Below are 111177 nucleotides of genomic sequence, written 5' to 3' on the forward strand. Positions count from 1 at the left end.
CTTTGCTTACTCATGGCACCTCCTATTGGGCCTCAGGTTTGAGGCTCAGAGGTGTCTAGAAAACCCGGGGCGATTCAGCAGGCGATTCTGGAAGACCGGCAGGATGTCCCGGTAGATGATGTGCATGTGCATGTGCATCTGCGCGGCGCGGGTGCTGTCGGCCGACCTCGTATGGGCGAGGAACGTCTCCATCGCCGCGCCGAAGGTCTTGATGGCACGGACACGGCGCTTGTCGCGTTGCTTTTCCAGCACGGGCGAGATGCCCTGGAGAACGGCTTTGCGCGCCTCCAGGAGCAGTTCGCGCGCCATTGCCAGCGAAATACCACCTGGCCCGTAGCGGCCGATGGTCAAGGTCTCGCGGCGTCCGTTGAGACGGTAGTCGTAGCGGAAGGTGAAGGTATTTGCGGGCGATCCCGTCATTTCTGCTGGCAGGCGATAGCTACCGATAGATGCCGAGACGTATTTCCTTCTAAATCAACATGTTACGGCAGCTTTGTCGATAGCTGGCGATAGTCCTGGAACAACCTAAATTCACTCCCACTCGATCGTCGCCGGCGGCTTGCTCGACACGTCGTAGGTCACGCGGTTGATGCCGCGCACCTCGTTGATGATGCGCCCCGACACCTTCTTGAGCAGGGCGTACGGCAGTTCGGCCCAGTCGGCGGTCATGAAGTCGCTGGTCTGCACGGCGCGCAGGGCGACCACGTAGTCATAAGTGCGGCCATCGCCCATCACGCCCACGCTCTTCACTGGCAGGAAGACGGTGAAGGCCTGGCTGGTGAGGTCGTACCAGGTCTTGCCGGTGGCTTCGTCGGTGAAGTTGCGCAGCTCTTCTATGAAGATGGCGTCGGCGCGGCGCAACAGGTCGGCGTACTCTTTTTTCACCTCGCCCAAAATGCGCACGCCCAGGCCGGGGCCGGGGAAGGGGTGGCGGTAGACCATTTCGGGCGGCAGGCCCAGGGCCACGCCGAGTTCGCGCACTTCGTCCTTGAACAAATCGCGCAGGGGCTCCAGGAGCTTGAGGCCCAGCTGCTCGGGCAGGCCGCCCACGTTGTGGTGGCTCTTGATAGTGACGGCCTTCTTGCTCTTGGCGCCGCCGGATTCGATCACGTCGGGGTAGATGGTGCCCTGGGCCAGGAAGGTGGCGCCTTTGTGGCCTCCATCGCCAGCCTTCAGTTTCGCGGCTTCGGCCTTGAACACGTCGACGAACAGGCCGCCGATGATCTTGCGCTTGGCTTCGGGTTCGCTCACGCCTGCCAGCCTGCCGAGGAACAGGTCGCTCGCGTCCACGCGGATGACCTTGGCGTGCAGCTTGCCGACGAACATGTCCATGACCATGTCGCCTTCGTTCAGGCGCAGCAGGCCATGGTCGACGAACACGCAAGTGAGCTGGTCGCCGATGGCGCGGTGGATGAGAGCCGCGGCCACGGACGAATCCACACCGCCGGAGAGGCCCAGGATGACTTCTTCATCACCCACCTGCTGGCGGATCTGCTCCACGGCCTCGGCGATGTGGTCGCGCATGACCCAGTCGGGGTTGGTGCTGCAGATGCCGAGCACGAAGCGCTCCAGCAGCGCCCTGCCCTGCACGGTGTGCGTGACTTCGGGGTGGAACTGCACGGCGTAGTAGCGGCGCTCTTCGTCGGCCATGCCGGCGATGGGGCAGCTGTCGGTGCTGGCCATGAGCTTGAAGCCCGGGGGCAGCTCGGTGACCTTGTCGCCGTGGCTCATCCAGACGTTGAGCATGCCGTGGCCTTCGGGGGTGGTGAAGTCGGCGATGTCCTTGAGCAGCGCGGTGTGGCCGCGGGCGCGCACGGCGGCAAAGCCGAACTCGCGCTTGTGGCCGGTTTCGACCTTGCCACCGAGTTGCTGCGCCATCGTTTGCATGCCGTAGCAGATGCCCAGCACGGGCAGACCCAACTCGAACACGGCCTGGGGAGCGCGGTCGGTGGTGTCCTCGGTCACGCTGGCGTGGCTGCCGGAGAGGATGATGCCCTTGAGCGAGCCGTCCTTCGCGTAGTTACGCACCCACTCGTCCGTCACATCGCAGGGGTGCACTTCGCAGTACACGTTGGCTTCGCGCACGCGGCGCGCGATGAGCTGGGTGACTTGCGAGCCGAAATCGAGGATGAGGATTTTCTGGTGTTGCATGGCGGTGGGTGGTCGAGGGGATGACAAGAAACGGGGCGCCTGATCAAAGGCTGGAGAGGTCGAGAAGTGGTACGCCGCTGCGCTGGGCGGCGGCGGCCTGCGCGGCATCGAAGGTGGCCAGGGGCAGGCGCAGGGAGCGGGCCAGCCAGAGGTAGGCGGCGTCGAAGGTGGGCAGGCCGGTGTCGAGCGCCACGTCTAGCACGGCCTTGTGCTGGGCGGGGGCCAGTTCGTGCAGCTCCACACGGTGGCGAATGGCTTCGAGCACGCCCCACAGGCCTTCGACCGATGCGGGCGGGATGCGGCCGCTGTGAACGCCGCTGGAGATGAGGTTGCTGCACTCCCACTGCCAGAGGTTGGGGGCCTGGGGCTCGACTTCGTCGCGGCGGATCAGGGTGTAGAGGCGGCGCGTGTGCTCGCTGGCCGCATCGGGTAGCAGCCAGGCGGCGGTGACGGAGGCGTCGAGGACGAAGGCAGTCATGCTGCAGCCCTGCCCTTGCGGCGCAAGGTGTCGGGAGTGGCCACTTCGCCTGCGGGCCGGATGCTGGCGTGCAAAGCATCCATCTGGCCCAGCTCGCGAGCGATCTGCTCGTCGGTGATGACGGGGCGGCGGCGCACGGGCAGCAGGCGCACGACCTCTTTGCCGTGGCGGGTGATGCGCACTTCCTCGCCCTGCTCGACCAGCTCGATCAGGGCGGAGAACCTGCTTTTGGCTTCGTAGATGCCGACGGACTGCATGGATGCGCGGACCCCAAAAAGAAAAAGTCTGGCCTGAATGGTGAATTCAGACCAGACTATATCATTCTGACCAGATATTTTCAATCAGGCCAGATTGGATCGGCAGTGCTCAGTCAGCCCTGTAGTTAGGGGCCTCCTTCGTAATTTGAACGTCGTGCACGTGGCTTTCGCGGATACCGGCGGTGGTGATCTCGACGAACTCGGCCTTATTGTTCATGTCGTCGATGGTGGCGCAACCGCAGTAGCCCATGGCGGCGCGCACGCCACCGGCCATCTGGAACACGATGGAGACCATGGAGCCCTTGTAGGGCACGCGGCCTTCGATGCCCTCGGGCACGAGCTTGTCGGCGTTGGGATTGCCGGTGGTGGATTCCTGGAAGTAGCGGTCGGCGCTGCCCTGCTGCATGGCACCGATGCTGCCCATGCCGCGGTAGCTCTTGTAGCTGCGGCCCTGGAACAGGATGACTTCGCCGGGCGCTTCTTCGGTGCCCGCGAACATGCCGCCCATCATGATGGTGCTGGCGCCTGCAGCCAGCGCCTTGGCGATGTCACCGCTGTAGCGCACGCCGCCGTCCGCGATCAGCGGCACGCCCGTGCCCTTGAGGGCGGTGGCCACGCTGTCGATGGCCATGATCTGGGGCACGCCCACACCGGCCACGATGCGCGTGGTGCAGATGGAGCCCGGGCCGATACCGACCTTGACCGCGTCGGCGCCCGCCTCGACCAGCGCCAGCGCGGCCGCGCCGGTGGCGATGTTGCCGCCGATCACGTCGACCTGCGGGTAGTTCTGCTTGACCCAGCGCACGCGCTCGATCACGCCCTTGCTGTGGCCATGGGCGGTGTCGACCACGATGGCGTCCACACCGGCCTTGACCAGGGCTTCCACGCGCTCTTCGGTGCCTTCACCCACGCCGACAGCGGCGCCCACGCGCAGGCGGCCCGAGGGATCGCGGGCGGCGTTGGGGAAGCTGGTTTGCTTGGTGATGTCCTTGACGGTGATCAGGCCCTTGAGCTCGAACGCGTCGTTCACGACCAGGATGCGCTCGAGCTTGTGCTTGTTGAGCAGCGCCTTGGCTTCGGCAGGCGAGGTGCCTTCCTTTTCGTTGACGGTGATGAGCTTCTCGCGCGGGGTCATGATCTGGTGGACCTTGACGTCGTAGCGCGTTTCAAAGCGCAGGTCGCGGCCCGTGACGATGCCCACCACCTTGCCGCCGTCGCACACCGGAAAGCCCGAGATGCCGAGCTGTTCGGACAGCTGCAGCACCTGCAGCACGGTGTGCTCGGGGGTGATGACGACCGGGTCGCGCAGCACGCCGGATTCATAGCGCTTGACCTTGGCCACCTGGGCGGCCTGCTCCTGCGCCGTGAGGTTCTTGTGCACGATGCCGATGCCGCCCTCCTGGGCAATGGCAATGGCCAGGCGCGCCTCGGTCACGGTGTCCATGGCAGCGGACACGAGCGGCAAGTTCAGTTGGATATTGCGGGAGAGTTTCGTCGCGAGGGACGTGTCCTTGGGCAGGACCTGGGAGTACGCTGGCACCAGCAACACATCGTCGAAGGTGAGCGCTTTTCCAAGAAGGCGCATGAGAAAGCTCCAAAAAACGGATTGTACCCGCGTCCGCGGGGCGCCGCAGGGCTCGCGCTCCTTTGCGCACGCACTGGCGGCTGCGTTGCTGCACGGCTAAACTTGCCTGCATGAAATTGCACAAGCTTGTTTTGCTGGCCGTTGCCTGCACCTGGGCCCTGGGTGCCGCTGCCCAATGGCAGTGGATCGACAAGGACGGCCGCAAGGTCTTCAGCGACCGCCCGCCGCCACAGGACATCCCGGAAAAGAGCATCCTCAAGCAGCCAAGCTACGCGGCTGCACGCGTGCCCGCGGCTGCGGCAGCCGCCAGTGCGCCGGAAGCGGCCGATGCCCCCGCCTCGGCTGCTGCGCCTGCGGCCGCATCCCCCCGCGCTCCCGCCAGCGCCGCCGGCAAGGACAAGGAGCTGGAAAAGCGCAAGGCTGAGGCAGAGGCCGCCGAAGCCGCCAAGAAGAAAGCCGAAGACGACAGGATCGCCAAGGCCAAGGCTGAAAACTGCACCCGTGCGCGCGCGGCCAAGGCCACTTTCGAGACCGGCGCGCCGATCAGGCAGAGCAATGCACAGGGCGAGCGCGTCTTCCTGGACGAGGCCCAGCGCAATGCAGAGGTCAAGCGCATCGACACGATCATCGCCTCCGACTGCAAACGCTGAGCGGTCATCCGTGGCAAAAAAACGGCGCCTGGGGCGCCGTTTTTGTTTCAATTGGTATCCCGATCAGTAGCCTGACTTGCCGCCCGGCCGCTGCCGCGCGAAGAGGCCCGTGGAACGCGCGCCCTGCCGGGCAAACCGCTCGCGGCGTGCCACCTTGGGGTCCACCTTGAGCTCCCGGTACAACTCCACGCGGTCCCCGTCCTTGAGCAGCGTCGTCTCGGGCATGGCACGGCCCCAGATGCCGCACGCCATGCCCTCGCGCCGCGCAGCCATCTGCCCGGCGGCTTGCAGGGCGTCGGCGAGCGTGCTTCCAGGGTGCAATTGCACAGTGCATTCGCTGACCTGCCGGGGCGCCAGCGAGACCAGCACGGTGATCCGCATCAGAGCGGGTGCGCGCGGGGTTGCGATGTCCGCACCAGCCGGCTCCTCAGCCATACACCTGTTCCGCGCGCTTCACGAAGGCATCGACCATGCTGCCCGCGATGCGGTCGAACACAGGGCCTACCAGCGCCGCCAGGGCCGCGTTGTCAAAACCGTAATTCAGGCTCAACTCCACGCGGCAGGCCCGCTGGCTGCCATCGCCCACGGGGTGAAAAAGCCAGTCGCCGTCGAGCTGCGAGAAAGGCCCCTTGACCAGCCGCATCCGCACGCGCCGGCCTGCCTCATGGGTGTTGTGCGTCACGAAGGTCTGGCGGATGCCGCCAAATGAAATGCCTACCTCGGCGGTCATGCCCTCTGCGGTCTGCTCGAGCACGGCGGCATGGTCGCACCATGGCAGGAACTGGGGGTAGTGCTCCACCCCGGTGACCAGGGCAAACATTTCTTCGGGGCTATACCAGATGAGGACGGACTTGTGGACGGTTTTCATGCAGACGGCGCCTGCACCGGTGCGCGCAAGCCAGAGGAAATTAGAATCGCGGGTGCGAGACGACGACAATTGTAGGGAGGCCTTTTATCTCCCGGTTTGCGCCGCATCTTTTAAAGCGTGTTCTGCGCCTCAAGTACCGCGTGCGGGTCCAACCTTTCGGGAAAGCCGGGGAAAGGCCCGGCCACGTTGTCGCAGTCCGCTTGCAGTATCGATACTTCGGCGCGTCCTGCGCCCATCTGCCGGGCCTTTCTCCGGTTTTCGCGGGCACGTAAAAGTGCAAACACGCTCTCACCCCATGGCCAAAAAACCAGATCCTACGTCCCGCATTGCCGACAACAAAAAAGCGGCCTTCAACTATTTCTTCGAGGAGCGCCACGAGGCGGGCATGGTGTTGCACGGCTGGGAGGTCAAGGCGCTGCGCGAGGGCAAGGTGCAATTGACCGACGGCTATGTGCTGATACGTGATGGAGAGCTGTACCTGCTCGGTTGCCTGATCAACCCGCTCAAGACGGCCTCGACCCACGTCAACCCCGAATCCGCGCGCACCAAGAAACTGCTGCTCAAGAAGGACGACATCAAGCGCCTGATCGGCAAGGTCGAGCAAAAGGGCTACACGCTGGTGCCATTGAACCTGCACTGGAAGAACGGATTCGTGAAATGCGAGATCGCCCTGGCCAAGGGCAAGGCCGAGCACGACAAGCGCGACACCATCAAGGACCGCGAAGGCAAGCGCGAGGTCGAGCGCGCCATGAAGAGCAGAAACCGCTAGCCTGCGCGCCATCGGGCCGGGAAGCGCCACATTGATGCCAGCCCGGCGGGTTTTTTTGCGGCGGCGTGGAATAAACCACGGTGCCCATGTGTTTGTCCCGGTGCAAGGCCGCATTCGCGCCGCCTGCACCCACTCTGGAGAAACCCATGAAGAAATTTGTCTCGATGGCGGCAGCATTCATCGCCGTTGCCGGTATGGCGGGCTGCGCCTCCATGGCCGACTCGCCCGTGAAAACCGTGGACGGCGTGCTCGTCGGCGCGGGCGGCATGACGCTCTACACCTTTGACCGCGACGCGGCAGGCAGCGGCAAATCAGTCTGCAACGGGCCCTGCGCCACCAACTGGCCCCCGCTCATGGCCAGCACGGCGCCGGGCGGCGACTACAGCATCGTGACCCGTGATGACGGCAAGACCCAGCTGGCCTACAAGGGCAAGCCGCTGTACTACTGGGTCAAGGACACCAAACCCGGCGACAGGACCGGCGACGGCGTGAACCAGGTCTGGCGCACTGCCCGCCCCTGAGGGCGAGCGCGCCCATCCCACCGCGCCATGAACCGCACCCAGGTTGTCGAGCAGTTGCCAGGCCTGCGCCGCTATGCGCGGGTGCTGACAGGTGACGCCTGGGCGGCCGACGACCTCGTGCAGGACACGCTGGAGCGCGCCTGCAGCAAATGGCTGCTGTGGCGCACCGGCAGCGATCTGCGCGCATGGCTTTTCACGCTCATGCACAACCTCTATCTCAACCAGCGCCGCGCGATGCCCGCGCTGGCGCCGCTGGACATCGAGGATGTCCGCGACCAGTTGCCCGGCGCGCCGGTGCCCTCGGACGACGCGCTGGACCTGGAACGCTGCCTGCAGCGCCTGCCCGCGGACCAGCGGGCCGTGCTGCTGCTGGTGGCCATGGAGGACATGAGCTACGAGGACACGGCCCGCATCCTGGCCGTCCCCGTGGGCACGGTGATGTCACGGCTGTCGCGCGCCCGCGCCCGGCTGCGGGTACTGATGGAGCGCACATCGGTGCCTGCGCCATCCCCCTCACCAGCCACGGTGGCAGCCGCCCCACAGACCCAGTCCCAGCCCCCGGCGCTGCGCCGCCTGAAATGACGACGACCCGCGACACTGCCATGGAACCGCGCTCCCACGCCCCGCCCCTCCCCGAAGACGATCCCGCCTGGCACGCCCTGGCGGACGGCCGCCTCCCGGCCGCGCAGGCCGCAGCCTTGCGCCAGCAACTGGAAGGCAACGAGGCCGCGCGCGATGCCATCGCCCATTGGCAACAGGGGCGCGATCAGCTGCAGGCACTGCACCAGGATCTGCTCCATGCCGCCGTGCCCGATACGTTGCTGGCCGCTGCGTTGCGCGCCGCGGGACACCAGGAACGGCAGGCACAGTGGTGGCGCTGGGGCGGCCTGGCCGCGTCGGTGCTGCTGGCCTTCGCGCTGGGGTGGGCGGGGCGTGGCCAGTGGGCAGGCGGCCCGGCCCCGGGCCACCAGCCTCTGGCGGGCGATGCGGCAGCGCTGCTGGCCACGGCGCCGGTGCAGCGCTTTGCCCAGCAGGCCGCCGTGGCCCATGCGGTCTACCAGCCGGAGGTCCGCCATCCGGTGGAAGTCACCGCGTCGCAGCAGGAGCATCTGGTGCAGTGGCTCTCCAAGCGGCTGGGCAAGCCGCTGAAGGTGCCCGTGCTCGCCCCGCAAGGCTATGAGCTGGTGGGAGGCCGCCTGCTGCCGGGCGACACCGGGGCGCGTGCGCAGTTCATGTACCAGAATGCTGCGGGCCAGCGCATCACGCTGTACCTGGGCGCACTCGCCCCCACGGCCACCACGGCGCTTTCTCGCCACGGTGCGCCGCCGCCGTACGACAATCCGCCCGCCACCACGGCCACGGCGGCAGCGGCCTTCCAGTTCACGCAGGAAGGCCCCGTGCCCGGTTTCTACTGGACCGAGGGAAGCTTTGGCTACGCGCTCAGCGGACAGCTATCGCGCGCGGAATTGCTCGCGCTGGCCACGGCGGTATACCGGCAACTGCAGCTCTAGTGTCCCGAGTTAGAAATTCGTTTCACAAAGACGTCGAGAATCGCCGCCATGCTGCGTTGCAAATCCTCGCGATAGCTACGGCTATCGCTGTGGTTTGCGCCTTGCCTGACGACGATTTCGACATCTTTATTTCATCAACTCACTTCCAACTCGGGACACTAGCGTTCGCACCGGCCTGGGTTCAGGTCAGTTCAATCCAGGTCAGGCCAGGGCCGCCAGCGGGTGCGCGTGCGCGGGCCAGGGGCTGGCGAAGAACGGTGCCACCATCGCGGGCGCCACGTCCTCGATACGGCCAGGGTTCCACTTCGGCGCATGGTCCTTGTCCACGGCCAGGGCGCGGATGCCCTCCACCGTCTCGCTCTGGCCAGGGCGCAGGAAGAAGCAGTGGCGCACCATGTCGCGCTCCATGCGCAGGTCGTCGGCCAGGCCCATGCCTCGCGCACGCCGGATCTGCTCGAGCACCACGTGCAGCATCAGCGGCGAGCGCTTGCGCAGCGTGGCCGCCGTGGCACGCGCCCAGTCGGTATCGGCCGCCTCGAGCGCAGCGACGATCTCACCCACGCTGGGCAACGAGAAATATTGGTCAATCTGGGATCTAGCGCTTGACTGGTGTGCGCTGACAGCTATGAATTTGGAAGCAACGTAGTCACGGACCGCAGGGCCATCCGCAAAACCCCCGGCCCCCAGCGCCTCCCACACGGCGGATTGCTGGTCCGAGGGCAGGCAGCCATCCGCTAACTGGTTTTCGATGGCATCACCCGCGCCGATGGTGTCGCCCGTGAGGGCCAGCCACTCGCCCACGCGGCCGGGGCAGCGCGAGAGGAAGTAGCCGCCACCCACGTCAGGGAACAGGCCGATGGCCGTCTCGGGCATCGCCATCTTGGTGCGCTCGGTCACCACCCGCAGCGCTGCCCCCTGGCTGATGCCCATGCCGCCGCCCATCACGATGCCGTCCATGAACGCGATGTAGGGCTTGCCGTAGTTGTGGATCAGGTGGTTGAGCGCGTATTCCTCGGTGAAGAAGTCTTCCAGCAGGGGGTTACCCTGGCTGCCCGCCTGGTGCAGGAAGCGGATGTCGCCGCCCGCGCAGAAGGCACCGAACGGGCCCTCCTTGTTGCTGCCGCGAATCGCCACCGCCAGCACCCGCGCATCGTTCTGCCAGGCCAGCAGGATGCCCATCAGGTCACGCACCATGCCCAACGACAACGCGTTGAGCGCACGCGGGCGGTTCAGGGTAATGAAGCCAACCTGGCCACGCACTTCGCTCAACACTTCAGACACTACCGTCTCCGTCATTTTTGTTCCTTCCAACCCAACAGTTCATTGAAAACCAGCGCACCGATCACCAGTGCGCCCCCCGTCAGCACTGCCGTGCCGGGCTTTTCGCCCGCGCCCAGCCATGCCAGCAAGATGCCAAAGATCACTTCGAGCAAACCGAGCAGCGCCATCTCGGGCGCCTTGAGCACACGCCCACAGCGCACGGCCAGCACACAAGGAATGGCCAATTGCACCACGCCCAGCAGCGCCAGCAGGGCCAGGTCATGGGCCGACGCCTGAAAAGGCAGCGCCAGCGGCAGCGTGGCCACCACCGAGATCACCGCGCCGACCAGCACCGCGGGCACCAGGTCCACCGCGTGGCCGTGGCGCTGCGAGTGTTGCACCACCGTCCAGTTGATGGCTGCCGCCACGGGCACGCACAGCGCCACCAGCGTACCCGCCAAGGGCAGGCCCGCCATCTGCGAACCATACATCCACGCAATGCCCAGCCCCGCCACGGCAATCGCAGCCCATGTGCGCGGGGCGATATGGTGGCCGATGAACACCCGTGCGAACAGCGCGGTGAGCAGCGGCCCCACGGCCATCGTGACCAGCACGTTGGCCACCGGCATGAGCACCAGGGCCACCATGAACGCCGTGAACATCACGCTCCAGCACACGCCTGAGATCCACAGCGCATGGCCACCATGGCGCATGGAGGCAAACACCGCCCTGCCCTGCAGCGCCGGCAGGATGACCAGCAGGGACAGCAGCGTGAAAAAGCTGCGCCAGAAGGTCACCTCAAAGCTCGCCGCATGTTCCAGGTGGCGCGTGACCACGCCAGCGATGGACCACATCAGGGTCACCGCCACCATCAGCACCACCGCGCGGGAATGTGTGAGTTTCAACATGGGTTTCGGGTTGCAGACGGAAAAAAGGCCACTGCGCAGCAGTGGCCCTTCCGGGGAAGCTCAGCCTATCAGGACCGGGAAGCGCGCTTGCGCTCGTTCTCGGTCAGGTGGCGCTTGCGCAGGCGCACGGACTTGGGCGTGATCTCGACCAGTTCGTCGTCCTCGATGAATTCCACGCCGTATTCCAGCGTGAGGTCGATCGGGGGCGTGATCTTGATCGCGTCTTCCTTGCCGCTCACGCGGAAGTTGGTCAGCTGCTTGGTGCGCGTGGCGTTCACCACCAGGTCGTTGTCGCGGCTGTGGATGCCGACGATCATGCCTTCGTACACGGGGTCGTTCGCCTTCACGAACATGCGGCCACGGTCGTCCAGCTTGCCCAGGGCGTAGGTGAAGATCTCGCCGTCGTCCATCGAGATCAGCACGCCGTTCTTGCGGCCGCCGATGTCGCCCTTGTGCGGCTCATAGCTGTCGAAAATGTTGCTGATGAGGCCGGAGCCGCGCGTCAGGTTCAGGAATTCGTTCGTGAAGCCGATCAGGCCACGCGCCGGAATGCGGTACTCCAGGCGCACACGGCCACGGCCGTCCGGCTCCATGTTCACCAGCTCGCCCTTGCGCTCACCCAGGGCCTGCATCACACCGCCCTGGTGGCCTTCTTCGATGTCAGCCGTCACCAGCTCAATAGGCTCGCACTTCTCGCCGTTGATTTCCTTGAACACCACGCGCGGCTTGGACACGGCCAGCTCGTAGCCTTCACGGCGCATGTTTTCCAAGAGGATGGTCAGGTGCAGTTCGCCCCGGCCCATCACTTCGAAGATGCCTTCCTCGTCGGTCTCGCTCACGCGCAGGGCCACGTTGTGCTGCAGTTCCTTTTGCAGGCGGTCCCAGATCTGGCGGCTGGTCACGAACTTGCCTTCGCGGCCGGCCAGCGGGCTGGTGTTCACGCAGAAATTCATGGTCAGCGTGGGCTCGTCCACCTTGAGCATGGGCAGCGGTGCGGGATTGGCGGGGTCGGTCACGGTCACGCCGATGCCGATGTCTTCAATGCCGTTGATCAGCACGATGTCGCCGGGGCCGGCCATGGGCGTCTGCATGCGGTCCAGGCCCTGGAAGGTCAGCACCTGGTTCACACGGCCCTTGACGGCCTTGCCGTCGGGGCCTTCCATGACGACCACGTCCATCATGGGCTTCAAGGTGCCTTGGCTGATGCGGCCCACGCCGATGCGGCCCACGAAGCTGGAGAAGTCCAGCGCCGAGATCTGCAGTTGCAGCGGGGCAGCCGGGTCGCCCGTGTTCGGGGGCACGTGGCTGAGGATGGTGTCGAACAGGGCCGACATGTCGGGGCCCCACTGCTCACCGGGCGCGCCTTCTTCGAGCGACGACCAGCCGTTGATGCCCGAGGCGTACACCACGGGGAAGTCGAGCTGCTCGTCGGTGGCGCCAAGCTTGTCAAACAGGTCGAACGCTGCGTTCACGACCTTGTCGGGGTTGGCACCCGGCTTGTCCACCTTGTTCACGACCAGAATGGGGCGCAGGCCCAGGGCCAGGGCCTTCTTGGTCACGAAACGCGTCTGGGGCATGGGGCCCTCCTGCGCGTCGATCAGCAGCACCACGCTGTCCACCATGGACAGGGCGCGTTCCACTTCGCCGCCGAAGTCCGCGTGGCCGGGGGTGTCCACGATGTTGATGTGCGTGCCCTTCCAGCTCACGGCGCAGTTCTTGGCCAGGATGGTGATGCCGCGCTCTTTTTCGATGGCGTTGTTGTCCATCACGGTATCGACGACCTTTTCGTGGTCGGCGAAGGTGCCGGACTGGCGCAGCAGCTGGTCGACCATGGTGGTTTTGCCATGGTCAACGTGGGCAATGATGGCGATATTGCGGATTTGTTTAGTCATAGTTTTTCCAATATGCCGCTGTGCGCCATGGACGCGGAATGCGGCGTGCTTTCCAAAATTTGTTGAATTTCCAGCGGACTCAGGAGCCTGTCCGGCACCAGCTCCCCGCCCACGATGTGGCCCACCCCCAGCAGCGCCGGGGGATTCTCGCCAAACACCGCCACGGCACTGGCATCGGGCCAGTTGCCACGGCGACGCACGCCCGACAGGAATCGGGCTGCATTCTCACCGTCCAGCGTGACACGCACGTGTTGCGCCAGCAGCGACTCGGGAGCTTCCAGGCTGGCCAGCCGTTCGGCCTCGGGCATGGCTTCCAGCTGTGCCAGCGTGACGCAGCGCTCCACGCCGATCCCGCCGGTATCGATGCGGCGCAGAAAGGTCAGGTGCGCCCCGCAGCCCAGGGCGGCGCCAATGTCTTCCCCCAGGGTACGGATGTAGGTGCCTTTGCTGCAGGTCACTACTATTTTGATAGCGCTTTGCGCTTGATTTGTCTGGATCAGCGTCAATTTCAGTGCGTGAATGACCACGTCGCGCGCCTCGCGCTCCACGGTGATGCCCGCACGGGCGTATTCATACAGCGCCTTGCCATCCTTCTTGAGCGCGCTGTGCATGGGCGGCACCTGGCGGATGGGGCCGGTGAACTGCTGCTGCACCGCCGCCAGACGCTCAGGGGTGAGCTGGGCAGGGTCGACATCGCAGCGCTGCACCACATCGCCCTCGGCATCGCCGGTCGTCGTCGTCGCTCCCAGCAGCGCCAGGGCCTCATAGGTCTTGGGTGCGTCGAGCTGCAGCTGGCTGAACTTGGTGGCCGCGCCAAAACACAGGGGCAGCACGCCGGTGGCCAACGGGTCGAGCGTGCCGGTATGGCCCGCCTTTTCGGCGCGCAGGAGCCATTTCGCCTTTTGCAAGGCGTCGTTGCTCGAAAGGCCGAGCGGTTTGTCGAGCAGCAACACCCCATGCACAGGGCGCCGCTGCACCCTGGTGCGTGGCGCTGGCTGCATGGCTAATCCTCTTTTGCGCGGGAAGAGACAGCCTTGGCAATCAAGGCATTCATGTCGGCCGCCCGCTCGGAGGTGCGGTCGAACACGAAGTGCAGCGTGGGCACCGTGTGGATGTGCAGGCGCTTAAACAAGCCGTTGCGCAGGAAACCCGCAGCCTGGTTGAGCGCCGCCTGTGTCTCCACAGGGTCGCCCGTCAGCAGGCTGAAGAACACCTTGGCATGGGCGTAGTCCGGAGTCACCTCCACGCCCTGCAGCGTCACCATGCCCACGCGCGGGTCTTTCAACTCGCGCGCGATCAGCTCCGTCAGATCGCGCTGGATCTGGTCGGCGACCTTGAAGGCGCGGTTGGGGGTGGAAGATTTCTTCGCAGCCATGTCGTCGTCACCGATGCCTTACAGCGTCCGCGCGATTTCCTTGATGTCAAAGAATTCGAGTTGATCGCCTTCCTTGATGTCGTTGTAGTTCTTGAGCTTGATACCGCACTCGAAGCCTTCCTTGACATCCTTGACATCGTCCTTGAGGCGCTTGATCGAATCGACTTCGCCCGTGTAGACCACCACGTTGTCGCGCAGCAGGCGGAAGCGTGCGTTGCGATGGACCATGCCCGAGGTGATGTACGAACCGGCAATCGTGCCGATCTTGGTGGCCACGAACACCGTGCGGATCTCGGCCGTGCCGATGATCTCCTCGCGCTGCTCGGGGGCCAGCATGCCGGACATGGCCACGCGCAGCTCGTCCACAGCGTCGTAAATGATGCTGTAGTAGTGCAGATCGACGCCATTGCCCTCGGCCAGCTTGCGCGCACCGGCATCGGCCCGCACGTTGAAGCCGATCACGATGGCCTTGGAGGCGATCGCCAGGTTGATGTCCGACTCGCTGATGGCGCCCACTGCGGCGTACACCAGTTGCACCTTGACTTCGTCGGTCGACAGCTTGAGCAGCGACTGCGCCAGCGCTTCCTGCGAACCCTGCACATCGGCCTTGACGATGATGGGCAGCATCTTCACTTCGCCTGCCGTCATGTCGGCGAACATGTTCTCCAGCTTCGCAGCCTGCTGCTTGGCCAGCTTGGTGTTGCGGAACTTGCCGGCACGGTAGGTGGCGATTTCGCGGGCACGGCGTTCGTCCGTGAGCACCATGAATTCGTCGCCGGCCTGCGGCACTTCCGTCAGGCCCTGGATTTCCACCGGGATCGACGGACCCGCCGTCTTGGCCACCTTGCCGTTTTCGTCCAGCATGGCGCGCACGCGGCCATAGGTCTGGCCTGCCAGCACGATGTCGCCCACCTTGAGGGTACCAGACTGCACCAGCACGGTCGCCACGGGGCCGCGGCCCTTGTCGAGCTGCGCTTCGATCACAAGGCCCTTGGCCAGCGAGTCGACCGGTGCCTTGAGTTCCAGCACTTCGGCCTGCAGCAGCACCTGCTCGAGCAGCGTGTCGATGCCCATGCCGGTCTTGGAAGACACGGGCACGAACGGCGAATCGCCACCGTATTCTTCCGGCACCACCTCTTCGACCACCAGCTCCTGCTTGACGCGGTCTGGGTTGGCATCGGGCTTGTCGGCCTTGGTGATGGCCACCACGATAGGAACACCAGCCGCCTTGGCGTGCTTGATGGCTTCCTTGGTCTGGGGCATGACGCCGTCATCGGCCGCCACCACCAGGATCACGATGTCCGTGGCCTGGGCACCGCGGGCACGCATGGCCGTGAAGGCCTCGTGACCCGGGGTGTCGAGGAACGACACCATGCCGCGCGGTGTTTCCACGTGGTAGGCACCAATGTGCTGCGTGATGCCGCCGGCTTCGCCCGCAGCGACCTTGGCGCGGCGGATGTAGTCCAGCAGCGAGGTCTTGCCGTGGTCGACGTGGCCCATGACGGTCACGACCGGGGCGCGCGGCAACAACTCTGCGTTCTGCTGCGTCGAATCGTCGTCAGTGAAGGCTTCCGGATCGTCCAGCGCCGCCACCACCGCCTTGTGGCCCAGCTCTTCCACCACGATCATGGCGGTGTCCTGGTCCAGCGGCTGGTTGATGGTGACCATCTGGCCCATCTTCATCAGCGCCTTGATCACTTCGGACGCCTTGATCGACATCTTGTGGGCCAGTTCTGCCACCGTGATGGTCTCGGGCACATGCACTTCAATGATGCGCGCCTCGACCGGTGCGGACTGCTGGTGGTCGTCGCGATGGTCGCGGTTGTCACCACGGCGGCCACGCGGGCCACCACGCCAGTTGTTGCGGCCGACACCGCCGCTGCTGTCGCCGCGGGTCTTGATTTCCTTCTTCTTGGCGGTGTCATTGGCCCAGCTGGAGGACAGCTTGGCCGACTTCACTTCCTTGCCGGCGCCGGGCGCGCCTGCGCCGGCGGCGGCCGGAGCCCCCGCACGCGCCACACCCGTGCCCACGGCCGGCTTGTGCAGCGTGCCCTTCTTGGCATCGCCCACCGCGGCGGGCTTGGCCACGGGCTTGGGTTCCTCGGGCTTCTTGGCCACCATGACCGCCTTCTTGGGCGTGGCCATCATGGAGCGAATGGCCGCGGCCTCGGCTTCGGCCTTGCGGCGGCGGGCATCCAGATCGGCCGCACGCGCGGCTTCCTCGTCGGAGCGGGCCTTGGACTCGGCAGCAGCCTTTTCGCGCGCTTCGGCCTGGGCGGCGCTGCGCGCAGCGGTTTCAGCGGCCTGCTCGCGGGTCGCTTCCTGCTTGACGGCAGAGGCCTGGGCCTTCTTTTCGGCTTCCTGCGCAGCGTAGGCGGCAGCACGCTCCTCGGCTTCGCGTTCGCGCTTTTCACGGGCTTCGCGTTCAGCGCGCTTCTCGGCCAGCTCCGCCTCCTGGCGGCGGATCAGCTCGGCCTGACGGCGCGCTTCTTCCTCGCGGCGGGACAGCTCGAGATCCTCGCTGGAAACAGCGGCCTCCTGCGCCGCCACGGGCGCATGGGATTCGGCAGATGCCTCGGCACCTTCATCGCGCTGGATGAACGTGCGCTTCTTGCGCACTTCCACCTGGATCGTGCGGGCCTTGCCCGTGGCATCGGCCTGCTTGATCTCGCTGGTGGACTTCTTCACCAGCGTGATCTTCTTGCGGTCGGCCGAAGCCGTGCCATGGCTGGCCTGCAGATAGGCAAGCAGCTTTTGCTTGTCCGACTCGGTCAACGCGTCGGAGGGGGCAGCCTTGCCCACGCCGGCAGCCTTGAGCTGGTCGAGCAGGGTTTCAGGCGATTTTTTGAGTTCGGTTGCAAACTCGGCGACAGTATTACTGGACATATGTGGTTCGTGCCTCCCTGACCTTTACTCTTGCCCCGCGAACCAGTGTTCGCGCGCCTTCATGATCAAGGCTTTGGCTTCTTCTTCAGACTGTCCGGTCAGGTCGGTCAGTTCATCAATGGCCAGATCGGCCAGGTCGTCACGTGTATGCACACCGCCTTCAGCCAACTTGGCAATCAGCTCGGGGGTGAGGCCTTCGAGGTCGCGCAGGTCCTGGGAGACCTCTTCCACGCTTTCCTCGCGGGCGATTTCCATCGTGAGCAGCGCATCCTTGGCGCGGGCGCGCAGCTCGTTGACGGTGTCTTCGTCGAAGCTTTCGATCTCCAGCATTTCCTGCAGCGGCACATAGGCCACTTCTTCGAGGCTGTTGAAGCCTTCGGAGATCAGGATGTCGGCGATTTCCTCGTCCACATCCAGCTTTTCCATGAACAGCTTGCGGGCCGTGTCGGTCTCGTTGGCCTGCTTCTGCGCGCTTTCGGCGGCGTCCATGATGTTGATCTTCCAGCCGGTCAGATCGGACGCCAGGCGCACGTTCTGGCCGCCGCGGCCGATGGCGATGGCGAGGTTTTCCTCGTCCACCACGACGTCCATGGCGTGCTTTTCCTCATCGACGACGATGGAGGACACGTTGGCCGGTGCCAGCGCGCCGATCACGAACTGGGCGGGGTCTTCGGACCACAGCACGATGTCCACGCGCTCGCCGGCGAGTTCGTTGGTCACCGCGTTCACACGGGTGCCGCGCACGCCGACGCAGGTGCCGATGGGGTCCACGCGCTTGTCGTGCGACAGCACGGCGATCTTGGCACGCGAGCCGGGGTCGCGGGCGCAGGACTTGATCTCCAGCAGGCCCTGCTCGATCTCGGGCACTTCCTGGCGGAAGAGCTCGATCATGAACTCGGGGGCCGAGCGCGACAGGATGATGGGCGCGCCGCGCAGGGTCAGGTCCACTTCCATGATCATGGCCCGCACGCGGTCGCCGCTGCGCAGGTTTTCCTTGGGGATCATCTCGCTGCGGCGCAGGCGGCCTTCCACACGGCCGGACTCGACAATGATGTCGCCCTTGTCCATGCGCTTGACGGTGCCGGTGAAGATGCGCTCGCCGCGCGACATGAAGTCGTTGAGCAGCATTTCGCGCTCGGCGTCACGGATCTTCTGCAGGATGACCTGCTTGGCGGCCATGGCGCCGATGCGGCCGATCGGCACGGACTCGACACCCTCTTCGATGTACTCGCCGACTTCGATGTCGGGAATGCGGTCCTTCGCATCCATCAGCAGCTCTTCGGCTTCGGGATTCTGCAGGCCCGCGTCATCGGGCACGACCAGCCAGCGGCGGAAAGTCTCATAGTTGCCGCTGTCGCGATCGACGGACACGCGAATGTCCACCTCGCCCTGGTACAGCTTCTTGGTAGCCTGGGCCAAGGCCGACTCCACGGCGCCCAAGACCACATCACGCTCAACGTTCTTTTCGCGCGAAATGGCCTCAACCAACATCAACAATTCGCGATTCATGCGACGACTCTCCTGTTTCAATCACCCGAGGGCAGGGTCCGCGCGCTGCGGCCACCCACCCCAATTCATTCAGCCACTCAGGCGGACGCCGGCCCGGCCTTGCCTCCACGCCCCTTGAAATCCACGATGGGCGCCAGACGGACGTCCCGCACCTCATCCAGGGTAAAACCCAGCGCCTGCAGCGGCGCCGGAACGCGTTTCTTGCTCACCTTCTGGCCCGGCTTGACCGGCGGCTCGTCGCTCCAGACGATCTGCCAGCCTCCAGCTTCGGCCCGCTCCAGCGTGCCGCGAAATTTCTTGCGGGTGGCATTGACCTGCCCCGCCGCTGCGGCGCCGATGGGCGCCTTCAGGGTGATGTCGATGACCGAGCCCTCGAAGCGCACGAAGTCCTGCTCGTGGCGCAAGGGGCGGTCGATACCGGGGGAAGACACTTCCAGGCGCTTGTACTCGACGCCATCGACCTCCAGCGCAAATTGCAGCTGGCGCGTGACCTTTTCGCAGTCTTCGACGGTGACAAACTGATCCAGCGCCGGGACCGGCGCGTCGGCGGGCGGCTGCACCCAGGGCAAGTCAATGGTGATGCGCAGCAGACCACCGGCAGAGCGTTCGATCTCCACCAGGTCATATCCCAGGCCCGTCACAATTTGTTCAACGACTTGCTGTAATGCCACGTGTTCAGTTCAATCCCGGAAAACAACACGACTGACGCAAATCGGGATCCGGCGAGTCGCCGACCCCATGGTGGGAGCACTTCCTGTGCGCCCTTGTTTGCGTAAGTCCAAAACAAAAAACCCGATAACCCCCGGAGACCTTCCCCGACAGCTTCGAGCTCCAAAAGCATTCGACCAAAAAAAACGGGCGGTTGGTACCCGCCCGTTTGGTCGTGAGATTCATATTGTAGCGCGTAACGCCTTGATTTGCAAAGATGGACTGTGGTCAAACTGCCTTCTGAGCCCGCCGGCAGGGGCCCCGCCGGCACAAAAATCCGGCGCCTGCGCGGCCAGCGGCGTTTCCGGCAGAAAGGTGCGCTGCTGCGCCCCGCCTGCCCAGCCGATTTGTCCTCGTCGTCCTAGTCGTCCTAGTCGTCCTGGGCGCCGCGCGCCGCGCGCACGCGCTCGAACACGCCCTGCGCCTCGCCCCCGGCCGCCGAGGCATTGCGCGCGCCCGCCTGCAGGCTGCCCAGCAACCGGGCCAGCACTGGCGCCTGCGGCAGCAGCGGCCCCAGAAAAAGCGCGCTGGTGCCGCGGCCGATCAGCAGTGTGGGAAAAGTCTCCACATCCAGGTCCCCCGCGATCTCGGACTCGTCCTCGATGTCCACCCATTCGAACCGCACCCCGGGGTTCGCCCGGGCCAGTTCGTCGAACAGGGGGCGGTAGTCGCGGCAGGTGCCGCACCAGCCCGCGCACAGGCATACAGCCCACCAGCCGCCAGCGGCGGCCTGCGGGGGCGCCCCTGAGGCGGGATCGGGCAACACGGCCGGACTTTCCATCAGCGTAACTCCTGGGTCATTCCGGCCGGGGAACCCCTGCGGCCGTACGCAGAGGCCCTCCCGGAGCCGGGTCTGGGTCTACATGCCGCGCCGCTCGCGGGCGCGGTAGACCTCGATGGTACCCACACCGGGCGCCTGGTTGCCCCAGCTGTTGCGCACGAAGGTGGCGACCGCCGCCACTTCCTCGTCCGACAGGGTCTGCTGGAACGGGGGCATGCCGTGCGGACGCGGGTTGCCGGCGGTGGCGGGCAGGTAGCCGCCCTGCAGCACCACGCGCACCAGGTTGGTGGGATCGGCCAGCGTGACCGCGCGGTTGCCGGCCAGCGCGGGGAACGCCCCAGGCTCGCCCTGCCCCGCGTCGCCATGGCATTGAGCGCACTGCTGCTCATACACCTTCGCGCCCCGGGCCATGGCCGCGGAGGGCGGCGCGGGCGGCGTTGCGGGCGCGGGGCCGCCCTGCTGCGGCAAGGCCTGCAGGTACACCGCCATGGCGCGCGCGTCGGCATCGGTCAGGTACTGCGTGCTGCGGAACACCACCTCGGCCATGGGGCCCAGCACCGAGCCGTGCGGGGCCACCCCGGTTTGGAGCAAGGCCACCACGTCCTCGGCGGGCCATTCCTTGACGCCCGCCTCGGCCGCCGCGTTGAGCGCGGGGGCATACCAGTTCTGCACGGGAATCAGCCCGCCGGTGAAGGCCTTGGCATCCGTGGTGGCGCCCAGCGCGTTGCGTGGCGTGTGGCAGGCGGTGCAATGGCCTAGGCCGTTGACCAGGTAGGCGCCCCGGTTGTACTCGGCCGTCTGTGCGGGCTCGGGCCGGGGTGTGCCCGGGGTGAAAAACAGCGCGCGCCACACGCCCAGCGCCGCCTGCGTGTTGTACGGGAAACGCAGCGCATGCGCCCGGTTGGCTTCGGCGGCGGCGGGCACGCTTTGCAGATAGGCAAAGATGGCATCGGAATCCTCGCGCGTGACCTGGGTGTAGTTGGGGTACGGGAAGGCGGGGTACAGCAGGCGCCCGTCCTTGCTGCGGCCATGGTGCATGGCGCGCCAGAACTCGGCCGAGGTCCAGCTGCCGATGCCCTGCGCCTTGTCGGGCGTGAGGTTGGAGCTGTGCACCACGCCGAACGGCGTCTCGATGCCGCGCCCGCCCGCGAACGGCGCGCCGCCCTGGGTGGTGTGGCAGGCCATGCAGTTGCCGACACGGGCCAGGTACTCGCCGCGCGCCACCAGCGCGGGCGTGCCCTGCAGCGTCTCGGCGCCGGGCAGCGGCTCTTCGCCGCGCAGGTTCAGGGTGACCAGCGCGGCGGCCGTGATGCCCAGGGCGGCCAGCACGGAGGAAATCGTCCAGAGGATGCGTTTCATGGATGACATCCCTCTCAGCGCGCCGCGCCGGAAGCGGCCGCCACGGGCACCTCGGCCACGCCGCCGCAGCGGGCGGGCATGGCGGCCGGCAGGGTGCGCGCGGGCTTGCCACCCCCGGCCACAGGCTGGGCGGCCAGCCAGGCGGACACGGCGCTCACGTCGTCGGGCGTGAGCTGGCGGGCGATGTCGGCCATGCAGTCGGGCGTATGCGCGCGGCGCTGGCCGGTCTTCCAGGCGCCCAGCTGGCTGTTGAGGTAGTCGCGCGGCAGGCCCAGCAGGCCCGGGATGGACGGCGCCACGCCCGTCATGGCGCTGCCGTGGCACGACACGCAGGCCGGAATGCGGCGCGCGGTATCGCCCTGCTGCACCAGCTGGCGCCCCTGCTCCAGCGCGGCGGCCGGCGCCTGGGGTGCGGGCGGCGGCGGGTACGGCAGGTCCTGCGCGGCAAAGTGATCGGCCATTTCACGCAGGTAGTCGTCCGTCAGGTGCTCGATGAGGTAGGTCATCTGCGGATAGCTGCGCCGCCCGTCGCGGAAGTTGAGCAGCTGGTTGGCCAGGTAGCCGGCCGGCTTGCCGGCGATGCGCGGAAAGTAGCCGTCGGGCGTGGCGCGGCCTTCCTTGCCGTGGCAGGCCGTGCAGGCCAGCACGCGCGAGGACATCGACGAGGCGGACACCGTGGCGGACAGGGCCGCCGCAGCCGCCGCAGGGCGAGGCACGGGCTGGGCCCAGGCGCCAGCGCTCCACGCCAGCGCCATCGCGGCAGAAGCGCCGGCCAGGCGGAAAACAGGGCGCAGCAGGCTGCGCAGGCAATCGATCATGGGGTTTTATCAGTAGGGAAGTGGCAGGCCCGCACACATCGCGACGGACACCAGCACATGCCGCCACTCTACGCCCCGCCCCAAAAACAGTACAGATTCAGTTTCTAGTTAAAAATACAGATCAGTTTGCCCTGGATCAACCCCAGCCTCCATGAAACGCTACGAACGCCACGCCGACGCCATTGCCCAGCTCATCCACAGCGGCGCGCTGCGCCCGGGCGACCGCGTGCCCTCGGTGCGCGAGGCCAGCCGCACGCGCGGCATCAGCCCGTCCACCGTGTTCGAGGCGTACTACCTGCTGGAGGCCCAGGGCCTGATCCATGCGCGCCCGCGCTCGGGCTACTACGTGAGCGCCCGGCTGCCGGCCGCCGAGTCCCGGCCCGCCGAGCCCCTGCCCTCGCAGCCGGCGCACACCTCCACCGGCGTGGCCATCAGCGACCTGGTGTTCGAGGTGCTGGGCCTGGCGCGCGACCGCGACCTGGTGCCCCTGGGCTCAGCCTTCCCGGGGCTGGAGCTGTTTCCGCTGGAGCGCCTGGCGCGCTGCCTGGGCAGCGGCATGCGCAAGCTCGACCCCTGGAGCATCGTGCAAAGCCTGCCGCCCGGCGACGAGCGCCTGCGCCAGCAGATCGCGCTGCGCTACGGCCTGCACGGCATGGCCGTGGACGCGCAGGAGATCATCATCACCAACGGCGCGATGGAGGCGCTCAACCTCTGCCTGGAGGCCGTCACCCGCCCCGGCGACGTCGTGGTGGTCGAATCGCCCACCTTCTACGCCGCGCTGCAGGCGCTGGAGCGGCTGAACCTGCAGGCGCTGGAGGTGGCCACCCACCCGCGCGACGGCATCGACCTGACCGCGCTGGCCGAAGCCCTGGCGCGCCAGCCCCCGCACCAGCCCGTCAAGGCCTGCTGGCTGATGCCCAGCTTCCAGAACCCGCTGGGCAGCCTGATGCCCGAGGACAAGAAGCGCGAACTCGTGGCCCTGCTCGCGCGCCACCAGATCCCGCTGATCGAGGACGACGTGTATGGCGAACTGCACTTCGCCCCCCACCGCCCGCCCCCAGCCAAGGCCTTTGACGGCGAAGGCCTGGTGATGCACTGCAGCTCGTTCAGCAAAAGCCTGGCACCCGGCTACCGCGTGGGCTGGGTGGCGGCGGGCCGCTTTGCCACGGCAGTGCAGCGCCTCAAACTCATGACCACGCTCTCGGCCGCCACGCCGTCGCAGCAGGCGTTGTCCGAGTACCTGGCCCAGGGCGGCTACGACCGGCACCTGCGCCAGCTGCGCCGCAGCCTGGCGCAGCAGCAGGCGACGGCGCTGGCGGCGGTGGCCCGGCATTTCCCACCGGGTACGCGGGTCGCGCAGCCCGAGGGCGGGTACTTCCTGTGGGTGGAGCTGCCCCCGCAGATCGATGCCCTGCAACTGCACCGCCAGGCACTGCAGCAGGGCATCAGCCTGGCACCAGGACAGATCTTTTCGGCGGACCGGCGCTTTGCGAACTGTGTGCGCATCAACTACGGGCACCCCGCGCAAAGCCGCTTTGAAGCCGCCCTGGCCACCGTGGGCGCCCTGGCCTCGGTGATGGCACGAGAGGCGTCCGCTCCCAAGAAGCTATCAAAACAGTAGCTTCCAGCGCTTACACATCAAGCGCTTTCGGCCAGTTTTACCCAACCCCCCCTTCCCCGGGGTTCCCTGGCCTCCAGGGCACCCGCCTTGCGGCGCATGCCCTTGCTTGCAGCAAACTGACAGGCCGCCGCCCCGTTGGAAAGGCCCAACCTCGGGTTCTCCCGCCCTCGGCACAGCTCTTGCAACGGCATACTGGCGGCCGTCCGCAGCCGGGGCAGCGCTACCAGCCTGGCCCCGCGAGGCCTTTTCCACCCCACCCGACGCCCACCATGGCAGCACCCCAGCATGTCCCGTTCCTGACCGTGGAAGATGAAGACGACTGGGTCGTCTCGTTCGCGCTGGGCCCCGTGGGAGCCAGCCGCCTCACGCTCACGCGCACGCCCCACCTGGAATTCATGCTGCGGCCCGAACAGCGCGGCGTCTCCGTGGGCGGCGTGGAGGCGGGCCAGCGCGCCACCCTGCTGGTGGCCGTGCAATGGGGGCACAAGTGCGTGGACGTGGTGTCCACCGCCAGGCGCTACAGCCTGGACATCAGCAAGGTCGATGCCGCCACGCGCACCGCCGCGCTGCGCGTGCTGGGCAAGATGAACTTCGACCAGCGGTTCCAGCTGGCCAACGCCCAGTAAGTCGCCGTGCGGGCGACCGCACGGGTTCGCCGGGTCGCCTCAGGCCACCAGCGGGTCGAGCGGCCGCACTACCCGGCACGGGTTGCCCGCCGCCAGCACCCGCGCCGGCACGTCGCGGGTGACCACGCTGCCCGCGCCGATCACCGCACCATCGCCAATCGTCACGCCGGGGCAGATGATGGCGCCGCCGCCAATCCACACGTCCTCGCCGATGGTCACGGGCAGGCACAGCTCGACGCCGGTCGCGCGCTCTTCGGGCGACAAGGGGTGCGAGGCGGTGTAGATCTGCACGCCCGGCGCGCACAGCGTGCGGGCCCCGATGCGCACCGGCGCGCCGTCGAGCACCACGCAGTTGAAGTTGAAGTACACGCCTTCACCCAGAAAAATGTTGTAGCCGTAGTCGCAATGAAACGGTGGCGTGATCTGCACGCTGCCGGGCTGGCCCGGCAGCAGCTGCGCCTGCAGGGCTTGCAGCGCGGCAGCATCCGCCGCAGGCGCGTGGTGGATGGCGTGGCACAACTGGCGGGCGCGCAGGCGGTCGGCCACCAGCTGCGGGTCGGCGGCCATGTACGGCGCGCCGGAGATCATCTTGTCTTTCTCGGAGGTCATCGGGTGATTCTGCCCTGTGCCATCCCCCTCCACCGGCCCGCCTGCCCGCCCGCCTACCCAGCCAGCGCCGTCCACTTGCGCTCGCTCGCGGCAGACTCCACCACCTTCTCGATGAAGCGCACGCCCTCGGCCCCGTCTTCCACGCGCGGGTAGTCGGCCTCCAGCGCGCTGGCGGTTCTGCCTGACGCCCGGGCGCGGATGTCGGCCGCCACGCCCAGGTAGACGTTGGCAAACGCTTCGATGAAAGCCTCGGGGTGCCCGGCCGGAATGCGCCCCGCGCGCAGCGCCGATTCGCTCAGCCAGGGCGAGCCGCGCGTGAGGATGCGGCGCGGCCCGTCCACCGGCGAATGCACCAGGTGGTTCGGGTCCTCCTGCCGCCACACCAGCGTGCCCAGCGTGCCGGACACCTGCAGGCGCACATCGTTCTCCAGCCCCGCCGCCACCTGCGACGCGACGATGACGCCGCGTGCGCCGCCCGCATAGCGCAGCAGCAGCTGTGCATCGTCGTCCAGCCGGCGGCCGGCGCCGAAGGTGGTGAGGTCGGCGCACAGCGCCTCCGGCCGCTGGCCGGTGACGGTGGCGGCCAGGTTCTCGGCGTGCGATCCGATGTCGCCCATGGTGCCCACGGCGCCGCTGCGCGCGGGGTCCAGCCGCCAGTCGGCCTGCTTGTTGCCGCCGCCCTGCTCCACCGCCGTGGCCAGCCAGCCCTGGTTGTATTCCACGGTGACCTTGCGCAGCGTGCCCAGGGCGCCGCTCTGCACCAGATGGCGCGCCTCGCGCACCATCGGGTAGCCGGTGTAGTTGTAGGTCACGCCGAACACGGTGCCAGCCTTCTTCACCGCCGCCACCAGCTCATCGGCCTGCGCGCTGGTGTGCACCAGCGGCTTGTCGCACACCACATGAAAGCCCGCCTGCACAAAGGCCAGGGCCACCGGGTGGTGCACATGGTTGGGGGTGACGATGCTCACCAGGTCGATGCGCTCCTGCGCGGGGCGGCGCAGCTCGTCGGCCAGCAGGTCTTGCCAGGTGCCGTGGTTCCGCTCGGTCGCCAGTCCCAGCTCGGCGCCGGATGCGCGGGCGCGCTCGGGCGATGACGACAGCGCGCCCGCCACCAGTTCAAACTGGCCGTCGAGCGCCATCGCCTTGCGGTGCACCGCGCCGATGAAGGCGCCGTGGCCGCCGCCCACCATGGCGTAGCGGAGCTTTCTTTCACTGGACATACAAAAAGCCTTTGCTCGCTGTGTGTTGTTGTCGGTTTGAGGAGCGCGGCTAGGCCTGCTTGTCCCGTGCAAAGACGGCATCGAATGCGCCCGCCGCGGGCTTGAAGTCGAGCCGCTTGCAGAACGCCGCGCTCTCCGTGGCGCCATGGACGCGGTCCATGCGGCTGTCTTCCCACTCCACCGAGAGCGGGCCCTGGTAGCCGATGTCGTTGAGCGCGACGATGATGGATTCGAAGTCGATCATCCCGCGCCCCACGCTGCGAAAGTCCCAGTGGCGCCGGGCATCGCCAAAGCTGGTGTGCCCGCCGAAGGTGCCCACCGTGCCGTCGCCCTTGCCCCACCACACGTCCTTCATGTGGGCGTTGTAGATGCGGTCGGCGAACTGGCGGATGAACTTGATGTAGTCCACGCCCTGGTAGGCCAGGTGGCTGGGGTCGTAGTTGAAGCCGAAGCGCTTGTTGCCGCCCACCGCAGCAATCGCCCGCTCGGCCGAGGCGATGTCGAAGGCGATTTCGGTGGGGTGCACCTCCAGCGCAAAGTTGATGTCGTGCGCTTCGAACACATCGAGGATGGGGCCGAAGCGCTTGGCGAAGTCGGCAAAGCCCTTTTCCCAATACGCCTGCGTGGTGGGCGGAAAGGCATAGATCGAATGCCACACTGACGAGCCCGTGAAGCCCGTGACCGTCTTCACGCCAAACCTGGCGGCAGCGCGCGCCGTGTCGGCCAGCTCGGCGGCGGCGCGCTGGCGCACGCCCTCGGGATCGCCGTCGCCCCACACATAGGGCGGCAGGATGGACTGGTGGCGCTCGTCGATCAGGTCGCACACGGCCTGGCCCACCAGGTGGTTGCCGATGGCAAAACACTGCAGGCCGTGCTGGGCCAGCAGTGCGTGTTTGTCCTTGACGTACTGGGGCGTCGACAGCGCCTCCTGCACGTTGAAATGGTCGCCCCAGCAGGCCAGCTCCAGGCCGTCATAGCCCATGCTGCGTGCCAGCGGCGCGAGTTCTGCCAGCGGCAAGTCGGCCCATTGGCCGGTGAAAAGGGTGACGGGTCTTGGCATGGCGGCTCCCAAGGGGCGTGGGGTTGCAGGTGCGAAGCGGCAAGCAGCTATATTTTCGATAGCTGCTTGCGCTTGATGGATAAGCGCTAGAGGCCTATTTGACTCAAGAACACCATCAGAATGGCGAGTCCGGGAAGTAGAAGCTCTTGGCGTTTTCCTTGGTGATCAGCACCGACGGAATGATCGTCGTCGCAGGCAGCTTCTCGCCCTTGATGCGCGCCTCGGCCGTGAGCTTGATCGAGTCGTAAATGAACTTGGGGCTGTACGACACGTTGGCCTGGATCAGCGGGTTGCTGCCATCGGCCAGCGTCTTGATCATGCCCTTGGCACCCGCGCCGCCGAACACCAGCTTGATGTCCTTGCGCTTGGCCTGCTCGATGGCCTTGAGCACGCCCACAGCCATGTCGTCGTCGGCCGCCCACACCGCGTCGATCTGCGGAAAGCGCGTCAGGTAGTCCTGCATCACCTTGAAGGCATCGTCACGATTCCAGTTGGCGTACTTGGCGTCCAGCAGCTTGATGTCGGGGTGGTTCTTGAGCACCGCGTTGAACGCGTCCATGCGCTCGTTGTCCAGCGTGGTCGCAATGCCGCGCATGGCCACCACGTTGCCCTTGCCGTTCAGCGCCTTGGCGATGTACTCGGCGGGGATCTTGCCAAACGCGGTGTTGTCACCGGCCACATAAGCGTCCTGCGCGCTGGTGTCGGTCAGGCCGCGGTCCACCACCGTCACGTAGACGCCCTTGGCCTTGACCTGGGCCACGGGCTTGGTCAGCGCTGCCGATTCGAACGGGAAGATGACCAGGGCGTTGATCTTGTTGACCGTGACCAGGTCCTGCAGCTGGTTGGCCTGCTCGGGCGCGCCGCCTGCGGTCTTGACGATGACCTGCAGGCCGGGGTGGGCCTTCTCCAGGTCCTTCTTGGCCTGGTTGGCCCAGTACACGATGCCACCGGTGAAGCCGTGCGTGGCCGACGGAATGGCCACGCCCACCACCGTCTTGTTGGCCTGCGCCATCGCCGGGCCTGCCAGCGTCAAGGCGGCTGCGGCAGCCACGGCCGAGAGGGCCAGGCGGCGGGTGAAGGAAGAAGTTGTCTTGCTGTTCATGATGCGTTGTCTCCTGTTGCTATTGCTTTGCTGAAAAATGGCCATGAAAGCCTGGCCGACTGGGGAACACCTTGGAAAAATAAATACGCGCAAAGAGTGGGTGGAAAACTCGAAGTTGTTCCGACCCCTGCGTCACCTCTTGCCGCGCTGCATAAAGGCCACGGCAATGATCACGAAGCCCTGCACCGCCGCATTCAGGTACACGCTGATGATGCTGGTCAGGTTCAAGATATTGCTGATCACCGACAGCAGGATCGCCCCCACCACCGTGCCGGTGATGCTGCCCGCCCCGCCCTTCAATACCGTGCCGCCCACGATCACCGCGGCGATCGCCTCCAGCTCCCACAGCAACCCCGTGGTGGGCGATGCGGACCCCAGGCGCGGCACATACAGCAGCGTGGCGATGCCCACGCACACCCCGAGCAGCATGTATGTGAGGATCTTGATCTTGTGCACGTCCACCGCCGCGTACTGCGCCACCTGCTCGTTGGAGCCGATGGCCTGCACATAGCGGCCATAGGCCGTGCGGTTCAGGATGACGCCGCCCACCACCGCAACCAGCAGGAAGATCCACACAGGGATGGGCACACCCAGCAGGTTGGCGTAATACACCGGGCTGTAGATGTCCGACAGGTCGTTCTCGAGCGTGATGGCCCCGCCGTTCGAAAAATACGTGAGGTACGCGCGGAAGATGCCCAGCGTGCCCAGCGTGACGATGAAAGGCTCGATGCGGCCCTTGGTGATCAAGAGGCCGTGCACCAGCCCGAACACCGCGCCCAGCACCACCGCCAGCAGCATGCCCACCACCACGGCCGCCATGGGCGAGCCCAGCACGGGCGCCATCGCGTTCATGAACAAAATCACCGAGCCCGCGATCAGCGCCGCCATCGACCCCACCGACAGGTCGATGCCGCCCGAGATGATCACAAAGCACATGCCCACCGCGATGATGCCGATGAAGGCCGTGCGCGTGAGCACGTTCATCACGTTGTCGTAAGTGGCAAAGTTGCTGTTGAGCAGCGTGCCGGCAATGCACAGCAGCACCAGCCCGATGACCGGGCCCAGCCCGTGCAGCTTGCCCCACCAGGCCGTGGCGCCGCCGTGGCGGCCCGCGGCGGTGGTGGCGTTTTCAGCGGGTACCTGTGGCATGTGCGATCAACTCCTCTTCGGTCAAATGTGGTTCTTGCAGCGTGGTCTGCAGCCGCCCGGCGCGCATCACCGCCACGCGGTGGCACAGGCCGATCAGCTCCATCAGTTCGGACGAAATCACCACCACCGCCAGCCCCTGCTCTGCCAGGCGCTGCACCAGGTGGTAGATCTCGCGCTTGGCGCCCACGTCCACGCCGCGCGTGGGCTCGTCCAGCACCACCACGCTGGGGCCGGGGTGCAGCACCTTGGCCAGCGCCAGCTTTTGCTGGTTGCCGCCTGACAGCGACGATGCGCGCACCTCCAGCGAGCCGGTGCGGATGCCGAACTCCTGCACCGCATCGCGCAGCGCAGCCTGCTCGGCCGCCGGGTCGAGCCAGGGCTTGGCATAGCGCTCCAGCGCCATCAGCGTCAGGTTGGGCCGCAGGCTGAAGTGCACGTGCAGGCCCTTGCCTTTGCGGTCTTCGCTCAGGTACGTCAGGCCATGGCGCGCCGCATCGCGCGGGCTTTTCAAATTCACCGGCTTGCCCGCCAGCTCCACCGTGCCCGCCGAGCGCGGGCGCAGGCCCAGCAGGCCCTCGAACAGCTCCGTGCGGCCAGCGCCCACCAGCCCGGCAAAGCCCAGAATCTCGCCGCGCCGCACGTCAAAGTCCACGCTCTCGGCCCAGCCCGGCACCGTGAGGCCGCGCACCTTCATGGCCGGGTCTCCACCCGCAGGCGCGGGCAGCTTGGGCGGGAACAAATCCGCCAGCTCGCGGCCCACCATCAGGTTGGCCATCTGCCGCCGCGTCACACTGGCCGTGGGCTCGCGCGCTACCAGCAGGCCGTCGCGCATCACCACCACCTCGTCGGTGGTGCGCTCCACTTCGTCGAGTTTGTGCGATATGTAGATGATGGTCACGCCCGCGGCCTTCAGCCCGGCCATCAGCGCGAACAGGCGCTCCGTCTCGCCCGGGGTCAGCGTGGCGGTGGGCTCGTCCATGATGAGCAGGCGCGCATTGCGGGCCAGCGCGCGGGCAATCTCCACCAGCTGCTTTTCGGCCACGATGAGCTTCTTGACCCGCGTGTCCGGGTCTAGCGGCAAACCTACCTGTGCCAAGGCAGCGCGCGTCTTCTCGCGCATCGCCTTGTCATCCAGGAAGGGGCCGCGCTTGATTTCGTGCCCCAGAAAGATGTTCTGCGCAATCGTCAGGTCGTCCGCCAGGTTGAACTCCTGGTGGATCAGCACAATGCCCTGCGCCTCGGCCGCACGCGATCCACCGCCGGGGGCGCGCACCGCGCCGTCCACCACCACCTCGCCGGTGGTGGGGCTCTCGTACCCCGCCAGAATCTTCATCAGCGTGGACTTGCCCGCGCCGTTCTCGCCCAGCAGGCCATACACCCGGCCCGGCTGCAGCGCAAAGCCCACGCCGTGCAGCACGCGCACCGGGCCGAACTCCTTGGTCACATTGCGAAACTCGACAGCAACGCTCATCGTGTGGCCCCCACGGCATTGGCCTTAGTCGCCGAAGAAGACGAACGCGGCGACAGCGCCAGGCTCTGCTGCATGGCCAGCACGCCCGCGCCAACCACGCCCGCATCGTCGGCCAGCGGCGCGTACTGAATCTCGAGGTGCCGCGTGGACAGCGCCAGCGACCGGTGGTACACGCTCTGCCGCACCGACGCGAGGAACAGCGGCCCCATGTCCGTCACCCGCCCGGCAATGAACACGTGCGACGGGTTGAAGAAATTCACGATGGACGCCAGCATCTGCCCCACCAGGCTGCCCGCGCGCTGAATGATCGCGTTGGCCGCCACATCGCCCGCCCGGCTGGCCTGGGCCACGTCTTCGGTGGTCAGCGTGCCGGTGGCTTGCAGGCGCTCGGCCAGCATCGCGCTCTCGCCGCGCTCCACGGCCTCCATCGCCATGCGCGCCATGGCGGGCGCTGCCGCCATCGCCTCCACACAACCCTGGTTGCCGCAGTGGCAGCGCGGTCCGCCCTGGTCCACGCAGATGTGGCCCACGTCACCGGCCGACCCATTGGCGCCCCGGTACACCTGCCCGTGGCAGACGATGCCGCATCCAATGCCCGTGCCGACCTTGATCACGAGGAAGTTGGGCAGATTGCGCTGCAGCCGCCACAGCTCGCCCAGCGCCATCAGGTTCACGTCGTTGTCGACAAACACCGGCGCGGCAAATGCCTCGCGCAGGTAGTCGCGGATGGAAAAGCCGTCCCAGTCGGGCATCAGCGGCGGGTTGACGAGTTGGCCGCTTTCAAAATCCACCGGCCCCGGCACGCCCATGCCGATAGCGATGACCTGCGAAGCCTGCATGCCGCAGCGCGCCAGCAACTCGCGCATCAGCCCCCGCACCCGCGCCAGGATCACGCCCGGCCCCTGGCGCACATCGATGGGCTCGCGGTGCCGCGCCAGCACCGTCATGTCGGGGCGCATCACCGCAATCTGCATGCTGGTCGCGCCCAGGTCGGCGCCAATCACCACGCCCAGGGTTTCGCTTAAACGGAGGGTTTCGGCACGCCGGCCGCCAGAAGATTCCTGCAGGCCCACCTCGTCGAGCAAGCCTTCGTCCAGCAGCGCCGCCACCATGGCGTTGGCCTTGCTCTTGGAATAAGCCAGGCGCTGCGCCAGCGCATTGCGCGACGCGCCGGCGGACCAGAAGATGGTCTGCAGAACGCTCAGGTCTTCAGTGCCGCAGTGACTCCAGCGGGTGGATGGCAAGGTTTGTCTCCTGTCATGTTTTGTGCAGCACCTCATGGGGGTGGATGCTTGACAGGGATGCTATGCGGTCTACTTTGGCCTGGCAAGACTGAACTTTGACCAATTTTTGGTCAATCTGCATATAAACAGCAGAGTTTGCCGCCCAACCTGCCGCCACTACATAGCGACATCGGAAGCAGGCAAGTGGCTATGCTAGGTGTTTTGTGAGGACAAACAAGATGAGTGAGCAACCGGTACAGACGCCTTATTCAGACGGAGAATTTGCCGATAAATTAGTAAAAGTGGGTGGAGCAGCAATATTCTTCGCGCTTGGAGTTGCGATTGTTTATTTAATGTGGTTTCACGGTCACCAAATTTCTAAAGATCCAGCAGACTGGGGAGCATTCGGCGATTATATTGGAGGACTCGTGAATCCAGCTGTTGGCCTTGCAACTGTGATTTTAGTCATTTTCTCTATAAACATTCAACGCCGAGAACTAAAAGCCTCACTTAACGAAATGAAAGCTGCAAACGAAGCTGCAGCGCGTATGAGCTTAGAGCAATCACTATTCGCCTGGCTCGAAAATTACCACTCCCAGATTCGCGAAATTGAGGCAGGGAAATACAGGGGTCGAAAAGTCCTCTTGCATCTCTACGAACAATCTCTTTCCCCGTCCAAATCTATCCGATTTGCAAACCAAAATTCCTACCAGCCCCCCGCAGACGATTTCCAAGCAAATCAACTGTATATGCTCATAAACCCCAAGAGCGAAGTTAGCGATGAGCTCGCCAACATCCAGTTTCGCATCACTTTAATTTACACAAGCCTCTATATAGACCACAAAACCGATCTTGACGCCCCTTTCCGCACACTATATCGCCTAATTCGGTGGATCGATAATAGTGCCATGTCGATTTCGGAGAAATGGCATTACTGCACACTAGTGCGATCACAAATCTCTTGGCCAGAACTTGTTTTTCTCTACTACAACGGATTAATTAGAGAGGGCGAGAAACTCGCCGTATACGCCAATAAATATGCCTTATTTGACAATCTCGTCACTTCGGATGAGCTAATAAGATTCGCAACGCAGGAGCTCACTCGTTGTCCTGCAGAAAAGCGGCCGCGAACGCGCGACGGAGATGCACCGTGGCCGTACTCGGAGAGCGCCTTCGACTCATCCAAAGCCAAACTTAATCTTGGTTTATTTGCAGATGCTTAAAACGGACTGAGTGCATTCCATATCCAGTCCGACACTTGGTTGCTTGGGCGATCACCTTACCCCCGCAAACCCCATATAAAACAGCCGCACATCGCTGAACCCGACCTCCTCAAGAATCGCCTCCTCCTTCTGAGTCAGCACTGCCTGTTCGGCGGCAACCTTGGCCCGCCCCCTGTCCGCCAACTCCGGCGCCATGCCAAAGGTCACGGTCCCGTGCCCAGCCCGCACCGCCACACCACCATCGGCCACGCCCAGATGCACCGCGACGAACGGCGCTCCGTGCTTTAACCGCCGCCGGATCCTGCCGCCATGGGCACGCGCTCCTCACGCGGCACAAAGTGAAAGTTGCGCCATGAAACGGCCCGGCCGGTGCGCTCTGCATGGTGCCGTGATGCAGCGCCACGCGGTCTGACATGCCAGCGCTCTGCAGCCGCTGCGCGGCCAGGTCCAGCATGGGCTCTGGCTCGGGTCCACACCGTCGAACCGCCAGCCGGAGTGCGTGCGGGCCATGTCTTCCAGCTCCAGCCCACCGCCACCACCCGTCGGTCGGTAGGAAAGTTTGCTCCATTTTTAATAGCTTTTAGCGCTTTACCAGAGAGCGCTGGAGTCTGTTTTCATTCAGATTTCTGTTGCAGCCCGCCCCGGTCCGCAGCGCACACGCGATCGCGATGCGTGAAGCACACCCTCAGCGCAAATCTCGCGGCGTCAGGCCCACCGTTTCGCACCACCGGCGATAGTCCACCCGCCGATCCGCCGTGGTAATCCGCTGCAGCACCGTGTGGTGTGGCCCCAGGTACTCCACGCAGCCCTTGACCACCACATGCACCAGCAGCTCCTCGGTGCCCGTCGCCTCCCACCAATCCACATTCCCAGCGGGTTCGTGGATGTAGTCGCCCGGCCGCACCACGCGGCCATCGTTCAAGCGGCGCTCGCCCGCCAGCGTCAGGGCGTGCACTTCGCCCGTGTGGCGGTGCAGGCCCAGGCGCGTGCCGGGGGACAGGCGCATCAGCTCCACCCAACCAGCATCGTCGGGCAAAAACTGAATGGGCAGGGACCACTTGCCTTCGCCTTCAGGAATCCAGTCCGCCAGGCCCGCGCGCTCCAGCGTCTGGGCCACGATCACGTCGGCGAGGTGGTTGTTCGTTGTCGTCGTCATCGTCATGTCGGTGCTCCTGGGTAGCTATTGGTTGATGGTTTGCTTGATGGCTTGATTGCTTATTGCTCTGGGTGCTGGTGGCGGTATTCCTGCGTGCGGCCGCCAAAGCCGTACGCGGCGGCGCGCACGTCCTGCACGTAGACGTAGCTCTCGGGGTGCAGCGCGCCCAGCAGGCCTTCAAAGGCTGCGAACGCCTCGGCGATGTAGCGCGCCTTCTCGGCCTTGGTGTTGGTCTCGTCCACCACCTTGACGTCGAAGTAGAAGCTCGATTGCTTGAGGTCGACCAGCGAACGGCCGGCGACGTACCAGTCGGCCGGGTCCACAAAGGTGATGACCACGGCGGTGAGGTCGCGCCGTTTGCCGAGCACGCGGGTGGTCAGGTCCAGCAGGGTTTCTGCAATGCGGGCAGACAGTTCGGGCGTGCGTTGGGCAGACACTTTGACGTTGAGGATGGGCATGGAGGGCTCCTGTTGAAAGCATTGGGTTGAACGAGCCTTCACTGTAGAAATTGCGCCCCGCCACGGAAACCGCCCGTGGCGATAATGGCTTTTGCTCCGCACGCAAAGGCGCGCACGATGAAACAAGAACCCCGCTCCTTCCTCCCCGATCCGGCCGACCTGCGGTGGCTGGTGCGGTCGCTCGACCTGCGCTCGTTTTCTGCGGCGGCGCGCGAGATGGATGTGGCGGTGTCGGTGGTCGCGCGCGGCGTGGACCGGCTGGAGGCCGGCTACGGCGTGCGCTTGCTGCGCCGGTCCACGCACGGCCTGTCGGCCACGCCCGAGGGCGCGGAGCTGGCGCAGGAAGCGCGTGCCTTGCTGGCGCAGTTGGAGGACATCGGGGCATCGCTGTCGGACCAGCGCAGCCGCGTGGCGGGCACCTTGCGCCTGGCCTCCAGCCAGGAGATTTGCGAGGCGCTGGTGTTGCCCCACCTGGCGGACCTGCAGGCGCGCTACCCCGCGCTGCGGGTGGAGCTGCTGGCCGATGACCGCGTGGCCGACCTGGTGACGGAGGGCATCGACGTGGCGCTGCGCACCACCGTGGGCCACAGCGACCTGGTGGTGGCGCGCGCGCTCGGCCGGTTCGAGCGGCGCCTGTACGCGGCCCCTGCGTACTTGGAACAGCACGGCACGCCCGCCGACCCCAGCGAGCTGCCGCAGCACCACACCGTCACGCACACCGCACAGGGGCCTGCCGTGACCTGGGCTTTTCGCAATGCACAAGGCAAGCCGCTGGAGGTGACCGTGCGCTCGCGCCTGGCGGCCAGCAGTTCGGCCCTGGTGCACCACGCACTGGTGAGCGGCGCGGGCATCGGCATGCTGTCCAGCCCACTCGCGGCGGCCGACGTGGCGCAAGGCCGGTTGGTGGAGGTGTTGGCGCCTTTTGCGTCCCGCACGGTGCACACGCTGTACGCGGTGTCGTCACCGGGCCGGCGCAATGCGGCCAGGGTGAAGGCGGTGATTGATTTTCTGGCGAAGGCGGCCAAGGACCGATGGGCGCTGGCGCCTGTGCGTTGAGGTTTTTTGGGACAACCGTTCGGGCTGAGCCTGTCGAAGCCTCGCGCGGCGCTTCGACAAGCCTGTCCTGAGCCTGTCGAAGGGCTCAGCGTGAACGGATTTTGGCGGTGCTGATTTTGAACCGCCCGTGCCGTGCGGGCTGAGCACTACACAGGCAGGCCCAAACCTCAACCCACCGTTCGGGCTGAGCCTGTCGAAGCCTTGCGCAGCGCTTCGACAAGCCTGTCCTGAGCCTGTCGAAGGGCTCAGCGTGAACGGTGTCCGGGTCATTGGGCGCCGCCTTGACGAGCGGCCGTTGCCACCCAACCCCGGAACGCAAAGCCCATGTAAAACATCCGCACGTCGCCGAACCCGGCCTCGTGCAGGATCGCCTCGTCTTCCTGCGGCGTCAGCACAGCCAGCTCCGCAGCCACCTTGTCACGCGCCCTGGCCGCATGCTCCGGCGCCACGCCGGACGCCATCTGAAACGCTGCATAGCGCGACAGCCACAGGTCGCGCTCCCCTGCCCCGTCTTCGCCGCCAGAGCCAGCGCCAGCATCTCCGTCTTCCACGCTCAGGTGCATCGCGACGAACGGCGCCCCGGGCTTCAACCGCCGCCGGATTTCTGTAGCCATGGCCACGCGCTCCTCACGCGGCACAAAGTGAAAAGTCAGCAGACACGTCGCGCCATCGAACGGCCCGGCCGGTGCGCTCTGCACATAGCCGTGGTGCAGCGCCACGCGGTCGCCCGACACGCCCGCGCTTTGCAGCCGCTGCGCGGCCAGGTCCAGCATGGGCTGGCTCGGGTCCACGCCGTCGAAGCGCCAGCCGGGGTGCGCGCGCGCCATGTCCTCCAGCTCCAGCCCGCCGCCCGCACCCACCACCAGCACCCGGCCGTCGGCGGGCACGCGCTCGGCCAGCAGGATGCGCACCATGGGCAGCAGGCTGTCGTAGCCGGGCACGTTGCGGCGGGGGCCTTCGGCGTAGCGGGCGACGGCGGCGGGGTCGGTGAAGGGGGACGTGGTGGTGGGATGGGGCATGGTGTGGTGTGCGGGGGGTACGGCGTTTTGCGGTAGAGGTTGAGCCGAGGGTTGGCCGGGTTGGCGCAGGGTTTCGACAGGCTCAACCCGAACGGGTAGGGGTATGCGACAGGGGGCAAAAAATACAAGACGAATTGGCCCTTACCGCTTTTCTAGCAAGCGCTAGCAGCTATCAATTCAGTAGTGAACCGTGAGCCCTCCAGCGCTCCTTCTGAGCCCATGCTAACATCACGCAACTTTGAATGTTGCATGAAACGAGATAGCCGCCTTTCCAACGTCCTCCACGCGCTGCTGCACATGGCAGAGATGGATGGCCCCGCCACGTCCGAGTCGCTGGCGCAGGCCATGCAGACCCACCCTGTGGTGGTCCGCCGCCTGATGGCGGGGCTGCGGTATGCGGGTTTTGTCTCGTCGGCCAAGGGGCATGGCGGAGGGTGGGTGCTGTCGTGCCCGCTGTCCGAAGTGACCCTGCGCGACATCCACGAAGCGCTGGGCGCGCCCACGCTGCTGGCGGTGGGCAACAGGGTGGAGAGCCCGGGCTGCATCGTCGAGCAGGCCGTCAACCGCGCGCTGACGGACGCCTACCAGGCCGCCGAAGAGGTGCTGCTGGCCCGCCTGGGCGAGGTGACGCTGGCGCAGTTGTCGGCCGAGTTTCATCAACGCATGGTGGCAGGGTGCCACGGTCACAAGGAGATTTCTCATGGCGGCAGCAGCAATGACCACCACCCAGGCGTATGAGGTGATCGTGATAGGCGGCAGCTTTGCCGGCCTGTCGGCCGCGATGCAGCTGGCGCGGGCCCGGCGGCGCGTGTGCGTGGTGGATGCGGGCCAGCCGCGCAACCGGTTTGCCGCCGCGTCGCACGGCTTCTTCGGGCAGGACGGCGAGCCGCCGCTGGCGATGATCGAGCAGGCGCGCCGCAAGCTGCTGGCCTACCCCACGGTGGCGCTGCGCCAGGGCACGGCCGTGTCCGCCACGGCGCAGCAAAGCGCGGGGTCGCCGGAGAGCGGCTTTGCCGTGTTGCTGGACGATGGCACGCACCTGGAGGCTCACAAGCTGGTACTGGCCTTTGGCGTGCAGGACGGCCTGCCCGACATCGCTGGCCTGCGCGAGCGCTGGGGCACCAGCGTGCTGCACTGCCCCTATTGCCACGGCTACGAGTTTGCGGGCCAGCGGCTGGGCGTGCTGTACCACTCGCCGCAGTCGGGGATGCACGCGCAGCTGATCGCCGACTGGGGCCCGACCACCCTCTTCCTGAACGGCGACACCACGCTGGAGGACAGCGAACACACGCGGCTGTTGGCGCTGGGCATTGCGGTGGAGCCTGCGCGCATTGCCGCGTTGGAGGGGCCGGGGCAGGCGCTGCACGGCGTGCGCCTGCAGGCCCATGGCGGCAGCGACGCGCGCCTGGTGCCGCTGGACGCCCTGTATGTAGCGGCTACCACCCGCCCCGCCAGCCCGCTGGCCGAGCAACTGGGCTGCGCAATGGACGACGGCCCCATGGGCCCGTGCATCCGCACCGATGCCAACAAGATGACCACGGTGCCCGGCGTGTACGCCGCGGGCGACGCCACGCTGATGCGGCACAACGCCACGCTGGCGTCGGCCGAAGGCGTGCTGGCGGGTGTGGGGGCGCACCAGGCGATGGTGTTCGGGCAGTGAGTAGCTCAGCCTTGCTGCGGCACCAGGCCACAAAGTAGCAAGATCGGCTAAGTACGGCGCGCAAGCTGCGGCACACTCTGCGGCCATGAGCCTGGACCAGAGCGCCGATCAGCACTACCGCAACCGCGTGGCCCGCGTGATCGCCCACATCGTGGCGCACCCGCTGGCAGCGCATCGGCTGGAGGACCTGGCCGCCATTGCCCACTTTTCCCCTTTCCACTTCCACCGCGTCTACAGCAGCATTGCGGGCGAAACCGTGGCCACCACGGTGCGCCGCGTGCGCCTGGCGTTGGCCACGCGGCTGCTGGAGCAAGGCGGGCAGAGCATCACCCAGGTGGCGATGGAGGTGGGCTACGACAGCCCGCAGGCCTTCACCCGTGCGTTCAGCCAGTTCACCGGGCAATCGCCACGGGCATTCCAGCGGGATATGCACCGCCTCATCCTTGATCCAGGCGCCGCAGACGCGCATGCAAACGCGCATGCAAAGGCCGAGCAAACGCTGGCCGTGCAGATCGTTGAGCGCCCGGCGCAGCGCCTGCATGCATTGCGCCACCAGGGGCCGCCATCCACCATCCCCCACACGCAGCGGCGGCTGTACCTGCAGTGCGGCCAGCGCGCGACCCACCGGCTGGGCGCATCTTGCGGTGACCCGCAGGACGTGGAGGGCGGCGGGTTTCGCTACTATGCGGCGGTGGTGCTGCCAGAGCAGACCTCGGTGGCAGATGGCGGGCTGGAACTGCTGGACATCCCGGCAGGCCTGTATGCACGCCACACGCTCACCGGCCCCTACACGCGCATCAATGCGGCACTGGCGGCCATCCACACACGCTGGCTCCCCGCCAGCGGCTATGAGCCGGACGACCGCCCCACGCTGGAGCACTACCTCAACTCCCCCCGCAACGCCGCGCAGGCGGACCTGCGCACCGACCTGCTGATTCCCATCCGCCCCACCACATCCGTATGACCCGTTTTCGCTGGCTCTTTCGTTCCCTTTTGCCCGCAGCGCTGTGCAGCGCCGCCACCCTGGCCCACGCTGCGGGCTTTGCCTTCATTGAGGTGCCTGCAGACAAGGACGGTCCCGCGCTGCGCGGCGCCGTGTGGTCGCCCTGCAGCGCGCCGCCGGGCCGCATCGACCTGTCGCCGCTGGTGCTGCAAGGCACGCGGGACTGCCCACTCACCGGCCAAGGCCTGCCGTTGATCGTCATGTCGCACGGCGCGGGCGGTTCGGCCCTGGGGCACCACGACACGGCGGCCACGCTGGCCGAGGCGGGCTATGTGGTGGCCGCTATCAATCACCCGGGCGACAACTTTCAGGACCTGAGCCGCCAGGGTCACCTGTCGGCCTTTGCCACGCGGCCCGTGGACATGAAGCGGCTGACGGACTACATGCTGGGCGCGTGGCCCCAGCGCGCGCAGCTGGACGCGGGCAAGGTCGGTTTCTTCGGCTTTTCACGCGGCGGCTACACGGGCCTGGTGGCCATCGGCGCCGTGCCGGACTGGACGTCACGGCAGGACCTGTGCTCGCCGCTATCCACCCGCCCCTTGTGCGGCGAGATCCGGCGCAAAGAAATCCCCACCACGCCCGCGCCGGACCCGCGCATTCGGGCGGCAGTCATCGTCGACCCCTTGAGCGTGTTCGATGCCAAAGGCCTGGGGCAAGTCAAAACCCCCGTCCAGCTGTGGGCCTCGGCACTGGGCGGCGATGGCGTCACGCTGCAAAGCGTGGAGACCGTGCGCCAGGGCCTGCCCAGCGCGCCCGAGTGGCATCTGGCCGCCAACGCGGGGCACTTCGCCTTTCTGGCGCCCTGCTCGCCAGCGCTGGCCGAGGCAGTGCCGGGCATCTGCCGCGATGGCGCGGGGTTTGACCGCGTGGCCTTTCACCAGGTTTTCAATGCGCAGGTGCTGGCGTTCTTTCGGCGGCACATCGCGGCAGCCAAAACGCCCTGACGGCAGGCTGGAATTCGTCGCACCCACACGGCCCGTGGGTTGACGCAGCGAGCGCCAGCCACCTACACTGCCAACCTCGCATCTGATCTTTGGAATCGGAGCGAACCGCAAAGCCCTCCACCACCGTCGAGGGCTTTTTTTCGTCCGCCCTATGGAAAGCTCTCCCTGCTTGCAGAGAGGGCTTTTTGCATTTCTGGAGCCTTTCTCATCATGCACACCGCTTCGACACACGCCGCTCCCGCAGCCGTTGCAGGCACCGTCCCCCGCATTCACCTGGTCATTGGGCCGGTGGGCGCGGGCAAGTCCACCTTCGTCCGCCAATTGGTGCAGCAGCACCGCGCCGTGCCGCTGAACCTGGACGACTGGATGGCCACGCTGTTTTCGCCGGACCGGCCCGATACCGCCGATGTGATGGCCTGGTACGTGCCCCGCACCCTGCGCTGCCTGGAGCAGATCTGGAAAACCGCAGAAGCCGTGCTGGCCGCGGGCAACGATGTGGTGCTGGAGGCGGGCCTGATCCAGCAGCACCAGCGCGACGCCTTTTATGCGCGCATGGGGCCGTGGGCTGACGCGATGACGGTGTACGTGCTGGACGCACCGCGCGAGGTGCGGCGCGAGCGCGTGTTGCGGCGCAATGCCGAGCAGGGAGAGACGTTCTCGATGGTGGTGCCCCCGCACATCTTTGAGCTGGCCAGCGACCTGTGGCAGCCGCCCAGTGACGCGGAGTGCGCCGAGCGGTCGGTGGTTTTTGTGCCGATGACAGAGCGGCTGCGCTGAGCTTTCGGGCCATCAGCCCGATTGGGCAACAGCAGCCCGGCCCGGCCGCCGAATCGTCCACAGCGCCGCCGCCATCAGCCCCACGCCCGCCAGTTGCACGGGACTGAGCGTGCGGCCATACACCGCCCAGTCCACCAGCACCGCCGTGAGCGGGTACACGAACTGCAGCACCGCGATGCGCCCCAGCACCAGGCGCGCCATGCCGGCAAACAGCACCACGTAGGCCAGGCCGGTGTGCAGCACCCCCAGGCCCAGCAGCCAGCCCCAGGCTGCACCCTGCTGCGGCCAGCCCAGCACGAAGGGGGCCCAGGCCAGCGCCACCGCGCCCACCAGGCACTGCCACAGCGCCATGGCAAAGGGGCTGATGGTTTTTTGCGTGTTGGCAAGCAGCGTGACGCCGGCGTAGCACAGCGAGCCGCCCAGGCACATCAGTACCCCGGCCATGTAGCCGCCACTGCTGCTGGCCGCAGCAGCCGCTGTGGTGCCGTCCAGCAGGCCGGTGGTCAGCACCAGGCCCCCCAGCGCGGCCAGGGTGGCCAGCCACTGCATGGGCGAGACGGCTTCGCGCAGGAACAGCGCGCCGAACACGATGACCCAGATGGGCTGGATGTGAAAGATCACCGTGGCCACGGCGATGGAGGTGCGCGGGATGGCCGCGAAGAACAGCGCCCAGTTCAGCACCATGAGCACGCCCGTGGCGCAGGCCACCCAGCGGGCGCGGCCGCTCAAGAGCAGCTCACGCCCCCGGCCCGTGGCCAGGCACCAGGCCAGCAGCGCCAGCGCGCCGAACGCGCAGCGAAACCACACGGTGACCAACGGGTGCTGGCCCGCCTCTTCCACGAACACGCCGATGGTGCCCAGCAGCACGCCACCGGCGATGAGCAGCCACTGGCCGTCCCGCTCGCGCGCGTTGCCGGGCGTGGGGGCGTTGGCAACAGTGGACGGCGCGGCGATGCTGGCTTTGTGGTTCATGCGGTCGATGCTCGAAGATTGCCGCTTTGGTGTAAAGCGCATAGTTCGAAGAGATACCATTCGATAAACGAATCACCGCAAAGCCATGGTCTGGCTTGGCTGCATGCCCCACCCACAAGGACACGCCCCATGAACCACCCGGATTTCCAGATCGACTGGCTGCGCGCCTTCGTGGCGGTGGTCGATGCAGGCTCGCTCTCGGGCGCGGCGCCGCTGGTGCACCGGTCGCAGTCGGCGGTCAGCATGCAGATCAAGAAGCTGGAGGCCGCGCTGGGCCGCCCGGTGCTGCTGCGCGGGCCGCGCCACCTGGAGGTGACCCCCGCCGGGGCCGAGCTGCTGTCGTACGCGCGCCGCGTGCTCGACCTGCAGGCCGAGGCGCATGCGGCGCTGTTCGGCCCGCAGCTGGCCGGGCGGGTGCGGCTGGGCGTGCCGGACGACTATGCATCGACCTACCTCACGCCGGTGCTGCGCAGCTTTGCGCACCGCTACCATGGGGTGGAGATCGAGCTGACGTGCGAGCAGTCCACCTCGCTGATCCCGCGCGTGGGGCGGGGCGAGCTGGACCTGGCCCTGGTCTCGCGCGACAAGCCGCAGCGCGGGCGCTTCTTGTTCCACGAGCCGCTGGTGTGGGTGGGCTCGCCGCAGCTGGAAGTGTGGCGGCGCGACCCCTTGCCGATTGCGGTGTATGAATCGGCCAGCCTGGCCCGCATGGCGACGATGAAGGCCCTGGCCGCGCGGCGGCGGGCGCACCGCATCGTGTACCACAGCTCCAGCCTGGCGGGGCAGCTGGCCGCCGTGGAAAGCGGCCTGGCCGTGGCGGTGCTCACGCGCTGCAGCGTGCCCGCGCATCTGCAGATACTGCAGGACCTGCCGGCGGAGTTCGACCTGCCGCCGCTCGATTCGATGGACGTGGCGGTGCTGCGCAGCAAGGTGTCGCTGCGCTCGCCGGCGGTGGATGCGATGTACGAGCAGATGGTGCGCACGCTGGGGGGTTGACGGCGCGTGGAGGGACGCGGCCTGCGTGCCGGACTGCACGGCGGTACCCAGAGCAACCCTGCCGCCGCAAGGCACTTGCGCGACCGTGGCCGCGGCGCAATCCAGTTCTAATGTTCGGCACCGGGCCGCGCCTTTGGACGAAGGGCGCGCCCTCCTTCCTTCCCACCGAAAGCCACCCATGACCACCACCGCCACCATCCCCACCACCGCGCTGCAACTGCGCTCGCTCGTCCAGCCCGACGGCGCCTTGCAGATCAGCCTGGAGCCCACGCCCGTGCCCACGCCGGGGCCCGACGAGGTGCTGATCCAGGTGCAGGCCACGCCCATCAACCCGTCGGACATCGGCCTGCTGCTCGGTCCCGCCGACCTGGCTACCGTCCAGGTATCCGGCAGCCCTGACCGGCCGGTGGCGACCGCCCGCATCCCCGAACGCGCCATGCCCGGCATGGCCGCTCGCATCGGCCAGAGCATGCCGGTGGGCAACGAGGGCGCGGGCCTGGTGGTGGCCGCCGGCGCGTCACCCGCCGCGCAGGCGCTGCTGGGCCGCACGGTGGCGGTGATCGGCGGCGCCATGTACGCGCAGTACCGCGCCATGCCAGTGGCGCAGTGCCTGCCGCTGCCCGAAGGCACCACGGCGGCCGAAGGCGCATCGTGCTTCGTCAACCCGCTGACCGCGCTGAGCATGGTCGAGGCCATGAAGCGCGAAGGCCATACCGCGCTGGTGCACACCGCCGCGGCCAGCAACCTGGGCCAGATGCTGCTCAGGATCTGCCAGAAGGACGGCATCGGGTTGGTCAACATCGTGCGCAAGCCCGAGCAGGCAGAGATGCTCAAGGGCATGGGCGCGCAATATGTGTGCGACAGCAGTGCGCCCACTTTCATGGCCGACCTGACCGACGCTCTCGCGGCCACGGGCGCCACCATCGCGTTCGACGCCACGGGCGGCGGCACGCTGGCCGGGCAGATCCTGCAGTGCATGGAAGCGGCCATCAACCGCAAGGCGCAGGAGTACAGCCGCTATGGCTCGGCGGTGCACAAGCAGGTGTACCTGTACGGCCAACTGGACACGCGCCCCACCGAGATCCAGCGCACCTTTGGCATGGCCTGGGGCGTGGGCGGCTGGCTGCTGTTTCCCTTCCTGCAGAAAATCGGTGACGCGGCGGCCCAGGCGCTGCGCGCGCGCGTGGCGGCCGAGCTGAAAACCACGTTCGCCAGCCACTACGCGCGCACGGTGTCGCTGGCGGGGGCGCTCAGCGCCGATGCCATCGCCTTCTACGGCGCGCGCAACACGGGCGCCAAGGTGCTGATCGATCCGTCGATGGAGTAAACCGGGGCGCCGTGCGCACGGGGCTGCCCGCCAGCATCAGGCGGGGGGCGGCCATCAGGCCGCGGCAGCCGCCCGCACCAGCTCAACCAGCCGCTCACGCGGCCCCAGCAGCGCATCGCCACCGAGCAGGCGCAGCGCACCGCCCTGCCCCGCGACCACCAGTTGCGGCACACCCCGCGCGCCCACGGCGCGCAGCATGGACTGGGCCTGGGCCACGCGCTCGGCCAGCAGCTTGCGCAGTGCCGCCGCATCGGGCCCCCGTGTGAGCGCGGCGGCGTCGCTCAGGCCCAGGGCGGTGAGCACATCGACCAGCACCCCGGGTTCGGCGGTATCGCGGCCGTCCACGTAGCGGGCGTGCTGCAGCGCGTGCAGTGCCTCCAGCTCGCGCCCGGGCGCGGTCCGGGCCACGGCGGTCAGCGCCAGCGTGGCGGGGCCCGAATCGAAGCGGCCATCCGCCGCGCCCAGAATGTGGTCGCGATAGGCCTGCGTGAAAGGCTGCCCTGTGAGCTGCTGGATGCGCTGGTCGTTACTCCATGCGTAGGCGGCAAATTCCGCGTCCATGGGTCGTGCGCCGGCGCCTGCAAACAGGCCCGTGGGCGCGAGCGAGACCTGGACGCCGTCCACGCCCTGCAGGTGTTTCAGCGCGGGAGCGGCGGCGTAGCACCAGCCGCACAGGGGATCGAACAGATAGGTCACGGAGATGGCGGACATGGATCAGAGGCTTTCAGGGTGGGTGGGGGGATGTGCGGAGGTGGCGAGCGCGGCCTCGAAAAGCGCCAGCTCTTCAGCCAGCGTGCCCCGGCTGCGGAAATGGCGGCCAGCCCGGTCGTACCAGTTCTCGGCGTCTTCCAGGTCGCCTTCCTGCAGATGCAGGATGCCGTGCAGCCAGGCCGCCAGCATCGAGCCGTCGTGCTGCACCAGGTCGTGCGCCGCGTTCCAGCGGCCGGCGTGCAGGTGCTGCAGGATGGGCTGGAGGGGGTGTGATGTCACGATCTGGTTCCTTTCAAACAAACAGTGGCTGCCTGCATGCCCCCTCAGAGGGTTGCAGGCCAGCCGGTGGGGTGGCTTACCACTTCATCTCGCCCTTGTTGACCTTGGCGCCAATGTCCAGCGACAGGCCCATGGGCGCGGCGGGGTAGGCCTTCTTCATCGCGTCGATGAGTTCGGCGCTGGTCTTGGTGGCCGCGGCATGCTTCTCGAAGGCCTGCAGGTAGCCCTTGGTGTAGGTGATGTTGGCAGCATCGAGCGTGCCGCCGGCGGGCATGTGGCCGGGCACGACCACGGTGGGCTGCAGTGCGGCCATTTCGTCGAGCTGGGCCACCCAGGCGCTGCGCTCGGCCACGGTTTGCGTATCGGCCGTCCACACATGGGTGTTGGAGCCCGACACCGCGATGTTGCCCACGACGGCCTTGATGGACGGGATCCACGCATACGGGCGGTGCGCCAGCAGGCCCGTGGTGCCACGGATCTCGACCGCCTTGCCGTCCACGTTCAGCGTGTTGCCCGCAAGGGCCTTGGGCAGTACGGGCGTGCGCGGTGCGTTGGCGCCCATCTTGGGGCCCCAGAACGAGAGCTTGGTGGCCAGCTTGGCGTTGATCTTCTCCAGCACGGCGGGCGTGGTCACCACGTCGGCCCTGGGGAAGATTTCCTTCAGCGTTTCCACGCCGAAGTAGTAGTCGGGGTCGGCCTGGCTCACGTAGATGGTTTTCAGCTCCTTGCCGGTGTCGAGCACGTTGGCGGCAATGCGCAGCGCGTCGGCGCGGGTGAAGCCGGCGTCGATGACCATGGCTTCCTTCTCGCCATAGACCAGGGTGGAGTTGACGTTGAAGCTGTTGCCGTCGGCGTTGTAGACCTTGACTTGCAGAGGCTGGGCAGCCTGGGCGCCAGTGAAGGCGACGGCGAGGGTGGCGGCAATGAGGGTGGTGCGGAACATGGTGGTTTCTCCAGTGTGTTGAAGGGGTTGTGAGGGGTTGGCGTTGATGTCGAAGCGAAGTTTATTTGCGCCAATCGATCCAATAAACCCCATAAAATGCTCATATTTGTTGCACCAATAGAGCAAATATGGACCGCCTGACCGCCATGCGGGTGTTTGTGGAAGTGGCCACCAGCGGCAGCTTCAGCGCCACGGCCGACCGGCTGGAGATGTCGCGCGCCATGGTCACGCGCTATGTGGGCGAGATGGAGCAGTGGCTGCAGGCGCGGCTGTTGCAGCGCACCACCCGCAGCGTGACGCTGACCGACGCCGGCGAACACTGCCTGCGCCGTTGCCAGCAGATGCTGGCGCTGTCGCAGGACCTGGAAGAAGAAACCGCCACCACCACCGAGGGCGCGCTGCGCGGGCAGCTGCGCATCACCTGCAGCGTGTCGTTCGCGTTCGCGCAGATGGGCGCGGCGATTGCGGATTTTCTGACCCAGCACCCGCTGCTCAAGATTGATCTGGACGCGAGCGAGGGCTCGTTGAACCTGGTGGAAAAACGCATCGACCTGGCCATCCGCATCAGCGCCGAGCCCGACCCGCTGCTCATCGGTCGCCCCCTGGCGCGCTGCGATTCGGTGCTGGTGGCATCGCCCACGTACCTGGCCGCGCATGGCACACCGCAGGTGCCCGCCGACCTGGCGCAGCACCGCTGCCTGAGCTATGCCAACTTTGGCAAGAGCGTATGGGCGCTGACCCGCGATGGAGAGACGGAGCGCGTGGGCGTCTCAGGCCACTTCAGCGCCAACGAGGCCACCACGCTCATGCGCGCCGCGCTGGCGGGCGGCGGCATCGCGCTGCAGCCCACCTACCTGGTCAACCCCTACCTGCACCGCGGCGAGCTGCAGGCGGTGCTGCCTGCGTGGAGCTTGCCGGTGATGACGATCCATGCGCTGTACCCGTCGCGCAGGCACCTGTCGCCCGCGGTGCGGGCGCTGCTGGATTTTTTGGTGCTGCGGTTTGAAGGTGTGCCGTGGCAGCAGTGCGCCGGCTAGATAAAACGCTACTTTTTTGATAGCTATTGACGCTGGCGGATCAAGCGCTGCAGGCTATTTTTGCTTGATTTTCGCGTGGAGCTCGAACGCACGGCGGCATTCTTGCCCCTCGCCCCTCGCCCCTCGCCCCTCGCCCTTCGCTCTTCGCTCTTGCGGGAGAGGGGCTGGGGAGAGGGGGCCATCGCCCAGCAGCATGGCAGCACCAGACCTACCGCCCGCCCCCGCTCCCCGGCCTCATCACCTCACGGCAGCACTGCAGCCGCCTTCGCACGCGCAATCTGCAGGTCCGCATCGCGCTGCAGCAGCAGGCGCTGCGCGACCAGTGTGTTGGCGGCCTCGGTCACGGCCGTCACGTAGCCGTCTTGTGTGCCGTACAGCTCTTCCAGCGACGGCCGCGCATCGCCCGCCGCCAGCCGCGCGGCCCGCGTCTTGTGAAAGGGAATGAAGCTGCCCGTGAGGTTGGCCAGGTCGGTGATGCCGGGCGTGGCGACGTAGTTGAACTCGATGCTAGTACCCAAGGGTGCACGCGCTTCCACGCTGCGGATACCAGCGCGGGTGAGGCCCGTGGACGCATCGACCTGCGGCACCAGGATGGCGTAGTCGCGGCCCAGGTTGCGCGGGGGCAGGATGGTGGCGATGCCCGATTCGTCCTGCGGGATGTACTGCGGGCCGAAGTCGAACAGCGGGAAGTTGTTGTACACGCCCCGGTAGCTGAAGTCAGGAATGGCGGTCTGCACGCCGCCCACCGCCCAGGTCAATCCCTTCATGGCCGGGAAGGCCAGCACTTCGGGCCGCACCAGCGTGCCGTCGGCCAGCTTGGGCACTTGGCTGGCGGGCGGCTGCGTGCCGCGCACCAGCCAGTCTTCCAGGTTGAGGAACAGCGCACGGAAGGTGTCGTTGAACTGCACCACCGTGCCCGTGGGGTACGTGGCGCGCGTGGGTGCATAGGCAATGCTGGCCGTGCCCCCTGCCCCGCCGTGCTGGGTGCTGGCGTAGTAGTAAATGCGCGCGTTCTCGGGCTGGACCAGGTCCTTGGTGCCGTTGGCGTCGGTCAGCACGGGCGAGCCCTGCAGCTGCCAGAACTCGGTGCCCGACAGGCCCAGGAAGAACCTGGGACAGGTGTTGGTGGCCGCGCAGCGCTTCATCACCCCGCCCTGGCGGCCGCTGATGTCGTCCATGTAGTCCTTGTCCAGCCCGCGCGGTGCCGTCTGGCCGAAGGCGGTGTGGTCGGTGCGCAAGCCGCCGCCGCCACCGGGCACGGCAAAGCGGGTGTTGATGTGCGTCTGGCGCGCAGCCACGTGGGCGAACATGCCGTCGAACACCTTGCCGCCATCGAGCGCCTGGTTGAAGCCCAGGTGCAGAAAGGTCTTCATAGCGTTGCCCGACTGCGAGGTGCCCTGCCCCAGCGTGTGCGTGATGCGGCCAGCCAGCGGGTTGGGGGTGCCCGCAGAATCGGCCGCCTTGCCGCGAAAGAAGCTCACGGTGTCGCGCAACGCGGCCAGGCCCACGCCCATGACCTTGGGGTCCTTGGCGACGTAGACCAGCTCGTACAGGTAGGCTGGGTCGAACCCGCCCTTCAGGCACACGCTGGTGGGGCTGGGCGTGCCAGGGAAGGCGTTGGTGCCTGTGTCGCAGGTGGCGAACTTCCAGTCGCTCGCGGGCACGGACACGCGCGCATCGGTCTCGTTGGCGCGGCGGGTGAGCGAGTAGCCGGGCTGGGTGTTGTCCAGGCTGGCGGGCTCGTACGGGATCATGGTGCCGTTGAAGACGCCCCCGGGCAGCGTCATCGCGGGGCTGGCAGCGGTGGGCACCAGCTCGGCACGGTAGGGGCCGGTGATGCTGCTGCCGTCCTTGTTCTTGGCCACGGGCACCGTCACCGTGAGGCGCGCGGCGGTGCTCTTGGGCACATCGCCCTGCCAGGCCGAATACAGCATCACGTAGCCACGCTCCAGGTACACCGCATCGCTGGGCGTGGCCGTGGGGTTGAGCATCGTGAGGATGTTGCCGCGGTTGGGTGCGTCGTAGCGCAGCACGCCGCTGGCCTAGGAACCTGTTCAGTGTCTTTTTGGGGTTGCATTGGAGTGCAATCGGGATGAGTGGATGCTTCGGATGCGCCGTATGGGCTCATGCCCATGCAAGCAGCCGGGGCGTCCAATCGCCCGATTTCACTCCAACCCTTCGGGCAAGTGTCTTTTCGGGCGGTCTGCGGCGTTGCGGCGCTTGCCAATAGCCGAGCTATTGGCTGCACGCCGCGCCTAGCATCCCATCCCGAAAAGAGACTTGTGCAACTTCAAAAAGACACTGAACAGGTTCCATCCATGTTCCTGGGCTTGAGCATGACGAAGTCGGCCTTGTACTCGACCATGCCGTTGGCATTGGTGGGCGCAAGCGCCAGGTCCTGGATGGTGGCGTTCTTGGGGTCCTTGGGGTCTACCTCGCCGCTGATGGTGCCGGTCACGCGCTCGTATTCGCCCACGGCGCCATAGGTGCCCGGAAAGGCCTCGGTGGCGGTGATGGCCAGCTTGAGCGCGGGGCCCTTGGGCGCATCGTTGCTGGACCCCCCGCAGGCCGTGATGGCGGCTGCAGCGGCGGCCGTGAGCGCGAGTTTTCCGAATGCACGAAAAGGTTTCATGGTGTCTGTCTCCTTGGATGGATGGTGGTGCGGGCCGCTGGAACGGCTCTGGAACAAAACGGCAGCGTCTGTTGCGCCGCGCGCGGGCAAGGCTTCGCCCAGACCTGCCGGCAAAGGCAGGCTGCGAGAAGCAAAAAAGGAATGAAACGGCCCGGTGGGTGGGCCTGTGGGTGGGCCGGTGGCTTATTCGGCCTCGATACCGGCGGCCTTGATCACCTTGCCCCACTTCTGGGTTTCGGCGGCCTGGAACTTGGCGAGTTCATCCGGCGTGGTCGTCCAGGCTTCGGAGCCGGCGTTGTCATAGAAGCTCTTGGCCGCGGCGCTCTTGGTGGCGGCGGTCAGCAGCTCGTTGAGGCGCGCCACCACCGGCGCGGGCGTGCCCGCCGGTACGTAGGCAGCAAACCAGTAGCCCATGTCGTAGCCCTTCACACCGGCTTCGTCCAGCGTGGGCACATCGGGCAATTGGGCGCTGCGCTTTTGGGTGGAGTAGCCCAGGGCCCGCAGCTTGCCCGCCTTGACCTGGGGCACGCCGGTGGAGGTGTCGGTGATCATCAGGTCGATCTGCCCGCCCAGCAGGTCAGTGATGGCCAGCGGATTGCTCTTGTAGGGCACGTGCAGGATGTCCACCGCCGCCAGTTGCTTGAGCATTTCGCCGGCCATGCGGCTCGACGAACTGCCGCTGCCGAAGCTGAGCTTGCCGGGGTTCTTCTTGGCAAAGGCCAGCAGCTCGCCCACGTTCTTGTACGGCGCGCTGGCGTTGACCACCAGCACCTGCCCGCCCTTGCCCAGGCCCGTCACGGGCGCGAAGTCCTTCACCGGGTCGTACGAGAGTTTTTTGTACAGGTGCTCGTTGGCCGCATGCGTGGTGTTGGTGGTGATGAGCACGCTGTAGCCGTCCGCCGCGGCCTTGGCCACTGCCGACGCGGCGATCATGCCGCTGGCGCCGGCCTTGTTGTCGATGACCACCGGCTGCTTGGTGTCGGTGGTGATGGACTGGCCCAGCGCGCGCGCCAGCTGGTCGGTGGCGCTGCCGGCCGCGAATGGCACGACGAAGGTGATGGGCTTGGCGGGGTAGGCACCGGCCGCCTGGGCCAGCGCAGCAGGGGCGTGCAATGCGCACAGCGCCATTACGGCGGCAGTGGCGAGCAGAGCGCGGCGGGGGGATGAATGGGTCATCTTGTCTCCTGGTGTTGGTATGGATGAAAAAGCGAAACGGGAGGTCTAGGGCCTGTTCACACTATTTTTGCCAGTGCGAAGGCAGCCCCAGCCACGCCAATCTAGGCGCGTGACGACGCCAAGGCCGGGGCCTTGGCTAGGAACGCAACGACGAGGGGCGTGGCTGGGGTTGCCTTCCCTTCGGGTTGCGAAGCAAACAGGCCATCCGCTGTGTTGCCAATCCTCGCTGGGGCCGCACCCCAGCTTCGTTTGGCGCCTAGCGCCTGGCCTGTTTGCTTCGCAACGCATCTGGCAAAAATAGTGTGAACAGGCCCTAGGCCGTGGGACCGCCAAAGTGCGGCGACAGGTGCGCGGGCACGGTGACGGGCATATCGAGCAGCAGGTAGCTCAGTGCCTTGCCGTGGCTGTCGAGGTTGAGCGCGTCGTTCACGCCACCGTCGAGCACGTCGTCCAGCACGAGGTTCATGGCCTGCAGCTGGGGCAGCAGGTAGCGCGTGACCTGGCGCGGGCGGCGCTGCGCAAACTGCTGTGCCACGGCGGCCTCGGTGACTTGTTCGACCAGCACATCCCACAGCGCGGGGTGCCAGGCGATGACGCTGAAGTTGGAGCGGTTGCCTTTGTCGCCGGTGCGGCTATGAGCAACTCGATAAAGCGGAACGGTGATGGTGGTTGTCATGGTGTGTGTACTCCTCAATCCACCATCTCAAAACGCACGGCCACCGCGTCGCGCGGCACCAGGCACGACACCGTGCCCAGGCGGGGCCGCATGGCGGTGCGCACCCCGCCGCCACCCGCAGGCCCGCAGGTGTAGAGCGCGGTCACCTCGCGCACAAGGCGCTGGGCGCTGGCGTGATCGCGGTGCTGCAGGGCCAGGCGCAGGCGCACATCGCGGGCGTGGGCACCTGCGTCTGCAGGGGCGTCCAGCCACCGGCTGGTGTCGTCGCCGAAGATGCTGGTCACGCCGATCAGGTCGATGCGCAGCGGGCCCAGGCCGCTCAATCGCTCGCGCAGCACCTCGCCCGCCAGGCGCGCGCGGGCTTCGGCGCGCGGGCCAGCGTAGGAGATTTCGCCCTCGGCGAACCAGCCGGATTCAAAGCACACGTTGACCTTGAGCGTGGCGGGCCGGGCATGGCCCTGCACGCCTTCCAGCCCCACGGCGTCGGTGCCCACGGCCTGCACGCGGGCCTGGGTGATATCGGCCACCACGTCGGGCGTGAGATACGCCGCAGGGTCGTGCAGCTCGTACAGCAGCTGCTCCTTGACGGTGCGCTCGTCGATGCGCCCGCCGGTGCCGGGCGGCTTGGTGATGGTGCAGTGGCCGTCGGCATCGATCTCGGCGATGGGGTAGCCCAGTTGCGCCAAGCCTTGTACATCCTTGTAGCCGGGGTCGGCAAAGTAGCCGCCCGTGACCTGCGCGCCGCATTCGAGCAGGTGCCCGGCCATGGTGGCGCGGGCCAGGCGGTCCCAGTCGTCAGTGGCCCAGCCGTAGTGCGCAAGCGCCGGGCCCAGCACGAGCGACGGGTCGGCCACGCGGCCGCAGACCACGATGTCGGCCCCGGCGCGCAGTGCATCGGCAATGGCCTGTGCACCGATGTAGGCGTTGGCGCTCACGATGGGCTCGGTGGGCATGGCGCTGCCCAAGGCGCCTTGCAGCAGCGCGCGGTGCTCGGGTCCGCTCAGGTCGTCGCCCTGCAGTACGGCAATGCGCGGGGAGGCCAGGCCCAGCTCGGCCGCCAGGGCGTGGATGCGGCGCGCGGCGCCGTGCGGGTTGGCGGCGCCAAAGTTGCTGACGATGCGCACGCCGTGCGCCAGGCACTGCGCCAGCACGGGGCGCAGCAGGTCCACCAGCAGGGGTTCATAACCTGCATCCGGGTCAGTGCGGCGCGCCAGTTGCGCCAGGGCCAGTGTGCGCTCGGCGAGGGTCTCGAAGATGAGCACCGCAGGCTGGCCGCTGGCGATAAGCGCCTGCACCACGGGCAAGGCCGCGTCGGTGCGGTCACCCGAGAAGCCGGCGGCGCAGCCCACCAGCAGTTTGGTTTTTTGGTCGTTCGGCATGAATCCGTTGTCTCCTGACCATGAATGTAGGAACATGGCTGTATTCTGTGAAATCGATTGTTCTGATGAATCCATCTGATATGCAGATGAATCATTCAGCCCCACCATGAGCGCCCCTCACCTCTCCAGCCGCCAGCTAGACGCCTTCCTTGCGCTGGCCGAGCAGCGCAGCTTCACCCGCGCCGCCACGTTGTGCCACTTGTCGCAGCCTGCGTTCAGCGCCCTCATCCGCGCACTGGAGGACGACCTGGGCCTGCGCCTGTTCGACCGCAGCACACGGCATGTGGACCTCACGCCCGAGGGGCAGAACTTCCTGGAGTCGGCCCGCCGCATCCGCGCCGAAATCACCAGCGCCCTGGCCGCCGTGCGCGACACGGCCACGCTGCAGCGCGGGCGCGTGGCCGTGGCGCTGCTGCCATCGCTGGCCGCGGGCTGGCTGCCGGGCGTGCTGGCGCAGTACCGCGCGGCGCACCCGGGCATCGAGATCGACATTGCCGACGTACTGTCCGAACCCTGCATCGAGCGCGTGGCCAGCGGCCATGCCGACTTTGCACTGGCCGCCATCCGCGCCGACACCCCCGCGCTGCAGGCCGAGCCGTTCTGCAGCGATGACTTCTATCTGGTGTGCCCCGCCGGCCACCCGCTGGCGCGCAGGCGCAAGGCCATCACCACGCAGGACCTGGCCGCCTGGCCCTTCATCCACCTGGCGCGCACCAGCAGCGTGCGCCAGTACCTCGAGGCCGCCCTGCACCCGCAGGCCATGCACACGCTGATGGAGGTGGAGCAACTGGCCACCGTGATGGGCATGGTGCGCGCGGGGCTGGGCATCAGCGTGGTGCCGGCGCTCACGCTGTTCCATTTCGAGCAGCCGGGGCTGGTCACGCGGCCGCTGTCGCTGCCCGGGCTCACGCGGCAGATTTATCTGGTGCGGCGGCGCGACGAAAGCCTGTCGGTGGCGGCGCAGGCGCTGTATGCGCTGGTGATGGTGCAGCGGCCGTGATGGAAGCCAGATATTTTTGCTACTCTATTGATAGCTTTCAGCGCTTACGGGTAAAGCCCCAAATCTGGATTTCGATCAAAATCAGGCCGCGAGCAGCTTCTGGGCCGTCTTATTGCGCTTGGACACGGCCAGTTGCAGCGGTGTGCGGCCCTGGCGGTCGCACTGGGTACGGTCCGCCCCCGCTTGCAACAGCAATGGGATGCAATCGGTCGCCTTGTACAGCACCGCCTCATGCAGGGCATTGCCACCGTGGTACAGCGCCCTGTTGGGGTTGGCACCGTGGGCCAACAGCAGCGCGACCTTGGCTTCAGACAGGCCGTGGATGGCCCACTCCAGGGGGGTGTGCTGCGCATCGGCGGGTGGCTCGGCGGGCAGGCCGAGCGCCAGCACCATCTCCAGCAATGCCACAGGCCGGTCCACGATGCGGCTGGTGAAATCGTGCATGCAGCTGTTGGCGGCATCCAGCCAGGCGGCGTCGCGCGTGGGGAATGCCTCGGGTGCGCTGCGCTGCACCAGGTATTGCATCGTGGCCACGTCCGTGCCTTCGTGCTTCGTGAGGGATTCCGCCAGCAAACGGGGCTGTGGGATTTTGTCGATGCACATCAGCGCATGGTCTTGCGGCCGCCACAGCCGGTCCAGCGCGTGGCCATTTCCTCCATCCACTGCACTGCTCAGCAACTGCTGCCGGTAGGCCTCGTCCGGTGGGGCCTGTGCCAGCAGTTCATCGAGGCGCGCATGGTCGTGGTACCAGATCGCGCTGCGTTGCTGCTCCGGGGTGTCGTACTCCAGCGCGTGTTGCGGCCAGATCACCCGGCCACCGTGCGCCACCAGAAGATCGCGCAGCGCCTGGTGCACGCCCCCGGCCAGGGCCGAATCCCCGTGCTGGCTCACGGCGTTGACCTCTGCGCCCCGCTCCAGCAGCCATTGCGCGGCCTGCACGGCCATGGAGGCTGGCTTGCTCAAATAGTGCGTTGCATCGGCCAGTTGCATCAAGGGCGTGTGCCCCTCGTCGTCCACAGCGTTCACATCCAAGCCAGCGTCCACCAGCGCCTGCATCAGTGCAATGTCAAACGCATACGCCGCGCAATGCAGCGGAAACACGGGCAAGGTGAAGCTGGGCATGAGCGTGACCAGCGCCAGTGGGTCGGGTCGCGCCCCGGCTTGCAGCAGGGCGATGATGGCGTCGGTGGGCAACACGCCGCTGGCCTTGCCTGCCTGCGGCGTGAGCAAGTGCACGATGAGCGGCCGGTGGTACAGCACCGTGTTGGGGTCCAGGCCATGGTGGTGCACCAGGTTCAAAACCTCGCCATATTGTTCTTTGGAGAGCCACTGGTGCACTTCTTCCAGCGGGTCCAACTTGCGCACAGCAGCCTCAAACTGCTTGCGCGTGACGGATTTGGGGCCGTTGAACCACAGGCCTTCCGCCTTGGGGCCGTTGTGCCATTCGCAGCTGAACAGCTTGGCGCCCCGCTCCATCAGGCCCGGTGGCCACTCGTTGGCGGCCAGCAGGTTCCACGGCCCGAGGATGGCCAGCTCGGCACACAACTCGGCAGCCCCCGCGAACTCGAAAGAGGCACCCGCATCGCCGCCCAGGCCCAGCATGGCGCCCAGCACGGGGGCCTGTTCCTCCAGCGGCAGATCAGCGGTCGCCTGCGCTTCGGCGGCCCAGGCCGCGGCCTGGGCGCGGGATGAGAAATAAACGGTGTAGTGAAGACGAGACTCAGACATCAGGAAACCTCAGGGTTGGGAGGAGACGCAAGAGCGCACAGCCGCACGCGCCGCCACGGGTTCGGCCTTTTTCTTTTCGAGCTTTTCAAGGTGGCCAAGCAGGACTCGGCCACATCGGGCCGCGCTTCGGCCGCGACGTCAAATCGGCTGGTCAGCAGGGCCGCGTCTGCCCGGGTGCCCAGCTGCCCAATGGCCTTGAAGGTCTTTTTCATGAACGCCGCATCGCCCCCCAGGATGCGCTCTTCAAGGCGCAGCAGGTCGATGAGTGGCTCCACCAGCGCGGGCGACTGCGTCTTGCCCACTACGTCGAGCAGCCATTTGTAAAGGTCCAGGTGGAGTTGCGAAAAGCTCTCGCGTTGTGCGAAGAAGGCCTGGAACAGGCCGGCAAATACCGGGCTGGCCACCTGCTGCAGGATGCGCGCCAGCGTGAAGTGCTCTTGCTTGAACTTACCAGCGTAGAACTCCGGGTCGTGCACGTAGCCCTGGGCCAGCAGAGCATCAAATGCACGGGCCAGCGGCAGCACTAGCCGCTCGCCGTGGGCGCTGACCACATCCACCAACTGCTCCCGCACGGACACGTAGTGCGGCCTCAGTCCGTGAGCCACCATGGCCTCGAAAGCGCCCGGCGCGGGATGCTCCAGCGCGCCACGCATCATCTCGGCATCTGCGTGCCCGTGAACCAGATTCGAAAACGCCCTGCCCAGCAGCACTGGCGAGGTGATGGCATACAGCTGCGGCCAGTCCTTGGCCTCCATCAGCCGCGCCACACGCCAGGACTCGGCGCTCTCGGCGTCTTGCTCGAAAGGGGTCTCGGGCAGCTCCAGCTTCAGTGACTCACACTCGCAGGCCAGCGCATTGTCCACATGCAAGCGCTGAAAGCGGCGCCCCGCCAGCGGCGCCAGGGTGCTCAGGCGGTTGTCGTCCGCCCACAGCCGCTCCAGCGCCGTACAGGCGGCGAGGGGCGAGAGGTCGGCCACCTGGTTGCCATTGATGTGCAGTTCCTTGAGCGTGGCGTAGCTGGCGGCAAATCCCACCTCGGCGATGCGGTTGTGCGACAGGTACAGGCTTTCCAGCTTCGGCAGATCCAGGCCCGCTGGAAAGGCCCTGAGCTTGTTGTTCCACAGGAACAGAGTTTCGATCTGCAGGCCGTTCAACGCCTCGAAGTCCTGGAAGTCGCAGTGCGCGATGAGTAGCGACTGCAGGCGTGGCAGAGCCCCCAGCGCCTGCAGGTTGCTGAACCGCACGTGCTCCAGTCTCAGGCGCCGCAGCCCCGCGATATGCGCCAGGCGCGACAGGTCCACCGGCTGCGGGGTGCGGTTGCTGCGCAGGTCGATCTCCAGCACATCGTCACAGCCCGCGATCTGGTCGAGATCGGCGTCGGTGAATTTTTCCAGATGCAGGCCGTCCGCATGGTTCAGCACACGGATGGGGCCGTAGAGGCGGTTGGTCCACTTGAGTTTGGTGGTCATAGGCTTGTGTAGCAAAGGCGGTGGCGATGTGCACGGCGGAAGCGGCCGTCACCCACGCGCCAGCACGGCCAGCTCCTGGCGCAGCAACAGCTCCACCTCCGTGGGCTCGAACTGGTCTTTCAGCAGCGGGATGGCAAAGCGGTACGCGGCATCCTGCCTGCGCAGCACATAGGCCAGCTGCAGGCGTGCCAGCGACTGGCGCAGCGCCTGCGCGTCGGCCGTGATGCCGTGGCCTTGCAGCAGCTGGGCCAGGGCCACCAGGCTGGTCTGCCCGGCCTGGGCCGTGTGGTAGACCACCACGCGGTCCAGGCGGCAGGCGGCCTCGTCCTGGCTCAGGCGCCCCCAGCCGGCCAGTGCGTCCTGCACGGGCTGCGAGGCCAGGGCCTGCGCGAGGTGGCGCGCCTCGATGGCGCGCTCGCCGGGTTGCAGGGCCTCCAGGCATTCCTGGCACAGGATGGCCACGAGGTTGGCGCGCTGGCCGCTGGCGTCCACGAGCTTTTCCACCAGCGTGTCGCTGCCAAAACCCAGGCGCAGGCGGCGCAGCGGCTCGGTGGCCAGCTCGCGGCAGGCGGCGCGCTCCAGCCCGCCGATGGCCAGCACCTCGCCAAAGTTGCGCAGGGGGCTCTGGTAGTCGAGCACGGCGGTGGCGTACAGGTCCCAGAAGCCCGCCAGCATGAACCAGCAGCGCCCCTCCTCGCTGAGCGCGCGCAGCGTGGACAACTGGGCATAGCCGCTGTTCGACTCGTCGCGGAAAAAGAGGTCGGCTTCGTCGATCAGCAAATACAGGCGCTTGCCCGCGTACTGCGCCTGCAGGTGGTCCACGATGGCTTCGAGCGGCGTGTCCGCCGGCAGGCCGAACTGCAGCGCCATGCGCGGCGCCAGGCGGTGGTCGCGCAGCGAGACGTAGTGGCACACGGTGTGCGGGTGGCCCTGCAGGCGGCGCTGCACGGCCTTGAGCAGGCTGCTCTTGCCCAGCTGGCGCCCGCCCACCACCAGGTAGTTGGCGGGTTCGCGGTTGACCACGCGGGCCAGCAGCTGGGCGCGGCCGAAGAAGGAGCCCTCTCGCGTCACGCCGCCGCGCGTCTGGTACGGTGAGATGCGGGTGATGCGCAGCTGCGCGGCCAGCAGGCGCAGCAGCACCTGCAGGGCCTCGCCGCCCACCAGCCATTCGGTCTGGCTGGCGCTGTCCACCATCACGTGCAGGTTGGCGCGGTCATCGGCATGGGCTTGCAGCAGGGGCATCGGCGCGTCCACGCTGTGCCCGCTCAGGATCAGCAGCACGTCGCTGCCGGTCTGCGCGGCGCGCAGCTGGCGCAGCACGGTGGCCTCGTCCACGCCGGGCGTGGGCACGAAGACCAGGCAGCGGTCCAGCGACACGGGCAGGTCCGGCGGGAACTGCCACTCGAACACCAGCCCCGGCAGCGCCCAGTCGGTGCTGGGCTGGCTGCGGGCGGAAACCCGCTCGGCCATCGCGCGCACGAGGCCCCCCGCACCCTCTGCCGCGCCGGGCTGCGCGCACAGCACCGCGCGGCGCCAGTCCACCGGGCGGATGTCGGCCGCGAGCAGCGTGGACTCCCGCCGCCCGGTCCAGCCCAGCAGCCGGTCCAGACGGGGCAGCCGCGCAAGCGGGGTGCGGCGAAGGCGCGCGGGCTGCAGCTGCGAAGGCCCGAGCAGGGGGTGGCGCGCGACCCAGACCACCGCTCCCACGGCGAAGATGGCGGCGCACCAGTAGATGAGCTTGCGCAGGCCTTCGAACGGGTCGCGCTCGGACGGCGGCACGGGCGTGAAGTCGTCGGCCTGCCCCTCCAGGCAGTTGATGGGCAGATAGCCCAGGGGAATGGGCGGGCGCCCGGGGCGGCAGCTCCAGGTGGTCGTGCCGGGCTTGAGCTCCACCACCACCTGGGTGCCCGCGAGCTTGCCCAGTTCGGGGTTGTGGGCGATGTCGGCCTGCAGTACGTAGGGCCGGGGCGACGTGACGCGCAGCTGCGGGTTGCCGATGCGCGGCGCATGTGTGCGGATGTCCTCGGGCCAGGCGTCCAGCTCGTTGTGCGCCTGCATCATCGCCACGCGCCACTGCACCAGCTCACCCCAGACGATCCCCGCGTTCTCGGCCCCCAGCACGGAGCCGCGCGTGGCCGGGTTGAGCTTGGGCGTGAGCAGCGCGCTGCCCACGAACAGCGTGATGGCCGCGATCACCACCGCGCGGACCACGGACCTGGACAGCAGCGGGCTCATGCGGCCGACGAACACGAGTCCAGCACCATGAGGCCCGCGTCGCGGATGGTGGGGCTGCGCCAGTGCAGCCGCGCGGCCTCGCCCGTGCCGCGCACATGGATGAGGTTGCCCCAGAACAGGCGGCGCAGCTCGTCGTCCTGCAGGTAGGGGCGCGCGCGGCCCAGCTCATCGGCCTGCAGCAGCTGCGCCAGCCGTTGCCGGGTGGCCGGTGCCTGCGCGAGGGGCAGCAGGGTCTGCCACAGGCGCGGGCTGCTGGCCAGGTGGGTGCGCAGCGCGGCGCGGTCTGCCTGCGCGCCCTGCAGGCCGCCGCCCGCTCCCTGGTCCACCAGCCACTGCAGGCCTTCCTCGAACAGCGCGGGGTGTCCACCGCTGATCTCCTGCAGGGCCGCCAGCACCGGCTGGGGCCAGGCCTGCTCGGGCCAGCGGTGGCGCGCCAGCTGGGTGAGGTCTTCCAGCGATGGATCGGGCCAGTGGTTGACCTGCGCGATGTTGAGCAGCGACAGGTCGCCGCTGCGGTATTTGAGGTCGGCCAGCGCCTCGCCGCCGCACAGCAGCAGGTGCAGCCGTCCGCTGTGCATCTCGCTCAGGCTGCGCAGGATGCCCGCCAGGGTTTCGCGCAGTTCGGGGGTGCCCTGCTCGAAACGGCTGACCAGGCAGAACAGGCGCTCGCCCGCCAGCAGGCGGCGCTCCAGCGCGGATTCGAATTCGTAGTCGGACGCCACATCGCCGAGCCCGCACTGGCGGCCAATGGCGGCGAAGTACTCGGCCGGCACGGTGCTCACGCTGTAGGGCGGCTGGATGTGCAGCACCGCGCCTTCGCCGTACTGCGCCTTGGCGCGCTGCAGCAGCTCTTGCCTGAACGGCGGCTGGCCCCAGTGGGCGGGCGACAGCAGCAGCGAGATGGGATACGGCACGGCCTGCGCCAGCTGGGCAAACAGCCGGTCCTGGAAGGCAGCGAAGGGCTGCGCCGCGCCCGCCGACTCGGCCTGCAGCGGAAACTCGGGCTCGAAGCCGGCGGCGCTGAGCAGGCGGTTGGCCTCGGTTTCCGTCAGGCGCAGGTAGCGGGTGCAGGCCACCAGTTTTTCTCGCGAGCGGGGGTTGGGCGCCGACAGGCCGTTGCGCCAGTTGTTCACGGCCTCGCGGCTCAGGCCGATCTCGGTGGCCACGCCGGAGGCGCTGGCGCGAATGCGCCGCATGTAGAGCGAGAGAAGCTCCGGAAAGGAATCGTGGGCCATGGCTGTGGGGGTGGGCACTCTGCGCGCCGCGCGGTGAGAGGGCTTTGGAAAGAACACAAACGAAAAGAAGTCGGTGGCTGGCTGGCACGGATTGTGATGCGTGCCGGTGCCGTCCAGCACCCGGCACCTTCCGGCGTTGCCCGCGCAGGCCGCGCTACCAGAGCGCCTGCACCAGGGGCCAGGCCTTGTAGCAACCCAGGCCACAAGCCGCGAGCACCGGGCTGTAGAGCACCAGGGCCCCCAGCACCGCCGTCAGCCAGCCGGTTTCATCCTCCTCGTTTTCGGTCTGCTTTTTCTTTTCCTCTCCCCCCTCCCCCTTGACTGTGTCGAGCGTGGCGGCCTTCTCCGCATAATCCCCGGGTGCGTCGCCCGTGATCTCCTGCACCAGCATCACCAGCACCACCAGCAGCGAGACACCCAGCACGCCCAGGTAGCCGTACCGCAGCCACGGGCTGTCCAGCGGATAGAAATACGCGGCCAGCACCACGGCGGGCAGCAGGAAGAAGGCGTGCATCTGAAGCCGGTACCAATGGATGCCATCGTCCTTCTTTTCCAGCGCGCCCATCACGAGCTTGTAGGTGATCGCGCCCAGCACGAAGATCAGCCCGCCCCACCATTCGATCTGTGTCAGCATTTTGTGTGTCTCCCTCGGATTCAATGGCTGGACTTGCTGGCGTTGCCGCCCTGCGGCGCTTCGCCACCACGGCCCTCGCTCTCGCCGCCATCTTCGCTGTCGTCGTCGGCGTCTTTGTCCGGGTCGCCGTCCTCGTCGCCATCCCCGTGGAGGTCCTTGTACTCGCTCAGCATGTAGTACAGCGGCAGCACGATGGCCAGCACCAGGCCCAGCCCCAGCCAGAGCCACAGGCCCTTGAATAGCAGCACGGTGACCACCGTGAACGCGATGGCCTGCAGCAGCCCCTTGAAGCCGGCGCGCAGCAGCAGCACCGCGATCAGTCCCTGAACGGGAGAGGTGCCGGTCTTGTGCATTTCCTTGGCCATGTCGATGAAGGCCTGCGCGGCTTCCTCGCCCTTCTTCCTGCGCTCGGCCTCCTGCTTGCGCAGCTTGGACACTGAGACCGGCTTGCCCGGGTCCTTGGAGTGGGCGTGGGCATCTTCCTCGTCGGGCCCTTCGCCAGCCTCACCGGCAGCCACGGGTTCGTCCACGGGCTCCACCACCGCGCGCCACTGCGGGTTGGCCTCGAAGAACGCCTTGCGCGAGACCCACTGGCCCTTGTCGAAGTGCATGCGCTCGGTTTCGCCCACCTGGTCGTAGAACACCTCCAGCACCGCCGACTGCAGGCCGTGGGCAAACAGTGTTTCGAGCGCCCGCAAGGGAAGGTCGTCGTGCGTGCCGGTGTCAAAGCGCAGCAGCAGGTGGGTGCGTTGGGCCAGGACCTCCTGGTTGAACCACTGTTCGTCCCACAGCGCCGCCAGATCCGCGCCCCCCAGTTTCTGGGCCCAGCGCTGCGCCTGTTCGGTATTGCCGGCGGCCAGGTACTGGTAGACCAGCTGGCCGGTCTTGAGCTTGATCGCGTCTTCGAAGAACAGGTGCAGGGTGTGTGCGTTTTGCGACATGGTGCGGCGGTAGGGAGAGTGGGTTCGCGGTGGAAGTACACGAATTGTTACCGGCTTCGCGGGCACCGTCCCTCTCGGCGTTGTCCATCGTCCGGGCCCTGGCACTTGACGCCATGTCAACCACCGTCCTTCAGCGGCACGGCCGTTGGACGGATGCGGTGGGCGCCACGCGCCTCCACGGTTCCAGCACCCGCCGCTTGCCTTGGCGCGCGGGTGCTTCATGCATACTCGACGGCCAGCCCGCCGCGCGGCCGGGCAGCGCCGCGCGGCACGCCACCGGCAGGCCCGCAACCCGTGCGTGGCCCCGCCAGGTTGGCCTGCGGGCCACCACCATCACAAAACCCCGAGGGAGATTCACCATGCGTTCTCACGCACGCTCTGGCGCGCTTTTGCTCTGCGCCACCTTCACGCTCGGCCCCGTTGCCGCCCAGACGGACACCGCCGCCACACCCCAGGCCCGCGCCGCCGCTGTCCGCGCCGCAGCCACGGCCCCATCCCCCGCCTTCAGCGGGACGCGCGAGAAGCTGGTGGTGGCCATGCCCAAGACCTACGCCAAGAGCGAAACCATGCTGCTGTGGGGCGACTACTTCAATCATCTGGCGCGCTGCGGCAACATCGACCTGCAGAACCTGCAGGGCGAGTCGCTGGAACGCAGCACCAACATCGACGTGCTGGGGGAGAAGGACCTCATCGACAGCCTGGTCGCCGGCAAGGCCCAGCTGGCCCAGGTGAACCCCGGCCTGGTGCCGCAGCTGGTGGCCGCCGGCCAGCCCGCGCCGTTTGGCGTGCCGGGCAACAAGGCCAGCGGGCAGCGCAACTCGTACAAGCTGATCCTGATTGCGCGCGTGGACAGCCCGTTCACCAAGCCGCAGGACCTGGTGGGCAAGAAGATCGCGCACACCACGCCCACATCCAACTCCGGCAACCTGGCGCCGCGCGCGCTGTTCCCGGCCATTGGCCTGGTGCCGGACCAGAACTACGAGGTGGTGTTCTCCAACGGCCACGAGCGCTCGGTGACGGGTGTGATGCACGGCTTCTACCCCGCCGCCGCCGTGGCCAGCGACCTGTACCAGCGCATGGTGGTCAAGGGCGATGTGAAGGGTTCGAGCATCCGCACGCTGTGGGAAAGCCCGCCGTTCATGACCGAAACCTGGACCCTGGGCAAGGACGTGTCGCCCGAGGTGCAGGCGCGCGTGAAGAAATGCTCGTACAGCTACAGCTTCTCGCCCAAGCTGCGCCAGCTGCTGCCGGGCAACGACACCTTCTTGCCCATCAACTTCGAGCGCGACTTCGCCACGGTGATGGAGGTCTACAACAAGACCGCGAAGGCGGCGCAGGCCGGCAAGCCCGCCGCCAAGTAGGTGCCCCGCAGCGCCAAGGCGCTGGCGGTTCAGGCCTGCGCGGAGGCGGCCCCAAGCCGCTCGCGCGTGCGCCGCGCGACATCCTTCACCCAGGGCTGCGCGGCCCAGTGCCGCTGGGCAAAGGCATCGATCTGCGCCTGGTAGGTGAGCGAAGCTCCAATCACATCCAGCCCGTCGAGGAACATGCGCCGGTGCCGCTCGGAGATGGTGAACGGTGCGCTGTGCCCTGCCGTGCGCACCTGGCGCTGTTCCACATCGATCTCCATGGCCAAGGGACCGGTAGCGGCGCGCGCCTCGTGCATGAAGGCCTGGGCATCGGCCTCGGTCACCATGGCCAGCAGCAGGCGGTTGTTCATGGCGTTGGAGTAGAAGATCTCGCCGAAGCTCGATGCCACCACGGCCTGGAAGCCGTACTGCTGCATGCCCCACACGGCATGCTCGCGGCTGGAGCCGCAGCCGTAATTGCTGCCGGCCAGCAGCACATCGGTGCCGGCAAACGCCGGCTGGTTGAGCACGAAATCCGGCCTCGGCTGGCCCGCGCCGTCAAAGCGCAGGTCGTACAGCAGGCCCGGCGCCAGGCCCGCCTTGTCGATGCCGCGCAGGAACTGCTTGGGCATGATCTGGTCGGTGTCGAGGTTGGCGATGTCGAGCAGGGCCGCCTGGCCGCGCACGGTGGTGTGGTTGTGGTCGGCGCTCATGCGGTCACCTCCAGGGTTCTTACGTCGGTGATGCAGCCCGTGACGGCGGCGGCGGCGGCCATGGCCGGGCTCATCAGGTGGGTGATGGCGCCGCGGCCCTGGCGGCCCTCGAAATTGCGGTTGGTGGTGGAGGCGCAGCGCTGGCCGGGGGCCAGCACATCGTCGTTCATGGCCAGGCACATGGAGCAGCCGGGCTGGCGCCACTCGAAGCCCGCGGCCACCAGGCGCGCGGCGATGCCCTCGGCCTCGGCCTGGGCCTTCACGGCGCCCGAGCCGGGCACGACCATGGCGCGCACGCCATGGGCCACGTGGCGACTGCCGACGATGCGGTCCACCTCGCGCAGGTCTTCGATGCGCGCATTGGTGCACGAGCCGATGAACACATGCTGCACCGGCACGCCCGCCAGCGGCTGCCCTGCCGCCAGGGCCGTGTAGCGCAGGGCCTGCTCGGCGCTGCTGCGCTGCACGGCGTCGGTGATGTCCTCGGGTCGGGGCACGGTGGCGTTGATGGCCATGGCCTGGTCGGGGCTGGTGCCCCAGGTGACGAAGGGGGCCACGCCGCTGGCGTCGAACACATGCTCCACGTCGAACACGGCGCCCGCGTCACTGCCCAGCGTGGCCCAGTGGGCCAGGGCCTGCGCGCGGACCTCGCCGGTGATGTCGGGGGCCTTGGCCAGCACGTAGTCGATGGCCGTGGCGTCGGGCGCGATCAGCGCGCCGCGCGCACCCGCCTCCACCGCCATGTTGCACAGCGTGAAGCGCGCCTCCACCGACAGGGCTTCGATGGCGCTGCCGCAGAACTCCACCACATAGCCGCGTGCGCCCTGCGCGCCGATGCGGCTGATGACCATGAGAATCAGGTCCTTGGCCGTGGTGCCGGTGGGCAGCGTGCCGTCCACGCGGATGCGCATGTCCTTGGCGAGGCGGTAGACCAGGGTCTGGGTGGCCAGCACGTGCTCGACCTCGGACGTGCCGATGCCGAAACCCAGCGCGCCCAGGGCACCGTACGTGGTGGTGTGGCTGTCGCCGCAGATGATGACCATGCCCGGGCGCACCATGCCGTGCTCGGGCGCGATCACATGCTCGATGCCCTGCAGCGGGTCGTTGGTGTCGAACAGCGGGATGCCGTGGCGGTCGCAGTTGGCCTTGAGGTTGCTGGCCTGCAGGGCCGAGGGCGGGTCCTGGATGGTGCGCCAGCGCACCGGGTGCGTGGGGATGATGTGGCTGACCACCGCCACGTTCTGCCCCGGCACGGGCACGCCGCGCCCGGCCTCGTGCAGGCCGGCGAAGGCCTGGGGGCTGGTGTATTCGTTCATCAGGTGCAGGTCGCAAAAGAGCAGCACGTTCTGTTCATCGAGAACGGCCACGGTGTGCGATGCGACCAGCTTCTGGTAGAGCGTGGTGGGGGTGGTCATGGTCATCGTGGTGAGTGTGAGTGTGGGTGTGGGTCTGCGGATGCGCGTGCGGACTATCGTCCGGCCAGCAGGAAAGGCAGCGCCGCGTCGAGCAGCGCATCGGGGGCCTCTTCGGCGATGTAGTGGCCGCAGGGCAGCGCATGGCCGCGCACATCGGCCGCCACGCGCTGCCACTCCTTTAGCGGCTCGAAGCACTGGTGCACCACGCCCTGCGCGCCCCACAGGGCCAGCAGCGGCACGGCCAGCTGGCGGCCCGCGTCGCGATCGGCGCGGTCATGCACCAGGTCGATGCCGGCGGCGGCGCGGTAGTCCTCGCAGATGCCGTGGGCCGTACCGGGCAGGCCCAGGCAGCGCACGTACTCGGCCAGGGCCCGCGGGTCGAACGGGGCCAGGCCGGCGCTGCGCCGGCCCATCACGTCGCGCACATAGGCGGCGGGGTCGGCCTCGATCAGGCGCTCGGGCAGCGGCGCGGGCTGGATCAAAAAGAACCAGTGCCAGTAGGCACGCGCAAAGGCGTTGCTGGTCTGTTCGTACATGGCCAGCGTGGGGGCGATGTCCAGCAGCACCATGCGCAACACGGCGGCCGGGTGGTCGGCCGCCAGGCGGTGCGCCACGCGGGCGCCCCGGTCGTGGGCCAGCACGGTGAAGCGTGGGTGGCCCAGGTGCTGCATCACGGCCAGCATGTCGGCGGCCATGGTGCGCTTGCTGTAGAGGGCATGCTCGGCATCCCCAGCAGGTTTTGCGGAATCGCCATAGCCCCGCAAATCCGCCAGCACCAGCGTGAAGTGCCGGGCCAGCACCGGCGCCACCTTGTGCCAGATGGCCGAGGTCTGCGGGTGGCCGTGCAGCAGCAGCAGGGCCGGGCCCGTGCCGCCCACCAGCGCGTGGATGTGCTGGCCGTCGGGCGTGGGCACACGGTGGGGGGTGAAGCCGGGGAAAAGCGGGGTCGTCGTGGTCATGGTGTCGTTGAAATTGCGGCAGTGCCTATTCGGCGGTGATGCCCCGCTCCCTGATCAATTTGGCCCACTGCGGCATCTCTTTTTCGAGCCGTGCGCGGGCCTGCTCGGGCGTCGATGGAATGGGGTCGAAACCGTCCTTGGCCATGCGCTCCTTGAGCGCCGGGGTGTTGAGCGCCTGGTTCAGGGTGGTGTTGAGTTTGTCGACGACCGGCTTGGGCGTGCCGGCCGGCGCGAACACGATGAACCAGGTTTCAAACGCGTAGCCAGGCAGGCCCGCCTCGGCAATGGTGGGCACGTCGGGCATGAGCGCCGAGCGCTTGGTACCGGTGACGCCCAGCGCCCTGAGCTTGCCCGCCTGCACGTGCGGCTGCGCGGCCGACAGCACCGGAAAGCTCAGCGCCACCTGGCCCGACATGGTGTCGATCATGGCCGGGCCGCCGCCGCGGTAGGGTATGTGCACGATGGGCGTGCCCGCCACGGCCTTGAACAACTCGGCCGACATGTGGAAGGTGCTGCCCGCGCCGGCCGAGCCATACGAGTACTTGCCCGGCTGCGCCTTGAGCAGCGCCACCAGTTCCTTGATGTTCTTGGCGGGCAAGGCGTTGTTGACCACCAGCACATGCTGCGAACTGGCCACCATGCCGATGGGCGCCAGATCCTTCAGGGTGTCGTAGGGCATCTTGGCCGAGAGGCTGGGGTTGATGGCCAGCGAGACGGTCTGCAGGCCGATGGTGTAGCCGTCCGGTGCGGCCTTGGCCACCATGTCCACGCCGATGTTGCCGCCCGCGCCGCCCTTGTTCTCGATGAACAGCGAGCCGCCCAGCGCCTTGCCCCATTCATCGGTGATGAGCCGCGCGGCGATGTCGGCGCTGCCGCCCGGCGCATAGGGAACCACGAGCTTGATGGCCTTGTTGGGATAAGCCGCTGGCTGGGCCAGGGCCGCAGCGGGCGACAGCAGTGCCAGCGTGGCGGCGGCCGTTGCCGCCACAGCCAGCCGGCGGGGAAACAGGGACGGTGTCGGGAGGGTGGAATCGGTCATGGGTTGTCTCCTGAGGGTATTTGTTGTGGCTGGATCTTATGAGTGATGTTCAACGCCATAAATACCGTCAAAATCATTTCATTCATAAATTCAACGCATGAATGAGGTACCCATGGACGGCTTTTCGGACCTGCGCTTCTTTGCCTTGCTCATGAAGGAAGGCAGCCTGGCCGCCGCCGCGCAGCAGATGGGCATCACCCCGCCCGCGGTCAGCCGGCGCCTGGCCCAGCTGGAGCACCGGCTGGGCGTGCGCCTTCTGCACCGCACCACGCGGCGCATCCACCTCACGCCCGAGGGCGAGACCTACCTGCTGGATGGTGCCCGCATCCTGGGCGACCTGGAGGCGCTGGAGCGCACGGTGGCCGGCGCGCGCAGCTCGCCGCGCGGGCTCATCAAGCTGGCGGCCACGCTGGGCTTTGGCCGCGTTCACATCGCGCCGGCCCTGTCGGCCTTCTCGCGCGCCTACCCCGAAGTGGAGGTGCAACTGCACCTGACCGACCGGCCCGTGAACCTGGTGGAACAGGGCCTGGATGCCGCCGTGCGCTTTGGCGACCTGCCCGACTCGCGCCTCACGGCCCGCAGGCTGATGGCCAACCGGCGCGTGCTGTGCGCGTCGCCGGCCTACCTGGCCCACGCGGGCGAGCCCGCCCAGCCCGCCGACCTGCTGGCCCACCTGTGCATCGTGATCCGCGAAAGCGATGAAACCTATGGCACCTGGCACCTGCACCAGGGCGGGCGGCAGGAAACGGTGAAGGTGCGCGGCATGCTCAGCACCAACGATGGCGCGGCCGCCACCACCTGGGCCCTGGAAGGCCACGGCGTGCTGATGCGCTCCGAGTGGGACGTGGCAGCCCACCTGGCCGCTGGCCGCCTGCGGCGCGTTCTGCCCGCCTGGGCCTTGCCCGCGGCGGACGTGACGCTGGTGTACCCCACCCGCAGCGACCTGTCGGCCAAGACGCGGGCGCTGGCGGATTTCCTGGCGGCCTGGTTTTCCGGCGACCGGAAGGACCTCGTGGCGCGGCCGGCCGGAGAGCCCTGACATCACCGCCCTGGCCGACAGGCGCCGAGACGCGCCCCCCGTCCTGAAAGGCCGCCCCGCTGCCATTCATCGCAGGCGGGGCGGTGCCCTCCGCCCGCGGTGTCAGGGGAAGGTGAAATCCGTGGTTTGCACGGCACCCTCCGTCAGGACAGGCAGTGCCTGCGTCTTGTCGGCAAAACCACCCAGGCGGGCCTGAACAGCGTAGCGCCCCGTCGCCGCGGAGTCCGCGGCAAACACCAGGCTGGTGCCCGGTGCGGCATAGGGGGCGACCCGCGGCGCGAGGGTAGGCACCGTGAAGCCGTAGGCCCCTGTCACCCCGTCAACGCCCCGGCCGGCCACTTCGATCGTGCCCCCCACCGACAAGGGCTGGAGCACCCGCACCATGGTGTCCACCGGGGCGGTGCCCTTCACCGTCGCGACCGGAGATGGCGGCAGGCTCAAAGGCGCGGCGCCCGCGCCCACAGAAGTCACTGTCTCGGCGGCCACCGGTACCCCCGTGACCACCGTGGTGGTGCGCCCCGCACCCACGACGACCAGCGTGTAGTTGCCCGGAGCCACCGGCTGGAGCAGGAACCTGCCCGCGCTGTCGGGGGTGGTGGCGCGCACCAGCTCACCGTTGAACTGCAGGGAGACGCTGGTGCCCGTGCCGGGTTCCACATAGCCCTGCACACCGGAAACGAAGCGCGGGATCACCGACACCACGGGTTTGAGAAGATACTGGCCCGAGGCGCCAGCGGCCACCACCGACTTGCAGGCATCGAAGTCCAGAACGAAGTCGGCCATCTGATTGGCGCCCACGTCGATATTCACATTCGTCTTGACGCCCGATTGCTGCCCGCTCGGCGTTTTCAGCGCGACTTCCGATGCGCCGGTGGGGACCACCGAATTGGCCAGCGGCTGGGCCCCTGTGTTGCTGGCCAGCACGAGCCGCAACTGCGTGTACTTTCCCGCGGGCAGCGGCACCTGCCCCAGCTCCATGAGCACACCGTTCGTCAGCGTCAGCAGGTCCACCCGGCGTGCCGGGTTCAGCACGATCTCGGACCAGCCCGCATCGTTGTCCGAGGCATTGCTGCTCTGGTGGACGCGCACTTTCTCGACCGTGACATTCACGGCGGAATAGCCGCAGCTGGGGGCATCCGTCATCGCCAAGCGCAACGTGCCATTTCCGCTGGTTTCGCCACCTCCACCTCCACCACCGCCCCCGCAGGCGGCAAGGCTGGCGATGGACAGTGCACACAGGACGGTGCGCAGACAAGGATGTGTTTTCATGGGGTGGCCTCTTTGGTGAGATGTTGGCGGCTGCGGGACCAGGGGAGCATCCCGAAGAATGTGAAAAATTCACACAAACAACCTTAGAGGCATCCCGGCGCGTGTCTGTAGGACAACACCCAGACTTGGCGACGAGCGGCGCACGCTCTCCGCGCCGCTTTCCACCACATGCCCGCACCGTCCAGCGTTGGGCCACCCATCGGCCCCCGGCCCCTCAGGCACCGTCCATCAGCGTGAGCGACCCGAACGGCATGTGGTGCATCAGCTCGCGCAGCACCAGCAGGGTGGCCGCGAATGCAGCGCGGGCGGGCAACCCCTCCTGCGAAGCCGGACGCCCCTGGGATACGGAGACAAGCCGGTTGAACACATGCTCCAGGGCATCGAGAGTGAGCATGCGCCGCGGCCCTGGCGCAATGCCCGCCAGGGTGGCGATCTCGTGCAGCGCCGGGTCTGCGGAACAAGGCGCGACCACCGCACCCTGCGGCACCCAGGGGCGATGGCGGACATGGGCGGCGTAGACCTCGTCCTCCACCCGCGCAATGGCGGTCTCCAGCTCGAAGGGGGTGGGAAGCGCCCCGCGGAAAAAATCGCGCGCCGTCTTCTGGCTGCCCAGCGCCAGGGTCAGCACGACGGAGGGCAGCTGAGGATCCAGCCCCGTCGCCACCACGGTGTGCTCCGCCCCCATGTGCAGGGCGGTGGCCAGCTGCCCTGGCACGGCAAGGCCATGGACCCGGCGGTACAGCGACGCGATATCGACGTCCGCATCACCCCCCTGGGGCGACGGCGATGAAGCCACCAGCGGGGACGGAGGGGACGAAGGAGATGGCGGGGACGGAGGGGACGAAGGAGATGGCGGGGACGGAGGGGACGAAGGAGATGGCGGGGATGGTGGGGGCATGGACATTCCGCGGTGTGGTGGGCAAGGAGCAGGAGGGCATGGCCCGGGCCCGCGTGGATGGCGGGAAGTCGTTCGTGGATCCATCCCGTCAAGGCCGCGCGGCCTGCGTGACAAATCGCTGGTGGATCTCCACAGTCAGTGCTTCGACGCGCAGCGTGAGCTGGCGCGTCTGTTCGGTCAACAAGGTGTTTTGCTGCAGCAGCTCCAGCACCTGCGCGGCATTCTGCGCGGCAATGGCTTGGCGTTGTTCGCTGGCGATGGCCAGCGCCTCGCGGTGCTGCGCATCCGCGTCGGCGTGGTGCTTGTCGCGCGCGGCCTGCCGCGTCTGGGCGAGCAGGATGAGCGGCGCGGCGTAGGCCGCCTGCAGGCTGAACGCAAGGTTGAGCAGGATGAACGGATAGGGATCGAACCTGGCGGCACCCAGCACGTTGATCAAGATCCACGCCGCCACGATCAGCGTCTGCGCACCGAGAAACAGCGGCGTGCCAAAGAACCGCGCAAAGGCCTCGGCCTGCAACGCAAACCGGTCCGTGCCGAAGGTAGGGGCCAGGTGCTCATGGTGCCGGTGAAAGCGCAAGGGGTCCACCCGGGGCGGGCCGTCTTCCAGGGGTGGGGCGTTGTGCGCAGGGTGGGGGTGGGCGGTCATGGGTGTTCCTCTCCGATCGGGGCGCATTCGCCAACAGGCAGCAAACAGGCAGAAGGCGCCTGGCCCCACTCTACGCCTGGACGACTGCCGCCGGTCCGTCAACGCCGCGCTACCGGGCGTTGAGCCCCGCACACAACCCCTGCGCCGCGCCGACAGGCGCTGCCAGCCTGCGCCTACACGCCGGGGCAGCCGCCGTGCCTACAGTCGAATGCACAGACAACCGCCGCGCAGCGCATGCCCACAAAGCCCTGCAAGGCACCCTCGAAAGCCGCCACCGCAGGAGCAATCTCATGCGCATCCACGCCATGCCTCGCCGCCACTCCCCCTGGTCCCTGGTGATCGGAGCCACCGCACTGATGGCGCTGCTGGCGCTCACGGCCTGCTCCACGCCACGCACGCCCGAAGGCATCCAGGCCGTGACCGGCTTCGATGTGGACCGCTACACCGGCCACTGGCACGAGGTGGCGCGCATCGACCACTCGTTCGAGCGCGGCCTCACCCAGACCAGCGCCACCTACAGCCGCAACCCCGACGACACCGTGAAGGTGGTGAACCGGGGATACGACCCGGTGCGCAAGGAATGGAAGGAGGCCGAGGGCACGGCAAGCTTCGTCAATGCGCCCACGCGCGCGGCGTTGAAGGTGTCGTTCTTCGGGCCGTTCTACGGCGGCTACAACGTGGTGGCGCTGGATGAGAACTACCAGTGGGCCATGGTGGTGGGCTCCAGCAAGGACTACCTGTGGATCCTGTCGCGCACCCCCACCCTGCCCTGGCATGTGCGCGAACACCTGATCGAGCGTGCGCAGTCCATGGGCATCGACGTGGGCCGCATCCTGTGGGCGCCGCCCGCCAGTGAACAGCACGCCAGGCGCGCAGTGATGACCTGAGGCAAGGCCAGGCGCTGCAGGCGTGGAGCCCGGGCGCCGGATGCCAGCACCGTGCCGCGGCGAAGCACCGCGATGCGATGTGGTGCGCCGCACCCAACCGGCATAAAGCCTCTTTTTGCTACCAATTAAATAGCGCTCCGCGCTTTCACCACAAGCGCCAGCGGCCATTTCGGCCAGAAACTAGTCCGCCCCGGGCACGGTGGCGGCGGCCACCAGGCGCTGGGTGTAGGGGTGCCGGGGTGCGTCCAGCACCTCGTCCACGCTGCCGCTTTCCAGCACGGAGCCATCCTTCATCACCAGCACCTGGTGCGCCATGGCCCGGATCACGTCCACGTCGTGGGTGATGAGCAGGTAGCTCAGGCCCTTTTCTTTCTGCAGGCGCTGCAGCAGGCCCAGCACCTGCTGCTGGATGGTGACGTCGAGCGCGCTGGTGGGCTCGTCGAGCACGAGCACCTGCGGTTGCACGATGAGGGCGCGCGCGATGGCCAGGCGCTGGCGCTGCCCACCGGAGAATTCATGCGGGTAGCGCTCAAGCAGCCGCGGGTACTGGGCCTCGGCCAGGCCCACCTCGGCCAGCGCGGCCTCGACCCGGGCGCGCCGCTGGGCCACGCCCAGCGCGGGCTCATGCACCTTGAGGCCCTCGCCCACGATCTCTTCGACCGTCAGGCGCGGAGAGAGCGACGAGAACGGGTCCTGGAACACCACCTGCACGCGGCGGCGCAGCTGCTGGTTGGCGGGCGTGTTGCGCGTGGCGGGCTGCTGCCACGCCTGCCCGCCGACCTTCAGCTGGCCGGTGCAGGGCAGCAGGCCCAGGATGGCCTGCGCCAGCGTGGATTTGCCCGACCCGGATTCGCCCACCACGCCCAGCGTCTCTCCGGGCGGCAGCGCGAGCGTGGCGGCCTGCACGGCCACGAACTCGCCTTTCTGGAACCATCCCCGCAGGCCGGGGAGCGGCGTGGGGTACACCACGCGCAGGTCCCGCGTCTGGACCACCGGCGGCGTGCCCGCGGGGGAATCGGCGGGTGCCACGTCACGGCGCGGCTGGCTGGCGATCAGGCGGCGGGTGTAGGCATGCTGCGGCGCGCCGAACACCTCGGCCACGGGCCCCTGCTCCACCAGCACGCCCTGCTCCATCACGGCCACGCGGTCCGCGAAGCGGCGCACCAGGTTGAGGTCGTGCGTGATCAGCAGCACCGCCATGCCGTTCTGCCGCTGCAGATCGGACAGCAGGTCCAGGATCTGGCCGCGCAGCGTGACGTCGAGCGCGGTGGTGGGTTCGTCGGCCAGCAGCAGCTGCGGCTCGCTGGCCAGGGCCATGGCGATCATGGCGCGCTGGCGCTGGCCGCCCGAGAGCTGGTGGGGAAAGCTGTTGGCGCGGCGCGCGGGCTCGGGAATGCCGGTCTTGGCCAGCAGCGCAACGGCGGCCTGCGCGCATTGCTCGCCCATCAGGCCTTTCTTGAGCTGCAGGATCTCGGCGATCTGCGTGCCAATGGTCATCAGCGGGTTGAGCGCGGTCATCGGCTCCTGGAAGACCATGGCGATCTCGCCGCCGCGCACGCCCCGCATCTCGCGCTCCGTGAGCGCCAGCAGATCGCGCTGCCCCCGCAGCATGGCCTGGCCGGTGATGGCGGCATTGCCCGCCAGCCGCAGCAGGCTGAGCGCGGTGATGGTCTTGCCGGAGCCGGACTCGCCCACCAGCGCGAGTTTTTCGCCGGCTGCGATGGTGAAGCTGGCCCCGCGCACCACTTCCTTGGCGCCGAAGCGCACGTGCAGATCCCGCACGTCGAGCAGCGGAGCGGCGGGAGCGCCCCCGGGGGGCAGCGAGGACATGCCGGTGCCAGGCGTGGGGGCCATCATTGATCGGCCTTTCGGGGGTCGAGGGCGTCCCGCAGCGCATCGCCCATGAAGGTCAGCAGCAGCAAGGTGGTGACCAGCACGGCGAAGGTGGACAAGGAAATCCACCACGCGTCGATGCTGTTCTTGCCCTGGCTCAGCAGCTCGCCCAGCGACGGCGTGCCGGGCGGCACGCCCAGGCCCAGGAAGTCAAGCGAAGTGAGCGCGAGGATGGCCGCGCTCATGCGAAACGGCAGGAAGGTCACCACCGGGGTGAGGCTGTTGGGCAGGATGTGGCGCCAGATGATCTGCGCATTGCCCACGCCCAGGGCCCGCGCCGCCTTCACGTAGTCGAGCTGGCGGTTGCGCAGGAACTCGGCGCGCACGTAGTCCGACAGGCCCATCCAGCCAAACAGGGAGAGAAGGATGAGCAGCAGCGAGATGCTCGGGGCGAACACGGCGCTGAAGATGATGAGCAGGTACAGCTCGGGCATGGAGCCCCAGATTTCCATGAAGCGCTGGAACGCCAGATCGGTCTTGCCCCCAAAGAACCCCTGGATCGCCCCCGTGACCACGCCCAGCAGCACGCCCGTCACCGTGAGCGCCAGGCCGAACAGCACGCTCACGCGAAAGCCGTAGAGCAGCTGGGCCAGCAGGTCACGCCCCCGGTCGTCGGTGCCCAGCCAGTTGTCGCCGGTGGGCGCCGACGGGTTGGGCGACTTGGCGAAGTAGTTGAGCGTGTTGGGCCCGTACGGATTGAGGGTGTACAGCGCCCAGTTGCTGCCCTGGCTCAGCCGGTTCTTGATGAAGGGGTCCAGGTAGTCGGTGGGGGTCTCGAAGTCTCCGCCGAACGTGGTCTCGGGGTAGTCCTTGAGCATCGGAAAGTAGGTGTGCCCCTCGTAGCGCACGATGAGCGGCCTGTCGTTGCTGACCAGTTCGGCGCACAGGCTCAGCAGCACCAGGGCACTGAAGATCAACAGGCTCCAGTAGCCCAGGCGGTTGCGCCGAAAGCGCAGCCACGCGCGGCGCGCGGGAGAGAGCGAAGGCGATGGAGAGGCAGGGCTCATCAGGGCTGGCTGTTCGTTTGGTTCAAGCTGGCTGGGCGGGCTGGCGGGCTAGTCAAACTTCACGCGGGGGTCCACCCACACGTAGCACAGGTCGCTGACCAGCTTGGTCACCAGGCCGATCAGCGTGAACAGGTACAGCGTGCCCAGCACCACGGGGTAGTCGCGGCGGATGACGCTGTCGTAGCTGAGCAGGCCCAGCCCGTCGAGGGAGAACAGTGTCTCGATCAGGAGCGAGCCCGTGAAGAACGCACCGACGAACGCGGCCGGAAACCCGGTGATGATGGGGATGAGCGCGTTGCGAAACACGTGCTTCCACAGCACCTGCCGCTCCGACAGGCCCTTGGCGCGGGCCGTGAGGACGTACTGCTTGCGAATCTCTTCCAGGAACGCGTTCTTGGTGAGCATGGCCGTCACCGCGAAGCTGCCCAGCACCATGGCCGTGACGGGCAGCGTGATGTGCCACAGGTAGTCCACGATGCGCGCGCCCCAGGAAAGCTCGTCCCAGTTGGCCGAGGTCAGGCCCCTGAGCGGGAACCACTGCAGCTGCCCGCCAAAGATCACCAGCAGCGCCACGCCCAGCACGAAGCCCGGAATGGCATAGCCCACGAGGATGATCAGCGTGGTCACGAGGTCGAACCGCGAGCCTGCCCGCACCGCCTTGGCCACACCCAGCGGCACGGCCACCAGGTAGCTGATGAAGAAGGTCCACAGGCCCAGACTGATGGAGACGGGGAGCTTTTCCTTCACCAGATCCCAGACGGCCTTGTTCTGGAAAAAGCTCTGGCCCAGGTCGAAGCGCGCAAACTGCCCCAGCATCTGCAGGAAACGCTCGTGCGCGGGCTTGTCGAAGCCGTACAGCGCCTTGATCTGCGCAAGCCGCTTGGGGTCCACGCCCTGGTCGCCCCGGTAGGCCATGCCGCCCGATTCCACGCCGCTCTTGCCCGCGGCCGTGCGCGCTTCGGCCAGGTACTGCTCCACCGGCCCCCCCGGCACGAACTGGATCACCGCGAAAGTCACGAGCAGCACCCCCAGCAGGGTGGGCAGCATCAGCAGCAGGCGTTTGGCGATGTAGGCGAGCATGGGATGGAAAGGGTGACTCTCAGGGCTGCGGCGGCTTCGGGGTCATGGCTTGAGGCTCCACCATGAGTACATGAGCCATTCCTCCGCCTTGGCATAGGGCGGCATCGGCTCCTTGTAGGCCAGGCGCTGCTGGTTGTACACCACGCGGTGCGAGGCCAGCGTCCACTGCGGTATGAGGTAGTGGCTGTGCATGATCACGCGGTCCAGCGCGCGGCAGGCGGGCAGCATCTCCGACTGGCTGCGCGCACGGGTCAGCGCCGTCACCAGGGCATCCACCGCAGGGCTCTTCACGCCCGCGTGGTTGCTGGAGCCTTCCACATCGGCCCCCTTGCTGCCGAACAGCTCCTTCATGGCCTGCCCCGGGTTGTAGGTGCCGGGGTAGTTCAGGCTGACCATGTCGTAGTCGAACTTGTCCATGCGCTGCAGGTACAGCGCAAAGTCCACCGACGAGAACCGCAGCGTGATGCCGAGCTTTTCCAGATTGCGCATCCAGGGGGTGACGGTCCGGGCCCCCGCTTCCTTGCTGTCCAGGTATTCGATCTCCATGGGATCGCCCTTGGCGTTGCGCAGGGCGCCGTCGCGGTACGTCCACCCCGCATCGGCCAGCAGCTGGCGGGCGCGGCGCAGGTTGTCGCGCAGCGAATGGCCATCTCCCTCCGTCACGGGCGGCGTGTACATGGGGCCGAACACGGCGTCGGGCACCTTGCCGCGCCAGGGCTCCAGCAGGGCCAGCTCCTCAGGCCCCGGCGTACCCGTGGCTTCGCAGCTGGTGTTTCCGAACAGGTCCTTCACGCGCGGGTAGCCGCCATAGAACATCTGGCGGTTCATCCACTCGTAGTCGATGGCCAGGCCCAGCGCCTCGCGCACGCGGACGTCCTGGAGGATGGGGCGGCGCGTGTTGAGCACGTAGCTCTGGAACCCCGCGGGCAGCCTGTGCGCCATGTCCTTCTTGACCAGCACGCCCTGCTTGAAGAGCTTGCCATCGATGCGGCGGGCCCAGTCGCCCGCCGAATAGATGGTCATGAAATCGAACTCGCCGGCCTTCATGGCCTCCAGCCGCGCGGTGTTGTCCTTGTAGATCTTGACCGTGATGCGGTCGAAATTGAAGGCGCCGCGGTTGACGTTGAGGTTGCGGCCCCAGTACTGGGGATCGCGCTCGTAGGTGATGTCGCGGCCGAACTTCATCGGCCCGATGCGGTAGGGGCCGCTGCCAATGGGAATGTCGGTCACGATCTCGTCAAAGCGCTTGGCCTTGCCATCGGGCTGGCGCCCCCAGGCGCGGCTGAAGACCGGGATGCCCCCGGCGGTCAACGGCAGTTCGCGGTTGGGCTGCTTGAATCGAAAACGCACGGTGCGCGTGTCCAGCACGTCGACGCCCGCCACCTCCTGCAGCAGCGTGGCGTAGCTGGGCGACGCGTAGGGGCCGATCAGCGTGTCGTAGCTGTACTTGACGTCCGCGGCCTCGACGGGATCGCCGTTGTGAAAGCGCGCCTCGGGGCGCAGGCGGAACGTGGCGCTCAACCGGTCGTCGGCCACCTGCACATCCTCGGCCAGCAGGCCATAGGCAGAGGCCGTCTCGTCCATGGAGCCGGTCAGCAAGGTCTCGAACAACAGGTCGCTCAGGTACGCGGGCACCGAGCCCTTCATGGTGAACGGGTTGTACTTGTCGAACGTGGAATAGCGCAGGTTGCTCACCATGCGCAGCTCGCCGCCCTTGGGGGCCGCGGGGTTCACATAGTCGAAATGCGCAAAACCCGCCGGGTACTTGAGGTCGCCCCACAGCGCGTACCCATGCGCGGCCCACGCCGGGACGGCACACCCCATCAGCAGAAAAGTCAGCCAGAACCGCATGCGACAATTCTGCACTACGCCGAAGGTGCCGCCGCGCAGGCTGTGGAGATTCCCCCGCAGGCCGCCAGGGCGCCACGGCCCACGCCAATTTCCGCATTCCACAGGAGAACAACAATGGGTTTTCTGACCGGCAAGAAGCTGCTCATCACAGGTGTGCTGTCCAACCGTTCCATCGCCTACGGCATCGCCAAGGCCTGCCACGCGCAGGGCGCCGAGCTGGCCTTCAGCTACGTGGGCGACCGCTTCAAGGACCGCATCACCGACTTTGCCGCCGAGTTCGACTCCAAGCTGATCTTTGACTGCGACGTGGGCAGCGACGAGCAGATCGAGCGCATGTTCGCGGACCTGGCCCAGGTGTGGCCCAAGTTCGACGGTTTCGTGCACAGCATCGGCTTCGCCCCCCGCGAGGCGATCGCCGGCAACTTCCTCGAGGGCCTCTCGCGCGAGGGCTTCCGCATCGCCCACGACATCAGCGCCTACAGCTTCCCGGCCATGGCCAAGGCCGCCCTGCCCTACCTGAACGACAAGTCGTCGCTGCTCACATTGAGCTACCTGGGCGCGCTGCGCACCATTCCCAACTACAACACCATGGGCCTGGCCAAGGCCAGCCTGGAAGCCTCCGTGCGCTACCTGGCCGAAGCCGTGGGCCGCACCGAGGACGGCCGCGCCATCCGCGCTAACGGCATCAGCGCCGGCCCCATCAAGACGCTGGCCGCCAGCGGCATCAAGGACTTCGGCAAGCTGCTCAGCCGCGTGGCCGACGCCTCGCCGCTGCGCCGCAATGTGACGATCGAAGACGTGGGCAATGTGGCGGCGTTCCTGCTGTCCGACCTGGCTTCGGGCATGACCGCCGAAATCACCTACGTGGACGGAGGCTTCAGCCAGACGGCCGGGCTGAGCGCCGACCAGGTCTGACCCGCCAGGAAATACGAACCAGAATTCGCGCCAGCGCTTGATGACAAAGCGCAAGCCGCTACACATTCAATAGCATATGCGCCGCAGAAGCTGCCTGGCATGGCTGGCGTGGGCCACGGCCCTGCCCCACGCCCGTGCGGCGGATGCACCCGCGCTGCTGCTGGCCAATGTGTACCGGCCTGGCATGCCGTTGGCGGACTACTGGGTCAGCGAAAAATACGACGGTGTGCGCGGCTACTGGGACGGCCAGATCTTGCGCACACGCGGCGGCGAGACGATTGCCGCCCCGGCCTGGTTCACCGCCGGGTGGCCTGATACCCCCATGGACGGTGAACTGTGGGCCGGGCGTGGCCGATTCAGCCAGGCGCAGTCCACCGCGCGGCAGCAGCAGCCCGATGACGCCGCCTGGCGCCAGATGCGGCTCATGGTGTTCGACCTGCCCCGGCACGGCGGCACATTCGATGAACGGCTCGCCGCGCTCAACGCCCTGGTCGCGGGCATCGGCCAGCCCTGGGTGCAGGCCGTGCCGCAACAGCGCGTGGCCAGCGACGCCGCCCTGCAGTCGCTGCTGCAGCGCACGGTGCGTGCGGGGGGCGAAGGCCTGATGCTGCACCGGGGCGCCTCGCTGTACCGGTCAGGACGCAGCGACGATCTGGTCAAGGTCAAGACCCACGAAGACACCGAGGCCCGCGTGGTCGCCCACCTGCCCGGCAAGGGCCGTCATGCCGGGCGCATGGGCGCGCTGCTGGTGGAGATGCCTTCGGGCCAGCGCTTCCGGCTGGGCGCAGGATTCACCGAAGCCGACCGCAGCCATCCACCGCCGGTGGGCAGCTGGGTGACCTACCGCTATCGCGGCACGCACGGGGGCGGGCTGCCCCGGTTTGCCAGCTTCGTGCGCGTACGCGAGGACATGCCCGCGCGCTGAGCAGGCACGTCTTGCGCGCATTTGCTATTAAAAATATAGCAATGAGCGCTTGTCATTCAAGCGCTCCTGCCATCTTTATGCCCTAACCAAGAGTCCGCGCGGGCCTTCAGACAATGCGCCCGTAAGGGCCGTCGTCCCCCACCTGCACCAGGTTCTTGGCGGTGGCCAGCGGCTTGGGGTTCTTGCCGGGGGCCTTGTTCGCATCGGCCACGCAATCGGCGTAGTACCGCACCTGGCCGTTCTCGTCCTCCACCTCCACCAGGCCGTGGATGTCGGTCTCGAAGCCCGGGCACAGCTTGGCGAATTCGCGGGCGAACTTGAGGTAGTCCACGATCTTCTTGTTGAACACCTCGCCGGGGATCAAGAGCGGAATGCCCGGCGGGTACGGCGTGACCAGGCCCACGGTGATGCGGCCTTCCAGGTGGTCGATCTCCACCCGCTCGGTCTGGCGGTGCGCGATGTGCGCGTACGCGTCCGAGGGCTTCATGGCGGGCGTGAGGTCCGACAGGTACATCTCAGTCGTCAGGCGCGCGATGTCGTACTTGGCATACATCTCGTGCACGTGCTGGCACAGGTCCTTGAGGCCCATGCGCTCGTAGCGCTTGTGCTGCTGGCAGAACTCGGGAAGGATGCGCCACATGGGCTGGTTCTTCTCGTAGTCGTCCTTGAACTGCTGCAGCGCCGTGAGCAGCGTGTTCCAGCGGCCCTTGGTGATGCCGATGGTGAACATGATGAAGAAGCTGTACAGGCCGGTCTTCTCCACCACCACGCCGTGCTCGGCAAGGTACTTGGTCACGATGGACGCGGGAATCCCGGTCTTGTCGAACTTGCCGTCCAGGTTCAGGCCCGGCGTGACGATGGTGGACTTGATCGGGTCCAGCATGTTGAAGCCGTCGGCCAGCTGGCCGAAACCGTGCCACTTGCTGCCGTTCTTCTTGCCCTTACCATCGCTGCGGATGATCCAGTCCTCGGCCCGGCCCAGCCCTTCGTCCACGAGCTTGTCCGGCCCCCAGACCTTGAACCACCAGTCGTTCTTGCCGAAGTCATCTTCCACCTGGCGCATGGCGCGGCGGAAGTCCAGCGCTTCGAGCAGGCTTTCTTCCACCAGGGCCGTGCCGCCGGGCGGCTCCATCATCGCGGCGGCCACGTCGCAGCTGGCGATGATGCTGTACTGCGGGCTGGTGCTGGTGTGCATCAGGTAGGCCTCATTGAAGAGGTGCCTGTCGAGTTTCGTGGTCTGCGAATCCTGCACCAGCACATGGCTGGCCTGGCTGATGCCCGCCAGCAGCTTGTGGATGGACTGCGTGGCGTAGGTCACCGAATACTTGGGGCGCGTGCGCTTCTTGCCCATGGCATGGTAGCTGCCATAGAACGGGTGGAAGGCCGCGTGCGGCAGCCAGGCCTCGTCGAAGTGCAGGTTGTCCACATAGCCGTCGAGCATGCCCTTGATGGTCTCGGTGTTGTACAGCACGCCGTCGTAGGTGGACTGAGTGAGCGTGAGCACGCGCGGCTTGACCTTCTTGGCATCCACGCCCTTGAGCAGCGGATTGGACTTGATCTTGGCCTCGATGGCCTTGGGCTCGAACTCGCTTTGCGGGATGGGCCCGATGATGCCGAAGTGGTTGCGCGTGGGCTTCATGAACACGGGGATGGCCCCGGTCATGATGATGCTGTGCAGGATGGACTTGTGGCAATTGCGGTCCACCACCACCACGTCGCCCGGGGCCACCGTGTGGTGCCACACCATCTTGTTGGACGTGCTGGTGCCGTTGGTCACGAAGAAGCAGTGGTCGGCATTGAAGATGCGCGCGGCATTGCGCTCGCTCTCGCCGATGGCGCCGTTGTGGTCCAGCAGCTGCCCGAGCTCTTCCACCGCGTTGCAGACATCGGCGCGCAGCATGTTCTCGCCGTAGAACTGGTGGTACATCTGGCCCACAGGGCTTTTCAGGAACGCCACGCCGCCCGAATGGCCGGGGCAGTGCCAGCTGTACGAGCCGTCTTCGGCGTAGTCCAGCAGCGCCTTGAAGAACGGCGGCTGCACGCTCTCCAGGTAGCTCTTGGCTTCGCGGATGATGTGGCGCGCCACGAACTCGGGCGTGTCCTCGAACATATGGATGAAGCCGTGCAGCTCGCGCAGGATGTCGTTGGGCAGGTGGCGGCTGGTCTTGGTCTCGCCGTGCACGTAGATCGGCACCTCGGTATTCTTGCGCCGCACCTCGCCGATGAAGTTGCGCAGGCTCAGCACGATGGGGTCGAGCCCCTCGCCCACGGTGAATTCTTCATCGTCGATGGACAGGATGAAGGCGCTGGCACGGCTTTGCTGCTGCGCGAACTGCGACAGATCGCCGTAGCTGGTGACCCCCACAACCTCGAAACCCTCGGACTCGATGGCCTGCGCCAGCGCGCGGATACCGAGGCCCGAAGTGTTCTCGGAACGATAGTCTTCATCGATGATGATGATGGGAAAGCGAAACTTCATGCGCAGCCTCCGTGCAACCGTGCCCTGCCCGGCCAAAAAACGAAATAGGCGCGAAGTGTAAGGAATAACGTTGACGCGCCTTTGAACTGCCATGCTTTTGACCCAGAATGTGGTGCACTAAACACAAACAACGAGGAGTCGGCTATGGAGGAATCCACCATCTGGTGGCTGGCCGCGGGCGCTGTGGTCGTCGCGGAATTGCTCACGGGCACTTTCTATCTGCTCATGGTGGCGGTGGGCCTGGTGGCAGCCGCCCTGGCCGCGCACCTGGGCCTGCCGGTCACGGTGCAGATCGTTGCCGCCGCCATCGTGGGCGGTGGGGCGGTGGTGGGCTGGTACTACCTCAAGAAAAAACGTCCCGGAGACCCGTCCGCCCGCGCCGACCGCAGCGTGAACATGGACGTTGGCGAGACCATCCTCATCGAAGGCTGGAACCCGGACGGAACCACCACGGTGAAATACCGCGGCGCCACCTGGACAGCCATTCACCGCCCGGGCGTCACGCCCTCCACGGGCATGCACCGCGTGGCCGAACTGGTGGGCAACCGCCTGCTGGTCGATCCGCTGTAGGTAGCGGCCGCCAACGCTTCACTCCCAGAAAAGAAAAGAGAGGTCCTTCATGGAAATTGCCATCGTCATTCTCGTCATTGCCGTGATCTTCATCGCGCGCTCGGTCAAGGTCGTCCCCCAGCAGAACGCCTGGGTCAAGGAACGCCTGGGCAAATATGCTGGCACCCTCACACCGGGACTGAACTTCCTGGTGCCCTTTGTCGACAAGGTCGCCTACAAGCACAGCCTGAAGGAAATCCCGCTCGACGTTCCCAGCCAGATCTGCATCACGCGCGACAACACCCAGCTGCAGGTGGACGGCATCCTCTACTTCCAGGTCACCGACCCCATGCGGGCAAGCTATGGCTCCAGCAACTACATCATGGCGGTGACGCAGCTGGCGCAGACCTCGCTGCGATCGGTCATCGGCAAGCTGGAACTGGACAAGACCTTTGAAGAGCGCGACATCATCAACGCCCAGGTCGTGCAAGCCATCGACGAAGCCGCGTTGAACTGGGGCGTGAAGGTGCTGCGCTACGAAATCAAGGACCTGACCCCCCCGAAGGAAATCCTGCACGCCATGCAGGCCCAGATCACGGCCGAGCGTGAAAAGCGCGCCCTCATCGCCGCCTCCGAAGGCCGCCGCCAGGAGCAGATCAACATCGCCACCGGCGAGCGCGAGGCCTTCATCGCGCGATCCGAGGGCGAAAAGCAGGCCGTCATCAACAAGGCCCAGGGCGAGGCCGAATCCATCAAGGCCGTGGCCGAAGCCAATGCCCAGGCCATCGAACGCGTGGCATCGGCCATCCGCCAGCCGGGTGGCGAGCAAGCCGTCCAGCTCAAGGTCGCGGAAAAGGCGGTGGAGGCATACAGCCAGGTGGCTGCGGACTCGAACACCACGCTCATCGTGCCCAGCAACATGACCGAGGTGTCGGCACTGATTGGCTCGGCAATGAAGATGGTTCAGGCTCAGAAGGTGAACTGAGCGGCACTTGTCCCTGGTCTTGAGGAACGGAATTCTCCGCATTGGCCTGACATGAGAAGAAGCGGGCCGCACCTGCAGGGCAGCGGCTGACACGCAGTGCGCCTGAAAGCGCGTGATTGCTTGCCTGCTGCCCCCTGCAGGCGCTTGCTCAGATCACACGGCGTACAACAGTGCAATGGCCCGTGCCTCCATCGCCAGGCTTTGCCCCACGGGCCCCAGGCGCTCGGCGGTCTTGGCTTTCACGTTGACCTGGCCGGAGTCGACCCCCAGGGCCTTCGCAATGCACTGGCACATGCCGGGAATGTGGGCCGCCAGGCGAGGCGCCTGGGCCACCACCGTGCTGTCCACATTGCCGATGGCGTAGCCCGCGGCGCGCACGCGGCGCGCGGCCTCGGCCAGCAGCACGGCCGAATCGGCGCCCCGGAACTGCGCATCGGTATCGGGAAAATGGCGGCCGATGTCCCCCAGGCCCGCGGCCCCCAGGATCGCATCGGTAATGGCGTGCAGCAGCACGTCGGCATCGGAATGGCCCAGCAGGCCCAGGGTGTGCTCGATGGTCACCCCGCCAATCACCAGCGGCCGCCCGGGCACCAGTGCGTGCACATCCCAGCCTTCTCCAATCCTGAAGTTCATCCGTTCGTTCGCCTTCTGCCCGCCAGGGGCTCATGGTCCTCCTGCCCTTGCGCGGGCAGGCTCAGAAAATCGTCTTGCGCCCCGTCTCGGTCGCCCCCTGCCCGCGTTCGCCACCAAAGCGGGCCAGCGTGGTGCCATGGCCGCGCTGCGCCAGCACGGCCTCGGCCAGCGCGAAATCGTCGGGGTAGGTGACCTTGAAGTTCTGCGCGCCGCCGGGCACCAGGCGCGGGTGCAGGCCCATGGCTTCCATGGCGCTGGCCTCGTCGGTCACGTTCGATCCCACCTTGTCGAGCGCGTCCATCAGGGGGCCTATGCGGAACATCTGCGGCGTCTGCGCCAGCCACTTGTTGCTGCGGTCCACGGTGGAGGCCACGCGCACGCCCCCGGGGCCGTCGATCGAGGTCTTGAGCGTGTCGGCCAGCTGGTGTGCGAGCAGGCCGCCCACGCTGTCCTGCGCGCACACATCGATCAGGTGGTCGATCTGCGCCGTGGTGACCAGGCAGCGCGCCGCATCGTGCACCAGCACCCAGTCATCCCGCTGCGCGCCCCGCGCGAGCAGCGCCCGCAGGCCGCCCAGCACCGTATCGGCGCGCGTGGGGCCGCCGCATTCGACCGCGAAGTACGCCGGGTGCGCATGCGCATCCAGGAAACGGTCGCCCGGCGCCACGGCCACCAGCGTGCCCAGCAGCCGGCCCACCCCGGCAAAGGCCGCCAGCGTGTGCAGCACCATGGGATGCCCCGCCACCAGGTGGTATTGCTTGGGCAACGCAGCGACGGGTGGTGCCGCCGCCTCGGACGCGGAAAAGACCCCCAGCGTGGACCCGGCAGACAGGCCCGGGGCCGGCACCATTGCCGCAGGCGGGGCCGCCACGGCGCGCGACCCCGTTCCCGCGCAGGGCACCAGCGCCCAGAAACGTCCGTGGGCGGACAAGGGAACGAGGGGTGTTGGCAACAGCACAGCAGTCATGGCCCGCCCATTCTAGAATCTCCGGTTGCCCACCCGTGCGGCCTGCGTGCGTTTTGTGCGCCAGGGGATGCCGTGGGCCCAGACGACACAGCGCGCATGGAACTGCCCAAACTCTCCCCCGGAAAACGCTTCACCCTGCCCCGCCCCGTGGGCAGCGCCGATTCGCTGCTGCTGGCCCGCCTGGCCGAGCGCGACAAGGCCGCCGGCCGCACCACCGCCATCGTCACGGCCGATGCCACCGATGCGCAGCGCCTCATCGAGGAAATGGCGTTCTTCGCGCCCACGCTGCGCTGCGCGCTGTTCCCGGACTGGGAGACGCTGCCCTACGACACCTTCTCGCCGCACCAGGACCTGATCAGCGAGCGGCTGGCCACCCTCTGGCGCATCAGCCAGAAGGACAAGGACACCGGGGCCGACGTGGTGCTGGTGCCCGCCACCACGGCGCTGTACCGCCTGGCGCCGCCGTCCTTCCTGGCGGGCTACACCTTCCATTTCAAGGTCAAGCAAAAGCTCGACGAGGCAAAGTTCAAGGCCCAGCTCACGCTGGCGGGCTACAGCCACGTCTCGCAGGTGGTGAGCCCGGGCGAGTACGCGGTGCGCGGCGGGCTGATCGACCTGTTCCCCATGGGCTCGCTGGTGCCGTACCGGGTGGACCTGTTCGACGATGAGATCGACAGCATCCGCACCTTCGACCCCGACAGCCAGCGCAGCCTGTACCCCGTGCCCGAGGTGCGCCTCTTGCCCGGCCGCGAGTTCCCCATGGACGATGAGGCGCGCGCCAAGTTCCGCAGCCGCTGGCGCGAGATGCTCGAGGGCGACCCGACCAAGAGCCGCATCTACAAGGACATGGGCGCGGGCGTGGCCACGGCCGGCATCGAGTACTACCTGCCGCTGTTCTTCGACGAGACGGCCACGGTGTTCGACTACCTGGGCGGCGAGGCCACCGTGGTGCTGCACGGCGACTTGGAGCCCGCCTTCCAGCGCTTCTGGCAGGACACGAAAGACCGCTTCCGACTGGTGCAGGGCGATCCCGAGCGCCCGGTGCTGCCGCCCGAGGAGCTGTTCCTCTCGGCCGACCAGTTCTACACGCGCGCCAAGGAGCATGCGCAGCTGTCCATCCGCCCCGGCGTGGAGGACGTGGATGACAACCCGCACTTCCACAAGCTCGGCGACCTGTCGGTGGTGCGCGGTGCCGAGGACCCGCTGGCCCGCCTGCACGCGCACATCCGCAACACGCAACACCGCGTGCTGCTGCTGGCCGAAAGCGCCGGCCGGCGCGAGAGCCTGCTCGACTTTCTGCGCGCCAGCGGGGTGAACCCGCCGGCCTTCGACTCGCTGGCCGAGTTCCAGGGCACGGCCGACGAAAAGGTGGGCATTGCCACCGCAGGCCTCACGGTGGGCTTCAGCTGGGTCGAGGACGGCATCGACTTCGTCACCGAGACCGAGCTGTTTGCCGCCGGCCCCACCACGCGCCGGCGCAAGAAGCAGGAGCAGGTGAGCGACGTCGAGGCGCTGATCAAGGACCTGGCCGAGCTCAACGTGGGCGACCCCGTGGTACACAGCGCGCACGGCATCGGCCGCTACCGCGGCCTGGTCAACATGGACGTGGGCAACAAGAACCCCGACGGCACGCCCGCCATGCAGGAGTTCCTGCACCTGGAATACGCCGACAAGGCCGTGCTCTACGTGCCCGTGAGCCAATTGCAACTGATCAGCCGCTACACCGGCGTGAGCGCCGACGAGGCGCCGCTGCACAAGCTCGGCAGCGGCCAGTGGGAAAAGGCCAAGCGCAAGGCCGCCGAGCAGGTGCGCGACAGCGCGGCCGAGCTGCTCAACATCTACGCCCGCCGCGCCGCGCGCGAAGGCCATGCCTTCCGCTACAGCCCGCAGGACTACGAGACCTTCGCCAACGACTTCGGCTTCGAGGAGACGGCCGACCAGAACGCCGCCATCCACGCGGTGATCCAGGACATGATCAGCCCCCGCCCCATGGACCGCCTGGTCTGCGGCGACGTGGGTTTTGGCAAGACCGAGGTCGCCCTGCGCGCGGCCTTCGTCGCCGTCACGGGCGGCAAGCAGGTAGCCTTCCTGGCGCCCACCACGCTCTTGGCCGAGCAGCACTACCAGACGCTGGTGGATCGCTTTTCCAAGTGGCCGGTGAAGGTGGCCGAGGTGTCGCGCTTTCGCTCGGGCAAGGAGATCACCGCGGCCATCAAGGGCATCGGCGATGGCACGGTGGACATCGTGGTGGGCACGCACAAGCTGCTCTCCGAATCCACCAAGTTCCACAACCTGGGCCTCTTGATCATCGACGAGGAGCACCGCTTCGGCGTGCGCCACAAGGAGCAGATGAAGGCCCTGCGCGCCGAGGTGGACGTGCTGACGCTGACGGCCACACCCATACCGCGCACGCTGGGCATGGCGCTCGAAGGCCTGCGCGACCTGTCGGTCATCGCCACCGCGCCGCAGCGGCGCCTGGCGATCAAGACCTTTGTGCGCAACGAGGGCACGGGCGTGATCCGCGAGGCGGTGCTGCGCGAATTGAAGCGCGGCGGGCAGGTCTACTTCCTGCACAACGAGGTGGAGACCATCGAGAACCGCCGCCAGAAGCTCGAAGAGATACTGCCCGAAGCCCGCATCGCCGTGGCCCACGGCCAGATGCCCGAGCGCGAGCTCGAACGCGTGATGCGCGACTTCGTGGCCCAGCGCTACAACATCCTCTTGTGCTCGACCATCATCGAGACCGGGATCGACGTCCCCACGGCCAACACCATCATCATGAGCCGCGCCGACAAGTTCGGCCTGGCGCAGCTGCACCAGCTGCGCGGCCGCGTGGGCCGCAGCCACCACCAGGCGTATGCCTACCTCATGGTGCCCGACACCGAGGGCCTGACCAAGCACGCCGCGCAGCGCCTGGACGCCATCCAGCAGATGGAGGAACTGGGCAGCGGCTTCTACCTGGCCATGCACGACCTGGAGATCCGCGGCGCGGGCGAGGTGCTGGGCGAGAACCAGAGCGGCAACATGCTGGAGGTGGGTTTCCAGCTGTACAACGAGATGCTGAACGAAGCCGTCAAGGCGCTCAAGGCCGGCAAGGAGCCGGACCTGCTCAGCCCGCTGAGCGTGACCACCGACATCAACCTGCACGCCCCCGCCCTGCTGCCCGACGACTACTGCGGCGACGTGCACCTGCGCCTGTCGTTCTACAAGAAGCTGGCCACCGCCAAGAACCCCGACCAGATCGACGGCCTGCTCGAAGAGATCGTGGACCGCTTCGGCAAGCTGCCGCCGCAGGCCCAGACCCTGATCGACGTGCACCGCCTGCGCGTGCTGAGCCAGCCCTACGGCGTGGTGAAGGTCGATGCCGCCCCGGGTGTGATCCACATCACCTTCAAGCCCCAGCCGCCCATCGACCCGATGCGCATCATCGAGCTGATCCAGAAGAACAAGCACATCAAGCTGGCGGGCAACGAGAAGCTGCGCATCGAGCGCGAGCTCAAGGACCCCAAGGACCGCGCGCAGATGGTGCGGGACATCCTGCGCTCGCTGGGGCAGCCGGTGGTGGCCTAGCGCGTGCAGACATGATTCGAATGGGCCTCCAGCGCTTATCCATCAAGCGCCAGAAGCTATCAAAACAATAGTAATTTAGAAATGGACGCCGCCCTGGCCCTGATCGCCCTGGTTGCCGCGCTGGCCGCCCGGCCCTGGCGGCTGCTGGCCAGCCGAAAGCCCCTGGCGCATGAGGCAGGGCACGGCGCCCCCGCCCCGCTGTGGACGCCGCTGCTGGCCACGCTCGTCCTGCTGCCCTGGGTCTGGGCCCTGCCCACGCTGCACCAGATGCCGCTGCAACTGCAGTGGTCGGGCGCGTGCCTGGTACTGCTCATGCTGGGTTGGCCGCTGGCCGTGCCGACGCTGCTGGCGGTGGGCGCCATCGCTGCGTGGGTCTCGCCCGGCCTGGGCGGATGGGATGCGCTGGGCATCGCCGTGTGGCAGGGCGTGGTGCCCGCCACGCTGGCGCTGCTGCTGGGCGTGGCGCTGCGCCGCCTGGCGGGGGCCCGATCGCTCGCGGGCGTGCGCGCCTTCGTCTATGTGCTGGGCCGGGGGTTTCTGGGCACTGCGCTGTGCCTGTTCGTGGCGGGCACCCTGTCGCAATGGAGCGGCCACACGCTGCCCGGTGTGGGCGACCAGCTCTCGCTCGTGGCGCGCTGGCTGATGGCCTGGGGCGACGCGGTGGTCACCGGCATGCTGTGCGCGGTGTTCGTGGCGTTCAAGCCCGAATGGCTGGCCACCTGGTCGGACGATCTGTACCTGCATCAGAAAAAGGGCTGAAGCGCTTTTTCATTCAGCGCAAGCAGCTATCAAAAAAAGAGCAAACGGGCGCTTCGAGGGGCCTCTTCCTGGCGTGCAGGGAGGTCTGGTGCAGGAATTGCTTGAGAACGGAACACGCGGTATACCTGCGAAAAGGCAATGCCCACCCGCGCCCGCGGGGGCTCGCCTGGCGTGCTGTCCGTCCACCCTTGGGAGCTGTTCCATGCAATTTCGACGTCTTGCCCCGGTCCTGGCCTGTACCGTTCTTTCGCTGTATTGCGCAGCCTCTGCCTGGGCCCAGGGCACCTACCCCGACCGCCCCGTCAAGGTCATCGTGGCGCTTCCCGCGGGCGGCAGCGCCGACATGATCGCGCGCGTGGTCACGCAGAAGATGGCGGCCGAGCTGGGCCAGCCCTTCGTGGTGGACAACAAGGCCGGCGCATCCGGGCAGATCGGCACGCCGCTGGTCTCGCGCGCCGCGCCCGATGGCTACACGCTGATGGTCTCGCCGGCGTCCTTCCTCACCACCAACAAGAGCATCTTCAAGACCCTGCCCTACGACCCCGAAGCCGACTTCGTGCCCGTCACCAAGTTCGTGAACCAGCCCATGGTGCTGGTGGTCAAGGACAAGCAGAAATTCCCCACCGTGGCCGCCGTGCTGGCCGCCGCCAAGGCCGCGCCGGGCAAGCTGACCTACGCCTCGTCGGGCGACGGCAGCCCGCAGCACCTGGCGGGGCTGATGTTCACCACCCGCACCAAAACCGACCTGCTGCACGTGCCCTACAAGGGCGGCGCCCCGGCCATCAACGACGCCCTGGCCGGCACGGTCGACATGCTGTTCGCGGTGCTGCCCGAGGCGCTGCCGCACATCCAGTCGGGCAAGCTGCATGCGCTGGGCCTGATGGCTTCGCAGCGCACCGCCACCCTGCCGCAGACGCCCACCATGGCCGAAGCGGGCGCGCCGGAGATGAACCTCTCGGCCTGGGTGGGCCTGCTGGCACCGGCCAAGACGCCCCAGCCCGTCATCGACCGGCTGCAGCGCGCCGCCCACGCCGCCCTGGCCGACCCTGACACCAAGGCCAAACTGGCCGCCAGCGGCATGGAAGTGGCGCCGGGCACCAGCCAGCAGCTCAAGGACGCGATCACGCAGGAGATCAGGATCCATGCCGAGCTGGTGAAGGCGGCGGGGCTGGTGCCGCAGTAGGCCGCCGCCCTGGCGGACCTCCCTCCCCGAAAGGCCTGCACCATCCCCGAAGAATCTACCCACTCCCATGGATCTGGCACTCTGCGGGCCTGCCGGGCTTCGGCAACCCCGTCAGCGCGGTGGGGCGGTCAGGGCTCGCGCAGCAACCGGGCATAGCGCCACAGCCCCCAGGCCACGCCCACGGCCAGGCCGATGGCCACGCTCCAGCCCACCGGGACACCGACTGCGAAGGCCAGCAGCAGCATCAGGCCCGCACTCACCAGCGAGATCAGCACCAGCGTCACGAAGTCGAAGTGCGCCACCGCCAGCGTGTCCTCGGCCACGCTGCGCTCCCGGCTTCCGCGCCTGTCGCGCTGGGACCGGAACAGCAGCACGTCGACCACGAACTCGAAAAAGCCAACAACAATATCGACCAGGAAACTGAACATCGGAATGCTCCGTGCTTGCAGGGGCTGCCATCGTAGCGCCGGGCATCGCCGGCAAAGGCCCCACTCCGGGCCGGTGAATCAAGGCGCCAGCGCCACACCGTGTGAGCGTGGCGGGGCAACGGCATCCGCCCGCTGCTTCGGCGAGAATCAGCACACCGACGATCCTCCCACCCCCTTGCGTGCCTTCTGCCTGCCCGTGGCCTCCATCCCCATGAAGGGCTTCATCCTCACGCGCCACTGGCGGGACACACCGGCGGGCACCGAGATCGAGTACTGGCTGGCGACGGATGCCGGGCCGCTGAAGGTGCTGCTGACCAGCCAGACCTCGGTGGCCTTCGTCGAGGCGCGGCACCGGGGCACGGTGGACGCGCAGCTCCTGGCCCTGCCGGGTGTGGAACTGCGCGGGCTTGAGCTCAGGAGCTTTCAGCAAGAGCCCGTGATCGGGGTCTACGCCAGGCACTATCGCCAGCTGGGGCGCCTGGCGCGCTCGCTGCAGCAGCTGGGCATCTCCCTGCTCGAAGCCGATGTGCGCCCGCACGAGCGCTACCTGATGGAACGCTTCATCACCGCCGGTGTGCAAGTGGAAGGCGGGCGCACCGAGAACGGCGCCCGCGTGGACTGCAGGCTGGCGCCCGCGCCCGGCTACCGGCCCGCGCTGAAGGTCGTGTCGCTGGACATCGAGACCAGCCAGCACCAGGCGCTGTACTCCATCGCGCTCGACGGCATGGCCGAGCGCGTGGTGTACATGCTGGGCGAGCCGCCCTCCGCACCCACGGAGCCCCCGGGCTTTGCGCTCATCTACTGCCCCACCCGCCAAGCGATGATCGAGCAGCTCAACGACTGGTTCGAGCGCAACGACCCGGACGTGGTCATCGGCTGGAACGTGATCCAGTTCGACCTGCATGTGCTGCAAAAGACCGCCGACGAGTGCGCCACGCCGCTGCTGCCGGGCCGCGAGCGCCGGCCCATTGCCTGGCGCACGCACCCGGGCAAGCAGGGCTACCTCTTCGCGCCCATGCCCGGGCGGGTGGTCATCGACGGCATCGAGGCGCTGCGTGCGGCCGTGTGGAGCTTTGCGTCGTTCAGCCTCGAAAACGTCTCGCAGCAACTGCTCGGCGAGGGCAAGGAGATCGGGGACGAGTACGACAAGATGGCCGAGATCGAGCGGCGCTACCAGCACGACAAGCCCGCGCTGGCCACCTACAACATCCGCGACTGCGAGCTGGTGCTGCGCATCTTCGACAAGGCCCGGCTGCTGCAGTTCGTGATGGAGCGGGCCCACACCACCGGCCTGCAGATGGACCACTTCGGCGGCTCCATCGCCGCGTTCAGCCACCACTACCTGCCGCGCATGCACCGCCTGGGGTACGTGGCCCCGAATGTGGGCGAGATCCAGGGCAAGTCCTCGCCCGGCGGCTACGTGATGGACTCCCGGCCCGGCTTCTACGACTCCGTGGTGGTGCTGGACTACAAGAGCCTGTACCCCTCGATCATCCGCACCTTCCTCGTCGACCCGGTGGGCTACGTGGAGGGCCTGCACGCCAGCGACGCGGCGCCGCTGATCCGGGGCCCGCTGGGCACGCGCTTCTCGCGCGACAGGCACTGCTTGCCGGAGATCGTCACCACCCTCTGGCGCGCGCGCGACGAGGCCAAGCGCGCGAAGAACGAGCCCCTGTCCCAGGCGCTGAAGCTGGTGATGAACTCGTTCGCCGGCGTGCTCGGTGCGTCGGAATGCCGCTTCTTCAACCCGCAGGTGATCTCGGCGATCACCCTGCGCGGCCATGCGATGGTGAAAGCCACCCGCGACTTCGTGGAGCAGCGCGGCTACGAGGCCATCTACGGCGATACCGACTCCATCTTCATCTGGCTCAGGCGCACCCACACCAACGCCGAGGCGCACGCCGTGGCCGCGGGGCTGGTCAAGGACATCAACGCCTGGTGGACGCGCACCCTGCGCGAAGAGCAGGGCCTTGAGAACTACCTCGAGATCGAGTTCGACACGCACTACAGGAAGTTCTTCATGCCCACCATCCGCGGATCGGACGTGGGCAGCAAGAAGCGCTACGCCGGCCTGAGCGTGGACGTGGAGGGCAAGGAGGAGATGGTCTACCGCGGCCTGGAGATGGCCCGCAGCGACTGGACGCCCCTGGCCCGGCAGTTCCAGGAAGGGCTGCTCTCGCGCGTGTTCCAGGGCATGCCCTACCGGGACTTCGTGGCCGGCTACGCGCAGGCCACCCTGGCCGGCGGCAAGGACGACCTGCTCGTCTACCGCAAGCGCCTGCGCCACCGCCTGGACGCCTACGTGGCCAACGTCCCGCCACAGGTGCGTGCCGCCCGCATGGCCGACGAATACAACGCCCGCAGGGGCCGGCCCCAGCAGTACCAGAGCGGCGGCTGGATCCGCTACGTCATGACCCGCAACGGGCCTGAGCCGCTGGAGGCGCGCCGTTCCCCCATCGACTACGGGCACTACCTCACCAAGCAGATCCAGCCGATCGCGGACGCCATCCTGCAGCCGCTGGGCGAGAGTTTCTCCCACCTGACCTCGGCCCAGCAGGACCTGTTCTAGCGCCAGCCACCTGGCTCGGCAAGGCGGGCCCAGGGCAAGGCACAAACCGCCGGGCGCACCGCGGCTACCGGCGCGGTGCGGTTGCGGTGCAGGTGAAGACGCTCATCTCAGGCCCGCTTCCACGCCGCATGGAAGCCGAACGGCACCACCTGCGGCAGGTGCAGCGCGGCCAGGCAGTGCATGCTGGCCGGGTCGACCACGCCGATCACCGTGCCGGTGTCGTCCTCGGCCAGCGTGGGCACCAGCAGCACGCCGTCGTCCTCGGCGCTGGAGCCGGGGCGGTCCACGAACAGGGGTTCCATCTGCACGGCGGCCTCGCGCTGCCAGATGCCGGCGATGCGGCCGCCGTCCAGGTCCAGCTTCACGGTACGGTCGAACATGGGCGCCTTGCCTTCGGGGTCGAAGCCCGCGAACCAGGCGTGGCGGGACTGCTTCCGGCCCCAGTAGGCGCCATGCACGGCGGGCAGCTCCACGCTGGCGCCTTCCACCAGCGTCCGGGGCTGCGCATCGCTGCGGCCGGGCTCCAGCCGGTAGCGCTGCACGCGGTGCTGCACGCCCACCGGCACCCCGGCGCGCAGGCGCTCCAGACGCAGGGCGCTGAAGATCTCGGGGCCATCGGTGGTGCACAGGTCCAGCACCAGCACGGGTGCGCCACGGCCGTCGGGGCTGGGCTCGTCCCAGGCCTGCACGGCATGAAAACCGGTCATCGCCGGCACGGCCCAGCTGCGCACGCTGCCGTCGATGAGCGAGATGGCGTCGATGCGCGAGCCCAGGGACTGGTTCCACGCAAAGCTGTCGATGAAACCCCTGCCCGACAACGCCAGCTTGATCGCGTTGAGCCGCATGGCCGGCTGCCACACGATGGCATGGGTGGGCGTCATCGCAAACGCATGCAGGTAGCCGGCCTGGCGCACGGACCAGCGCGCCAGCACCTCGCGCCGCCGGCTGCCCTGGACGATCTTGAACAGCTTGTAGGTGCACTGGGGGCCCACCTCCAGCCCCACGTTCCAGTAGGCGCCCTGCGCGTCCGTCATGCCATGGGCCGACATCACGTGGATCACCTCGGCATCGTCGTACACGATGCGCCCCGTGGTGGCCAGCGTGTCGGGATCGAAGCTGGTGAGCAGCGGCGTCTCGGTCTGCGCCACCCATTGCGAGCCGATGCGCGCCATCACCACCGCCCCGTTGTCCGACACCTTAGGGTGGCGCAGGTGGCGCAAGCGTGTGAAGAAGCCCGCCGGGTCCGGCGTGCCAAAGGCCGCACGCGCCGGCTTGCGCGCCGCCAGGCTTTCGCGCAGGTCGTCGGTCTGCAGGTAGCGGCTGCGGTAGGTGGCACTGGCCCCGCCCATGTCCCCCGGGGCCAGCCGTACCCGGTGCAGCATGGCCAGGCCATCGAACCAGTGTTCGTAGCTGCCGTGCGGCAGGTCCCACAGCGCCGGGCCGTTGAGCAGCAGGCTGCCGCCGATGAGCCATGGGGGAATCTGGCCGCGGATCTCGACCGGGGCGTCGGACATTTCACGGGCGATGGATTGGAGGCCGCGCAGGCGGCCCAGGGGGCTGGATGGCGCTGGTGCTGCGGACTGGGCGAGGGTCATGGGCTTCTGGTCAAAATGGCTGTTCAGGCGTCTTGGCACGGGTGTGCGTCCATCATGTCCCAAACCGGGCCAAGGCTGCAGTGGAAATTTGCCCAGGGAACTCGCACATGCCGCCCCTACCCGGCAGCCCGCCCCCGCACCTGCCCCCTGACCCCCCAGTTGTTCTCCAGCCCCACGTTCACCGCCCTCCCGCCATCCTCGAATTTCAGCGTGATGACGGTGACCTCCCCATCGGCCACCGAGCGCGAGATGAGCTGGAAGCTCTGCGCATCGAGCCAGTGGCCCTTGATGGCGATGACCCTGTCGGGGCCCTGCGGGGCGGTGCGGTACAGGCCGTCCAGGCCCAGGGGGCCGGCCACGGGCTCGCGCGGCAGCTCCGGACGGCCGGGATCGAACGTGACTTCATAGCGCGGATTGGCGGGGGTCAGGTCCAGCACCAGGCGCTGGATGCCCAGGGGGTTGCGCTCCAGCACCCAGGCCTTGCGCGAGACGGTGGCGGCCAGCTCGGGGGTGGTGGCCGGGCTGGCGCTGGGCTTTTCCACCCCGGCGTCGCGGATGCGCGCGGCCAGCTGCTCCTGCGCGGCGCTGTCGGCGGGCAGCGGCTCGTGCGAGCGGGCCGCCGCAATGATCTGGTCGAGGAACGGAGGCAGCGGGTAGTTGCGCCGGCCCGTGACCGCCACGACCACGTCCAGGTCGGGCAGCACCACGATGAGCTGGCGGTTGAAGCCGGCCGTGAAGTAGGCGCGCCTGGACGGGATGCTCCACCAGCCGTTGGCGTACCTGAAGGCAGGCGCGGCGCTGCCGAAACCCATGTCCACCACCGGATTGAAGACCTGCTCCACCCAGGCGGCGGGCAGCAGCTGGCGGCCGTTCCACTGGCCCCGGCGCAGGTAGAGGTACCCGATGCGCGCCATGTCGCGCGGGTGCAGGTACAGGCCCCAGCCGCCCATTTCGATGCCCTGCGGGTCCTTGCGCCAGCGCACGTCGGTGATGCCCAGGGGGCCGAACAGGCGCTTTTGCGCATAGGCCAGGGTGCTGCCGCCGGTCTTGTGCGCGAGGATGGCCGAGAGCAGGTGGGTGTTGCCGCTGTTGTAGTTGAAGCCCGCGCCAGGCGCCTGGGCCATGGGCCGGTCAAGCACGAAGCCCTGCCAGTCGCGCGCGCGGGCCAGCTGCAGCATGGTCTCGGGCACGGCGTCGCTCAGCGGCTCGATCCAGTGCAGGCCCGAGGTCATGTCCAGCAGGTGGCCCAGGGTCATGGCCTTCTTGGCGGCATCGGCGCTGGCGACCTGGCGGCCTTCGAAGAAGTCGAGCACGGGCACGTCGCGCGAGGCGATCAGCCCGTCCTGGATGGCCATGCCGGTGAGCGTGGCGACGATGCCCTTGGTGGTGGAGTTGACGGCGTGCTGGAGCTCCTCGCGGTAGGGGGCGTAGAAGGCTTCGGCCACGAGGGTGCCGTGGCGCGTGACGAGCAGGCTGTCCATGCCCTGCGCGGCGCCGTAGCCGATGAGCCTGGCCAGCGCCGCGGAGTCCATGCCCTGGGCCTCGGGCGTGCTTTCGGCCCAGTCGTCGCCCGGCCATGGGGCCACGGCGGGGGCGGCCTGTGGTGCGGGCGCCGCGGCATCTTGCGCGGCCGCCACCGCGAAGGGTGCGGCGGCACCGGCCAGCAGCACGGCCGTGGCCTGCCTGCGGTTGATCGGTGCGGCGCCGGCCTGCCCAGCCGCCCTGCGTCCCCTGTGCATCGCCATCGCCTGCCTCCCTCCGTTGCATGTTGTGCGGGAATCATATGCGCCCGGCCGTGCGCGCTCCGGCCCGCTGTGCGGGGACCGTTGCCGTTTTTCCACGCCGGCATCGCCAGCAGGCGCCGGGCCGATGCGGCCCTGCCCGCCTCCGCCCGAGCCCCGGGGCGCGGGCGATACCATTGCGGGTTCCGATCTCCGCATTTGCCAAGAGCGCCCCGCCATGAAAAACGCCACCGAATTCGCCCCCGGCCTTGTTGTCCAGGGCATCGAACCCCCGCTGTCCCTGTCCGCCTACAAACTCATCGCGTTCGACATGGACTCCACCCTCATCAACATCGAGTGCGTGGACGAGATCGCCGATGCCGCCGGCCGCAAGGCCGAGGTGGCCGCCATCACCGAAGCCGCCATGCAGGGCATCATCACCGACTACAAGGAAAGCCTGCGCCAGCGCGTGGCCCTGCTCAAAGGCGTGACGGTGCAGCACATGGAGCAGGTGTTCAGCGAGCGCCTGCGCTTCAACCCCGGCGCCCAGGAGCTGATCACCGCCGCCAAGGCCGCGGGCCTGACCACGCTGCTGGTCTCGGGCGGCTTCACCTTCTTTGCCGACCGTGTGAAGGCCGGGCTGGGCATCGACTTCGCCCGCTCCAACATGCTGGAGGTGGACAACGGCCAGCTCACCGGCCGCATGGTGGACCAGGCCTGGGGCGACATCTGCGACGGCGCGGAAAAGCGCCGCACGCTGCTGGAAGTGGCCTCGCTCATGGGCATTGCGCCATCCCAGGCCATCGCCGTGGGCGACGGCGCCAACGACCTGCCCATGATGGATGCCGCGGGCCTGTCGGTGGCCTACCACGCCAAGCCCGCCGTGCGTGCGCAGGCCAAGGTGGCCATCAACCAGGGCGGGCTGGACCGCCTGCTGGAAGTGCTGCGCTGATCCACAGTCCTTCGCCCGCGCATCGCCCCGCCATGCTCCGGTCCTTCTTCGCCCGCACATGGTTCTCACTGCGCACTGGCTGGAAGCAGCACCTGGCCACCCTCGCGCTGGCGTGGATCGCCGTCGTGGCGGTGGACACCTGGCGCACGCGCGATCTGCCCCGGGGGCCCGCGCCCGATGCATTGCTGGTGATGGCGTCCACCCCCACCGGCGCCACCACCACCCCGCCCGCCGGCACCACCCTGGCGCAATGGCGCGCGCAGCACCCCGGCCAGGCCGTGGCCGTGCATTTCTGGGCCGAATGGTGTGCGGTCTGCAAGCTGGAAGAGCCCGGCATCGCCAGCCTGTCCACCGACTGGCCCCTGCTGGGCGTGGCCATGCAATCGGGCAATGCCGAGCGGGTCGCGCAGGTGCAGCGCCAACGCGGCATGGCCTGGCCCACGGCGGTGGACCCGCAGGGCACGCTCTCGCGCAGCTGGGGCGTGCGCGCCGTGCCCGCGCTGGTGGTCATTGACGCCCAGGGCCAGGTGCGGTTCGCCACCTCGGGCTATACGCCGCAATGGGCGATGCGCCTGCGCCTGTGGTGGGCGCAGACCATGCCGCAGTGGAATGCAATGCTCCCGAAATAATAGCTACCAGCGCTTGAAGAATAAGCGCTAGCGGCCATTTTCATTCATATCCCTGGTGTGGCGAGCCCCTTGCCGCACCGGTCCGTCTGGCGCAGATCTTCAAGACCTGCCGCCCCTGCCTTTGCACACTGGCCTCCATACCACCACCGGAGGCCCGCATGCACATCACCCTGAACCAGCAACACCAGCCCGTGCCGCCCGGCTGGGAGGACGAGCCCCTGCTCTGGCTGCTGCGCGAGCCGCTGGGCCTGGTCGGCACCCGCTTTGGCTGCGGCGTGGGCCAATGTGGCGCCTGCACGGTGCTCATTGACGGGATGGCGCAGCGCGCCTGCCTGCACACCGCACGCGGGCTGCAGGGGCACGCCGTCACCACCGTCGAAGGGCTGGCTGCGGGCGATGGCACGCTGCACCCCGTGCAACAGGCCTGGCTGGACCTGCGCGTGCCCCAGTGCGGCTACTGCCAGAGCGGCCAGATCATGGGCGCGGTGGCCCTGCTGCGCGCCACGCCCCGCCCCACCGATGCGCAGATCGACGCCGCCATGTCGGCCCACCTGTGCCGCTGCGGCACCCAGCACCGGGTGCGGGCGGCCATCCACCAGGCCGCCCAGGGCACCGCGCCATGAAGCGCCGCCAGTTTCTGTCCACCGCTGGCGCCGGGGCGCTCACGGTCACGCTGGCGGGCTGCTCGCTGGTGCCGGTGATCCCCCAGCGCCCCACCTCCACCGCCGATGACGCCCTGGGCTGGATACGCCACGAAGGCGGCCGCTACACGCTGTGGCTGCCCAGCACCGAGATGGGCCAGCAGATCAGTGCCGCGCTGCAGGGCCTGGCGGCCCAGGAGCTGGGCGTGCCGCCCGCGCAGGTGCACCTGCGGCTGCCCGCCACCACCGACATCGCCCGCATGCGCGCCACCGTGGGCAGCGCCAGCGTGCAGGACTTCGCCCTGCCGCTGGCACGCGCCTGCGCCACCCTGCGCGAGGCGCTGGCCCAGGGGCGGACCACGGGCACGCTCGGCGCGCGCGACATCCCTGCCAGCGCCCTGCGCAGCCTGCAGCCGCGCGCAGGCGCCCGGCCGCCCGCCGCCCCGGCCCCCGGCCAGCTGCACGCCATCGTCACGGGCCAGCCCCTGTTCGCGGGCGACACGCGCCTGCCCGGGCTGCTGTACGGACGCGTGCTGCGCGCACCGGTGTCGGCCGAGCTGCCCTCGCACCCCCGGTCCTTCGACGAGGCCGCCGCGCGCGCCGACCCCGCCTGCGTGGCCGTGCTGCAAAGCCCCCGCCTGCGGCAGATGGGCAGCCGGGGCCTGGGCATCGTGGCGCGCACGCCCGCCGCGCTCGACCGCATCGAGGCCGCACTGGCCGTGCAGTGGGAGGTGGACGGCGCCTTCGGGCAGCCGGCCATCGACGAGCGCATCGACATCGACCAGCACCTGCGCCGTGGCCGCCTGCAGCATGCCGTGCGCCAGGACGACGTGCCCGGGGACACCCTGTGGACGCTGGACCTGCGCATGGACATCCCGCTGGCCGCCCACGCTCCCATCGAGCCCCGCAGCGCCACCGCGCAGTGGATGCCGCAGGAAGGCGAAGGCCCTGCGCTGCGCGTCTGGGCCGGGACGCAGGACTTGTTCTACATCCGCGACGTGCTCGCCCGCCAGCTCGGCCTGGAGGCGGGGCGCATCGCGGTGCAGGCCTGCCGCGTGGGTGGCGGCTTTGGCGGGCGCACGCTGTGCACGGTGGAGCTGGAAGCCGCCGTGCTCGCCCAGGCGGCGGGCGCGCCGGTCAAGGTGCAATGGAGCCGCGCGCAGGAATTTGCCCAGGGCTTCCAGCGCCCGCCGTCGAGCCACCGCATCCGCGCCCGCGTGCACCAGGGGCGCCTGACCCACTGGTGGCATGCCTTCGCCAGCAGCCACATCCTGTTCACGCCCGCCGCCATGCCGGTGTGGATGCAACGCCTGGCCGACCTGGCGGGCGACAGCGGCGTGGCGCGCGGCGCGCAGTTGCCGTATGGCGTGCCCCGGCAGCGCATCGAATTCACCGCCGCCCGGCTGCCCGTGCACACGGGCCCCTGGCGCGGCCTGGGCGCGGGGCCCAACACCCTGGCCGTGGAAAGCGCCATGGACGAATGCGCGCGCCTCGCGGGGGCCGACCCGCTGGACTGGCGCCTGCGCCACACCTCGGACACGCGCCTTGGCGCCGTGCTGGCGCAAGCCGCCAGCCACGCGCGCTGGGGCGAACGCCCCCGCAGCGACGCCACCACGCTGCGCGGCCGCGGCATCGCGGGCGGTATCTACAAGGGCGTGAGCTACGCCGCCGCCGTGGCCGATGTGGAGGTGCACCGGGGCACGGGCGAGGTGCGCGTGACCGCGATCTGGTGCGCCCACGACTGCGGCCTCGTCCTGCAGCCCGATGGCGTGCGCGCCCAGACCGAGGGCAACCTCGTCTGGTGCCTGGGCATGGTGCTGCTGGAGCAAGTCCCCGTGGCGCGTTCGGGCGTGGCGGCGGCCACCTTCGCCGACTACCCGCTGCCGCGCATGGGCGACGTGCCGCCGCTGCACGTGCACCTGGTGGACAGCCGCGAGCCCCCGACGGGCGCCGGCGAGACCGCCATGGTCGCGGGGGCGGGGGCCATCGCCAACGCGCTGCGCGACGCCACCGGCGTGCGGTTCACCCGCCTGCCCGTGCGCCGCGCGGACGTGCAACACGCGCTGGCCCCGCGCTAGGCCGCGCGGGCACAATCCGGCCCCATGCAAGACTTCGCCAGCGCCGCCATGGTCCGCGTGCTGGTGCGCGCCATGCACGCGCACGGCCTGGCGCCGCCGCCCGCGCCCCATGGCCTGCACGGCGGTCCCCAGGGCAGCCGCGTGCCCCTGGCCTGCAAGCGCGCGGTGGTGGAAGCCATCCTGCGGCAGGGCGGGCCCGCGATGCTGCTGCGGCTGGCCCAGCGGGTGGACCTGCTGCAAGGCGACCCCGTGCACCGGGCCTTGATGGGCGCCGCCGACATGGCCGCCCTGCTCGCCCGCTGGCAGCGCCTGGAGCGCTACGTCCACTCCCGCCATCAGGTCAGCATGCAGGCCCTGGGCCCAGGGCGCCTGCAGCTGCGCCACCACGCACGCGCTGGCGTGGCCCAGCCGCCCCTGCCCACCGAAAGCCTCGCCGTGCTGGGTGTGCTGCTGGGCGCCGGAAAGGCCCTGGGCGTGCGCGCACTGGGGGTGGAGATGGCTGCGTCCCGCCTGCGATGGGATGCCGATGACCGGCAGGGAGGGGGACTGGACGGGGACCTGGACGGACGGCTCGCGCAACTCATGGCGCACGGCAAGGTGGACCAGTGGGTGCTGCACTGGCAAGCCAGCGGCGCACGCGCCCCCGAGGCGCCGCCGCCGAGTGCCGCCACCGGCCTGTGCGATCCCCTGCCCTGGCCGCCCCTCGCGCATGCGCTTGCACGCCATGTGCTGCAAGACCCCGCCGCCCCGCACACCGTGGATGCGCTGGCGCGCCAGGCGGGGCTCGCGCGCCGCAGCCTGCAAAGGGCCTTGTCAGGCACCGGCCTGAGCTGCCGCAGCATCGTGGCGGAGGCCCGGGCCCGCGCCGCCGCGCAGTGGCTGCTGCAGGAGCGCCACGGCCTGGCGGAGATCGGTTTTGCCTGCGGCTTCGCGGACCAGCCGCATTTCACGCGCGAATTCGCGCGCCATGTGGGCCTGACCCCCGCCCGCTACCGGCAGGCGTTCGGGGAGCCGGGGTAACCCACCTCGATAACTATGTTTTTAATAGCAACTTGCGCTTGACAGTAAAGCGCCACAGCCCTTTTTCGTTCAGAATTCAACCCCATCCGGCGCGGCCCGCCGCGCGGCCCCGTTGCGAGGCACAGCCACGGTGGGCAGGGCGCCGAAGCCCAGGGCGGCGGCCTGTGGCGCCATCAGATCCTCCAGCGTCACGCCATCGAGCACCGCCAGGTAGGCCTGCATGGCCTGCCACAGCACGCCCTTGAGGCGGCAATGGCTGCTCAGGCGGCACTGGTTGGTGGCGGGGTCGAAACACTCCACCAGATTGAAATCCGTCTCGGTGGCCCGCACCACCGCGCCAATGTTGATGGTGCCCGCAGGCCGCATCAGCCGCATGCCGCCTCCCCGGCCGCGCGTCGTCTCCAGCAACCCCTGGGCGGACAGCTGCTGCACGATCTTCATCAGGTGGCTGCGCGAGATGCCGTAGCCCTGCGCCACCTCGGTGATGGTCACCGGCTGCTGGCGGCCTTCGGTGGCAGCGCAGTACATGAGCACCCGCAGCGTGTAGTCGGTCCATTGGGTCAGGCGCATGGGATTTGCCCCAGGTCAATTAAAAGATGCATCTACCGAGAATTTTATTGGATAAAATATTCACATCAAATGAATCTTTAAAGGATCGCCATGAACGCCCGCGTTGATCACCTGCAAACCGCCCACCCCGCACACGCGCCCCTCGGCGCGGATCAGCAGATCGGCCAGATTGCCGTGCAGCTGCCCGGCGCCACGGCGGTGTTCCGGCGGCTCAAGCTCGACTTCTGCTGCGGCGGGCAGGTCAGCCTGGCCCATGCCGCCGCCGAGAAGGGGCTGGACGCCCATGCCGTCCTGGCGGAACTGGCGGCCCTGCAGCGCAGCGACGCCTTGCCCGAAGCCGCCTCGCCCGGCGCGCTCATCGACCACATCCTGGCGCGCTACCATGAGGTGCACCGCGCCCAGTTGCCCGAACTGATCCGCATGGCCCGCCGCGTGGAAGCCGTGCACCGCGACAACCCCATGGTGCCTGCCGGGCTGGCCGACCTGCTGGAAGACATGCACGGTGAACTGCTTTCGCACATGGCCAAGGAAGAACAGGTGCTGTTTCCGATGCTCAAGGCCGGGGGCAACCCCTTCGTGGGCCAGCCCATCGGCATGATGCGTGCCGAGCACGTGGACCATGGCGCCGCGCTGGACAAGCTCAACGCCCTGACCAACGACGCCACGCCCCCCCAGGGCGCCTGCAACACCTGGCGCGCCCTGTATGCGGGCATCGCCCAGCTGGGTGACGACCTCATCAACCACATCCACCTCGAAAACAACGTGCTGTTCCCGCCGTTCGAGGCAGGTGCGGCGGCCCCCTCGCAGGGTTGCGGTTCGTCGGGCTGCGGGTGCAGCGGAGCGGGAGCCGCACGGCCATGAGCGATCCGGCGGCCACGCCCCCCGGGAAGGCCTCGGCACCCAGCGTGCAGAGCATCACGCAACTAGTGCATGGCTTTTACGCCGATGTGCGGGCCGACCCGCTCCTGGGGCCCGTTTTCGACAAGGCACTGCACGGCCAGTGGGAGAACCACCTGCAGCGGCTTGTCGATTTCTGGAGCACGGTGGCGCTGGGCACGCGCAGCTTCCGCGGCGATGTCTTCGGCAAGCACATGGCGCTGGACGGCGTCACGCCAGCCCACTTCGCCGCCTGGGTAAGGCTGTGGCAGCACCACACCGAGCGCCTGTTCACGCCCGAGGTGGCGGACAGCCTGCAGGTGGCGGCGCATGGCATCGCGCGCAACCTGTTCCGGGGCTATTTCGGCAGCGACCCGGCCTTTGTGCCGCCACGCGAAGACGACGGGCACGGCCCACGGCGGGCCGGCGGCTGATCCCGCGCGCGGGGCGATGGTCGGTGTTGCGGGTGCCCCGCGAACCCGGCCTTACTTGCCCTTGGTACCGGGCGTAAAGAACAGGGCCACGCCCACCGCGATCAGCGCGACCGGCCACCATACCCGCAGCAACTCGCGCAGGCTGATGCTGATCAGCCCCAGATTGGTCAGCAGAAAAAACACGCCCAGCACGACCAGGACGATCGCCGCAATATTGCCCTTCATGTGCATTCCCTCGGAGTTGTTGGCAGGTAGTGGCCTGATTATGGCGGCGTCCCATGGACCCGCGCCAGGGCATGCAGTGGCCGGGTCATCCGCAGGTCGCCGGCCCGGGAATCAGCGGCCTTGGCCCCGGCGCAACGGTTTGAGCAGGTCCGACAGGCCGTTGTGGTCGATCTCGTGCATCAGCGCCAGCAGCTGCCCCAGCTCGCCTTTGGGGAAACCCTCGCGCGCGAACCAGTTCAGGTAGTTGCCCGGCAGATCGGCCAGCACCGTTCCCTTGTACTTGCCATAGGGCATCTCCAGGGTGACCAGGCGCTGCAGTTTTTCGGGATCCATCGTGGTGCGGTGCCTTCTTTTCGTTTCAGGGGGCCTCAGCCTCCCGCGCGCTTGACCTTGTGGCCCAGCTTCTGGAGGGCGGCCATCACGCGCTCCACATGGTCACCCTGCACTTCGATCACACCGTCCTTCACCGTCCCGCCGCTGCCGCAGGCGGCCTTGAGCTGCTTGCCCAGCTGCTCCAGCGCGGCACCGTCCACGAGCACGCCCTTGACCAGCGTCACGGCCTTGCCGCCGCGCCCCTTGGTTTCGCGCGACACGCGCACGATGCCGTCCCCCGTGGGCAAGGGTCTGTTCTGCTGGCAGGTGCACTGCGCCACGGGCTGGCGGCAGCCCGGGCACATGCGGCCGGAGTCGGTGGAATACACCAGGCCGCCCAGGTCGGCAAACGACTTCATGGCTTTTTACCTTCCACCTCTTGCTGCAGCATGTGGAAGTTGAGCAACCGCGTGGCCAGCAGCGTCTCGGTCAGGAAACACACCAGCGCCAGCAAGAACGACGCGACTCCCGCCAGGAAGCCCGCCACCGCCAGCCGGTTGGACTGGAAATTGGTGGTCTCGCCCAGGAACAGCAGGATGATGGTGGTGCCGATCAGGAACGCGCAGAACGTGAGCAGCCCGATGCACCCGTTGGCCAGCCGCCCGCGCAGCCGCAGGTCTGCCAGCTCGCTGTAGGCGCGGGCCAGAAACTCGGGCTCGGTGTTGGCACGGGCGCGGTCTTCCACCACGCGGGCCCGGTCGATGATGCGGGCGAGCCGGCCCGCGACGGCGCCGATCATGCCGGACACGGCCGTGAGCAAAAACACGGGCGCCACCGCCAGCTGGATGCCGTGGGTGATGGCGGAGGAATCAAGGGTAAGGGCCATGGTGCGGGGAAAGACAAGGGAAAAACCGGCGAACCGCCGGTGCCTGATTATCAGGGCGGTGGCCACCCACGGGGCCCGCCGCCAGGCCCGGCACGCCAGCGCGCCGAGGCGGCGCACGGGCCCCGAGGGCAACTGCGGCGACAATCCCCCCATCTTTCCCCGTTCGCGCTGTCGTGCGTCCGCTTTCAACGCCGCTCCAGCGCTGCCTCCATGCCCTTTGCCTCCCTCGGTCTGTCCCCTGCCCTTGTCCACGCTGCCGAAAAGGCGGGTTTCGTGGGGCCCACGCCCATCCAGGCGGGCGCCATTCCAGCCGTCCTGCAAGGCGCTGACCTGCTGGGCGCCGCGCAGACGGGTTCGGGCAAGACGGCCGCTTTCGCCCTGCCCCTGCTGCAGCAGTTGCAACTGGGCGCCACCGGCGGCCCGCGCAGGGTGCGCGCCCTGGTGCTGGTGCCCACGCGCGAGCTGGCCGCCCAGGTGGGCGAGGTGCTGCGCAGCCTGGCCCAGCACCTGCAGCAGCCGCTGAAGATCGCCATCGTGTTCGGCGGCGTGTCGATCAACCCGCAGATGCTGGGGCTGCGCGGCGGCGCCGACATCGTGGTGGCCACGCCGGGCCGCCTGCTGGACCTGGTGGAGCACAACGCGCTGCGGCTGTCCGCCGTGGCGCACCTGGTGCTCGACGAGGCCGACCGCCTGCTGGACCTGGGCTTCGCCGAAGAGCTGGCGCGCGTGCTGGCCCTGCTGCCCGCCCAGCGGCAGAACCTGTTCTTTTCAGCCACCTTTCCCGCCGCCGTGCAGGCGCTGGCCGACGGCCTGCTGAAAAACCCGGTGCGCGTGGAAGTGCCCCACACCCCGGGCAACGAGCCCGCCATCGAGCAGCGCGCCATCGCGGTGGATGCCGCCCGCCGCACCCAGCTGCTGCGGCACCTGGTCAAGGAGCACGGCTGGCCGCGCGTGCTGGTGTTCGTGGCCACGCAGTACGCGGCCGAGCATGTGGCCGAAAAGCTGTACAAGGCCGGCATTTTCGCCAGTCCCTTTCACGGCGGCCTGAGCCAGGGCGCGCGCAAGCAGGTGCTGCAGGAGTTCAAGGACGAACGCTGGCAGGTGGTGGTGACCACCGACCTGGCCGCGCGCGGCATCGACATCGCGCAGCTGCCGGCCGTGGTGAACTACGACCTGCCCCGCTCGGCCGTGGACTATGTGCACCGCATCGGCCGCACGGGCCGCGCGGGCGAGAGCGGTGTGGCCGTGAGCTTCGTGACGGCCGATGCCGAAGCGCACTTCCGGCTCATCGAAAAACGCCAGCACCTGAGCCTGCCGCGCGAGCAGATTGCGGGCTTTGAGCCCACCGAGGCCCCCGCACCGGCCTCGGCCGCCGACCCCCAGGGCACCGGCGGCATCAAGGGAAAGCGGCCCAGCAAGAAGGACAAGCTGCGCGCTGCGGCGGCCGCAGACAAAAAAGGCTCCTAGAAGGAGCCTGTCGAACACCCGCGGGGGCTCCTGGCCGCCCGCTCGCCACGGCCCGGGGTCAAGCCCCTTCGCCGGCCTCGTCCATGCCGCCGCCGTCCTGGCCGGACGGGGCCCCGGGCTCGCCCGCGGGCCGGGGCGTGCGCTTGCCGGGCCTGGCGACGATCTCCACATGGAACTGCGGGCCGCCTTCTGCCGCCACTTCGTTGATGAGCCCGGTCAAGGCCGACAGGTGCGCCGCGGCGGCGTCTTCCCTGGTCCGGCCGAACTGGCAGTCAAAGTCCCAGAAGTCAGCGCCTTCGGGCAGCTCGCGGCGCCGTTCGCGCTTGATGTACTTGCGGATTTCGTGCTTGACGGCATCCAGAACGCGGTCGCGGTTCTTGCCTTCAACGTGGAGTTGGAAAGTTTTTCTCATGGGCGATGGTACCGCCTGTGACAAACATCGATTCCCACCGGCCCACCCCGGTGCCACAATGGGGCATTACCTTTTGTTACGTCACGCCGATGTTCAACGACCTCCGTCTGCTGCAACTGCTGCCAGCGGCTGTACTGGTCACCCAGGGGGGCATCATCCGCTTTGCCAACGCCGCCGGCCTGGATCTCCTGGAGGCACAGGGCCCGGACAGCCTCATCGGCAGGCCCTCGGACGACTTCGTGCATCCCATGGACCGCGTGCGCTCCAACCACCGTGTCCAGCAGGTCACCGTGCCCGGGCAGGGAGGACGGCCCAACAAGCCGTCGGAGTTCCGCATCCGCACGCTGCGGGGCAACCTGCGCATGGTGCTGATCAGCAGCGTGGCGGTGGAGTGGCAGGGCGCCCCCGCCGTGCTGATGTGCGGCCTGGACATGACGCACCAGAGCGAGATCGAGGACCAGCTGCGCGAAAGCGAACAGAACTTCCGCCGCCTGTTCGAGAACATGCAGGACGTGTACTACCGCACGGACGCCAAGGGTGTCGTGCAGCACGTGGGCCCGGGCGTGCGGCGCGTGCTGGGCTATGAGCCCCACGAGATCGAGGGCCGCACCGCCGAGTCGTACTACCCGCACAGCTCCGACCGCGACGCGTTCAAGGCCGCCATCGTGGAAAAAGGCGAGGTGTCGGACTTTCCCGGCCAGATGGTGCGGCGCGACGGGCAGGTGATCGACATCTCCATCAGCAGCCACGCGCTGTACGACCATGCGGGCAACTTCGCGGGCGTGGAGGGCATCTACCGCGACGTGACGCAGCGCAAGAACCTGGAGCGCGAGCTGCAGCGCCTGGCCACCACCGACATGCTGACGGGGATGGCCAACCGCCGCGCGTTCCTGGAATGCGCCGAATCGGTGTACGCGCGCTCGCGCAGCAACGGCGAGCCGCTCGCGCTGCTCATGCTGGACCTGGACCACTTCAAGTCCATCAACGACCGCTTTGGCCACCTGGAGGGCGACCGCGCGCTGGTGGCGTTTGCCCAGGCCGTCAAGAGCCAGCTGCGCGCCAGCGACACGGTGGGCCGGCTGGGGGGCGAGGAGTTTGGCGTGCTGCTGCCGCTGACCGCGCTGGCCGAGGGCATGGAAGTGGCCATGCGCATTCTCCAGAGCATCCGCGCGCTGCGCCTGGCCGACGAGGCGGGCCACGGCTATGGCATCACCGCCAGCCTGGGGCTGGGCGCCTTCCGGCAAAGCGACCGCAGCCTGCGCGACATGCTGGACCGTACCGACCAGGCGCTGTACCTGGCCAAGCACCAGGGGCGCAACCAGATCGCGTCCCTCGACGTGGCCGCCCCGCAAGAGCCGCCACCGGCCCCGCGCTGAGAAGGCGCACCGGGGCAGCGCCCGCCTCCCGGTGCTTCACAGGCGCAGCCGCTCCTGCTGCAGGTTCCACAGGCAGGCGGCGCTTTTGAGCAGCATCTCCATCGCCATCTCCGAACCACTGCTGGACAGCTCCAGGCCGTCGATGACCATGGCCAGCTGCGAAATGGAGTCCTCGGGGCTCGAAGCGCCTCCCGTGCGCGCCACCTCGGCAATGGCAATCAGTACATCGGTCCTGTTCATGGAAAGGGCTCCGTCCTAGCGCGGCACCGTGGCCAGGCGCTTGTGCGCCGCCTGGGGCCGTGGCGGTGCCGCCAGAAGCTGCCGCGCACCGCCCGATGGTTGCGGCGCCGTCCCGTCCACCGCCGCGGCGGCGCCGTCGGGGACCAGGCGGAATTGGTGGATCACTTCCAGCAGCCGCCGCACCTGGTGCTTCATGCCCGTGGACGCCGACGAGCTGTCATCCACCAGCGCCGCATTTTTCTGCGTCGCGGCGTCAAGCTGGCGCACGGCTTCACCGATCTGCGCGATGCCCCGGGACTGCTCCTGGCCGGCGTCCCGGATCTCGCTGATGAGCTCCACCACCTGATCGACATGCCGCACCGTATTGGCCACGCGCTCGCCCGCCTGGCCGACCAGCGCCGAGCCCCGCTCGACCCCATCCACGCTCGCCGTGATCAGCCCCCGGATTTCGCGCGCCGCCGTGCTGCTGCGCTGCGACAGCCCCCGCACTTCCCCGGCCACGACGGCGAAGCCCCGCCCCTGCTCCCCCGCGCGGGCGGCCTCGACGGCCGCATTGAGGGCCAGCAGGTTGGTCTGGAACGCGATGTCGTCGATCACCTTGATGATGTCCGTGATCTTTTGCGACTGGACATGGATCTCCTGCATGGTGGCGATGACATTGCGCATCACGCTGCCGCCTTCGTTCGCGACCTTGCTGGCCTCCTGC

General features: G+C 67.8%; 104 protein-coding genes and 3 pseudogenes (1 of these 107 only partly in view). 38 read left to right on the forward strand and 69 right to left on the reverse strand.

All coding sequences use genetic code 11. The features are described 5' to 3' along the window. Positions 1-75: 75 nt before the first annotated feature. The 5 genes and pseudogenes from AC1RCS_RS22740 to guaB form a co-directional block, all read right to left on the reverse strand. Positions 76-420: pseudogene (locus AC1RCS_RS22740) on the reverse strand (Arm DNA-binding domain-containing protein); the annotation flags it as partial. Positions 421-531: 111 nt separating this feature from the next. Further along, positions 532-2151, reverse strand: coding sequence for a glutamine-hydrolyzing GMP synthase (gene guaA / locus AC1RCS_RS22745; RefSeq protein WP_492246282.1), 1620 nt, complete (start codon positions 2149-2151; stop codon positions 532-534). A 43-nt stretch (positions 2152-2194) separates the two neighbouring features. Next, positions 2195-2629: a type II toxin-antitoxin system VapC family toxin gene (locus AC1RCS_RS22750; RefSeq protein WP_218294367.1), complete on the reverse strand. Its 435-nt coding sequence runs from the start codon at positions 2627-2629 to the stop codon at positions 2195-2197. Continuing rightward, complete coding sequence (locus AC1RCS_RS22755) at positions 2626-2886, reverse strand: type II toxin-antitoxin system Phd/YefM family antitoxin (protein ID WP_218294366.1); 261 nt, start codon at positions 2884-2886, stop codon at positions 2626-2628. Before AC1RCS_RS22755 ends, AC1RCS_RS22750 begins: the two co-directional genes overlap by 4 nt. Before the next feature lie 109 nt (positions 2887-2995). Further along, on the reverse strand, positions 2996-4471 hold the full coding sequence (gene guaB / locus AC1RCS_RS22760; protein ID WP_218294365.1) for an IMP dehydrogenase: 1476 nt from the start codon (positions 4469-4471) through the stop codon (positions 2996-2998). 110 nt (positions 4472-4581) lie between these two features. Here guaB and AC1RCS_RS22765 point away from each other — a divergent pair, with 110 nt between their 5' ends. Continuing rightward, positions 4582-5121, forward strand: coding sequence for a DUF4124 domain-containing protein (locus AC1RCS_RS22765; protein ID WP_492246281.1), 540 nt, complete (start codon positions 4582-4584; stop codon positions 5119-5121). Between the two features lie 63 nt (positions 5122-5184). On the opposite strand, the gene AC1RCS_RS22770 is transcribed toward AC1RCS_RS22765, so the two are convergent. Together AC1RCS_RS22770 and AC1RCS_RS22775 are read right to left on the reverse strand one after the other, a co-directional pair. Beyond that, the gene (locus AC1RCS_RS22770) at positions 5185-5502 is read right to left on the reverse strand and encodes an RnfH family protein (RefSeq protein ID WP_255590838.1); all 318 of its coding nucleotides are present in this window, start codon (positions 5500-5502) and stop codon (positions 5185-5187) included. Positions 5503-5548: 46 nt separating this feature from the next. After that, positions 5549-5989 carry a type II toxin-antitoxin system RatA family toxin gene (locus tag AC1RCS_RS22775; protein WP_218294362.1) on the reverse strand — a complete coding sequence of 147 codons (441 nt, stop codon included), beginning with the start codon at positions 5987-5989 and terminating at the stop codon, positions 5549-5551. Between the two features lie 295 nt (positions 5990-6284). Here AC1RCS_RS22775 and smpB point away from each other — a divergent pair, with 295 nt between their 5' ends. The 4 genes from smpB to AC1RCS_RS22795 all read left to right on the forward strand — a co-directional run bounded on the left by smpB (position 6285) and on the right by AC1RCS_RS22795 (position 8790). Then, positions 6285-6758: an SsrA-binding protein SmpB gene (gene smpB, locus AC1RCS_RS22780; RefSeq protein ID WP_218294361.1), complete on the forward strand. Its 474-nt coding sequence runs from the start codon at positions 6285-6287 to the stop codon at positions 6756-6758. A 146-nt stretch (positions 6759-6904) separates the two neighbouring features. Next, the gene (locus AC1RCS_RS22785) at positions 6905-7279 is read left to right on the forward strand and encodes a COG4315 family predicted lipoprotein (protein ID WP_492246280.1); all 375 of its coding nucleotides are present in this window, start codon (positions 6905-6907) and stop codon (positions 7277-7279) included. A 27-nt stretch (positions 7280-7306) separates the two neighbouring features. Further along, a complete protein-coding gene (locus AC1RCS_RS22790; protein ID WP_492246279.1) occupies positions 7307-7861 on the forward strand; it encodes an RNA polymerase sigma factor in 555 nt (184 codons plus the stop codon). A gap of 20 nt (positions 7862-7881) precedes the next feature. Next, positions 7882-8790 carry an anti-sigma factor family protein gene (locus AC1RCS_RS22795; protein ID WP_492246278.1) on the forward strand — a complete coding sequence of 303 codons (909 nt, stop codon included), beginning with the start codon at positions 7882-7884 and terminating at the stop codon, positions 8788-8790. A gap of 201 nt (positions 8791-8991) precedes the next feature. On the opposite strand, the gene AC1RCS_RS22800 is transcribed toward AC1RCS_RS22795, so the two are convergent. From AC1RCS_RS22800 to AC1RCS_RS22850, 11 genes are all read right to left on the reverse strand, one after another. Then, positions 8992-10086 carry an enoyl-CoA hydratase/isomerase family protein gene (locus AC1RCS_RS22800; protein WP_492246277.1) on the reverse strand — a complete coding sequence of 365 codons (1095 nt, stop codon included), beginning with the start codon at positions 10084-10086 and terminating at the stop codon, positions 8992-8994. After that, positions 10083-10958: a DMT family transporter gene (locus AC1RCS_RS22805; protein WP_218294356.1), complete on the reverse strand. Its 876-nt coding sequence runs from the start codon at positions 10956-10958 to the stop codon at positions 10083-10085. Before AC1RCS_RS22805 ends, AC1RCS_RS22800 begins: the two co-directional genes overlap by 4 nt. A 68-nt stretch (positions 10959-11026) precedes the next feature. Then, complete coding sequence (gene typA, locus AC1RCS_RS22810; RefSeq protein ID WP_218294355.1) at positions 11027-12850, reverse strand: translational GTPase TypA; 1824 nt, start codon at positions 12848-12850, stop codon at positions 11027-11029. Further along, a complete protein-coding gene (truB, locus tag AC1RCS_RS22815) occupies positions 12847-13851 on the reverse strand; it encodes a tRNA pseudouridine(55) synthase TruB (protein ID WP_492246276.1) in 1005 nt (334 codons plus the stop codon). Before truB ends, typA begins: the two co-directional genes overlap by 4 nt. A gap of 2 nt (positions 13852-13853) precedes the next feature. Beyond that, a complete protein-coding gene (rbfA, locus tag AC1RCS_RS22820) occupies positions 13854-14225 on the reverse strand; it encodes a 30S ribosome-binding factor RbfA (protein WP_008904004.1) in 372 nt (123 codons plus the stop codon). Between the two features lie 18 nt (positions 14226-14243). Further along, positions 14244-17111: a translation initiation factor IF-2 gene (infB, locus tag AC1RCS_RS22825; RefSeq protein WP_492246275.1), complete on the reverse strand. Its 2868-nt coding sequence runs from the start codon at positions 17109-17111 to the stop codon at positions 14244-14246. Between the two features lie 24 nt (positions 17112-17135). Continuing rightward, a complete protein-coding gene (gene nusA / locus AC1RCS_RS22830; RefSeq protein WP_218294352.1) occupies positions 17136-18620 on the reverse strand; it encodes a transcription termination factor NusA in 1485 nt (494 codons plus the stop codon). A 77-nt stretch (positions 18621-18697) separates the two neighbouring features. Beyond that, positions 18698-19291, reverse strand: a complete 594-nt coding sequence (gene rimP, locus AC1RCS_RS22835; RefSeq protein WP_218294351.1) for a ribosome maturation factor RimP — start codon at positions 19289-19291, stop codon at positions 18698-18700. A gap of 407 nt (positions 19292-19698) precedes the next feature. Then, positions 19699-20109 carry a thioredoxin family protein gene (locus tag AC1RCS_RS22840; RefSeq protein ID WP_218338830.1) on the reverse strand — a complete coding sequence of 137 codons (411 nt, stop codon included), beginning with the start codon at positions 20107-20109 and terminating at the stop codon, positions 19699-19701. Positions 20110-20187: 78 nt separating this feature from the next. Then, complete coding sequence (locus AC1RCS_RS22845) at positions 20188-21468, reverse strand: c-type cytochrome (RefSeq protein ID WP_492246274.1); 1281 nt, start codon at positions 21466-21468, stop codon at positions 20188-20190. A 14-nt stretch (positions 21469-21482) separates the two neighbouring features. Next, entirely contained in the window at positions 21483-22286 is an 804-nt protein-coding gene (locus tag AC1RCS_RS22850) for a c-type cytochrome (RefSeq protein WP_492246273.1), read from the reverse strand. Positions 22287-22437: 151 nt separating this feature from the next. Here AC1RCS_RS22850 and AC1RCS_RS22855 point away from each other — a divergent pair, with 151 nt between their 5' ends. Both AC1RCS_RS22855 and AC1RCS_RS22860 read left to right on the forward strand, forming a co-directional pair. Further along, complete coding sequence (locus AC1RCS_RS22855; RefSeq protein ID WP_492246272.1) at positions 22438-23907, forward strand: aminotransferase-like domain-containing protein; 1470 nt, start codon at positions 22438-22440, stop codon at positions 23905-23907. Positions 23908-24176: 269 nt separating this feature from the next. Continuing rightward, positions 24177-24533, forward strand: coding sequence for a hypothetical protein (locus AC1RCS_RS22860; RefSeq protein WP_218294346.1), 357 nt, complete (start codon positions 24177-24179; stop codon positions 24531-24533). Positions 24534-24572: 39 nt separating this feature from the next. Here AC1RCS_RS22860 and AC1RCS_RS22865 read toward each other — a convergent pair whose 3' ends face one another. From AC1RCS_RS22865 to AC1RCS_RS22895, 7 genes are all read right to left on the reverse strand, one after another. After that, complete coding sequence (locus tag AC1RCS_RS22865) at positions 24573-25142, reverse strand: sugar O-acetyltransferase (protein WP_218294345.1); 570 nt, start codon at positions 25140-25142, stop codon at positions 24573-24575. Positions 25143-25195: 53 nt separating this feature from the next. Continuing rightward, complete coding sequence (locus tag AC1RCS_RS22870; protein WP_492246271.1) at positions 25196-26362, reverse strand: Gfo/Idh/MocA family protein; 1167 nt, start codon at positions 26360-26362, stop codon at positions 25196-25198. A 49-nt stretch (positions 26363-26411) separates the two neighbouring features. Continuing rightward, the gene (locus AC1RCS_RS22875) at positions 26412-27422 is read right to left on the reverse strand and encodes a sugar phosphate isomerase/epimerase family protein (protein WP_218294343.1); all 1011 of its coding nucleotides are present in this window, start codon (positions 27420-27422) and stop codon (positions 26412-26414) included. Positions 27423-27537: 115 nt separating this feature from the next. After that, complete coding sequence (locus tag AC1RCS_RS22880) at positions 27538-28524, reverse strand: substrate-binding domain-containing protein (RefSeq protein WP_492246270.1); 987 nt, start codon at positions 28522-28524, stop codon at positions 27538-27540. Between the two features lie 132 nt (positions 28525-28656). Beyond that, positions 28657-29673, reverse strand: coding sequence for an ABC transporter permease (locus AC1RCS_RS22885; protein WP_199727007.1), 1017 nt, complete (start codon positions 29671-29673; stop codon positions 28657-28659). Then, a complete protein-coding gene (locus tag AC1RCS_RS22890) occupies positions 29654-31144 on the reverse strand; it encodes a sugar ABC transporter ATP-binding protein (protein WP_492246269.1) in 1491 nt (496 codons plus the stop codon). Before AC1RCS_RS22890 ends, AC1RCS_RS22885 begins: the two co-directional genes overlap by 20 nt. After that, complete coding sequence (locus tag AC1RCS_RS22895; protein WP_492246268.1) at positions 31141-32388, reverse strand: ROK family transcriptional regulator; 1248 nt, start codon at positions 32386-32388, stop codon at positions 31141-31143. The genes AC1RCS_RS22890 and AC1RCS_RS22895 overlap by 4 nt, the downstream gene beginning before the upstream one ends. Before the next feature lie 218 nt (positions 32389-32606). Between AC1RCS_RS22895 and AC1RCS_RS22900 the strand changes: the two genes are divergently transcribed. Further along, the gene (locus tag AC1RCS_RS22900) at positions 32607-33590 is read left to right on the forward strand and encodes a putative phage abortive infection protein (RefSeq protein WP_492246267.1); all 984 of its coding nucleotides are present in this window, start codon (positions 32607-32609) and stop codon (positions 33588-33590) included. Positions 33591-33641: 51 nt separating this feature from the next. Here the strand turns inward: AC1RCS_RS22900 and AC1RCS_RS22905 are convergent, their stop codons facing one another. From AC1RCS_RS22905 to AC1RCS_RS22915, 3 genes are all read right to left on the reverse strand, one after another. Further along, positions 33642-33797 (reverse strand): hypothetical protein, encoded by a 156-nt coding sequence (locus AC1RCS_RS22905; RefSeq protein WP_492246266.1) that lies wholly within the window; start codon positions 33795-33797, stop codon positions 33642-33644. Positions 33798-34275: 478 nt separating this feature from the next. Then, on the reverse strand, positions 34276-34752 hold the full coding sequence (locus tag AC1RCS_RS22910; protein WP_492246265.1) for a cupin domain-containing protein: 477 nt from the start codon (positions 34750-34752) through the stop codon (positions 34276-34278). Between the two features lie 53 nt (positions 34753-34805). Continuing rightward, the gene (locus tag AC1RCS_RS22915; protein WP_218294337.1) at positions 34806-35204 is read right to left on the reverse strand and encodes a tautomerase family protein; all 399 of its coding nucleotides are present in this window, start codon (positions 35202-35204) and stop codon (positions 34806-34808) included. A gap of 117 nt (positions 35205-35321) precedes the next feature. Here AC1RCS_RS22915 and AC1RCS_RS22920 point away from each other — a divergent pair, with 117 nt between their 5' ends. Next, a complete protein-coding gene (locus tag AC1RCS_RS22920) occupies positions 35322-36260 on the forward strand; it encodes a LysR family transcriptional regulator (RefSeq protein ID WP_492246264.1) in 939 nt (312 codons plus the stop codon). Positions 36261-36526: 266 nt separating this feature from the next. Here AC1RCS_RS22920 and AC1RCS_RS22925 read toward each other — a convergent pair whose 3' ends face one another. After that, positions 36527-37279 carry a class I SAM-dependent methyltransferase gene (locus AC1RCS_RS22925; RefSeq protein ID WP_492246263.1) on the reverse strand — a complete coding sequence of 251 codons (753 nt, stop codon included), beginning with the start codon at positions 37277-37279 and terminating at the stop codon, positions 36527-36529. Between the two features lie 249 nt (positions 37280-37528). On the opposite strand from AC1RCS_RS22925, the gene AC1RCS_RS22930 reads away from it, so the two are divergent. From AC1RCS_RS22930 to AC1RCS_RS22950, 5 genes are all read left to right on the forward strand, one after another. Beyond that, positions 37529-38017, forward strand: coding sequence for an Rrf2 family transcriptional regulator (locus tag AC1RCS_RS22930; protein WP_492246262.1), 489 nt, complete (start codon positions 37529-37531; stop codon positions 38015-38017). Next, complete coding sequence (locus tag AC1RCS_RS22935; protein ID WP_492246261.1) at positions 37980-38939, forward strand: NAD(P)/FAD-dependent oxidoreductase; 960 nt, start codon at positions 37980-37982, stop codon at positions 38937-38939. The genes AC1RCS_RS22930 and AC1RCS_RS22935 overlap by 38 nt, the downstream gene beginning before the upstream one ends. Positions 38940-39024: 85 nt before the next feature. Continuing rightward, positions 39025-39903, forward strand: a complete 879-nt coding sequence (locus AC1RCS_RS22940; RefSeq protein ID WP_492246260.1) for an AraC family transcriptional regulator — start codon at positions 39025-39027, stop codon at positions 39901-39903. Next, positions 39900-40886 (forward strand): alpha/beta hydrolase family protein, encoded by a 987-nt coding sequence (locus tag AC1RCS_RS22945; RefSeq protein ID WP_492246259.1) that lies wholly within the window; start codon positions 39900-39902, stop codon positions 40884-40886. The genes AC1RCS_RS22940 and AC1RCS_RS22945 overlap by 4 nt, the downstream gene beginning before the upstream one ends. A 210-nt stretch (positions 40887-41096) precedes the next feature. Then, complete coding sequence (locus AC1RCS_RS22950; RefSeq protein WP_492246258.1) at positions 41097-41663, forward strand: P-loop nucleotide/nucleoside kinase family protein; 567 nt, start codon at positions 41097-41099, stop codon at positions 41661-41663. Positions 41664-41675: 12 nt separating this feature from the next. Here the strand turns inward: AC1RCS_RS22950 and AC1RCS_RS22955 are convergent, their stop codons facing one another. After that, positions 41676-42635, reverse strand: a complete 960-nt coding sequence (locus AC1RCS_RS22955; protein ID WP_492246257.1) for a DMT family transporter — start codon at positions 42633-42635, stop codon at positions 41676-41678. Positions 42636-42764: 129 nt separating this feature from the next. On the opposite strand from AC1RCS_RS22955, the gene AC1RCS_RS22960 reads away from it, so the two are divergent. Continuing rightward, the gene (locus AC1RCS_RS22960) at positions 42765-43631 is read left to right on the forward strand and encodes a LysR family transcriptional regulator (protein ID WP_492246256.1); all 867 of its coding nucleotides are present in this window, start codon (positions 42765-42767) and stop codon (positions 43629-43631) included. A gap of 178 nt (positions 43632-43809) precedes the next feature. Then, positions 43810-44958 carry a zinc-binding dehydrogenase gene (locus AC1RCS_RS22965; RefSeq protein WP_492246255.1) on the forward strand — a complete coding sequence of 383 codons (1149 nt, stop codon included), beginning with the start codon at positions 43810-43812 and terminating at the stop codon, positions 44956-44958. A 54-nt stretch (positions 44959-45012) separates the two neighbouring features. Here the strand turns inward: AC1RCS_RS22965 and AC1RCS_RS22970 are convergent, their stop codons facing one another. From AC1RCS_RS22970 to AC1RCS_RS22980, 3 genes are all read right to left on the reverse strand, one after another. Beyond that, on the reverse strand, positions 45013-45669 hold the full coding sequence (locus tag AC1RCS_RS22970) for a DsbA family protein (RefSeq protein WP_492246254.1): 657 nt from the start codon (positions 45667-45669) through the stop codon (positions 45013-45015). A gap of 3 nt (positions 45670-45672) precedes the next feature. Continuing rightward, positions 45673-45948, reverse strand: a complete 276-nt coding sequence (locus tag AC1RCS_RS22975; protein WP_492246253.1) for a hypothetical protein — start codon at positions 45946-45948, stop codon at positions 45673-45675. 76 nt (positions 45949-46024) lie between these two features. Continuing rightward, on the reverse strand, positions 46025-46891 hold the full coding sequence (locus AC1RCS_RS22980; protein WP_492246252.1) for an MBL fold metallo-hydrolase: 867 nt from the start codon (positions 46889-46891) through the stop codon (positions 46025-46027). A 128-nt stretch (positions 46892-47019) separates the two neighbouring features. On the opposite strand from AC1RCS_RS22980, the gene AC1RCS_RS22985 reads away from it, so the two are divergent. Next, positions 47020-47928 (forward strand): LysR family transcriptional regulator, encoded by a 909-nt coding sequence (locus tag AC1RCS_RS22985; RefSeq protein WP_492246251.1) that lies wholly within the window; start codon positions 47020-47022, stop codon positions 47926-47928. 242 nt (positions 47929-48170) lie between these two features. Here the strand turns inward: AC1RCS_RS22985 and AC1RCS_RS22990 are convergent. The 5 genes and pseudogenes from AC1RCS_RS22990 to AC1RCS_RS23010 all read right to left on the reverse strand — a co-directional run. Beyond that, positions 48171-49970: pseudogene (locus tag AC1RCS_RS22990) on the reverse strand (alpha/beta hydrolase domain-containing protein); the annotation flags it as partial. Between the two features lie 272 nt (positions 49971-50242). After that, positions 50243-50560, reverse strand: a pseudogene (locus tag AC1RCS_RS22995) (alpha/beta hydrolase domain-containing protein); the annotation flags it as partial. A 183-nt stretch (positions 50561-50743) separates the two neighbouring features. Beyond that, complete coding sequence (locus AC1RCS_RS23000; protein ID WP_492246250.1) at positions 50744-51736, reverse strand: Bug family tripartite tricarboxylate transporter substrate binding protein; 993 nt, start codon at positions 51734-51736, stop codon at positions 50744-50746. A 313-nt stretch (positions 51737-52049) separates the two neighbouring features. Further along, positions 52050-52412, reverse strand: a complete 363-nt coding sequence (locus AC1RCS_RS23005) for an AtuA-related protein (protein WP_492246249.1) — start codon at positions 52410-52412, stop codon at positions 52050-52052. Positions 52413-52426: 14 nt separating this feature from the next. Then, positions 52427-53791 carry an acyclic terpene utilization AtuA family protein gene (locus AC1RCS_RS23010; protein WP_492246248.1) on the reverse strand — a complete coding sequence of 455 codons (1365 nt, stop codon included), beginning with the start codon at positions 53789-53791 and terminating at the stop codon, positions 52427-52429. Positions 53792-53897: 106 nt separating this feature from the next. Between AC1RCS_RS23010 and AC1RCS_RS23015 the strand changes: the two genes are divergently transcribed. Next, the gene (locus AC1RCS_RS23015; protein WP_492246247.1) at positions 53898-54791 is read left to right on the forward strand and encodes a LysR family transcriptional regulator; all 894 of its coding nucleotides are present in this window, start codon (positions 53898-53900) and stop codon (positions 54789-54791) included. An 81-nt stretch (positions 54792-54872) separates the two neighbouring features. Here the strand turns inward: AC1RCS_RS23015 and AC1RCS_RS23020 are convergent, their stop codons facing one another. The 6 genes from AC1RCS_RS23020 to AC1RCS_RS23045 form a co-directional block, all read right to left on the reverse strand. After that, positions 54873-56519: an ankyrin repeat domain-containing protein gene (locus tag AC1RCS_RS23020; RefSeq protein WP_492246246.1), complete on the reverse strand. Its 1647-nt coding sequence runs from the start codon at positions 56517-56519 to the stop codon at positions 54873-54875. After that, positions 56519-57988 carry a leucine-rich repeat domain-containing protein gene (locus AC1RCS_RS23025; protein ID WP_492246245.1) on the reverse strand — a complete coding sequence of 490 codons (1470 nt, stop codon included), beginning with the start codon at positions 57986-57988 and terminating at the stop codon, positions 56519-56521. Before AC1RCS_RS23025 ends, AC1RCS_RS23020 begins: the two co-directional genes overlap by 1 nt. Positions 57989-58036: 48 nt before the next feature. Then, entirely contained in the window at positions 58037-60223 is a 2187-nt protein-coding gene (locus AC1RCS_RS23030; protein ID WP_492246244.1) for an AAA family ATPase, read from the reverse strand. Further along, complete coding sequence (locus AC1RCS_RS23035) at positions 60220-61458, reverse strand: hypothetical protein (RefSeq protein WP_218294315.1); 1239 nt, start codon at positions 61456-61458, stop codon at positions 60220-60222. Before AC1RCS_RS23035 ends, AC1RCS_RS23030 begins: the two co-directional genes overlap by 4 nt. A gap of 154 nt (positions 61459-61612) precedes the next feature. Continuing rightward, on the reverse strand, positions 61613-62092 hold the full coding sequence (locus AC1RCS_RS23040; protein WP_492246243.1) for a hypothetical protein: 480 nt from the start codon (positions 62090-62092) through the stop codon (positions 61613-61615). Between the two features lie 20 nt (positions 62093-62112). Continuing rightward, a complete protein-coding gene (locus AC1RCS_RS23045) occupies positions 62113-63033 on the reverse strand; it encodes a hypothetical protein (RefSeq protein WP_369642285.1) in 921 nt (306 codons plus the stop codon). 359 nt (positions 63034-63392) lie between these two features. On the opposite strand from AC1RCS_RS23045, the gene AC1RCS_RS23050 reads away from it, so the two are divergent. Next, positions 63393-64394, forward strand: coding sequence for a PhnD/SsuA/transferrin family substrate-binding protein (locus AC1RCS_RS23050; protein WP_218294312.1), 1002 nt, complete (start codon positions 63393-63395; stop codon positions 64392-64394). A 29-nt stretch (positions 64395-64423) separates the two neighbouring features. On the opposite strand, the gene leuD is transcribed toward AC1RCS_RS23050, so the two are convergent. From leuD to AC1RCS_RS23070, 4 genes are read right to left on the reverse strand one after another with little or no spacing between them, the layout of a single operon-like run. After that, on the reverse strand, positions 64424-65092 hold the full coding sequence (gene leuD, locus AC1RCS_RS23055; protein ID WP_492246242.1) for a 3-isopropylmalate dehydratase small subunit: 669 nt from the start codon (positions 65090-65092) through the stop codon (positions 64424-64426). Continuing rightward, on the reverse strand, positions 65089-66507 hold the full coding sequence (leuC, locus tag AC1RCS_RS23060) for a 3-isopropylmalate dehydratase large subunit (protein ID WP_492246286.1): 1419 nt from the start codon (positions 66505-66507) through the stop codon (positions 65089-65091). The genes leuD and leuC overlap by 4 nt, the downstream gene beginning before the upstream one ends. 53 nt (positions 66508-66560) lie before the next feature. Further along, entirely contained in the window at positions 66561-67466 is a 906-nt protein-coding gene (locus AC1RCS_RS23065; RefSeq protein ID WP_492246241.1) for an alpha/beta fold hydrolase, read from the reverse strand. Positions 67467-67491: 25 nt separating this feature from the next. Then, the gene (locus tag AC1RCS_RS23070; protein ID WP_492246240.1) at positions 67492-68505 is read right to left on the reverse strand and encodes a tripartite tricarboxylate transporter substrate binding protein; all 1014 of its coding nucleotides are present in this window, start codon (positions 68503-68505) and stop codon (positions 67492-67494) included. Between the two features lie 112 nt (positions 68506-68617). On the opposite strand from AC1RCS_RS23070, the gene AC1RCS_RS23075 reads away from it, so the two are divergent. Further along, positions 68618-69544: a LysR family transcriptional regulator gene (locus AC1RCS_RS23075; RefSeq protein WP_369643891.1), complete on the forward strand. Its 927-nt coding sequence runs from the start codon at positions 68618-68620 to the stop codon at positions 69542-69544. Positions 69545-69646: 102 nt separating this feature from the next. Here AC1RCS_RS23075 and AC1RCS_RS23080 read toward each other — a convergent pair whose 3' ends face one another. The 3 genes from AC1RCS_RS23080 to AC1RCS_RS23090 all read right to left on the reverse strand — a co-directional run bounded on the left by AC1RCS_RS23080 (position 69647) and on the right by AC1RCS_RS23090 (position 72357). Then, positions 69647-70813 (reverse strand): DUF4382 domain-containing protein, encoded by a 1167-nt coding sequence (locus AC1RCS_RS23080; protein ID WP_492246239.1) that lies wholly within the window; start codon positions 70811-70813, stop codon positions 69647-69649. A gap of 214 nt (positions 70814-71027) precedes the next feature. After that, positions 71028-71609, reverse strand: coding sequence for a hypothetical protein (locus tag AC1RCS_RS23085; protein WP_492246238.1), 582 nt, complete (start codon positions 71607-71609; stop codon positions 71028-71030). 190 nt (positions 71610-71799) lie between these two features. After that, entirely contained in the window at positions 71800-72357 is a 558-nt protein-coding gene (locus AC1RCS_RS23090) for a DUF1003 domain-containing protein (protein WP_492246237.1), read from the reverse strand. 290 nt (positions 72358-72647) lie between these two features. Here AC1RCS_RS23090 and AC1RCS_RS23095 point away from each other — a divergent pair, with 290 nt between their 5' ends. Further along, positions 72648-73244, forward strand: coding sequence for a lipocalin family protein (locus tag AC1RCS_RS23095; RefSeq protein WP_492246236.1), 597 nt, complete (start codon positions 72648-72650; stop codon positions 73242-73244). A gap of 180 nt (positions 73245-73424) precedes the next feature. Here AC1RCS_RS23095 and AC1RCS_RS23100 read toward each other — a convergent pair whose 3' ends face one another. From AC1RCS_RS23100 to AC1RCS_RS23115, 4 genes are read right to left on the reverse strand one after another with little or no spacing between them, the layout of a single operon-like run. Beyond that, positions 73425-75101, reverse strand: a complete 1677-nt coding sequence (locus tag AC1RCS_RS23100; RefSeq protein ID WP_492246235.1) for an ABC transporter ATP-binding protein — start codon at positions 75099-75101, stop codon at positions 73425-73427. Beyond that, positions 75098-76144 (reverse strand): ABC transporter permease, encoded by a 1047-nt coding sequence (locus AC1RCS_RS23105; protein WP_218294303.1) that lies wholly within the window; start codon positions 76142-76144, stop codon positions 75098-75100. The genes AC1RCS_RS23100 and AC1RCS_RS23105 overlap by 4 nt, the downstream gene beginning before the upstream one ends. Before the next feature lie 48 nt (positions 76145-76192). Beyond that, entirely contained in the window at positions 76193-77224 is a 1032-nt protein-coding gene (locus AC1RCS_RS23110) for a microcin C ABC transporter permease YejB (RefSeq protein ID WP_218294302.1), read from the reverse strand. 42 nt (positions 77225-77266) lie between these two features. Continuing rightward, positions 77267-79075: an extracellular solute-binding protein gene (locus AC1RCS_RS23115; RefSeq protein ID WP_218294301.1), complete on the reverse strand. Its 1809-nt coding sequence runs from the start codon at positions 79073-79075 to the stop codon at positions 77267-77269. Between the two features lie 114 nt (positions 79076-79189). Here AC1RCS_RS23115 and fabI point away from each other — a divergent pair, with 114 nt between their 5' ends. Both fabI and AC1RCS_RS23125 read left to right on the forward strand, forming a co-directional pair. Continuing rightward, positions 79190-79990: an enoyl-ACP reductase FabI gene (gene fabI, locus AC1RCS_RS23120; protein ID WP_218294300.1), complete on the forward strand. Its 801-nt coding sequence runs from the start codon at positions 79190-79192 to the stop codon at positions 79988-79990. A 76-nt stretch (positions 79991-80066) separates the two neighbouring features. Then, positions 80067-80915 (forward strand): DNA ligase, encoded by an 849-nt coding sequence (locus tag AC1RCS_RS23125; protein ID WP_492246234.1) that lies wholly within the window; start codon positions 80067-80069, stop codon positions 80913-80915. Positions 80916-81021: 106 nt separating this feature from the next. Here the strand turns inward: AC1RCS_RS23125 and AC1RCS_RS23130 are convergent, their stop codons facing one another. After that, positions 81022-83394, reverse strand: coding sequence for an arginine/lysine/ornithine decarboxylase (locus AC1RCS_RS23130; RefSeq protein ID WP_218294298.1), 2373 nt, complete (start codon positions 83392-83394; stop codon positions 81022-81024). A 144-nt stretch (positions 83395-83538) separates the two neighbouring features. Between AC1RCS_RS23130 and AC1RCS_RS23135 the strand changes: the two genes are divergently transcribed. Together AC1RCS_RS23135 and AC1RCS_RS23140 are read left to right on the forward strand one after the other, a co-directional pair. Beyond that, a complete protein-coding gene (locus AC1RCS_RS23135) occupies positions 83539-83964 on the forward strand; it encodes an NfeD family protein (protein WP_218294297.1) in 426 nt (141 codons plus the stop codon). Between the two features lie 49 nt (positions 83965-84013). After that, positions 84014-84928, forward strand: coding sequence for an SPFH domain-containing protein (locus AC1RCS_RS23140; protein ID WP_492246233.1), 915 nt, complete (start codon positions 84014-84016; stop codon positions 84926-84928). 153 nt (positions 84929-85081) lie between these two features. On the opposite strand, the gene ispF is transcribed toward AC1RCS_RS23140, so the two are convergent. Both ispF and AC1RCS_RS23150 read right to left on the reverse strand, forming a co-directional pair. Continuing rightward, the gene (gene ispF, locus AC1RCS_RS23145; RefSeq protein WP_492246232.1) at positions 85082-85561 is read right to left on the reverse strand and encodes a 2-C-methyl-D-erythritol 2,4-cyclodiphosphate synthase; all 480 of its coding nucleotides are present in this window, start codon (positions 85559-85561) and stop codon (positions 85082-85084) included. Positions 85562-85622: 61 nt separating this feature from the next. Beyond that, positions 85623-86528: an IspD/TarI family cytidylyltransferase gene (locus AC1RCS_RS23150; protein ID WP_218294210.1), complete on the reverse strand. Its 906-nt coding sequence runs from the start codon at positions 86526-86528 to the stop codon at positions 85623-85625. 96 nt (positions 86529-86624) lie between these two features. On the opposite strand from AC1RCS_RS23150, the gene mfd reads away from it, so the two are divergent. The 3 genes from mfd (at position 86625) to AC1RCS_RS23165 (ending at position 92040) form a co-directional block, all read left to right on the forward strand. Beyond that, positions 86625-90098 carry a transcription-repair coupling factor gene (mfd, locus tag AC1RCS_RS23155; RefSeq protein WP_492246231.1) on the forward strand — a complete coding sequence of 1158 codons (3474 nt, stop codon included), beginning with the start codon at positions 86625-86627 and terminating at the stop codon, positions 90096-90098. 81 nt (positions 90099-90179) lie between these two features. Next, positions 90180-90857, forward strand: a complete 678-nt coding sequence (locus AC1RCS_RS23160) for a hypothetical protein (protein WP_369642226.1) — start codon at positions 90180-90182, stop codon at positions 90855-90857. Between the two features lie 202 nt (positions 90858-91059). Further along, positions 91060-92040, forward strand: coding sequence for a Bug family tripartite tricarboxylate transporter substrate binding protein (locus AC1RCS_RS23165; protein ID WP_492246230.1), 981 nt, complete (start codon positions 91060-91062; stop codon positions 92038-92040). Positions 92041-92168: 128 nt separating this feature from the next. Here AC1RCS_RS23165 and AC1RCS_RS23170 read toward each other — a convergent pair whose 3' ends face one another. Continuing rightward, positions 92169-92468: a hypothetical protein gene (locus tag AC1RCS_RS23170; protein WP_218294206.1), complete on the reverse strand. Its 300-nt coding sequence runs from the start codon at positions 92466-92468 to the stop codon at positions 92169-92171. 211 nt (positions 92469-92679) lie between these two features. Here AC1RCS_RS23170 and AC1RCS_RS23175 point away from each other — a divergent pair, with 211 nt between their 5' ends. After that, the gene (locus tag AC1RCS_RS23175; RefSeq protein ID WP_492246285.1) at positions 92680-95037 is read left to right on the forward strand and encodes a DNA polymerase II; all 2358 of its coding nucleotides are present in this window, start codon (positions 92680-92682) and stop codon (positions 95035-95037) included. Between the two features lie 107 nt (positions 95038-95144). On the opposite strand, the gene AC1RCS_RS23180 is transcribed toward AC1RCS_RS23175, so the two are convergent. Beyond that, positions 95145-96632 (reverse strand): carotenoid oxygenase family protein, encoded by a 1488-nt coding sequence (locus AC1RCS_RS23180; RefSeq protein WP_492246229.1) that lies wholly within the window; start codon positions 96630-96632, stop codon positions 95145-95147. Between the two features lie 116 nt (positions 96633-96748). Continuing rightward, a complete protein-coding gene (locus AC1RCS_RS23185) occupies positions 96749-98371 on the reverse strand; it encodes a serine hydrolase domain-containing protein (protein WP_492246228.1) in 1623 nt (540 codons plus the stop codon). 220 nt (positions 98372-98591) lie between these two features. Between AC1RCS_RS23185 and serB the strand changes: the two genes are divergently transcribed. The 5 genes from serB to AC1RCS_RS23210 all read left to right on the forward strand — a co-directional run bounded on the left by serB (position 98592) and on the right by AC1RCS_RS23210 (position 103673). Then, the gene (gene serB / locus AC1RCS_RS23190; RefSeq protein ID WP_218294204.1) at positions 98592-99305 is read left to right on the forward strand and encodes a phosphoserine phosphatase SerB; all 714 of its coding nucleotides are present in this window, start codon (positions 98592-98594) and stop codon (positions 99303-99305) included. A gap of 32 nt (positions 99306-99337) precedes the next feature. Next, positions 99338-99934, forward strand: coding sequence for a redoxin domain-containing protein (locus AC1RCS_RS23195; RefSeq protein ID WP_492246227.1), 597 nt, complete (start codon positions 99338-99340; stop codon positions 99932-99934). Between the two features lie 158 nt (positions 99935-100092). Next, the gene (locus AC1RCS_RS23200; RefSeq protein WP_492246226.1) at positions 100093-100557 is read left to right on the forward strand and encodes a (2Fe-2S)-binding protein; all 465 of its coding nucleotides are present in this window, start codon (positions 100093-100095) and stop codon (positions 100555-100557) included. Further along, positions 100554-102653 (forward strand): xanthine dehydrogenase family protein molybdopterin-binding subunit, encoded by a 2100-nt coding sequence (locus AC1RCS_RS23205; RefSeq protein ID WP_492246225.1) that lies wholly within the window; start codon positions 100554-100556, stop codon positions 102651-102653. The genes AC1RCS_RS23200 and AC1RCS_RS23205 overlap by 4 nt, the downstream gene beginning before the upstream one ends. Positions 102654-102677: 24 nt before the next feature. Then, positions 102678-103673 carry a helix-turn-helix transcriptional regulator gene (locus AC1RCS_RS23210; RefSeq protein ID WP_492246224.1) on the forward strand — a complete coding sequence of 332 codons (996 nt, stop codon included), beginning with the start codon at positions 102678-102680 and terminating at the stop codon, positions 103671-103673. A gap of 69 nt (positions 103674-103742) precedes the next feature. Here the strand turns inward: AC1RCS_RS23210 and AC1RCS_RS23215 are convergent, their stop codons facing one another. After that, entirely contained in the window at positions 103743-104243 is a 501-nt protein-coding gene (locus tag AC1RCS_RS23215; protein ID WP_218294199.1) for an RrF2 family transcriptional regulator, read from the reverse strand. 90 nt (positions 104244-104333) lie between these two features. Between AC1RCS_RS23215 and ytfE the strand changes: the two genes are divergently transcribed. Continuing rightward, a complete protein-coding gene (gene ytfE, locus AC1RCS_RS23220) occupies positions 104334-105104 on the forward strand; it encodes an iron-sulfur cluster repair protein YtfE (RefSeq protein WP_492246223.1) in 771 nt (256 codons plus the stop codon). Further along, positions 105101-105553 (forward strand): group III truncated hemoglobin, encoded by a 453-nt coding sequence (locus AC1RCS_RS23225; RefSeq protein WP_218340834.1) that lies wholly within the window; start codon positions 105101-105103, stop codon positions 105551-105553. The genes ytfE and AC1RCS_RS23225 overlap by 4 nt, the downstream gene beginning before the upstream one ends. 51 nt (positions 105554-105604) lie before the next feature. On the opposite strand, the gene AC1RCS_RS23230 is transcribed toward AC1RCS_RS23225, so the two are convergent. The 4 genes from AC1RCS_RS23230 to AC1RCS_RS23245 all read right to left on the reverse strand — a co-directional run bounded on the left by AC1RCS_RS23230 (position 105605) and on the right by AC1RCS_RS23245 (position 106976). Next, entirely contained in the window at positions 105605-105778 is a 174-nt protein-coding gene (locus AC1RCS_RS23230; protein ID WP_218294196.1) for a LiaI-LiaF-like domain-containing protein, read from the reverse strand. Positions 105779-105889: 111 nt separating this feature from the next. Next, the gene (locus AC1RCS_RS23235) at positions 105890-106111 is read right to left on the reverse strand and encodes a DUF3820 family protein (RefSeq protein WP_492246222.1); all 222 of its coding nucleotides are present in this window, start codon (positions 106109-106111) and stop codon (positions 105890-105892) included. 35 nt (positions 106112-106146) lie between these two features. Further along, positions 106147-106509, reverse strand: coding sequence for a translation initiation factor Sui1 (locus AC1RCS_RS23240; RefSeq protein ID WP_492246221.1), 363 nt, complete (start codon positions 106507-106509; stop codon positions 106147-106149). Next, complete coding sequence (locus AC1RCS_RS23245) at positions 106506-106976, reverse strand: DUF2721 domain-containing protein (protein ID WP_218294192.1); 471 nt, start codon at positions 106974-106976, stop codon at positions 106506-106508. Before AC1RCS_RS23245 ends, AC1RCS_RS23240 begins: the two co-directional genes overlap by 4 nt. Before the next feature lie 210 nt (positions 106977-107186). Between AC1RCS_RS23245 and AC1RCS_RS23250 the strand changes: the two genes are divergently transcribed. Continuing rightward, on the forward strand, positions 107187-108443 hold the full coding sequence (locus tag AC1RCS_RS23250) for a DEAD/DEAH box helicase (protein WP_492246220.1): 1257 nt from the start codon (positions 107187-107189) through the stop codon (positions 108441-108443). Between the two features lie 58 nt (positions 108444-108501). Here AC1RCS_RS23250 and AC1RCS_RS23255 read toward each other — a convergent pair whose 3' ends face one another. Further along, entirely contained in the window at positions 108502-108855 is a 354-nt protein-coding gene (locus AC1RCS_RS23255; RefSeq protein ID WP_218340830.1) for a DUF6172 family protein, read from the reverse strand. Positions 108856-108944: 89 nt separating this feature from the next. On the opposite strand from AC1RCS_RS23255, the gene AC1RCS_RS23260 reads away from it, so the two are divergent. Beyond that, positions 108945-110231, forward strand: a complete 1287-nt coding sequence (locus AC1RCS_RS23260; RefSeq protein WP_492246219.1) for a sensor domain-containing diguanylate cyclase — start codon at positions 108945-108947, stop codon at positions 110229-110231. A gap of 36 nt (positions 110232-110267) precedes the next feature. Here the strand turns inward: AC1RCS_RS23260 and AC1RCS_RS23265 are convergent, their stop codons facing one another. Beyond that, positions 110268-110471, reverse strand: coding sequence for a hypothetical protein (locus AC1RCS_RS23265; protein WP_218294188.1), 204 nt, complete (start codon positions 110469-110471; stop codon positions 110268-110270). A 15-nt stretch (positions 110472-110486) separates the two neighbouring features. Further along, positions 110487-111177, reverse strand: partial view of a methyl-accepting chemotaxis protein gene (locus AC1RCS_RS23270; protein ID WP_492246218.1) — the final stretch only. Its footprint extends 965 nt past the window's final position; 691 of the gene's 1656 nt are visible here — the last part of the coding sequence; its start codon lies off the right edge, out of view; it ends in the stop codon at positions 110487-110489.

Source organism: Acidovorax sp. GW823-FHT01C06 (genome assembly GCF_058798375.1).

Coding starts and splice junctions, on each gene's coding strand:
- AC1RCS_RS22840 (WP_218338830.1), bottom strand. CDS start 20,109: ATGGAAAGTCCGGCCGTGTTGCCCGATCCCGCCTCAGGGGCGCCCCCG.
- AC1RCS_RS22875 (WP_218294343.1), bottom strand. CDS start 27,422: ATGCCAAGACCCGTCACCCTTTTCACCGGCCAATGGGCCGACTTGCCG.
- AC1RCS_RS23255 (WP_218340830.1), bottom strand. CDS start 108,855: ATGAGAAAAACTTTCCAACTCCACGTTGAAGGCAAGAACCGCGACCGC.
- serB (WP_218294204.1), top strand. CDS start 98,592: ATGAAAAACGCCACCGAATTCGCCCCCGGCCTTGTTGTCCAGGGCATC.
- AC1RCS_RS22970 (WP_492246254.1), bottom strand. CDS start 45,669: ATGTCCGCCATCTCCGTGACCTATCTGTTCGATCCCCTGTGCGGCTGG.
- AC1RCS_RS22880 (WP_492246270.1), bottom strand. CDS start 28,524: ATGAACAGCAAGACAACTTCTTCCTTCACCCGCCGCCTGGCCCTCTCG.
- AC1RCS_RS23210 (WP_492246224.1), top strand. CDS start 102,678: ATGCAAGACTTCGCCAGCGCCGCCATGGTCCGCGTGCTGGTGCGCGCC.
- AC1RCS_RS23150 (WP_218294210.1), bottom strand. CDS start 86,528: ATGACTGCTGTGCTGTTGCCAACACCCCTCGTTCCCTTGTCCGCCCAC.
- AC1RCS_RS23175 (WP_492246285.1), top strand. CDS start 92,680: ATGAAGGGCTTCATCCTCACGCGCCACTGGCGGGACACACCGGCGGGC.
- rbfA (WP_008904004.1), bottom strand. CDS start 14,225: ATGGCTGCGAAGAAATCTTCCACCCCCAACCGCGCCTTCAAGGTCGCC.
- AC1RCS_RS23000 (WP_492246250.1), bottom strand. CDS start 51,736: ATGACCCATTCATCCCCCCGCCGCGCTCTGCTCGCCACTGCCGCCGTA.
- AC1RCS_RS23100 (WP_492246235.1), bottom strand. CDS start 75,101: ATGATGGCCCCCACGCCTGGCACCGGCATGTCCTCGCTGCCCCCCGGG.
- AC1RCS_RS23025 (WP_492246245.1), bottom strand. CDS start 57,988: ATGACCACCAAACTCAAGTGGACCAACCGCCTCTACGGCCCCATCCGT.
- AC1RCS_RS22785 (WP_492246280.1), top strand. CDS start 6,905: ATGAAGAAATTTGTCTCGATGGCGGCAGCATTCATCGCCGTTGCCGGT.
- AC1RCS_RS22765 (WP_492246281.1), top strand. CDS start 4,582: ATGAAATTGCACAAGCTTGTTTTGCTGGCCGTTGCCTGCACCTGGGCC.
- typA (WP_218294355.1), bottom strand. CDS start 12,850: ATGACTAAACAAATCCGCAATATCGCCATCATTGCCCACGTTGACCAT.
- leuD (WP_492246242.1), bottom strand. CDS start 65,092: ATGAGCGCCGACCACAACCACACCACCGTGCGCGGCCAGGCGGCCCTG.
- AC1RCS_RS23170 (WP_218294206.1), bottom strand. CDS start 92,468: ATGTTCAGTTTCCTGGTCGATATTGTTGTTGGCTTTTTCGAGTTCGTG.
- AC1RCS_RS22860 (WP_218294346.1), top strand. CDS start 24,177: ATGGCAGCACCCCAGCATGTCCCGTTCCTGACCGTGGAAGATGAAGAC.
- AC1RCS_RS23075 (WP_369643891.1), top strand. CDS start 68,618: ATGGACGGCTTTTCGGACCTGCGCTTCTTTGCCTTGCTCATGAAGGAA.
- AC1RCS_RS22775 (WP_218294362.1), bottom strand. CDS start 5,989: ATGAAAACCGTCCACAAGTCCGTCCTCATCTGGTATAGCCCCGAAGAA.
- AC1RCS_RS22930 (WP_492246262.1), top strand. CDS start 37,529: ATGAAACGAGATAGCCGCCTTTCCAACGTCCTCCACGCGCTGCTGCAC.
- AC1RCS_RS22795 (WP_492246278.1), top strand. CDS start 7,882: ATGGAACCGCGCTCCCACGCCCCGCCCCTCCCCGAAGACGATCCCGCC.
- AC1RCS_RS22950 (WP_492246258.1), top strand. CDS start 41,097: ATGCACACCGCTTCGACACACGCCGCTCCCGCAGCCGTTGCAGGCACC.
- AC1RCS_RS22965 (WP_492246255.1), top strand. CDS start 43,810: ATGACCACCACCGCCACCATCCCCACCACCGCGCTGCAACTGCGCTCG.
- AC1RCS_RS23160 (WP_369642226.1), top strand. CDS start 90,180: ATGGACGCCGCCCTGGCCCTGATCGCCCTGGTTGCCGCGCTGGCCGCC.
- AC1RCS_RS22945 (WP_492246259.1), top strand. CDS start 39,900: ATGACCCGTTTTCGCTGGCTCTTTCGTTCCCTTTTGCCCGCAGCGCTG.
- mfd (WP_492246231.1), top strand. CDS start 86,625: ATGGAACTGCCCAAACTCTCCCCCGGAAAACGCTTCACCCTGCCCCGC.
- AC1RCS_RS23205 (WP_492246225.1), top strand. CDS start 100,554: ATGAAGCGCCGCCAGTTTCTGTCCACCGCTGGCGCCGGGGCGCTCACG.
- AC1RCS_RS23095 (WP_492246236.1), top strand. CDS start 72,648: ATGCGCATCCACGCCATGCCTCGCCGCCACTCCCCCTGGTCCCTGGTG.
- AC1RCS_RS23040 (WP_492246243.1), bottom strand. CDS start 62,092: ATGCTGACACAGATCGAATGGTGGGGCGGGCTGATCTTCGTGCTGGGC.
- AC1RCS_RS23045 (WP_369642285.1), bottom strand. CDS start 63,033: ATGTCGCAAAACGCACACACCCTGCACCTGTTCTTCGAAGACGCGATC.
- AC1RCS_RS23065 (WP_492246241.1), bottom strand. CDS start 67,466: ATGACCACGACGACCCCGCTTTTCCCCGGCTTCACCCCCCACCGTGTG.
- AC1RCS_RS22800 (WP_492246277.1), bottom strand. CDS start 10,086: ATGACGGAGACGGTAGTGTCTGAAGTGTTGAGCGAAGTGCGTGGCCAG.
- AC1RCS_RS23225 (WP_218340834.1), top strand. CDS start 105,101: ATGAGCGATCCGGCGGCCACGCCCCCCGGGAAGGCCTCGGCACCCAGC.
- AC1RCS_RS22770 (WP_255590838.1), bottom strand. CDS start 5,502: ATGCGGATCACCGTGCTGGTCTCGCTGGCGCCCCGGCAGGTCAGCGAA.
- AC1RCS_RS22890 (WP_492246269.1), bottom strand. CDS start 31,144: ATGAGCGTTGCTGTCGAGTTTCGCAATGTGACCAAGGAGTTCGGCCCG.
- AC1RCS_RS23115 (WP_218294301.1), bottom strand. CDS start 79,075: ATGCGGTTCTGGCTGACTTTTCTGCTGATGGGGTGTGCCGTCCCGGCG.
- AC1RCS_RS23110 (WP_218294302.1), bottom strand. CDS start 77,224: ATGCTCGCCTACATCGCCAAACGCCTGCTGCTGATGCTGCCCACCCTG.
- AC1RCS_RS23080 (WP_492246239.1), bottom strand. CDS start 70,813: ATGAAAACACATCCTTGTCTGCGCACCGTCCTGTGTGCACTGTCCATC.
- AC1RCS_RS22790 (WP_492246279.1), top strand. CDS start 7,307: ATGAACCGCACCCAGGTTGTCGAGCAGTTGCCAGGCCTGCGCCGCTAT.
- AC1RCS_RS23230 (WP_218294196.1), bottom strand. CDS start 105,778: ATGAAGGGCAATATTGCGGCGATCGTCCTGGTCGTGCTGGGCGTGTTT.
- AC1RCS_RS22940 (WP_492246260.1), top strand. CDS start 39,025: ATGAGCCTGGACCAGAGCGCCGATCAGCACTACCGCAACCGCGTGGCC.
- AC1RCS_RS23240 (WP_492246221.1), bottom strand. CDS start 106,509: ATGAAGTCGTTTGCCGACCTGGGCGGCCTGGTGTATTCCACCGACTCC.
- AC1RCS_RS22750 (WP_218294367.1), bottom strand. CDS start 2,629: ATGACTGCCTTCGTCCTCGACGCCTCCGTCACCGCCGCCTGGCTGCTA.
- AC1RCS_RS23140 (WP_492246233.1), top strand. CDS start 84,014: ATGGAAATTGCCATCGTCATTCTCGTCATTGCCGTGATCTTCATCGCG.
- guaB (WP_218294365.1), bottom strand. CDS start 4,471: ATGCGCCTTCTTGGAAAAGCGCTCACCTTCGACGATGTGTTGCTGGTG.
- AC1RCS_RS23195 (WP_492246227.1), top strand. CDS start 99,338: ATGCTCCGGTCCTTCTTCGCCCGCACATGGTTCTCACTGCGCACTGGC.
- AC1RCS_RS22980 (WP_492246252.1), bottom strand. CDS start 46,891: ATGTTCCGCACCACCCTCATTGCCGCCACCCTCGCCGTCGCCTTCACT.
- AC1RCS_RS23260 (WP_492246219.1), top strand. CDS start 108,945: ATGTTCAACGACCTCCGTCTGCTGCAACTGCTGCCAGCGGCTGTACTG.
- leuC (WP_492246286.1), bottom strand. CDS start 66,507: ATGACCACCCCCACCACGCTCTACCAGAAGCTGGTCGCATCGCACACC.
- AC1RCS_RS22855 (WP_492246272.1), top strand. CDS start 22,438: ATGAAACGCTACGAACGCCACGCCGACGCCATTGCCCAGCTCATCCAC.
- smpB (WP_218294361.1), top strand. CDS start 6,285: ATGGCCAAAAAACCAGATCCTACGTCCCGCATTGCCGACAACAAAAAA.
- AC1RCS_RS23185 (WP_492246228.1), bottom strand. CDS start 98,371: ATGCACAGGGGACGCAGGGCGGCTGGGCAGGCCGGCGCCGCACCGATC.
- AC1RCS_RS22885 (WP_199727007.1), bottom strand. CDS start 29,673: ATGCCACAGGTACCCGCTGAAAACGCCACCACCGCCGCGGGCCGCCAC.
- AC1RCS_RS22870 (WP_492246271.1), bottom strand. CDS start 26,362: ATGTCCAGTGAAAGAAAGCTCCGCTACGCCATGGTGGGCGGCGGCCAC.
- ytfE (WP_492246223.1), top strand. CDS start 104,334: ATGAACGCCCGCGTTGATCACCTGCAAACCGCCCACCCCGCACACGCG.
- AC1RCS_RS22755 (WP_218294366.1), bottom strand. CDS start 2,886: ATGCAGTCCGTCGGCATCTACGAAGCCAAAAGCAGGTTCTCCGCCCTG.
- AC1RCS_RS22915 (WP_218294337.1), bottom strand. CDS start 35,204: ATGCCCATCCTCAACGTCAAAGTGTCTGCCCAACGCACGCCCGAACTG.
- AC1RCS_RS23265 (WP_218294188.1), bottom strand. CDS start 110,471: ATGAACAGGACCGATGTACTGATTGCCATTGCCGAGGTGGCGCGCACG.
- AC1RCS_RS22845 (WP_492246274.1), bottom strand. CDS start 21,468: ATGAAACGCATCCTCTGGACGATTTCCTCCGTGCTGGCCGCCCTGGGC.
- AC1RCS_RS23020 (WP_492246246.1), bottom strand. CDS start 56,519: ATGTCTGAGTCTCGTCTTCACTACACCGTTTATTTCTCATCCCGCGCC.
- AC1RCS_RS22900 (WP_492246267.1), top strand. CDS start 32,607: ATGAGTGAGCAACCGGTACAGACGCCTTATTCAGACGGAGAATTTGCC.
- AC1RCS_RS23005 (WP_492246249.1), bottom strand. CDS start 52,412: ATGACAACCACCATCACCGTTCCGCTTTATCGAGTTGCTCATAGCCGC.
- AC1RCS_RS22865 (WP_218294345.1), bottom strand. CDS start 25,142: ATGACCTCCGAGAAAGACAAGATGATCTCCGGCGCGCCGTACATGGCC.
- AC1RCS_RS23125 (WP_492246234.1), top strand. CDS start 80,067: ATGCGCCGCAGAAGCTGCCTGGCATGGCTGGCGTGGGCCACGGCCCTG.
- ispF (WP_492246232.1), bottom strand. CDS start 85,561: ATGAACTTCAGGATTGGAGAAGGCTGGGATGTGCACGCACTGGTGCCC.
- AC1RCS_RS22960 (WP_492246256.1), top strand. CDS start 42,765: ATGAACCACCCGGATTTCCAGATCGACTGGCTGCGCGCCTTCGTGGCG.
- fabI (WP_218294300.1), top strand. CDS start 79,190: ATGGGTTTTCTGACCGGCAAGAAGCTGCTCATCACAGGTGTGCTGTCC.
- AC1RCS_RS22985 (WP_492246251.1), top strand. CDS start 47,020: ATGGACCGCCTGACCGCCATGCGGGTGTTTGTGGAAGTGGCCACCAGC.
- AC1RCS_RS22850 (WP_492246273.1), bottom strand. CDS start 22,286: ATGATCGATTGCCTGCGCAGCCTGCTGCGCCCTGTTTTCCGCCTGGCC.
- AC1RCS_RS23165 (WP_492246230.1), top strand. CDS start 91,060: ATGCAATTTCGACGTCTTGCCCCGGTCCTGGCCTGTACCGTTCTTTCG.
- AC1RCS_RS23070 (WP_492246240.1), bottom strand. CDS start 68,505: ATGACCGATTCCACCCTCCCGACACCGTCCCTGTTTCCCCGCCGGCTG.
- AC1RCS_RS23200 (WP_492246226.1), top strand. CDS start 100,093: ATGCACATCACCCTGAACCAGCAACACCAGCCCGTGCCGCCCGGCTGG.
- AC1RCS_RS23135 (WP_218294297.1), top strand. CDS start 83,539: ATGGAGGAATCCACCATCTGGTGGCTGGCCGCGGGCGCTGTGGTCGTC.
- AC1RCS_RS23010 (WP_492246248.1), bottom strand. CDS start 53,791: ATGCCGAACGACCAAAAAACCAAACTGCTGGTGGGCTGCGCCGCCGGC.
- AC1RCS_RS22955 (WP_492246257.1), bottom strand. CDS start 42,635: ATGAACCACAAAGCCAGCATCGCCGCGCCGTCCACTGTTGCCAACGCC.
- AC1RCS_RS22805 (WP_218294356.1), bottom strand. CDS start 10,958: ATGTTGAAACTCACACATTCCCGCGCGGTGGTGCTGATGGTGGCGGTG.
- truB (WP_492246276.1), bottom strand. CDS start 13,851: ATGCAGCCAGCGCCACGCACCAGGGTGCAGCGGCGCCCTGTGCATGGG.
- AC1RCS_RS23130 (WP_218294298.1), bottom strand. CDS start 83,394: ATGAAGTTTCGCTTTCCCATCATCATCATCGATGAAGACTATCGTTCC.
- AC1RCS_RS23030 (WP_492246244.1), bottom strand. CDS start 60,223: ATGAGCCCGCTGCTGTCCAGGTCCGTGGTCCGCGCGGTGGTGATCGCG.
- AC1RCS_RS22920 (WP_492246264.1), top strand. CDS start 35,322: ATGAAACAAGAACCCCGCTCCTTCCTCCCCGATCCGGCCGACCTGCGG.
- AC1RCS_RS23235 (WP_492246222.1), bottom strand. CDS start 106,111: ATGGATCCCGAAAAACTGCAGCGCCTGGTCACCCTGGAGATGCCCTAT.
- AC1RCS_RS23050 (WP_218294312.1), top strand. CDS start 63,393: ATGCGTTCTCACGCACGCTCTGGCGCGCTTTTGCTCTGCGCCACCTTC.
- infB (WP_492246275.1), bottom strand. CDS start 17,111: ATGTCCAGTAATACTGTCGCCGAGTTTGCAACCGAACTCAAAAAATCG.
- AC1RCS_RS23245 (WP_218294192.1), bottom strand. CDS start 106,976: ATGGCCCTTACCCTTGATTCCTCCGCCATCACCCACGGCATCCAGCTG.
- guaA (WP_492246282.1), bottom strand. CDS start 2,151: ATGCAACACCAGAAAATCCTCATCCTCGATTTCGGCTCGCAAGTCACC.
- AC1RCS_RS23090 (WP_492246237.1), bottom strand. CDS start 72,357: ATGACCGCCCACCCCCACCCTGCGCACAACGCCCCACCCCTGGAAGAC.
- AC1RCS_RS22910 (WP_492246265.1), bottom strand. CDS start 34,752: ATGACGATGACGACGACAACGAACAACCACCTCGCCGACGTGATCGTG.
- AC1RCS_RS22925 (WP_492246263.1), bottom strand. CDS start 37,279: ATGCCCCATCCCACCACCACGTCCCCCTTCACCGACCCCGCCGCCGTC.
- AC1RCS_RS23105 (WP_218294303.1), bottom strand. CDS start 76,144: ATGAGCCCTGCCTCTCCATCGCCTTCGCTCTCTCCCGCGCGCCGCGCG.
- AC1RCS_RS23215 (WP_218294199.1), bottom strand. CDS start 104,243: ATGCGCCTGACCCAATGGACCGACTACACGCTGCGGGTGCTCATGTAC.
- AC1RCS_RS23180 (WP_492246229.1), bottom strand. CDS start 96,632: ATGACCCTCGCCCAGTCCGCAGCACCAGCGCCATCCAGCCCCCTGGGC.
- AC1RCS_RS23015 (WP_492246247.1), top strand. CDS start 53,898: ATGAGCGCCCCTCACCTCTCCAGCCGCCAGCTAGACGCCTTCCTTGCG.
- AC1RCS_RS23250 (WP_492246220.1), top strand. CDS start 107,187: ATGCCCTTTGCCTCCCTCGGTCTGTCCCCTGCCCTTGTCCACGCTGCC.
- AC1RCS_RS22935 (WP_492246261.1), top strand. CDS start 37,980: ATGGCGGCAGCAGCAATGACCACCACCCAGGCGTATGAGGTGATCGTG.
- AC1RCS_RS23035 (WP_218294315.1), bottom strand. CDS start 61,458: ATGGCCCACGATTCCTTTCCGGAGCTTCTCTCGCTCTACATGCGGCGC.
- nusA (WP_218294352.1), bottom strand. CDS start 18,620: ATGAATCGCGAATTGTTGATGTTGGTTGAGGCCATTTCGCGCGAAAAG.